Raw genomic sequence first — 115343 nt, 5'->3', positions numbered from 1 at the left:
TGAACATCGTTTTAATGTAGCGGTCGTTGCCTTTAAGGTTGGTGGTCATTTCGTCCATGTCCCAGGTGAGCTCCCTCAGCTCTTCAGCGCTTAATTCCTCTGCCTTTTCTTCTTCACTGCCCTCTGCCTGTTCAGAGGACCCCAGAAACTGATACACAGCAGCAGCCGCACCGGCAATAAGTACAAGGGTCAAAAGCATAATCATCATTATTTTTCCTGCTTTGCTTTTTAACATAGCTCAGACGTTCTCCCCTTTTCGGCCGGCCGGCATCCAGGTCCGCCGGTAAAACCGTTCGGCAAGATCCATCACTTCACTGAGGCTTTCCCGAACAACAATTTTGTTGCCGTTCAACAGCGTAATCGTCGTGTCCGGCGCTGCTTCGACCTGCTCAATCAATGTAGTGTTCAGCACGAACGGGCGTCCGTTTAATTTTGTTAATTCCATCATAGTTAATTGAGGGGCAGTACTTTGCCCCTGTCTCCCCCGATTTCATTCATTAGTTACCGCTTGATGTTGAGCAGCTCCTGCAGCACTTCGTCTGCTGTCGTAATACCCCGCGTGTTCGCCTGGAACCCGCGCTGGGCAGTGATCATTTCCGTAAACTCCTCGGACAGGTCAACGTTGGACATTTCAAGCGCTCCGGCCACTACTTCGCCCGCTCCACCCTGGCCTGGCTCAAGGTTGTTGGGAGCTCCTGAGTTCAACGAAGCCCGGTAAACGTTGCCGCCTGATTTTTCAAGTCCACCCGGATTTGCAAATGTGGCTATCCCCAGTTGGGCAACCGTCTCAGTAGCTTCGTTCTGGTTGACAATATTAACATTACCAGCAGCATCGATACTGAAGCTCCGGGCTTCTTCGTCGATGTTAATAACATCTCCATCCGTGTCCAGTACATACAACCCTTCGGAGTTCACCATATCTCCGTTATCATCAAGATAAAAGTTCCCGGCCCGTGTAAAGCTTTCTCCCTCTTCTGTCGGATTCTGCAGGCGGAAATAGCCGGAGCCGGAAATTGCGAGGTCCAGCTCGCGCCCGGTATTTTGCAGGCTGCCCTGCGTGTCCACCGTATCAATGCTTCCCATCTCGCTTCCAAGACCAACCTGCTTTGCGTTCACACCGCCCCGGCCGCCCTCAGCTGCTGCGGCCGAGCCGGTCTGCTGGCTCATCATATCCTGAAATGTCGGGCGTCCTTTTTTGAATCCCTGGGTATTAACGTTTGCGATGTTGTTGCTGATAACGTCCAATTTCTGCTGAAAGTTCTTCATTCCTGCAATTCCTGAATACATAGAGCGTAGCATCGTATTCCTCCTTTGGTTTAAGCGGGCCCCGTCTGTCTGTCGGGAGCCCAGGCCTCCTTGCGGTCAAGCCTTTTTACATGAATATAACGCCGTCAATATTTGTAAACGTGTGGTTTGCTGCTTCCTGCTTTGACATTGCTGTAATAACGGTCCGGCTCTCTGCGTTGACGACCAGTGCCGCTTCCGGGAATACCACTACAGATTCTTTGACACCCTTTTCTGCTGCCTCACCTAGCTTTACCTGCATCTGCTCCCAGTCTGCACCTTTGATATGGACATTTCTTTCTTCCATTCGTTTGGCAGCGTGCTTGCTGATTTTGACATCAGGAGCTGCGAGCTCGTTTTGCAGCAGCGAGGCAAATGAACCAGCCTGCTGCTTTTCCGGTCGTGGGGTGTTGGCTGTATTGGGCGGAACCGGCATGCTGGAATAGTTATGTATCTTTGAATAATCCATGCTGTTCCTTCCTTCGTATCAGCTTTCCTCTGCAACCGCCTCGTCCTCTCCGATGTTCACTACCTGCCTGCCGTCAATCCAGCGGCCGGAGTCAAGCTCGACCATTATGTTTCCCTGCGTATCTTTTTTCACCGACATAATTTCGTTGCGCCCCGTCTGCACATCCTCATTTGGTGTGTTGGCGTTTACGAGCGACTGCCACGTGACGTCCTGACCGATCAGGCCGCTCAGCTGCATCAGGGCATCCTGCGCCATAAACTGCGTCGACTGCTCCATGGATTTATTCATGTTGTTCATCTGCTCGAGCGTACTGAAGTTGGCAATCTGCGACACGTATTCAGTGTCGTTCATCGGCTCAAGCGGGTTCTGGTTTTGCAGCTGGGTGATAAGCAGTTTTAAAAAATCGTCCTTATCCATGTTGCCGTTGCTGTTTTCAGCGGCAAAGGGCGACTTGCTGTTTGAAGCGTTGTTCAGCTGCATATTATCTGTAATCATACTCACCGTTTATTCACCTCCTTTAAATTCGTTCGTTGACTGAAAGCTGCTGTAAAATATCTTCAAACGAGCGTTCTTCCTCTTCTGAAGACTCTTCCTGCGTATTTACCGCTTCCCGCTCTTCTTCAGGTTCTTCTTTCTGCTCTTCTTCTTTATAGAAATCCGGGTGCTCTGCTACTTCGATGCGTTCGACCTGCAGATTCTGCTGCAGGAAGGAATGTCTCAGCTGATGCACGCTGCCTTCCACGAGCTCCTGTGCTCCTTTGGAGGTTGTAATCAGCTGGGCGGTCCATCGTCCTTCAATTTTCGTGAGCTTCACATCGATTCGGCCCAGATGCTCAGGGTGAAGACGAATCGTATAGGAAGCCCCGTTTTTCAGCTGGACAGCGTTCATCGTCCCGAGCGTCTGCTGAAACTGCTTTAAAAATTCGGCCTGGCGCTGATTTCCTTCAGACGCCGGCGGGAGCTGAATCACAAGCGGCGCATTCGGCTGAAGCGCTCTCGGCTCTCCCGCACCGGCTGTTGGTGCTGGAGGAGATGAAGCATTTCCTGCTTCGCCTCGGATGACCTGCAGAATCTGCTCAAGCTGCTTAATAAACGCTTCGTTGTTATCCGCCTCTGCTGTTGAAGAGGCCGGCGGCTGCTTTTTTACCAGAGCCGAAAGACTTTGGACAAACGCAGTCAGCTGCTTTTCCGGTGCTTCTAGAGCAGACGGCTGAAGAGCTTTCGGCACCCAGGTGTCTGACTGCTGCCGTCCACTGAGGTATTTCTGCCACTGCTGAAGGTCCTGTTTTACCATCTGGGTGCCTGTATCTGCCGCCGCTTCCTTCCTGTTAGCAGGGCTTGCCCATCCAGCTGGCACATGCGACAGTAACTGTGGCCGCAGCTCGGCGATGCTTTTGGCGTCTGCCTGCTGGTCCAGAAAGGAAATCAGCTGCCGGACCTCCGGTGTTTTTTCCGGAAACAGAATGTTGACCTTTTCGAGCGGAGACATTTCCTTCTCTGTCAGCTGACCATTCTCCTGGTTTGCCTTGAGACCGTCTTCCTGTACCGGCGCTCCGGCGGCTACTGCTGATGCTGCTAGAACGGCTTCCGGACGGACACTTTCTGTTTTATCTGATAAAACCTTTGAAAGAAGCGCAGCCAGTTCATTCAGCCTGCTCGTAAATACTTCTTCTGCCTGTTTTTTTTCCTCTCCCTCCAGGGCTTTGGAAAGCAGCGGTCCGGCAGCCTCCTCCAGCTTTTCTGCTGCCACCTGTATCGCCTGCTGATCGCGGGGAGCAAGGTCGTTAAACCGGGCTGCGAGCTGCTCAAGCACCGGCAATTCTGCTTTTCCAGCCATATCTTTAATGGCGCTGATTGGGGACTCCCGCCTTTTCTCCCCTGGAGCAGCATCTTTTCCTGCAACTGTTTCTGCGTCCGGAGAATGAAGAACAACGGCAAGCTTTGTGAAAATATTTTCTGCTCCTGCCGGCATTTCTCCGGGCATTTCTTCCTTCGCTGGTCCTTCACCGCCCTGTTCGTTACGTACGAGCTCAGCGATATACATCACGGCATCCTCAAATTCGGGATGCTGTTGCATCAGCGCATTGATTGTTTCCGGATCTGCTTCGATGGCTTCCATTATCTGCTCAGCAGAAGGCCCGGCATGTTCCGTCCCATTTTCCATAACCGGCTGTTTCCCCGTTATTGAGGTGGCACCGGCAAACAGAGCGGCAAATGCTGACCGACCACCTCCTGTCTGAGCGGATACGGGCATAACGCCCTGGCCCGGTGACGCCGGCCGACCGGTAATTGCTGTCTCCATAGCGGCCTCCTTTCTTTTACTGTTCCAGGTCGAGGCCTTCAATCCCCGAGACAACGGAAGCAGCAAGCTCTTCATCCATCTCTTCGAGTATGGCAGCCTGCTCCTCCGGCTGCAGCGTGTACAAATGCTGGACAATAACTTCTGTTTCCTGCTGCCCGAGCACTGCTGCCGCAGTTGCCGGCTTCATTTCCTCATAAATTTTCTGGGCTGAACCGGTATTCCCGCCGTTTTCTTCCTCTTCATTATTCTCTTCTGTTTCTGATTCGAGCGTCAGTTCCTCAAGCTCTTCTTCCACGCTTTCAAGCTCCTGCTCCCGTTCATCCAGCCGCTGCTGCAGTTCGACGATTTCCTCTTCCTTGGCTTCGAGTTCTTCACCGGAAGCTCCGGCGTCATCGGCACTTTCTTCGCTGCCGGTGACCGACTTCATTACGTCCTGGCCGAGCTGAGTAACATTTATCCCCATAAAGGACATAACAGCTACCGACAGAACAATGGCGAAAACAAGCGGGATAAGAAACAGCATGAAAAACCATTGAAAGAAACTGCCTTTTTTCTTTTCTTTTTCAGCCATAATGCTGCACCGTCTGCTTCTGGAGATACATTTGTACTGCTGTGTCATCCATGGCCATACGCTCATGCCGCTTTAATTTTTCCATATGTTTTGCTTCTTCTTTTTCTTTTATCAGCTCAAGCTTCCGGTTTTCACGCCATGCTTCCTGCATCGCTTTTTCTTCACGCTGCATCATCCAGCGCGCCTTGCTTACCGCTTCTTCAAGAACGGCTGCTTCCCGTTCATACATATGCAGCATTTTTTCCTGCTGACGAAGCTCCCGCACCGTCACCCCACGGGTCATTTTCTCCCGGTTTATTTCTTCTGCGTGCTCCTTGGAACGAAGCATTTCATAGAGGGTCCCTGCTTTCTGCTCAAACTGGTCCACTGCCTCATTGTAGGATTTCACCTTCTGGTCTTTTTCGCGGTCTCTCAGCTGCAGCAGCTGTTCTAAAGAAAATTGATAGGACATTAGGATGCTCCTTTCTCCATAACGTTTTGCAGCTTTTGCAGCGTCTGTTCCATGGTCGATGCTTCCATCGACCGCTGCTGGATAAGCGCTTCAACGGCAGGTAATTTTTCCAGTGCCTCGTCGGTCTCGGGGGAGCTGCCTTTGCGGTAGGCCCCAATTCGTATAAGGTCTTCTGCTTCCCGGTAAGCTGCAAGCCAGCTTTTCACTTTCGTGGCTGCCTCCTGATGAGCTTTATCCGTAACCTCTGACATCACCCGGCTGACGCTTTGAAGCACGTCGATGGCCGGAAAATGATTTTTGTTGGCAAGCGACCGTTCGAGCACAAAGTGGCCGTCGAGAATACCGCGTACGGCATCGGCAATCGGCTCGTTCATGTCGTCCCCGTCCACAAGCACCGTATAAAATGCGGTAATCGAGCCTTCGTTGCTTGTGCCGGTCCGCTCAAGCAGCCCCGGCAGGAGGGCGAATACTGACGGCGGGTATCCTTTTGTCGTAGGAGGCTCGCCAATCGCAAGGCCGATTTCTCTTCGTGCCATCGCAAACCGGGTGATGGAGTCCATCATGAAATTGACCTTTTTTCCTTTGGAACGAAAATATTCAGCAATAGCTGTGGCCGTGTAGGCTCCCTGGATCCGCATCGAAGCGGGCTGGTCGGAGGTCGCTACGATCAGCACTGATCTGGCCATCCCCTCTTCTCCGAGGTCGCGTTCGATAAAATCCCGGACCTCGCGCCCGCGCTCTCCGATAAGTGCGATTACGTTAATGTCGGCTTCCGTGTAACGCGTGATCATCGAAAGCAGGGTGCTTTTTCCGACACCGCTTCCGGCAAAGATGCCTATCCGCTGGCCTTCGCCCATCGTGAGCAGGCTGTCAATCACTCTCACGCCGGTCGGCATGACGTTTTTAATCCTCGGGCGGTCAAGCGGCGCCGGCGGTGCTGCCTCCGAAGAAACGCTGACCAGCCCTTCCGGAAGCTCCTGATGATCCATCGGCTCTCCCATGCCATTTAGTACGCGCCCGATCAGTCCTGCTCCTGCTTTGATTTTCAGTGGCTTGCCGGTGGCTTCGACCGTACAGCCCGGGCTGATGTTTTTTAACGACTCCAGCGGCATCAGCAGCACGTATTCCTGCCGGAAACCAACTACTTCAGCGGCCGTGGAACTGTCGCTTCCGACACCATATATGTAGCAGATGTCACCGACGTTTGTTTTCGGCCCGCGCGACTCCACCATTAATCCAATCACTCGTTCCACACTTCCATAGGAACGGTACAGAGACATCTGTTTCACCTGTTTCGCTGCATGCTCTGCTCTCATACCGGTATGCCCTCTTTAACAACAGCCTGGAGCTGTTTTTTTAATTCCTGGAGCTGAGTGTCAAGGGAGACGTCGAGCTTTCCGAAGTCCGTTTCGAGCACGCACTGCCGATCTTTCATCTGCGCGTCGGGATAAATGGTCACCTTCTGGTCACTCCCCGCCGCGCTCTGCAGCTCCTCTTTATACATTCGTAAATCTTCATAATCTTCCGCGCTGACGAGCACGCGGATGTTTCCCTGCTCACGCAGAGACCCAATCGCAGTCGACAGCTGCATCCGCCAGTGTTCATCCGGAAGCCATTCCGGGCCGAGCATTTTTTCAAGCGCCTGCACTGCAATATCGATTACCGTCGGTTCGGCTTCATTCAGGCGTTCATGAAAGGCCTGTTCAGCAGATTCTATGATCCGTCCGGCGTGGCTGATTTGTTCCTGCCACGCTTCGAAGCCTTTCTCCTCCCCGCTCTTAAAACCTTCGGCATATCCTTGCTGCTTGGCCTCTTCGGCCCATGCAGCAATACGATCCCCGGCGTCTTTTTCTTCCTGTCTGATTTTTTCCTGGGTTTCCTTCCAGGCCTGTTCGGCCCGCTCATGCAGCCGCCCCGCCTCTTCTTTTAACTGTTCGGCCTGACGCTGCTGGAGAAAATGCTCGTCTGCCTGTGGAGACGCTTCTTCAAACACGATTTTTCTGGGCGCAATGGTTCGATGCTCTGCGCTGACGTGCGTGCGAAATACGTTAGACAATAACATCATCTCCTCCGCCGCGGGCAATGACGATTTCCCCCGTTTCTTCGAGTCTGCGTATAATACCGACAATTCTCGACTGTGCTTCTTCTACATCACGCAGCCGTACCGGCCCCATAAATTCCATTTCCTCCTGGAACGTTTCGGCCATCCGCTGGGACATGTTCTGGAAAACGACTTCTTTCACCTGCTCGCTTGCCACCTTAAGGGCAAGCTGCAAATCATCATTATTGACGTCACGTACAACCCGCTGAATGGAGCGGTTATCAAGCGCCACCACGTCTTCAAACACAAACATCCGCTTTTTGATTTCTTCAGCCAGCTCCGGATCCTCCTGTTCCAGGGATTCAAGAATAATCTTTTCTGTGCTGCGATCCACCCCGTTCAGCACCTCCACGACAGATTCAATGCCTCCTGCTTCGGTGAAATCCTGGGTGACGGATGTGGAAAGCTTTTGTTCAAGCACTGCTTCCACTTCGCTTACGATCTCCGGTGAAGTCCGGTCCATTTTCGCAATGCGCCGGGCTACATCAGTCTGCTGCGTTTCAGGCAGCTCCGACAAAATCTGTCCTGCCTGGCCCGGTTCCAGGTAGGAAAGCACAAGGGCGATGGTCTGCGGGTGCTCATTTTGAATGAAGTTCAGCACCTGGGAGGGCTCAGCCTTGCGGGCAAAATCAAACGGCTTTACCTGCAGCGATGATGTGAGGCGGTTGATCATATGCATCGCTTCCTCTTCGCCAAGCGCTTTTTCAAGCACGCTTTTGGCGTAGCCGATGCCTCCCTGGGAAATGTAATCCTGGGCAATCGCTATCTGATGAAATTCATTCATCACTTCTTCTTTTTTTGAGCTTTCTACCTTTCGGACGTTCGCAATTTCAAGCGTCAGCTTTTCAATCTCTTCTTCCCGTAAATGCTTATATACTTCGGCTGAAACGTCCGGGCCCAGTGAAATGAGCAGCACAGCTGCCTTTTGTTTCCCGGTCAGCGTTTCTTTTCTTTTCTGCAATTGCTGCTCCCCCTTTTAATCATCGGACAGCCAGGAACGAAGCAGCTTTGAAAATTCCTCCGGCTTTTCCTTTGCTAACTTCTCGAGCTGGTTTCGTTTCTTTTCTTCCTCGGTCATTTCCCTGCCGCTCTCGAGATCAGGTACCTCGCGCTGTTCAAATTCCGCAGCCTGGAAGGTTTCTTCTTTGGCTTCGGCTGGTTTTTTCCGACGGACGAGCCATACCACTAAAATGATGAGGCCCACAGCGCCGACAGCCATTAATGCATATGCCCACCACGGCAGGCCGCCTGCTTCCTGATCGATTTCTTCTGCGCCGAGGAATGTCTGGGAGGAGATAGAGACTTTTTCTTCTACATCCATCTCCTCGCCTTCCACTTCAAGGTATTCTTTATCGATGCTCGTACTGATAACTGTTTCAAGCATCGCCTGCATGTTATCCATCGTTTCCGGCTCTAAAGAATTCGGGTCTTCCGGATCCGGCGGCTCCACCATAACCTGAATACCAAGGTCTCGCAGCTTGTACGGGCTTTCCTGAATTTCTTTATGAATACGGTTCACTTCATAATTAATCCGTTCTTCGGTCCGCTCTGAGTCGCCTGCTGCTTCTGTACCGGCCGGATAATTGGCTACGTCTTCCTCCCCTGCACCGACTTCTCCTTCTTCGAGCGGATCAACACCTTCATAGGCTTCAGCAATTTCTTCCGCGCTGACGGCGATGCCTTCCATTGTTTCTTCATCCACGGGCTCCACCAGGTCTTCCTCCCGGTTTTCCTTCGTAAAGTCGATGTCTGTCGTTACCGATACCATGACTTTATTCTGCCCCGCCACAGTGCCGAGCATCTGCTGGACTTCACGGCGGATGTCCTTTTCGATGTCCTGCTGCACCGCACGCTGGTCCTCGTATTGATCCATGGCAGAGCCGGACGCACCATTTTCTTCATATGTATAATAGTTCATGCTTGTATCACTGATATCGATGTTTTCCACCGGCAGATCAGGCACACTTTTGGACACCAGGTTGTACAGGGTTTTCACCTGCTCCTGATCGAGCTCTCCGGTACCGCCTAAATCAACGTTCACCGATGCTGTCGCTGCTTCAGCTTCTTCGGCCACCCACGTAGACTCCTCCGGCATATTGATCATTACATCGGCACTTGACACTGCATCCATATTGGAAATTAACGCTTCAAGTTCAGTCTGCAGCGCTGCCCGTTCCATGACGGAAAATTCGTTGTCTGTCATTCCGAAGCCGGTCTGATCCTCAATAAAACTGTAGTCAATCGCCCCGTCCTGTGGAAGCCCTTCGGCTGCCAGGTCAACCTTTAACGCATCCACCTGATCCTTCGGTACGCTGATGGTAGTTCCCTCATTCGATATTTCATATTTCACTCCGCGGGTGTCCAGCGTTTCTTTGATGCTGCCTGCTGTTTCCGGTGCCAGATCGGTGTAAAGAGGCTCAAAGTTTGTCCGCGAAAACAGCAGCATGCTGATGAGGAGAAAAAGAAAGATCGCCGTCGTGCCAAAAATATATATTCTTTTTTGTTTTTTACTGCGGCTGCTCCAATACGTTTTCGCCTTTTGGCTGTACTCTTTCCATTTTTCTTTCATAATTCCGCTTCATACCTTCCTCTTTACGATTACACCTGCATCCGCATCATTTCTTTGTAGGCTTCCACCGCCTTGTTTCTCACCTCGGTGGCCGTCTGCATGTAGACACTTCCTTTTTCCGCGGCAATCATCACATCATGCAGGTTGTCCGCTTCTCCGGTCACAAGCTTTTCCGTCATCCGGTCCGATTCAAGCTGGGCTTCATTGACTTTACTCATCGCCTCACTCATCGCTTTTTGAAATGAATCGCCGGTTTCCTTTACTGTCGCCTGGCCTGCCTCATTTGCTGTTTTCATTACCGGAGCCTGGCTATTCGTAATTTCCATTTGTCATCCTCCTTCCGTTATTAGTTTTTACCGATTTCAAGTGCTTTCATCATCATATTTTTATTGGCATTGAGTGCCGTGACGTTTGCCTCATACGAGCGTGAGGCCGAGGTCAAATCCGTCATTTCTTTTAAAGGATCCACATTTGGCATCTGTACGTAGCCTTCTTCATTGGCATCGGGATGCTCAGGCTGGTAAACCTCATCAAAAGGGGCATCATCCACCCCGATTTCCGACACCCGCACGCCGCCCTGGTCATTTAATGCTTTCGTTAAATTCGACTGAAAGGAATTGTCCTGCTTCGGACTCATGGAAACGGTTTTGCGCTGGTACGGCTGCCATTCCCCGTCAACGAGCCGCCCTCTCGTGGAATCCGCATTCGCAAGGTTGGAGCTTACGACATCCATTCTTAGGCGCTGAGCCGTCAAGGCCGAGCCGGAGGCTTGAATTCCATTAAAAATAGACATGCTTATGACCCTCCCCGGATAGCTGATTTAATGCCGCCAAATTTTCCATTAATACGATCAATAATGGCGTTATAATGCAACTGGTTTTCCGAAAGCTCGGTCATTTCTTTGTCAATGTCTACGTTGTTTCCATTATTGTTATATGTATTGCCCTTCTGCTCGTATACGCTCGGAGTATTTTGATTATTCTGAAAAGAAAAGTGTTTTGCGTCTGTCCGTACAGCTTCCATCTGACTGCTGCTTTCTTCTTTCAGCATGTCCTGAAAGGAAACTTCCTTCGCTTTGTAGTTCGGGGTGTCAATATTGGCAATATTATCCGTGATTGCCTTCTGTCTAAGCGATGCCCCTTCGACACCCGCCTGTAATTTCTGCCACGTCCCTGATTGGAACAGTTCCATTTTCTCACCTCTGGCTTTTTAATTGATACTAAAGGTTTAGTTATTTACTTTTATATGAGCATTACTTCCTAAATTGTATAGAAAAAATGTACATTTGTCTAATCAATATCGCGGTTTTTGCATTTCAGTAACTTCCGTCTAAGAAGTTAAACTACTTTTTAATAGTTCTTTTATCCTCAATGTGCTTATTTATTGGATAGTATTCAATTTTCACCGGAATGCTGTCTTTCCTTCACGCCTCATGTTTTAGTTTAAGAGCAAAAAAAAGCGACCCCCGTGAAGGGATCGCCCGAAAGCCGTTAGTCATTATTTTTAATTTTCTCGAGTTCATACAGGAACTTGTTGTTTAATACTTTAATATAGGTTCCCTTCATGCCAAGGGATCTTGATTCGATCACGCCGGCGCTTTCAAGCTTACGCAGGGCGTTGACGATCACGGAGCGGGTGATACCGACACGGTCGGCAATTTTACTCGCTACAAGCAGCCCTTCCTTGCCGTCGAGCTCCTCGAAAATATGCTCTACCGCTTCGAGTTCGCTGTAGGAAAGGGAGCTGATAGCCATCTGAACAACGGCTTTACTTCTCGCTTCCTCTTCAATTTCCTGCGTTTTTTCATGGAGGATTTCCATGCCGACAACAGTCGCCCCGTACTCGGCGAGGATCAGATCATCATCATCAAACGTTTCGCTTAACCGGGCCAGAACGAGCGTGCCAAGACGCTGGCCGCCGCCGACAATCGGTACAATCGTTGTCAGGCCGGACGCAAATAATTCAGCGCTTTCCTGCGGAAATGCCGTGTATTCACTCTGCACATCCAGATTCGGGGAGGTTTCATTAATGCCGAACAGCCCCGAGGTATACTCCTGCGGGAACTGACGCTCCTCTAAAATCCGCTGCATTTTTTCGTGCTCGATTTCCTGCTCGATCGAGTAGCCGAGCAGCTTCCCGCGGCGGCTGACTACAAACACATTAGCCCCGATAATTTCCTGAAGGGTTTCGGCCATGTCTTTAAAATTGACGTGGTCCCCCTGTGTTTTCTGTAACATTTCATTAATTCTTCTGCTTCTTGTTAACAAATCCATGCTGATTCTCCTCCTGATTTATGCTACAAAATGTACCGGCTGACGTCCCGGTCCCTGGCGATCGTGGCCAGTTTATCATTGACGTACTCCGGCGTAATGGTAATAGCGTCCATAGTAATTTCCGGCGCCTCGAAGGACAGATCTTCGAGCAGTCTTTCAAGCAGCGTATGCAGCCGTCTCGCACCGATATTTTCTGTCTGCTGATTGACCGCTTCCGCTAATTCTGCAATAGTGTCGACCGCTTCATCTGTAAACGTTACTTCAATGCCTTCGGTACGGATGAGAGCCTGATACTGCTTCGTAAGAGCCTGGTCCGGCTCCCGCAGAATCCGGGCAAAATCTGCTGCCCCTAAGTTATCTAATTCGACACGCACCGGAAATCTTCCTTGCAGCTCAGGAATTAAATCGGAAGGCTTAGCCGTATGAAAAGCACCGGCGGCGATAAACAGCATGTGATCGGTACGCACCGGCCCGTACTTCGTATTAACCGTTGATCCTTCCACAATCGGCAGAATGTCCCGCTGTACGCCTTCACGTGAAACGTCCGCACTGCTGCTTTCCTTTTTACCGGTTACTTTATCAATTTCATCCAGGAACACAATTCCCAGCTGCTCCGCGCGATAAACAGCTTCTGTACTGACTTCGTCCATATCGATCATTTTCTGGGCTTCCTGCTCGGTCAGCACCTTGCGTGCTTCGCTCACAGGGAGGGTACGGCTGCTCGTTTTCTTTGGCATCATGTTCCCGAGCATCTCCTGCATGTTCATGCCCATCTGCTCCATGCCGCCGCCCTGAAACATGTCGCCCATGGAGCCGGACTGCTGTTCGACCTCTATGGTCACTTTGCGGTCTTCAAGCTCGCCCATCTCCAGCTGCTTCTGCAGCTGACGGCGCTGCTCACGCAGATCACTGTTGTCCGAAGTGTCTGTCTCTTCCTCTTCATCATTGTCCTCATTCTGCTGAAAAAGCATCCCGAACGGATTGCCGGAGTTGTTATCCGCCTGACGATTTTTGCGTTTTCTCGGAGCAAGCAGCCGGACAATTTTTTTATTCGCGGCTTTTTCTGCTTTTTCCTGTACGGAGGCTGTTTTTTCTTCCTTTACAATACGTACGGCGACCTCCACCAGATCCCGGATCATCGATTCCACGTCACGGCCGACATAGCCGACTTCCGTGAATTTCGTGGCTTCCACCTTCGAAAACGGGGCGCCGACAAGCTTCGCAATCCGGCGGGCAATCTCTGTTTTACCTACGCCCGTCGGTCCGATCATCAAAATATTTTTCGGCGTTACTTCCTCCTGAAGCTGTTCGGGCAGTTTGCTTCTGCGATACCGGTTGCGAAGAGCTACCGCAACAGACCGTTTCGCTTCATTCTGGCCGATAATATATTGATCGAGCCGTTCTACAATCTGTTTGGGTGTCATCGAAATTTCCATTAATAAGCCCCCTTAGCGGACTATGTTTTAAGATTCCAAATCTTCAATTATGATTTCATGGTTGGTGAAAACACATATATCTGCTGCTGTCTGCAGCGAAGCCTCGGCCATTTCCCGGGCGGTCAGGTGCGTGGCATGCTTTTTGAGTGCCCGTCCGGCGCTGAGCGCAAAATTGCCCCCGGAGCCGATCGCAAGCATATTATCATCAGGCTCGATTACCTCTCCTGTGCCCGCGACCAAAAGCATGGTGGATTTATCCATAACTATGAGCATCGCTTCCAGACGCCGCAGCGTTTTATCGCTGCGCCAGTCCTTGGCAAGCTCGACGGCAGCACGCTGCAGATTGCCGCTCCACTGCTCGAGTTTTTCTTCAAATAAGTCAAACAGTGTAAACGCGTCAGCTACCGATCCGGCAAAGCCGGCGAGAACTTTCCCGTTGTACAGCCGTCTCACCTTTCGTGCCGTATGCTTCATGACCACCTGCTGGCCGAGCGTCACCTGGCCGTCGCCGGCCATCGCTCCTTCACCGTCGTGATGGACAGCGTATATTGTTGTGGCGTGAAAGGATGGTTCCATAGTTATTCACGCTTCCTTTCTGCTCTTGGATGCGCATGTCGATACACATCCTGTAGCCGTTCTTTCGTGACATGGGTATAAATCTGGGTTGTTGATAAATTGGCATGGCCGAGAAGATCCTGCACGACCCGCAGGTCCGCCCCGTGATTGAGCAGATGTGTCGCAAACGTATGCCTCAGATCATGAGGAGAAATACGAAGCGTGCTTGAGACCTTTTTCACCCGTTCGTTGATGACATGGCGGAATCCACGGTCGGTCAGCGGACCGCCCCGGGCATTTAAAAACAGCTGGCCGGTCGGCACGCTGCTTTTGGCTGCCAGCTCCGGCCGCACCTCCGTTTTGTACAGCTCCACGGCTTCCTGGGCAAAGCTTCCTACCGGCACGTACCTCTCCTTCCGGCCCTTTCCCTTCACCAGAATGGTGCCAAGGTAGTCATCGAGGTCATCGGCCTGCAGCTGCTGGCATTCGCTGATGCGCATGCCTGTCGCATAAAGCAGCTCCATAATGGCTTTATCCCTGATATCAAGCGGCTTGCTCATATCAAATGAAGCAAACAGCGATTCGATCTCTTCTTCATATAAAAAGTGGGGAAGCGGCCGCTCTTTTTTCGGATGGCTCGCCCCGATGAACGGATTCTGTTCAATATATTCTTCACGCTGCAGATAGCGGAAATACGCACGCAGCGCGGAGATTTTCCGCGCTACTGTCGCCCTTGCATACGAGCGGTCGTACATGCTGCTGTAGTAGAGGCGGACGAGCGTTGGATCAACATCCTCCACGTGCTTCCAGCCCTCCTGCTGCATAAAAGCTTCAAATTCAATCAAGTCCTGTTCGTAAGCTGTTTTTGTATAAGAGGAAATGTTTTTTTCAAGCTCCAGATAGCGGAAAAATTCTTCCCTCCAGGTTAATAGCGGGTTCATCAGCTTTTTGCTCCTTTGCACTTTCGGCTTCCCTCTGCGGGTCTGTTGCCGCCCTATGAAGACAAAAGCTAGTAAATCGTATCATAAACCCTGCAGCCTAGCAATCATATTTGGACTTTTTTCTTAAAATTCTGAATGGCATCCAGAGCCCGTTCTGCGTAGTATTCATTGCGTTCCCGCTTGTTTTTGATTTTCTGCTCCGGGGCGGGCAGCAGGCCGAAGTTGGCGTTCATCGGCTGAAAGTTTTTGGCGCCGGCCGTCGTAATATAGTGACTCATGGCACCGATCACCGTTTCCTTCGGGAAGGTGTCCGTTTCTTCCTGCAAATATTGTTTTGCCGCATTCCATCCGGCGACCAGCCCGGAAGCAGCTGATTCCACGTAGCCTTCCACACCGGTAATCTGTCCGGCGAAGAACAAATCACTGCGGGCCTTCGTCTGATAGGTCGGATTCAGGAAGTTCGGGGAATTCAAAAATGTATTGCGGTGCATCACGCCGTAGCGGACGATGTCGGCATTTTCAAGCCCCGGGATTAAACGGATTACTTCCTTCTGAGGTCCCCATTTGAGATGCGTCTGGAAGCCGACAATGTTAAAGAGCGTGCCTTCCTGGTTGTCCTGGCGCAGCTGCACGACGGCGTGCGGGCGCTCCCCTGTTTCCGGGTGCTCCAGACCGACCGGCTTCATCGGGCCGAACAGCAGGGTCTTTTTGCCTCTGCGGGCAATTTCCTCGACCGGCATACAGCCTTCAAAAAAGATGTTTTTTTCAAATTCGCGCAGCGGAACAACTTCTGCTTCCACCAGTGCATCGTAGAAGCGGTCAAATTCCTCTTCTGTCATCGGACAGTTGATGTACGCAGCTTCTCCTTTATCGTACCTGGATTTTACATACGCTTTGTCCATATCGATGCTGTCTGTTTCCACAATCGGCGCCGCTGCATCGTAAAAGTACAAATGCTCTTCGCCGGTCAGGTTAAAAATATCCTCAGAGAGCGACTCAGTGGTCAGCGGACCCGTGGCAATAATTGCCGGTTCATCCGGTATATGGGTCACTTCCTCCGATACCACTTCCACGAGCGGATGATTTTTTACTTTTTCCGTGACCTTCGCGGCAAATTCATGCCGGTCTACAGCAAGGGCGCCGCCTGCCGGTACCGAAGCTGCGTCTGCTGCCTCGATAATCACGCTGTCGAGGTGCCTCATTTCTTCCTTTAATACGCCGACAGCATTTGTAAGGTTGTTGGCCCGAAGGGAATTACTGCAGACCAGCTCCGCAAATTTATCGGTATGGTGGGCGGCCGTCTGTTTGTTTGGACGCATTTCGTGAAGCCTGACCGGCACGCCCTGTTTTGCAAGCTGCCATGCCGCTTCGCTTCCGGCTAGCCCTGCACCGACGATATGAACAGGTGTACTTTTCATGATAAAAACTCCTTTCCCTTTTGAAAGCGCAGGCAACTATTCCTTTCGGAAGCAGTCAGACCTGCGCTGTAACCAGTCATTTTTAATTTGGTTCTTCCTTATAATCACATTCAGAGCACTGGACGTGTACGCCTTTTTTCGTCTTTTTCTCCACAAGCATATTTTCACATTTCGGACACGGTCGGGCAATCGGTTTATCCCAGGAAACAAATTCGCAGTCCGGGTACCGGTCGCAGCCGTAAAAGATCCGCTTTTTCTTACTTCGGCGTTCAACGACATTTCCCTCTTTACATTTCGGGCATTTCACGCCAATATCTTTGACAATCGCTTTCGTATTACGGCATTCCGGAAAATTGGAGCAGGCCATAAACTTTCCGTAACGGCCCATTTTATATACCATCGGATGGCCGCACTGCTCGCAGTCTTCGCCTGCCGGCTCATCTTTGATTTCGACTTCTTCCATTTCTTCCTCGGCTTTTTTCAGCCTTGGCTCAAATCCCTGGTAAAATTCATCGATAATCTCGATCCAATTTTGTTTTCCTTCTTCAATATAGTCAAGATCGTTCTCCATCTTTGCGGTAAATTCCACATCAAGAATTTCCGGGAAGAATTCCACGACCAGATCCATGACGATTTCACCGAGCTCCGTTGGCACGAAACGTTTTTCTTCAAGTGCTACGTAGTTACGGCGCTGCACTGTATCGAGCGTCGGCGCATATGTGGATGGCCGGCCGATGCCCATTTCCTCCATCGTCCGAACGAGCCGGGCTTCTGTGTAACGCGGCGGCGGCTGGGTGAAATGCTGATTTTCTTCCATATCCGTCCGGGTGACCATCTGGCCCTCCTGAAGATCCGGAAGCATTTTATCCTCTTCTTTTTTTCCGTCATCTTGGCCTTCCACGTACACCTTCATAAAGCCGGGGAATTTCACTTTAGAGCCGGTCGCCCGGAACAGCACGCCTTCATTATCAAGGTCCACCGACATAGTGTCCATAACAGCCGGGGCCATTTCACTCGCCACCAGACGTTCCCAGATGAGCTTGTACAGCCGGTACTGGTCTCTTGAGAGCGAGCTTTTCACCTGTTTTGGTTCATACATGATCGATGTCGGCCGGATCGCCTCGTGGGCATCCTGGCTGTTGCTGCTTTTAGCATTCTTGCGCTCGCCATGGCGGATGTATTCTTCGCCGTACTTTTCCGTAATAAACGTCCGGGCTTCTTCCTTGGCGGTTTGGGAGACCCTGGTGGAGTCTGTCCGCATATAGGTGATTAAACCGACAGTGCCAGCCGGTTTACCCAGATCAATACCTTCATACAGCTGCTGGGCCACCATCATCGTCTTTTTCGCACGGAAATTCAGCTTTCGCGCTGCCTCCTGCTGCAGGGACGAGGTCGTGAACGGCTGTACCGGATTTCGTTTACGTTCTTTTCTCGTGACCTTTGTTACTTCAAACTGATCGCCTTTCATCTTTTGAAGCACGCCGTCAACGTCTTCCCGGGAGGCAAGCGCCTGCTTTTCTTTCGCTGTGCCGTGAAATTTCGCTTCAAATTCCGCGTCCCCGTCCGAGAACGTTCCATTAATACTCCAGTATTCTTCCGGAATAAACGCCTTGATTTCTTTTTCCCGGTCAATAATCATTTTTACAGCAATCGACTGTACCCGTCCGGCACTCAATCCTTTTTTCACTTTCTTCCATAGTAATGGACTAATGTTGTAGCCGACGAGGCGGTCAAGTATCCGGCGGGCCTGCTGGGCGTCCACAAGATCCATATTGATGGATCGGGGATGCTTAAATGCATCCTTCACCGCCGTTTTTGTAATTTCGTTAAAAACAACCCGGCATTCCGAATCCTCATCAATGTTTAAGCTGTGCGCCAGATGCCAGGCAATAGCTTCACCCTCTCTGTCAGGGTCGGCTGCGAGATATACTTTTTTCGCTTTTTTTGCAGCCGTTTTTAATTCTTTTAAAACTGGACCTTTCCCGCGTATCGTTATATATTTCGGGTCATAATTGTTTTCAGTGTCGACTCCCATTTGGCTTTTCGGCAGATCTCTTACGTGCCCCATTGAAGCTTTCACCGCATATTTTTTCCCTAAATACTTTTCGATTGTTTTTGCTTTTGCGGGAGATTCCACGATGACTAAATAGTCGGCCATTCCTCTTCTCCCCTTTGTCTCAATGAAATATTACCATTATTAACTCGAATAAATTACTCTGTCAAATAGTGATGCTTTTATGATCTTACTCGTTTCAGTGCGTTTTGTGCTTGAAATCACAATTATTCTTTCACAGTTTACCGAACGTGTCTAGCATAACATACGGAAAATTTAAAATTCCGTTTCAATTCCGTCAGCTGTTATGAGACGCTGTCCACCTGCCGGATATGCTTAAATCCTCCGGCTGGATAACCGGGAGAGCACCGTCATAAATCAGCTGATTTGTACCCGCACTCTGCCTGGAAAACACGGATCCCGGCAATGCGCAGACCTCCCTGCCCTGTTCAAGCGCAAGCGATGCCGTAATGAGGGAACCGCTGTTTACATCCGCTTCCACCACAAATATTTTATCAGACAGACCGCTGATAATGCGGTTTCTGGCCGGGAAGTGCCATTTTTTCGGTGATCTGTCCGGAGGATATTCGCTCAAAAGCAGCCCCGCGGCAGCAATATTTTTTGCCAGAGCGAGATGCTCCTTCGGATAAATACGGCCAAATCCGGAGCCTAGCACCGCAATAGCCGGCGCTCCCATTGTTAATGCCTGCCGGTGGGCGTGCCCGTCCACGCCTCTTGCCAGTCCGCTGACAATCTGCACCTGCCCAGGAGGAAGAAATGCTTCCACAGCTGTTTTGCCGTAGGAAGTCATGCTCCGGGAGCCGACTACCGCCAGCCGGGGGCTGTCTTGAAGCAGCTCTTTGTTCCCTTTCGTGTAAAGCACCCACGGCGCATCGTATATTGACTTTAAAGACGACGGATAGCGTTCGTCAAAATATGTAATCCATCCGATACCCTGCTCCCGGTACCAAGCGAGCCTCCGCTGCACGGCAAGCTGGGACATATATTCCCGCCAGGCAGTCAAATGGGCGCTGTTTACAGGCAGAAGATGAGGGTGCGTAAAAGGTAAAAGTAATTCACGGTCACGGCGCAGCAGCTCTGCTACGTGCTTCCATTGAAAATAGGGAAATTCGTGGACAGCCAGAAGCCGTTCATTAAAGGAGAGATTTTGCATGAGGAGTAGTCCTTTCATGGGGGAATAATGGTTTTAGGGGGAACACGGGGAAGAAAAAGAAAACCTCCGCCTGCCCGAAAGAGGCAGCGGAGGGCGGTTATTTTATACTTGCGGTTCGTGGGTGAGGCATTTTTCGTGCAGACCGCGTTCTTTCAGAACGTTGATCATCGTATCACCGATTTCTGCCGGTGTCGCTGCTACCTGCACGCCGCTTTCGTTTAACGTTTTAATTTTTTCCTCTGCGGTGCCTTTACCGCCGGAAATAATCGCGCCGGCGTGGCCCATCCGTTTTCCTGGAGGGGCTGTCGCACCGCCGATGAAGCCGACTACTGGCTTGGTCATATTCTGCTTGACCCATTCAGCTGCTTCTTCCTCAGCTGTGCCGCCGATTTCACCGATCATGATCACGGCTTCTGTATCCGGATCGTCATTAAAGGCCTGCAGCACGTCGGTAAAGCTTGTGCCGTTTACCGGGTCGCCGCCGATACCGACAGCTGTCGACTGGCCGATGCCTGCTTTGGTAAGCTGGTCTACGGCTTCATACGTCAGTGTACCCGAACGGGAAACAACACCTACGTGTCCTTTTTTATGAATGTAGCCCGGCATAATGCCGATTTTGCACTCGTCCGGTGTAATAACGCCCGGGCAGTTTGGACCGACAAGGCGGGTGCGCTTGCCTTCCATAAAACGCTTCACTTTAATCATATCAAGAACCGGGATGCCTTCAGTGATGCAGATGGCAAGATCAAGGTCTGCGTCCACTGCTTCAATGATCGCGTCCGCTGCGAAAGCAGGCGGAACGTAAATAACCGACACGGTAGCACCGGTTGCTTCCACTGCATCATCAAGCGTGTTGAAAACCGGCACGCCTTCAACTTCCGTGCCGCCTTTACCCGGCGTAACGCCGCCGACGATTTTCGTACCGTACTCTAACGCCTGCTGAGTGTGAAAGAGGCCGGTAGATCCTGTAATTCCCTGAACAACTACTTTTGTATCCTGATTAATATAAATGCTCATAGGTCGATGGTCCCTGCCTTTCTATTGAACTAACGAAACAATTTTTTGCGCACCGTCTGCCATAGAGTCCGCTGCTGTAATATTCAATCCGGATTTTTCCAGAATTTCTTTGCCTTTTTCTACGTTCGTGCCTTCCAAACGTACAACAAGCGGAATCTCCAGTCCAGTCTGCTTCGTAGCTTCCACTACCCCGTCAGCGATGACGTCGCACTTCATGATTCCACCGAAGATGTTAACGTAAATGCCTTTAACAGCATCATCTTCAAGGATAATTTTAAATGCTTCCGTTACTTTTTCAGCCGTCGCACCGCCGCCAACATCCAGGAAGTTCGCCGGATCGCCGCTGTAGTGCTTAATGATATCCATTGTAGCCATCGCAAGACCGGCACCATTGACCATGCAGCCGATATTGCCGTCGAGGGCAATGTAGCTTAAGTCGTATTTGGAAGCTTCGATTTCCTTAGGATCCTCTTCATCGAGGTCACGGTAATCAAGTATTTCTTTTTGACGATAAAGGGCGTTTGAATCAAAATTGAATTTCGCATCAAGCGCCATTACTTTCCCGTCCCCGGTCGTTACGAGCGGGTTAATTTCTGCGATAGAGCAGTCGTTGTCGATAAATACTTTGGACAGGCCAAGCATGAACTTCACTGCTTCTTTCAGAAGGTCTGTCGGTATATTCATGTTAAATGCCATACGACGGGCCTGATAAGGCTGCATACCGATAGCTGGATCAATGTATTCGCGGAATATTTTTTCCGGATTTTCTTCAGCTACTTCTTCGATCTCTGTTCCGCCTTCTTCAGAGCCCATCATCACAATGCGGGACGATACACGGTCGAGCACAACACCTAAGTAGTATTCCTTCTTGATGTCGCTTCCCTCTTCGATGTAAAGACGTTTCACTTCTTTACCTTCCGGTCCGGTCTGATGGGTAACCAGTGTTTTGCCGAGGATTTCGTCAGCATATTTGCGGACGTCATCGAGGTTTTTAGCGAGCTTGACCCCGCCGGCTTTCCCTCTTCCACCTGCGTGGATCTGGGCTTTTACCACCGTTACGTCAGAACCCAGTTCTTTTGCGGCTGCTTCTGCTTCATCTACCGTAAATGCAACTTTTCCGTTAGGGACTGCCACTCCGTATTTACGAAGGAGCTCTTTTCCCTGGTACTCATGAATATTCATGCTTTTTCCCCCTCACCGTTACAATACGAATCCTTCTATCGACTGTGTAAGTGATTACAAAATCGAATCTGGGCAGAACGAAAGCCTCTAAATAGCCTCGCTCTCTCCCACACATCCTTTATCGTATAGAAATTTAGAAAAAAATTCAACATTTCCGTGAAAGTTTCTGCTGCGCGGTTTAGTTTTCATTTTTACCGGCTGTTTTTTTATCCATCCGGTAGATAAAGGCGAAGATTTCCGCCACCACTTCATACAGCTCTTCCGGAATTTCTTCATTCCATTCAAGCTCATGAAGCATATGTACAAGCCCGGCATCTTTATGCACCGGGACGTCCTGTTCAGCGGCCGCTTCGATAATTCGTTCCGCGGTCCATCCCCGCCCCTTCGCTTTGACTGCCGGCGCCTGTGAAGTGCCCTGCTTATAATTAAGTGCCACTGCTTTTTTCGTGGTCCAGTTCTGGTTGGAGGTCATATCCGAATATCAAATGCTCCTTTCCGTCCGGGCTCCCGGCCGTGCGGCCCGGCCGGAAGGGCTTCTTCTTCGTGCCACTGAAGCGACACCAGCTGGTAGTTCAGCGAAGCCATTGCCGTTTTCAGCATGGGCTGAAAAAGATGCAGCGGCTGTTCCGGGCGCGGGTTTTCACTGCTGATATTTACCGTCACGTTTCGTTTATAAATCTGCACATCAGCGATTAAAACGCCGAGCCGGTCCATCTCGAGCTGAAATAAAATATGGCACGTATCCGGATCGAGTTTTCCGTCTTCAGTACGTTTTCCCTCCCAGTGAACAACAGCATCCGAAAGCATCTCCCCCCATTTCGCCGGAAGATGGGAGAGCTGCTGCAGCCACGCCTCCTGATCGGTCTGCTGCATGAGCTGCTGCCCGGCCACATGGGCGACGGTCCGTTCGTGCTGGGGTGAGAGTTCAGCTCTCGACATAATATGCACCTGAGCCTGCTCTAAATGCCTGTAAGACGTCTGCATCGCTTCTTTGCTCCCGCTTTCCGCCCAGGAAGACCAGCTCGAGTTGCCGGTATAACTTTTCAGCCATTCCACCATCTGCGGCGTATTGGCAAGCACCGTCACTGCTTCCGGGACCAGCGCGTGCCAGGCTCTCATCAGAGCCTTTGCGCTCAGCTGCGGTGAACTGCCCGGCTGCTGGATCGTCTGATGCAGCTTTGCCGCGTCTTCCACCTGGGACTGAAGCCATTTTTCCACGGACCCGCTGCTTACGGCGCCCTGACCGACATACTGCAGAAAGGCTTCAGCGTTCAATGGAGGCTGAAGGCCCGCAAATAGCCGGTGGATCAGCTGGGCAGCCTGACCGTTTTTGTCAATGACAGCCGCCGCGGCTGCTGCGGCGAACAGCTGCATCGGCTTTGTCGGTGCTTCGATGTCTCCTTTAAAGCTTCCCGGGGTGAGCACGGCGCTGCTGATGGACTGATGAACAGCGTCAGACGTTTTGTGCTGCGCAAGCAGCACAGTTAAATCCTGTGCCGGCGAGGGGCCGTGCAGCACCTGGTGGGCACTTTGAAAGATGGATGCTTTTAAAGGGGCACCTGCGCCGAGCATCCATTGAATCGTCTGCATCCCCTGCTTATTTACGGCGCCTTCCCCTTTTAGCAGTTGCACGCTTTTCTGGAGCGTTTCCCTCGTTACAGGCAGCTGCATCTGTTCAAACATGCGGAATATGTACTGCTCCTGCTTTCCGGAAGGCAGGCCGAGCTGCTTCAGGAGCGCATGGCCCTTATCACCAGAAGAAGTGGCAGCCTCGTTTGCTGCCACCTGCCACACCTGCCGGCCGTGTTCATTTTTCACCTGAAAATAATATGACTTTCCGGCTTCAACCGGTGCCTCCAGGGAAGCGTGATACACCCTCCCGTGCACAGTAACTGCCGCCCGTTGGCCTGGATAAAGCTGTTTGACAGTACCTTTAATAATCTGCCCGGCTTTAATTTCTTCATTTCCGGCTTGTCCTGTACGGTTTCCGGCAAACGTGGACGGCAGCGACAGCTTCATCGATTTTCTCTCCTTTTACGAACGGCGGTACCCGGATACCGGCTGAAACGAATACCGGTGGATGGCACACCCTCCGAGACGATTTAAGCCGTCCAGGTGATTCTGGGTACCGTAGCCCTTGTTGCTGGCAAAATCATAGTCCGGATAAAGCGTATGATAGTACTGCATATAACGGTCCCGTTCCACCTTCGCCAGAATAGAGGCAGCCGCAATCGACACGCTCCGGCTGTCCCCCTGCACGAGCGACTGCTGTTCAATATGTAATGGAAGGGTCATCGCATCTACCAGCAGGGCATCCGGAGCAGGTTTAAGATCCGCCACAGCCGTCCGCATAGCCTTTTTGGTTGCCTGGTAAATATTCAGACGATCGATTTCGTCCGCCTCGATATGAACAACGCTCCAGGCGACCGCCACCTCTTTAATTTTTATTTCAAGCTCTTCACGTTTTTTGGCGGAGAGCATTTTGGAGTCATTTACTTCTATCAGGCTGACGTCCTTTGGCAGCACAACAGCAGCCGTAGTCACCGGCCCGGCCAGCGGCCCGCGCCCGACTTCATCCACTCCAGCCACCGCCTCGAAACCCCGGTCCCAATAATCCTGTTCAAACGAAAGCCGGCTGCGGAAGTCCTCGTACTTTTCCTGCTTCTGTTTCTTTCGTTTAGCATACCGCTGCAGCTCCTTCTGGACGCCGGCCCGAGAGTCCTCCTTCCAGGCCTCCAGAAGCTCTGCATCCGGTTCCTCATGTGTCTGCAAATATTCTTTTACAGCTGTTATCGTCCATTTCTCCAATATTTTCACCTCTGCTGCACAATTATTCGCTCACGTCATCGTCCGGGCGTTCGAGACTGATGCGGCCGAGCAGCCCGCCGCGGAACTCGCGTACGACCATTTCACCTGCTTTTTCGTAATCGATTTCCGCTCCTGCAAGCAGCGCTCCCCGCTTACGTCCAATGTCTTCAAACCACTCCAGCGACGTCTCCCTCGGCTTATCCTCAAGGCTAAAACGCTGAAGCAGCTTTTCGGGGTAATACTCCTGGCAGATCCCGATAATAAAATAAGCAATATCCTGCAGATCCAACAGCTCGTCTTTAATAGCACCTGTCGCTGCGAGACGTTCCCCGACGTAAGGGTCTTCGAACTTCGGCCAGAGAATGCCCGGGGTGTCGAGCAGATCCATTTCCTTGCCCATTTTCAGCCACTGCTGGTTTTTCGTAATTCCCGGACGGTCACCGATTTTAGCTGTTTTTTTTCCGATCCACTGATTGATGAGCGTCGATTTGCCGACGTTCGGGATGCCGATAATCATTGCCCGTATAGCCCTTGGCTTAATGCCTTTTCTTTTCCACCTGGCCTGGAGCCGTTCCGTCTGCTGAAGTGCCGCTTCTTTAATCACATGCAGGCCCTTCTTGTGCTTGGAATCCACGTCCACCGCCTCAATTCCCTGGTCGCGGTAATACTGCTTCCATTCCTCGGTTACTTTCGGATCAGCCAGATCGGCTTTGGTTAATACGATCACCGATGGCTTATCCTGAATAATCGTTTCAAGCAGCGGATTCCGTGAGGACCGGGGGATTCTTGCATCTGCGAGCTCGATAACCACATCCACCTGCTTTAATTTGCTCTGCACTTCCTTTTGCGCCTTGTCCATATGTCCGGGATACCATTGAATGTCCATATCTCTGCCTCCTTTCAAATTAAAATGGCGATGGCCACATATGAGTAAGCGGCCAGAATGTTATTACCGCTTCCCCGACAATCTCCTCTTCTTCTACGAGTCCGATCGCCCGGGAGTCATAGCTGTTCGGACGGTTGTCGCCCATCACAAACACCTGCCCTTCAGGAATACGGCTCCGGCCCGTTTTCTCCTTCAGGGTGAAATCGGTTGTCGCCGGGATAGGGCCTGCTGCCAGGGTCTTTTTATCAAGAAACGGCTCATCCACCTGCTCCCCATTAATAAAAAGCTTATCGTTCCTGTATTCGAGCGTATCGCCCGGCAGTCCGATGATCCTTTTAATGTAATCATCTTTATTATTGGCGTGGAAAACGACCACATCAAACCGGTCCCACTCGTGCAGCCATTTGCTTGATTTATTCAACAGCATCCGGTCTTCGTCATGAATGGTCGGCTCCATTGATTCGCCTTTCACAACGACTGGAGCTACAAACAGCCAGCGTGCTGCCAATGCAATAAGTAATGCAATCATAATCACTGTCAGAAGATGCAGCCAATTGATGGGAAAGCGGCGTTCATTCATGCGGTCGATTCCTTTCTTTATATAGTTTATCCGTATGAAAAAAGCTGCAGACGGAATACTCCGCTGCAGCTTTTTCTCCTGTGTCTTATCGAAGTTCTTTGATACGCGCAGCTTTTCCACGCAGGTTACGGAGATAGTACAATCTAGCTTGACGTACTTTACCGCGGCGTTTCACTTCAATCTTGTCGATTCTTGGGGAATGAAGCGGAAGAGTTCTCTCCACACCAATTCCGTAGGAAACCTTACGCACGGTGAAAGACTCGCTGATGCCTCCGCCGCGACGTTTAATAACGACGCCCTGAAACACCTGTACACGTTCACGGGAGCCCTCGACAACTTTCAAGTGCACTGCTACAGTGTCACCTGGGCGAAAGTCCGGGAGATCCGATTTTAACTGTTCCTTCGTTATGTCGCGAATAAGTTGTTGCATTTGTATTCGCCTCCTTCTCTCGCATGCTCTTGTCCACGATGAAAACAGCGGAGCACCGTAATTGATGACTATTCAGTCACAAAATGAATCATAGCACATTCCACGGGTGGAATCAACCGCCGGATTTACGTCTAATCGGTATATTTTTCCCAAAGATCCGGCCGACGTTCTTTTGTTCTCTTTATTGCCTGGCTTTGCCGCCATTCAGCGATTTTTCCGTGGTCGCCGGACAGCAGAATATCCGGCACCGTCATGCCGCGGAAGTCCGCCGGACGGGTATACTGCGGATACTCCAGCAGCCCGTCCTCAAATGAATCTGTATGGGCGGACTGTTCATTGCCGAGCACTCCGGGCAAAAGGCGCGTAATGCTGTCTGCCATAACCATCGCGCCTAGTTCACCGCCGGTCAGCACAAAATCGCCGATCGAGTATTCATCCGTAATTAAATGCTCGCGGATCCGTTCGTCATAGCCTTCATAATGACCGCATATAAACATCAGCCGGTCTTCGCCGGCAAGCTCCCGGGCGTCCTCCTGCTTAAACGGCTTTCCCTGCGGGCAGAGAAGAATAACCCGGTCCGGCGGAGCATCACCTGCGCTTTTGACCTCGGCAGCAGCGTCAAATACCGGCTGCGGCTTCAATACGAGACCGGCGCCCCCGCCGTACGGGTAATCATCCACCTTGTTATGCTTGTCGTCTGTATAGTCCCTTATGTCATGGGTGTGAAAGGAGACGTGCCCTCTCTCAGCGGCACGGGCAAGAATGGAGTGGCCGAACACACTTTCAAACATACCCGGAAACAAGGTTAAAAAATCCATTCTCATTCCGGCAGCATTCCCTTCATTACCCTTACGGTAATACGTTTTTCGGCAACGTCCACATGCCGGACGACTTCTTCAATATAAGGAAGCAGAATGTCCTGCCGCCCTTCTGCCGGCTCCACCACCCACACGTCATTGGCTCCCGGGGTCAGGATTTCTTTCACATAACCGAGGCGGGTGCCTTCTTCCGTATAGACGTCTGCATCGATGATTTCATGAAAATAATATTCCGTTTCTTCAAGCGGGGCAAGCGCCGTTTCCGGTACAAAAAGCGCCGCATTTTTCATCCAGTCCACATCATCAATCGAATGAAACCCTTCGAATGTGAGCAGAATAAACTGCTTATGCGGACGGGAGCTTTTAATGACCAGCGGTTCATGGCCTGCTTCTGCCTCCGGCTTCTCCACGTATACCTCCTGCCCGGGCTGAAAACGCTCCTCCTCAAAGTCGCTGACGGATTTTACCCTGACTTCCCCACGTACGCCGTGCGTATTTACAATCGTGCCTATATTAAACCATTCCATCTTCGTCACTCGCTTTATGTTTTGATCTGATTTCTTTTACAATGCCCTCTTCCACTACAATGGTCCCCCAGTGCTCGCCTTCATGCCACGCGCTCCCCACCTCGATATCAAACATCACTTCCGTCGTGCCAAATGAAAGCTCCGAGCCGATCGGAAGATGCTCGAGCTGGTTCTGCAAAAAATAGAGCTGCTGCAGCTCTTCCTTTCGTTTTTCAATTTCCTTGTTGAATTTATCCATGGCCGACCAGCGGCCGTTCTCGGTCTCCCGTTCCTTGTTCTGCTTCTGCTTTTGAAAACGAAGCTGCTCCGTTTCCTCCAGCAGCCGGGATTTCTGCTGCTCGTATTTTTCCTGCAGCTCCTCTTTCAATGTTTCCGTCAGAATATGGTGAACGTTCATTTTTTTCATTACACGCACTTTATCACCTCTTCAAGGGCCCCGAAGCGGCAGCTAAACAGGGAGCTATTTTTGATCGTTCAACAGGGTAAGACGGACGTTTTTTCCTTCAGTCGAGGCTTTCGCCTGCAGGAGCGTTCTCACCGCCTGAATCGTTTTGCCCTGCCTGCCGATTACTTTTCCCGCGTCCTCCGGATGAACCCTCACTTCAATAAGCACCCGTCCGTTCTCTTCCGATTCCGTCATCTTTATATCATCCGGATAATCCACGATCCGCTCCAATATTATGTAGGCAAAAGATTTCATCCACTCATCCTTTCCTGATATGTATTATTTTATCACAAACAAGCGGCCCCCGGGTCTTTCTCCGCAGACAGAGGGTATAAAGGCATGCTGTTGCATAAAAAAAGACCGCCTCGCCCTCTTCATTCCCTAAGGAAATGACGGGCACAGACGATCTTTTTAGCTTATTACTTTGCGTGCTTTTCGTTGTGCAGACGGGTCATAAGACCTTCCTGCGAAAACAGGTTACGAACAGTATCCGATGGTTTAGCACCGTCGAGCATCCACTTAAGAGCCTTCTCTTCGTTCACGTGGAACTCGGCAGGGTTAGTCAGCGGGTTGTACGTACCGATTTCTTCGATAAAACGTCCATCACGTGGTGCCCGGGAATCCGCTACTACCAAACGGTAGAAAGGACGCTTGTTCGAGCCCATGCGCTTTAATCTGATGCGCGTTGCCATATGCAAACACCTCCATTTTTTTCTCACATTTGCTTATTATAATAGCTTCTTTACGTGCTGTAAAGTGTTTTTCCTTGCCATACAAAAATTTTACATGAATGGCATCGAGAAATTGCCTTTTTTCTTGCCCTTCTGCTGCGAAGTCATCTGCTTCATCATTTTTTTCATGTCCTCAAACTGCTTGAGCAGACGGTTTACGTCCTGGATCGTCGTGCCGCTACCTTTGGCAATCCGGCGCTTACGGCTTGCGTTCATCAAAGATGGATGCTGGCGTTCCTCTCTGGTCATGGAACGGACGATTGCCTCCACCCGTGTAATCTGATTGTCATCCATCTGGACATTTTTAAGGCCTTTCATTTTGCCGGCGCCAGGGATCATGCTCATAATATCTTCCATCGATCCCATGTTACGCACCTGGCCGAGCTGTTCGAGAAAGTCGTCGAACGTAAGATCCTGCGACCGCATTTTCTTTTCAAGCTCTTTGGCTTTGTCTTCATCCACATTGGTTTGTGCTTTTTCAATCAGGGAGAGCATATCGCCCATGCCGAGAATTCTTGAAGCCATCCGTTCCGGGTGAAACGGTTCAATGGCGTCAATTTTCTCTCCGGTACCGGCGAATTTGATCGGTTTATCCGTCACCGATTTAACCGACAGCGCTGCCCCGCCGCGGGTGTCCCCGTCAAGCTTCGTCAGCGTCACGCCGGTAATGCCGAGCTGTTCATTAAAGCTTTCTGCCACGTTGACAGCGTCCTGCCCGGTCATTGAGTCCACCACGAGCATGATTTCATCCGGATTGACTGCTTCTTTCATACGCTGCAGCTCGTCCATCAAAGAATCATCCACGTGCAGACGGCCGGCTGTATCAATAAACAGATAATCGTAATGCTCTTCTTTAGCTTTTGCGAGCGACTGTTTGGCAATATCAACCGGGTCTGCTTCGGTTCCGAGAGAGAAGACGGGCATGTTCAGCTGCCGGCCCAGCGTCTCGAGCTGATCAATCGCTGCCGGACGGTAGACGTCCGCTGCCGCCATCAGAGGCTGGCGGTTTTTGTTTTTCCGCAAATAATTCGCAATTTTTGCGGATGTCGTCGTTTTCCCGGCGCCCTGCAGCCCTACCATCATTACTACCGTCGGACCTTTAGCCGCTTTTGCAATTTCCGCCTGTTCACCGCCCATCAGCTGGGTCAGCTCTTCGCTGACCACTTTGACCACCTGCTGGCCGGGCGTTAAGCTTTTCATCACTTCCTGGCCGGTCGCACGATCTTTTACGCTGTTGACGAACTGCTTTACGACTTTGTAGTTGACGTCTGCTTCAAGCAGCGCGAGCCGTACTTCGCGCATCATTGCTTTAACGTCTTCATCCGTAACTTTCCCACGGCTCTTCATATGGTCAAACGTGGACTGCAGACGTTCGCCTAATCCTTCAAATGCCATTACGAAACCCCTTCCTCTTCTAAATTTTCCAGCGTCTCTACCGCTTCAAGCAGCTGCGTTTTTTCCGGGAAATCGTCCGGAGCCAGCGCCTTTAACTGCTCGTACAGCGCCAGGCGCTTCTGGTATTTTTTATATAATCCAAGTTTTTCCTCATATTCCTCAAGCATCGTCTCGGTGCGCCGGATATTGTCGTACACCGCCTGACGGCTGACGTTAAATTCCTCCGAAATTTCACCCAGCGAAAAGTCGTCTAAATAATACCTTTCCAAATAGAGCCGCTGCTTGTTTGTCAGCAGCGGCTGGTAAAAATCAAACAGTGAATTCATCCGAACTGTTTTTTCGAGCATGCATACCACCTCTGGCGTTAAGTGCAATTACTTTACAGTTCATCTTACGAACCACAGCGGTTCTTGTCAAGAAATTGCGTAACCCGGATGCTACCGCTCCTCTGCATCGGCCGGCGTCTGTTCAATCATATCCTTAAACAGCCCGTAAACGAAATCCTCCGCTTCGAATGGCTGCAGATCATCCAGCTTTTCCCCGAGCCCGACCATTTTTACCGGAATGTTCAATTCGTTGCGGATCGCCATTACAATACCGCCCTTCGCGGTCCCGTCAAGCTTCGTTAAGATGATGCCGGAAACCTCCGTTGCCTCCCGGAAGGTTTTTGCCTGACTCATGGCATTCTGGCCGGTGGTAGCGTCCAGAACGAGAAGCACTTCGTGAGGTGCCTCGGGAATTTCCCGCGTGATGACACGCTTTACTTTCGCAAGCTCATTCATTAGATTGACCTTGTTCTGCAGACGGCCTGCCGTATCACAGAGAAGCACATCTGCCTGTCTCGATTTTGCTGACTTGATCGCATCGTAAATGACCGCCGCCGGGTCACTGCCGGCCTGCTGCTTGATAACGTCCACTCCGGCACGCTCTCCCCAGCCCTCGAGCTGCTCAATTGCCCCGGCACGAAACGTGTCCCCGGCTGCGAGAACAACTTTTTTTCCTTCTGCTTTCATTTGATGGGCCATTTTCCCGATCGTTGTCGTTTTCCCGACACCGTTCACGCCGACAAAAAGCATGACAGTCATACCGTCCGGATTCATGTTCAGCTTGGAATCTTCTCCGGTGCGGTCCAGCTTTTCCGCCATTTTTTCCGTAATCAGCGGAGTGAGCTTTTCCGTCGTCCGGATATTTTTCAGGAGCGATTCGTTTCGCAGCTCGTCGATGATTTCCATCACAGTTTCCACACCGACGTCTGAGCTGATCAAAATTTCTTCGAGTTCTTCAAAGAAATCTTCATTTACTTCGCGGTACTGGGCAAACAGTTCATTCATCGCTTCGGAGAAAGAAGATCTTGTTTTTGCCAGCCCTTCACGGAAACGGCTCGAAAGTGAGACACGCCGTTCTTCTTCGGGTTCTTCTTTACCTGATTCCTGTGCTTCCTGCTTCGCTTCTTCCCTGGCTTCTTCTTCCGCCGCTTCGCCGGCCATTCGTTTTTTTAATCGTTGAAAAAGACTCATGCTTTTCACTCCTTACACTTCCAGTAGTTCATCCGCTTCTTCCAGGCGGACAGATACCATTTTTGATACGCCTGATTCTTCCATTGTAATTCCGTAAAGTACGTCGGCTTCCTCCATGGTAGCCTTGCGGTGGCTGATCACAATAAACTGAGTCGTTTCACTGAACGAGCGCAGGTATTTCGCAAAGCGTACGAGGTTCGCTTCATCAAGAGCGGCTTCCACTTCGTCCAGTACGCAGAATGGAGCCGGTTTTACTTTAATAATGGCAAACAACAGCGCGATGGCTGTCAGCGCCTTCTCCCCGCCGGATAGAAGAGACAGGTGCTGCCTTTTTTTACCGGGCGGCCGGGCGGAAATATCCACTCCCGTATGAAGCAGATTCTCCGGAGCTGTAAGCACCAGATCCGCTTCCCCGCCACCAAACAGCTTCGCAAAGACGTGCTGAAATTCTTCGCGGATCGCATGATACGTAGCGGCAAAACGCTCCGTCACTTCTGTGTCCATTTCATCGATCACATCCTGCAGCGACTGTCTTGCCTCCATCAGATCCTCCTGCTGGCTGCTTAAAAAGCGGTGACGCTCCGTGACCCGTTCGCATTCTTCAATCGCCCCGAGATTCACAGTTCCGAGCTCTTCGATGCCAAGCTGAAGCAGGTGCACTTCGTCTTTTGCCTGCTCCGGGCTTACGGACAGCGTATGCTTCTGTTTCGCCCGTTCAAACGATAATTCATATTCTGACTGCAGGTAGGTGATTTTATTTTCGAGCGTCACATCGAGACGGTTCATGCGCACCGTTGTTTCATGAAGACGGTCCCGGCTTTCCTGAAAGCGGTCATTCTGAACTGAGGCTGTTGCTTCGATTTGTTCTGCAGCACGGGCTGCACGATTCTTTTGTTCATTCAGCCGCTCCTGCAGCCGCTCAATCTTTTCCTTAGCAGCTTTCGCTTCTTCGACCAATTCATCCCAGTCCTGGCTGCTATGGTCGTTATTTAAATGTTCCTCCCAGGCAGCCGCCCGCTCTTTACGCGCGGAGACGACCTGTTCAAGTTCTTCTTTTTCCCTGTGCAGCCGTTCTTTTTCTTTATGCTGGGCAGAAACATTTTCCCGGAGAGCTGCCGTCTGCACTTTTCTTTCTGTCTCCTGCTCCCGGAGCAACGCTTCTTCCTCATCCCGCCTGGAATATTCCTGTTCGAGCGCGTCGATCGATGCTTTCAGCTCTGTAATGGCTTTTTCGACTCTTGCCCGGTTTTCTTCAAGCACCTGCAGACGCTCATCAAGACGTTCTTTCTCTTCCTCTAGCGAGGAATATTCCCGGTCAAACATGCCGAGACGGGAATCAAGGCGGTCGTGCTCCTGCTCGCTTTTACGGCGTGCTTCCTTTTTCTCCTCAAGCTGCCCGTTATACTCCCGGGCTCTCTGCTGCTTATCGCTCGCAGCCGCTTTCTGCTTTTTCACAGCCTGCTTCGTCTGATCAACTGTTTTCTCCCAGGCTGCAGTCTTTTCTTCTATTTCCGTTAAATTATTTCTTAACTCGCGAAGCTCACGCTGTTTTTCGAGAAGCGTGCCCTTCTGGTTCTGCATTTTTCCTCCGCTCATCGAGCCCCCGGGGTTTACGACATCTCCTTCAAGAGTGACGATGCGGATTTTATAGCTGCACGCTGCCGCCAGGCGGTTAGCCGTTTCCAGCTGGTCCACTACAAAAATATGGCCGAGCAGCTGGTCACGGACATGCTCATATCCCTGGCGGACATGCACAAGCTCTCCGGCCGTGCCGACAAAACCGATAAACGTCTGTGCTTTTTCATAGCTGGACCGGTCGGCCCGTCTCGGACGCACCGTTTCGGAGGGGAGCAGCGTCGCCCGCCCCTTCTGATGCTTGCGCAAATACGCAATTGCCTCGCGTGCGTCTTTTTCGGTCTGCGTCACAATATGCTGGAGGGAAGCGCCAAGCGCCGTTTCCATCGCCTCCACATATTCTCCCGGCACATCCATCAGCTCAGCCACCGAGCCGATAATGCCTGAAAGCTTTTGTTCCCGGGCCTTTAAAATTTCTTTGGCCCCCTGGTAATAGCCGGCATACTCCTCCTGCATTTCTTCAAGCATACGGATTTTTGATTTTTTTTCGTCAACGTACCGGTACGCTTTATACAGTTTGTCTTCCTGCTCTTTTAGTTTTTCTTCCAGGCGCTCTTCTTCTCTGGTGGCTGCTTCAGCTTCCGAGCGCGCGTTTTCCGTTTGGCGGGAGAGCGCTTCCTCTTCTTTTTTCTGCTCCTTAACGAGCTGCGCGGAATTTCCGCGCTCTTCAAGAAACGATTGATTATCCTCTTTCAATGCTCTCATACGCCGCTCGAGAGAAGCTTTCTGGTCTGTCACGTATCGGGTTTCGTTTCCTACAGACGCCTGTTCATTGAGTTTTTCAATGTATTCGCTTTTTTCTTCTTCAAGGTCTTTTCCGTTCATTTCCTGGTAGGAGCGCAGCTGCTTTTGAACCGAACGCAGTTCATTCATCCCGCTCGTGAGAGCTTCATTTTCTTTTTCATACCGTTCTTTTTGCTCCCGGTAAGCGTTTGTTACGCTGCTCAGCTTTGCCTCGTCTTCCTCGAGTGCTTTTTTTTCTGCTTCTAGCTTTTCGGCTGCATGTTTTCCCTGTTCATTTGAAAGGTTACGGTCCCCTTCACGTTTTTCGAGATTTCTGGCCGCTTCCACATAGCCGCTCTGCACCTGCTGGTGGAACCGGGCAAGCAGCGCTTCGAAAGCCCGGGCTTGGCGGGCGGCCGCTTCCGTCTGTTCTTTTTTCTGCTTCCAGCGTCTGTTGTGCTGCTCTTCTTTTTTCTCCTGCTCCTGGGCTGCTTTCCAATCGGAATGCAGTTCTTCAATTTCATGCACGAGCAGAGCCGATTCCAGCGCTTCAAGCTCTTCACGCTTGGCGAGGTAGTCCTTCGCTTCGGATGCCTGTATCTGCAGCGGCTCCATCTGCTCATTCAATTCATGCAGAATGTCTTTTACCCGGTGCAGGTTCGCCTCTGTTGATTCAAATTTTCTTTCAGCTTCCTGCTTGCGCTGCTTGTATTTCAATACCCCGGAAGCTTCTTCAAACATCGCCCGCCGCTCTTCCGGCCGGCTGTTTAACACCTCTTCGACCCGGCCCTGGCCAATAATCGAAAAAGATTCTTTTCCCATGCCGGAATCCATAAACAGATCAATAATATCTTTGCGGCGGCATTTTGTCCGGTTCAGCAGATACTCGCTTTCTCCGGAGCGGTACAAACGGCGTGTCACGCTTATTTCACTGTATTCATATGGAAGGCTTCCGTCTTCATTATCAAGCACGAGCGTAACTTCCGCAATATTCAGCCCACGCCGGGTATCGCTTCCGGAAAATATCACGTCTTCCATACGGGCGCCGCGCAGCGACCGGGCCGACTGTTCCCCGAGTACCCACCGGATGCTGTCGGAAATATTACTTTTGCCGCTGCCGTTCGGGCCGACGACGGTCGTAATGCCGGGGTTAAAATCAATATGTAAACGGTCGGCAAACGATTTAAACCCTTTAATTTCTATTCGTTTCAGGAACAAAGGTATGCCCCCTCTTATTTTATAGTATGTACTGACAGCGCCGGGCGCTGTCCTCTGCTGTTTATATTTTATCACAACACGCACGCCGGCAGAACTCGACCTAAATCCCCCTTTGTCAAACGCGGGAAAAACCACTACAATAATATTAACGTTGTCATTAAAACACCGCGGAAGCTTTTTAAAGAGATGAACCGCGGGTTTTTAAACTGGACGGAGTGGAGGAGAAGAAATTCGCATGAGTTTAGAACAAGCAAGCCGTGATAACCTGGATTACATGATTACCGAACTGCAGAAAAAATTACAGATCGTCAATGTTTCTGTAATGCAGCCGGAGCATTATGACGTCGATCAATACCATGAGATTAAAGAAATCTACGACATGGTGGATTCCAAAAATAATATCAGCGTCAGCGAGATGCAGGCCATCGTTTCCGAGCTCGGCCATCTGCGCAAAGGCTGATCCGCACATTTAAACAACCGCCAGCGTTTGGCGGTTGTTTTTTTAATTTCGTTTATTCACGGCGCTGCAGCTGTTCAAGGGTAGCCTGGGCTGCCCGCTGCTCCGCTTCTTTTTTTGACCGTCCGCGGCCGGCACCGGCGCGCGCGTCGTTTAAGGAGACCGCCGAATGAAATTCCCTGTTATGGGCCGGCCCCTGCTCATCGGTGATTTCATAGGAAATCACGCCCAGGTTTTCCTTCTGGACGAATTCCTGCAGCTGGCTTTTGTAATCAGCTGTCACAGAAAACGCCCCTTCATCGAGCTTAGGAAAGACAAATCGTTCCAAAAACTGCTCGACGTTTGAAAGTCCCTGATCAAGATACATTGCTCCGACAAACGATTCGAATACGTCTGCGAGCAGCGCGGGCCGGGTGCGGCCGCCGGTCATTTCTTCGCCCTTGCCCATCAGGACCACATTTCCAAATTGCAATTCCTCGGCCAAGCTAGCTAGCGATGCTTCACATACCATTGCGGCGCGGAGTTTTGTCATATCGCCTTCCGTCATGGAAGGGAATTCGCGGAACAAATGATTGGAAACCGCCAGCTCCAATACAGCATCGCCGAGAAATTCCAAACGTTCGTTATCCCTTACGTGCTTCATACGATGTTCATTCACATAGGAAGAGTGCGTGAAAGCCTGTCGCAGCAGCTGCTCGTCTGCAAATGAAACCTGCAGCTCCTGGAGGATGGACTGCATAAGTTCATGCTGTCTGGCTGTAAATACTGCTTTCTCCCTGGACTGGCTTTTGGACGATGTAGGTTTTGGCAAAAATGAACCTCCCTTAAAATAATTTCGGGGTATTACATAGAAAAGCCCAGCCCGCTTGCACAGGACGTGGGCTTGCTTTCTACTACTGCTTCTCTATGTAATTGATTACATCACCGACTGTTTGAATTTTTTCTGCTTCTTCATCAGAAATTTCCAGATCAAATTCGTCTTCCAGTTCCATGACTAATTCTACTACATCCAGAGAATCCGCGCCGAGATCTTCCTTAAAGGTCGCGTCTTTATTGACGTTCGCCTCATCCACCCCGAGGTGGTCTGCAACGATTTTTTTCACACGTTCGAGTGTTTCTGCCATTCCTTTCACCTCCTTTAAAGAATCGTTTCGGCTTCATTCCATTCTTTCCACTTCTGAGCGCGAATGAAACCGCTGTGTCACCGATATTTTATGGCATTACCATGCCGCCGTCAACATGCAGCGTCTGCCCGGTCATATATTTGGCGCTGTCTGAAGCGAGAAACAACACCGTATTGGCCACGTCTTCCGTCTCCCCGAGCTTTTGAAGCGGAATCTGCTGCATCATCTGCTCCTTCGTGTCTTCTTCGAGCTCGTCGGTCATTTCCGTGGAGATAAACCCTGGTGCGACAGCGTTCACCCGGATATTTCTCGAAGCAAGCTCACGGGCGAGCGTTTTCGTGAGCCCGACTACTCCTGCTTTTGATGCCGTATAGTTCGCCTGTCCGGGGTTGCCGGTCGTTCCCACGACAGAAGCCATATTGATGATCGTTCCGCCCCGTTTTTTCATCATCGGACGGGCCGCTGCCCGGGATGTTAAAAACACGCTTTTTAAATTTGTATCAATGACGTCATCCCATTCGTCTTCTTTCATGCGCATTAACAGGTTATCCTTCGTGATACCGGCGTTATTTACAAGCACGTCAATACCGCCGAATTCCTCTGTCACCTGCTTAAGCATTTCTTTGACATCCGATTCATTCGATACATCCGCCTGGATCACAAGCGTTTTCACGCCGTGCTCTTTGCACTCCGAAGCGGTTTCCTCGGCTTTTTCCCTGCTGCCGGCGTAGTTGATCGCAACGTTCGCTCCCTGAGCGGCAAAGCCGAGGGCGATGGCTTTGCCGATACCTCTTGACGCCCCGGTTACAAGCACGCTTTGTCCTTCGAAATTCATGACGATGCACTCCTTTTTTCAAGCCATTTATCCAGCGATGCTTCGTCCTGTACTGCATGTACATCCAGGCCGCGGCGCTGAATCCTCCGGATCATTCCACTCAGGACGCTGCCAGGACCAATTTCTACAAATTCCGTTACACCAAGGTCAATCAGGCGGCGCACCGAATCTTCCCAGTGAACTGGGGAGGTTACCTGCGCAATCAGCTGCTGACGGATGGCGGATGGGTCCGAGGTTTCCTTGGCATCCACATTCGCTATGAGCGGGCGGCGCGGCCCGCGGATCTCAACGTTTTGCAGAGCATCCGCCAGCTTTTCCTCCGCCGGCTTCATAAACGAGGAATGAAAGGGACCGCTCACCTGCAGCGGCACCACTTTCTTCGCCCCGCGGTCCGGAGCGTGCTCCTCCACATAGCGCACGCCTTCCCGGCTTCCGGAGATAACAATCTGTCCGGGGGCGTTCAGGTTGGCCAGCTGTACTTTATCAGCGGCTTCTGTCGCTTCATCCACAAGCTCCTGCAGATCTTCACGTTCCATGCCCATAACTGCGGCCATCGTTCCTTTACCCTCGGGGTCCGCTTCAGCCATCCATTTTCCCCGTTTGGCCACAACAGCAGCGGCTTCTGCGAATTTGAGCGCGCCATTGGCCACCAGCGCCGAATACTCTCCGAGGCTGTGGCCGGCGGTGTAATCGGCCTGCACGCCCTTTTCCTCCACAAGCGCATGAAGGGCGGAGCTCATCGTAATCAGTGCCGGCTGCGTGTATTCTGTCTGGGTTAATGTTTCTTCCGGGCCGTTAAACATAATATCGGTCAGGCTGTATCCAAGCGCTTCATCTGCTTCCTGAAAGACGGTACGGGCCGTCGGAGCGTTGTCATATAATTCTTTTCCCATTCCAACAAACTGGGATCCCTGACCAGGAAAAATAAAAGCCGTTTTTCCCATTGTAATGCCTCCTACTCTTCTAAGTGCTTCTGCATAAGGTGTGTCACGTTTTCCTGGGCCATCTGCCGGGCCTGGCGGATCGAATGATAGACGGAAATATGGTCGGATGACCCGTGACATTTAATCAGCGGCGCCTGCAGGCCCACAAGCGTAGCGCCGCCGTGATTGGAGTAATTCATTTTCTCACGTAGATGCGTCAGGCCTGTTTTCATCATGGCAGCAGCCAGCTTTGTCCGCAGACTTGCCATAAATTCTTTTTTCAGAAGCGAAAACAGAGTGGATGCAGTGCCTTCGATGGATTTTAACACGAGGTTTCCGGAGAAGCCGTCGCAGACCGCTACGTCACAGACACCATCGAGCAGATCCCTTGATTCCACGTTTCCGACGAAATTCACCGGAGCATGCTCGAGCAATTCATACGTCTCTTTCATTAAATTATTGCCCTTGCCCTTTTCTGTGCCAATATTAACAAGTCCGACCCGAGGGTTTTCAATGCCCCGTACCAGCTGCATATATGTACTGCCTAAAATCGCATGCTGGTACAGATGATTCGCCTTTGCATCCATATTCGCTCCGGCATCAAGCAGCAAAAAGCCTGTGCCGTCCACCGTCGGGAGTGTCGGAGCAAGTGCCGGCCGCTCCACGCCGTGTATTCTCCCAATATGCAGGAGCCCAGCCGTCATAAAAGCCCCGGTATTGCCGCAAGAAATACCTGCTGCTGCCCGGCCCTCTTTCACTTCCTGTACGGAAAGAACCATCGAGGACTGCTTTTTGCGACGGATGGCTTTGGTCGGGGACTCGTCCCCATCAATCACTTCATCGGTATGCAAAATATCAATACGTTCCGTCTTGGATAAATGTTTTTTGATTTGAGGCTCAGAACCCACCAGTGTAATCTCGATATCTTTAAAAGCTTGAACAGCAGCCATTGCTCCAGCCACCTGGGCTTTAGGAGAATGATCGCCGCCCATCGCATCGACTACAATTCTCATTTTTTTAGTCTCCTTATTCGCTCACCGAAGCAGCGTGGGAACGGTACATGACGAATTCGCCCTGAAACACTTCTTCCCCCTGCACGCGGCTTGTTACCGTAACATATGTTTTTCTTTCGGTCTTTTTCGTAACGACCGCTTTGGCAATAATTCGTTCTCCGAGAAGCACCTGCCGGTTAAATTCAAGCGAGGAGCGCATCGTAAGCGCCAGTTCATCGTTAATCACGGCTACAGCAAGGGAGTTCGCCTGCGCAAACAGATAATGCCCGCGCGCAATGCCGTTCCTTGAGAATACGTGATCCTCCGTAATTTCAAGCATGCTGATCGCCTCGTGGTCCAGATGGAGGTCAATAACCTCCCCGATCACTTCTTCGAGCGGGAGCGCCTTGACTTCGTCAAGCCTTTCTTTAGCAACGTGCTTGATTCTCTCCCGGTGCTCCGGGATCGAGAGCTCCAGGCGGTCCAGACGGACAGTCTGGACGCTCACCTGAAATGACCGGGCCAGTGCTTCGTCGGTAATAAAAGGATTAGAGGCAATAACAGTCTGAAGTTCTTCCTGCCTTGCCTTTTTATTTTTTCGGGCCATAATAATCATCCACTTCTATGAGTAGGTACTAATAGTAGTATATAGACCGATTTCTTTCATTTCAACCACTAATCCAGTTTATCTTTTTGAAAGGCCCCGGCTTCTTCAAGATATTCACGGAGGGGCCGGTATTTTTCATCCTTCCAGAACACTTCGCTTCGTATTAATTTCGCCGCATCGTCCCGGGCGGTCTCGAGCGCTTTGAAGTCATGGACCACGTCCGCAATTTTAAAATCAGGCAGTCCGCTCTGCTTTTTCCCAAAAAAATCTCCCGGCCCGCGCAGCTCCAGGTCTTTTTCCGAAAGGACAAATCCATCCTCGGTTTCCTGCATGATATTCATCCGCTCCTGGCCGGTTTCGGATTTCGGGTCGGCCAAAAGCACACAATAGGACTGATGCTCTCCGCGTCCAACACGGCCCCGCAGCTGATGCAGCTGGGAAAGGCCGAAGCGTTCTGCGTCATAAATCACCATCATCGTGGCGTTTGGCACGTTCACACCGACCTCTACGACCGTCGTCGAAACGAGAATATCAAGCTCATGGCTGGCAAACCGCTGCATGACGTCCTCCTTTTCCTCTGCCGGAAGACGTCCATGCATCAGGCCGACCTGATATCCCGGGAAGAACTGCATCAGCTGGGCATGCACGTCAATCGCGTTTTGAACATCGAGCGCTTCTGACTCTTCAATGAGCGGACAGATGACATAGGCCTGCCGGCCCTGATCGATTTCTTTCTGCACAAAACGAAGCACCCGCTCAAGCATCTGCGGCTTCGCCCAGTAGGTTTCAATCGGTTTCCGGCCCGGCGGCATTTCGTCAATCACTGACACGTCCATATCCCCATAGACGCTGATAGCAAGCGTACGGGGGATCGGGGTCGCAGTCATAAACAATACGTCCGGGTCCTCCCCTTTTTCTTTAAGAATCCGGCGCTGGCCGACCCCAAACCGGTGCTGCTCATCAGTGATGACAAGCTTCAGGTTATTAAACTGCACCGGCTCCTGGATGAGGGCATGAGTGCCGATGATAATATCGATGGTGCCGTCGGTAATGCGTTCATAGACGTTCCGCTTTTCCTTCTGACGCATCGAACCGGTCAGCAGACCCACAGTCACCTCTGTTCCTGCAAACAGCTCCTGAAGAGACTCATAGTGCTGCTCGGCAAGAATTTCTGTCGGCACCATCAGAGCCGACTGGGCGTTTCCGGTAAATACGGCCTGCATGGCAATCGAGGCCACCACTGTTTTTCCGGAGCCCACATCCCCCTGCAAAAGCCGGTTCATCCGGATGGGAGCCTCAATATCCTCAAGGATTTCCTGCACTACTCTTTTCTGCGCATTCGTGAGCGGAAACGGCAGCTGCTTTTCAAAATCCGCCGTCGCCTCTGCATCATACACAAATGGCACCGCTGAGGCTGACTGGCGCTCCATTCGTTTAAACATCTGCATCTTCAACTGAAAAAACAGCAGTTCTTCATAGACGTAGCGCCTTCTTGCGTGCTTCAGCTGTTCCCGGCTCTCTGGCTGGTGAAGCCCCTGAAATGTTTCGGGTTTTCCCGGCAGGCGGTACCGTTCGCGGATTTCTTCCGGCAGGTTTTCAGGGACTACCTGCGAGACGTGTTTTACGGCTTCTGCCTGAATACGCTGCATCTGCTTGACCGTCAGACTCCCGGTCACGCTGTAGATTGGCTCAAGCTGCTTCGCCGGGTCGGGGGCGCCGGCCCGAAAATCCTGCACTGAGATGGTGAGTCGGTGCTTGTCCCACTTTCCGGTGATAGTTACCTGCCTGCCGACTTCTATCTGCTTTTTTAAAAACGCCCGGTTAAAAAACACCGCCGTTACCAGTAAATGATCAATTAATATCCGCACGGTCATCCGGGATTTTTTTTTGCCAAAAAAACGCACAGACGGCTCCGACTGCACTTCGCCGGTAATCGTTACTTTTTCCTGGTGCTTCAATTCTTCTATAGGAACCACTTCGTGGTTTTCATATCGATAAGGGAAATGATGAAGCAGGTCGTCAATCGTTGTAATACCAAGCTGCTCGAGCTCCCGCTGCTTTTCTTCTCCTACACCTTTTAAGTCAGAGACCGGTGATTGAAGCGTCGAATTCATAAACCGTCCCTTCCTTCCTGCTTTTGCTGTATTATACGAACGGTTGTTCACCTTTCATTATATACGTTTCCTTTTTCGCGCGAAAGAGTTACTCCTGCGCGTGAAACAAAAAAATAAGCCGCCCGGGGCAGCTTATTCCACAGAAACGATATATTGATACAGCGGCTGTCCGCCCGTGTGCATTTCTATTTCCACATCCGGGTATGCCTGCTCAAGCTCTGCGGCAAGTTCATCCGCCAGCTCTTCGCTCACATCCTCACCGCTGATCAGCGTAATAATTTCGCTCTCGCTGTCGACCATCCGTGCAAGCAGTTCCTGAAAAGCCTGTTTCATTTCCCCATGAACGGTAACAATATCTTTTTCCCAGATGCCCATAAAATCGCCTTCCTGAATCTTTTTTCCTTCGATGCTGGTTTCTCTTACGGCATGGGTGATCTGGCCGGATTTAACGTACCGGGTGGCTTCTTTCATTGCTTCTTCATTTTCCTCAGCCTCTTTTGTTTCGTCAAACGCAAGCATGCCGGCGAGACCCTGCGGAACCGTTTTCGTCGGAATAACCGTTACCTGCTTGTCACTGATGTCTGCTGCCTGCTCCGCAGCCATTACAATGTTGCCGTTATTCGGCAGTATAAACACATGCTCCGCCTGCACCCGGCTGATAGCCTCGAGAAGGTCCTCGGTGCTCGGATTCATTGACTGTCCGCCGTGGACAACCTCCTGAACTCCAAGGCTTTCAAAGAGCGAGGCTACTCCGTCACCAGTCGTCACGGTCACAAAGCCGTAGGGTACAAGAGATGCGGAAGTCTCAGGCCTTTCTGACGTTCCTTCCTGCTGCAGGGCACGATTCTGCTCACGCATATTTTCAATTTTTATATGAATCAGCTCTCCGTACCGCTGGGATTTTTCCAGAATTTTCCCTGGTTCTTCGGCGTGAATATGAACCTTCAGCAGTTCTTCATCACAGACTACCAAAAGAGAATCCCCGTGGGCCGACAGCTCTTCCCGGAATGCTTCTTCCTGAAAGGAAGGATCACTGTCTGCAAAGCGGACCATTACTTCGGTACAGTATCCGTACGTAATAGCTTCGGCTCCGCCCTGGGCGGCCGGATCCTTATGGTGCTCGAGCTTCACAAGCTGGTCAAGCGAAGGCACAGATTCTCCTTCTTCTTCCTCCTGCCCGGTTAGCGCGTGCAGCATCCCCTCATATATGTGCACAAGCCCCTGGCCGCCCGAGTCGACTACACCAACCTCCTTCAGGACTGGCAGCTGCTCGGGCGTATAAGCAAGCGCTTCTTTAGCCGCCTTCAAAAACCGCCGCATCCATTCCTCCAGCGCAAGCTCACTGGCGTTATGTTCATTTTTCATAGCAAGAGACGCTTCCCTGGCCACTGTGAGAATCGTTCCTTCCACCGGCTTCATCACTGCCCGGTAGGCAGCATCCACTCCCTGTTCAAAAGCTTCTGCTACGTCAGGAGTACGGAGCTCAGACTTTTTCTCCATAGATTTGGCAAAGCCGCGAAACAGCTGCGACAAAATAACGCCGGAGTTTCCACGCGCTCCCATTAACAATCCTTTGGAAAAGTGTTTGGCCGTCTCTCCGGCATGCTGGTTCTCCTTGAGCTGTTCGACGCCGGAACGGATCGTCAAACTCATATTGGTGCCTGTGTCCCCGTCCGGAACTGGAAACACATTCAATGCGTCTACCTCTTTGCTGTGTTTTTGCAGTGCGGAAGCTCCCTGCTTCAGCATCCTTCCCAGTTCAGGACCGCGTACTAATTGATCCATTTTTCTCTCTCCTTCATCCGTCTCTTCCTATGGTGAGGCCGATTCAATTTGAACGCCCTGAACATATACATTCACAGCGGACACGTCCAGCCCAAGCATTTTCTGCAGCTGATACTTCACTTTTCGCTGCACATTGTGCGCCACTTCAGAAATTTTCGTACCATAGCTTACAATAATATACATATCAATATGGATAAGACCGTCCTCTTCCCGGACGACTACCCCACGGGAATAATTTTCTCTTCGCAGCAGTTCCGACAGGTTGTCCTTAAAATGTTTCCTCGACGCCATGCCTACGATTCCGTAGCAGTCCATGGCTGCCGCTCCCACGGCAGTGGCAAGCACTTCGAGTGTAATATCGACCGTGCCGTTTGACGAATATATTTCGAAACTCATGTCTCGATTCCTTCCTTTCCGGACGCCGGCTGTCTCCGGACGCTCCAGCTTCTTTTCAAAGTAACTATGCCATTATCACTATAACCACGTTTTCCTTAAATGAAAAGCATAATTGTATTTTTGGCGAATCAACATTGCGTGTGTACAGGCTCTGTGCTAATATATTTGAGTATGGGTAATTTTGTTTGATATTAATAAGGAGGTGCCGCATATGTCCCGCAAGTGCTATGTAACTGGGAAAGGCCCTAAAGCCGGAAATAACCGTTCTCACGCCAACAATGCAACGAAACGCCGTTGGGGAGCTAACGTGCAAAAAGTCCGCATTCTTGTAAACGGTAAGCCAAAACGCGTATACGTTTCCGCTAGAGCATTAAAATCTGGTAAAGTCACACGCGTATAAAGCAAAAAGCGGCCATAGAGCCGCTTTTTTTATGAGTGTTTTTAGTTTACATAATAATATTATTCACTGCTTTAATTCTTCGATCGCCTTCGCTTTATCCTCCTGCTTGAACAGGGCAGAGCCCGACACAAGAACATTCGCCCCGGCTTCGAGACAGTCTTTGGCTGTTTCCCGGCTGACCCCGCCGTCCACTTCAATCTCGAGCTCCGGATTAACGACATCCGCCGCTTTTTTCACTGCTCTGATTTTGTCGAGGACGTTCGGAATAAACGCCTGGCCGCCAAAGCCCGGGTTTACAGTCATTAAAAGCACAAGGTCAACATCCGGCAGAATATGAGTGATCATTTCCACCGGGGTCGCCGGATTTAACACTACGCCCGCCCGGCAGCCGGCTTCTTTAATCTGCTGGATCGTACGGTGCACATGAGGACACGCTTCTACATGCACCGAAATAATGTCGGCACCCGCCCGGGCAAAATCTTCAATGTAGCGTTCCGGCTTTTCAATCATCAAGTGCACGTCAAACGGTTTATCGCTGTACGGACGAATGGACTCGATGACCGGAAGCCCGAACGTGATATTCGGAACGAAGTGGCCGTCCATGACATCGATATGTATATAATCCGCCCCGGCTTCGTCAATTTCCTTCACCGCCCGGCCCAATTCCGCAAAATCAGCTGCCAGGATGGAAGGTGCTATTTTTATCATCGTTAATACCTCCTCGGAGTGGATGCAATTTCTTCGTGGAACTGCTTGTAATGCTCGTAGCGGTGGGACGGGATCCGTCCTTCCTCCACGTCGAGCCTTATGGCACAGCCCGGCTCCTGCCGGTGGGAGCATCCGCGGAATTTGCAGTCAGGCATTCTTGCCCGCATTTCCGGAAAACAGATATCAAGATCTTCGGCTGTAATTGAACCAAAATCAAGCGAGCTGAACCCGGGCGTGTCTGCCACCCATCCGCCGTTAACCCGCAGGAACTCTACGTGCCTTGTCGTATGCTTCCCCCGACCGAGAGCCCCCGAAATGTTCGCTGTCTCGAGATCAAGATCAGGAGCCACCGCATTCAGGAGCGAGGATTTCCCCACTCCCGACTGTCCTGATAAAAGAGAATACTTCTCCGGAAAATAAGCAGCGGCCTCTTCGATGCCTTCGCCTGTTTTCGTCGAGTAAAAGTGGAACGGATAGCCGATATCCTCATAGTCCTTCTGAATGACGCGCAGCATCTCTCTTTTTTCCTCGTCTGCCTTGTCCCATTTACTTACTAAAATCACCGGCTTGATTTCCTCGTTTTCCACATGCACAAGAAAACGGTCGAGCAGCCAGGTGGAAAAATCAGGCTCGACAGCGGAAAATATGAGCAGCGCCTGGTCAATATTTGCGACCGGCGGGCGCACCAGTTCATTGCTTCGTTCTTTAATTTCTAGTACGTATCCGTCTGTATGATTTTCTGCTTCAAACCGCACAAAGTCACCTACAAGCGGTTTGATTTTCTGTTTGCGGAACAGTCCCCGGCCCCGGCACTGAAAATATCCTTCTTCACTGTCCACATAGTAGAACCCGCTGACTGCTTTTACAATTCGACCTGTTGCCATACCTTCGCCCCTTCTTGTAATATTGGGCTCTCTCCTGCCCAGTTCGCATCCCACACAGCTGTCTGCGCTGCGGGAAAGACGTGCGGAATTAATTCCGTTGAGCCACTCACAACAAACATTTCTGGAAGCAGCCAGTAAAAAAATGCCGCTCCTGAAAATACGAGTATACAGGCCACAACATACGGCCATTTTTTAGTTTTCTCCGGCTGCCGGTCGGCCTTTGTTTCCAGGGCGGAATCCTGCTGCTCATCTTCCTGAACAGCCGGCGCTGCTACCATCGTGTCTTCTTCGGCCACCTGGGGGTCCGACCATTCCCGCTCCCGGGCATTGGTGTGGCCCTCCTGGATGAAATAAGGGCGTTCGTTTCTTCTCTCCTCCGACAGCGCGGAACGGATGTCCTCATACATTTCTTCGGCGCTCGCGTAACGGTCATCCGGACTTTTGGCCGCAGCTTTTAGGATAACGTTCGACAGACTCTGCGGGAGGCCCTGCCGCAGCTGCATCGGGTCCGGAAGCGGCTCCTGAATATGCTTTAAAGCAATACTTACAGCGGATTCTGCATCGTAGGGAATCGCCCCGGTCACCATTTCAAACAAAACGATACCGGCAGCATAAATATCTGAGCGTGCACTTACCACTCCGCCTCTCGCCTGCTCCGGCGAAATATAATGGACGGAGCCCATCATCGTATTGGTCTGTGTGATCGTGGAAGCAGACGCAGCACGGGCAATGCCGAAATCAGCTACTTTTACTTCCCCGCGGTCGTTGGAAAGAAGATTGTGGGGCTTGATGTCCCGGTGGATGATGCCGTGACTGTGCGCCTGCATCAGCGCCTCAAGCAGCTGCCTGGTCATATGTACCGCCTGTGCAAGCGGCAGCGGTCCATGCAGGCGGATCATTTCCTTCACCGTCTGGCCCTCCACGTATTCCATAACGATATAATGCAGCTCCCGCTCTTCGCCAACGTCATAAATATTGACCGTGTTTCTATGGCCCAAAATAGTGGCTGCCCGGGACTCGCGGCGGAACCGCTGCAAAAATTCCTCGTCGCCGTTAAACTGCGGCTGAAGAATTTTAATTGCCACCAGCCGTTCCAGAATCATATCCTCTCCGAGATACACGTACGCCATACCGCCGCTTCCAAGGAGGCGTTTAATATGATAACGGTCACTGATACGGCGTCCGATCAGTTGGTCCATACCTCTTCCTCCCGCATTACCACCGCAATCGTAATATTATCTTCGCCTCCGCGGTCGTTGGCTGCCTGCACCATCGCTTCCACACCTTCGCGAAGGTGCTTGTGAGAAGCAAGCATCCCGGCCATATCTTCAGCGCCAAGCTTATTCGTCAGCCCGTCGGTACAAAGAAGCACGCCGTCCCCTTCGCCCCATTCATACGTATAGATGTCAGGGGAAAGGCCGCGGTCCGTGCCGAGTGCTTTCGTTAATATATTTTTCTGCGGATGCGACTCCGCTTCGAGTGCTGAAATCTGTCCTTTATTATACAGCTCCTGCACAAGGGAATGGTCTTCACTCTGCTGCTGAACCGTACGGTCCGTCCAGATATAGCTGCGGCTGTCACCGATATTTCCGGTAACGGTAAACGACGGGTGGCAGATGGCTGCGACAAGGGTCGTTCCCATTCCCGCATGCTCCGGATAATGATGGGCGTGGCGGATGATGGCTTCATTTGCTTTCATCATGTTGTCAGTCAGCCACTCCGACGCCTCTTCAATTGAATTGACAGACGGATTTTCCTCCCACGCGTCCTTTAACGTCTGATAAGCCATGGCGCTTGCCACGTCTCCGGCCGAATGTCCGCCCATTCCATCGGCAACGACGGCTAAAATAATGCCGGAAGCATGCGTGACGATGCCTCCGGTATCTTCATTATGAGGACGGATTTTGCCCCGGTCTGTTAAAAACATATGGTTCACTGGGAATTAGCCTCCGTTTCTTCTTTCCGCTGGTTGGCACGCAGCTGTCCGCAGGCTGCATCGATATCGTGTCCCTGCTCACGCCGGATCGTTACGTTCACCCCGCGGTCTTTTAATGCTTTTTCAAACGCAAAAATGTCGTTTCTTGTGGTACGCACGTAGTTTCTTTCCGGCACATCGTTCACAGGAATCAGATTGACGTGGCATTTCAAATCACCGATCAGGTCGGCGAGCTCTTCCGCGTCCTCTTTCTGGTCATTTACCTGGCCGAACAGGCCGTATTCAAATGTGACTCTTCGGTTCGTTTTCTTCTGGTAGTAGCGGATGGAATCCATCAGCTCCGAAACATCCCAAGCGCGGTTAATCGGCATCAGCCGGCTGCGGGTCTCTGTGTTTGCTGCGTGGAGAGATACTGCGAAATTAATCTGCATGTTTTCATTGGCAAAGTCATAAATGCGCGGCACGACCCCGCTTGTAGAAACGGTAATATGGCGTGCACCGATGTTTAAGCCGTCATCGTGATTGACTACGCGCAGAAAATTCATCAGTCCGTCGTAGTTATCGAACGGCTCGCCGATGCCCATAACCACGATAGAGCTTACACGTTCGTCTCTTTCATCAAGCAGACGCTGGGATTCGAGCACCTGGGCGGTAATTTCGCCACCTTCAAGGTTTCTTTTCAGGCCGCCAAGTGTGGAAGCACAGAAGGTACAGCCGAGCCGGCAGCCTACCTGGGTGGTTACACAAACACTGTAGCCGTAGTCATGCTTCATCAGTACGGTTTCGATCGTATAGCCGTCCTGCAGTTCAAACAAAATCTTAATGGTGCCGTCCTGGGACTGCTGATGGATGACCTCTTTTAACGTTGTCAGTGTAAACGTGCTTTCGAGCTTTTCGCGAAGCGTTTTCGGGATGTTGGTCATTTCCTCAAATGAGGTCACGCGCTTTTGATACATCCATTCAAACAGCTGCTTTGCACGGAAGGCCGGCTCCCCGTTTTCTTTTAACCATTGTTGAAGTTCCTCGTATTCCAAGCTGTACATGGAGGGGCTGTCCGTTTGCGGGGCAGGCGCCTCCTTTTTTAAAATCTGCATGCTTATGCTCCTTCCGTTTCTTCCTGATTATTTTTTACCGCCGCGGCAATGAAAAATCCGTCTGTGCCGTATTCGTGGGGAAGAATCGTGCACCATCCGTATTCGCTGGAAAAATGCTCTATTTCTGAAAGTTTTAGTTTGTCGGTCAGTTCATGGTCTGGTGATAGTTCTGGATGCCGGTGCAAAAATGCTTCCCACACCTGTTCGTTCTCCTCTGGACGAATTGTACATGTGCTGTACACAATCCTTCCATTAAATCGTAACATACTTACAGCTTCATTCAATATTTCGTGCTGTATCTCCGGCAGGCGTTCAAAATCCTCTGCTTTTTTGGCCCATTTCTGCTCGGGCTTTTTCCGGATAACGCCAAGTCCGCTGCACGGTGCATCGACGAGCACCCGGTCAAATGTACGCGCCGGAAAAGTAGTTGTCAATTGACGTGCATCCCCGGCGGCGGTTTCAATATTTTCAAGCCCAAGTCTTGCCGCCTGTTCTTCAATCTGGACAAGCTTTTTTGCACTCAGGTCATGGGCTGCCACGCTTCCGCCCGGGCCGGTCCGTTCGGCAGCGTCCGTTGATTTTCCGCCCGGGGCAGCGCAGGCGTCGAGAACGTCCATATTTTCTTCAACCATAAGTGCTTCACCGGCTTTCATGGAGCTTTCGTCCTGCACCGTTATATAGCCGTTCTGATACGTTTCGGTAACGAGAACATTGCCTTTTTCTACAATTAATGCTTTCTCTGCAATAATGCCCCGGATTGTCTGAATCCCTTCCTGTTCGAGCATTTCCTGCACATCTTCGACTTCAGCCCCAGAGGCGACCCGCACGTTCGTTTTTGGCGTAACGTTATTTGCTTCGGCGATACGGAGCGCTGTTTCTTCCCCGTAGGCCGCCTGCCATTCCCGAAACATCCATGCCGGATGGCTGTAGTCGACGGCCAGACGTTCCTCTGTGTTTTTGATAGCGGTTGTGTCGGGAAATCCTTTGCGCTGCAGGGAGCGGAGCACTCCGTTCACAAAACCGCTCACTCCTTTATTGCCCCGCTGCTTTGCGATTTTTACCGCCTCATCCACAACGGCGTGGTCCGGCACCCGGTCAAGGTAACGCATCTGATACACGCTCATGCGCAGCAGCACGCGTACCCAGGCGTCAAGCTTCGTTATCGGTTTGTTCACAAAAACCCCAAGCACGTAGTCGAGGGTGTTCTGGCGGCGGAGGGTGCCGTAAACAATTTCGGTCAGTAGGGCGGCATCCTCTCTCGACCATGCTTTTCCGGCGAGCTCGTGATGAAGCAGCAGGTGGCTGAAGGCCTGGCCGGTCTCCACCCGCTCGAGCAGGGAAGCAGCTGTATACCGTAGGGAATAGGAAGGCTCCGTTTTATTCATTAAAACTCTCTCCTTTGGACCAGCCGTGGCTTCCCCGCAAAAATTCGGCTGTATTCATTCTTTTTTTGCCAGCCGGCTGAATCTCCCACAACCGGACCATCGTGCCGTCACCGGCTGCCACATCAATGTATTCATCTGTTATATCGGTAATAGTACCCGTTTCAGCACTGGCGGAAGCGTCCACCCATTCGGCCCGCCACAGCTTAATCGACTTTCCGTCTTTTTCTGCATAGGCCACCGGCCATGGATTCATCCCACGGATCTGGTTATAGATCGAACGGCCGCTCTGCTTCCAGTCGATTCTTTCCTGACCGCGCTGGATGTTGGATGCAAATGTTACTTTCTCTTCATTTTGCGGAGTCCGTTCCGCCGTGCCGTCGATTACTGCTGGCAGCGTTTCGATCAAAAGATCTGCTCCGACGGCGCTCAGTTTGTCATGCACATCTCCGACCGTATCCTCCCATTCAATAGGTACTTCCTGCTGCCGGATGATGTCACCGGCGTCCAGTTTTGCCACCATGTCCATGATCGTGACGCCTGTTTTTTCCCGGCCATCGATGACCGCCTGGTGAATCGGGGCGCCGCCGCGGTATTCAGGAAGCAGGGAAGCGTGCACATTCACCGCTGCAATGGAAGGGGCTTCGAGAAGCTTTTTCGGCAGAATCTGGCCGAACGCCGCTGTAATAATTAAATCCGGCTTCTCTGCCAGCACTTCGTTTAAGGAGGCTTCGTTTTTCAGCTTTTCCGGCTGCAGCACAGGAAGCTTCCAAGCTTCGGCTTCAACTTTGACCGGCGGCGGGGTCAGCTCTTTTTTTCTTCCCTTCGGGCGGTCAGGCTGAGTGACCACCGCCGTTACCGGATAGCCCTCTTCAAGCAGACGCCGCAGCATCGGGACCGAAAAGTCCGGCGTCCCCATAAATAAAATGTTCATATTTATCCCTCTTTTCACAATACACAGCCCCGTGCGTCGGTCACTATCGAGGCAGCGGGGCTGGTGTTTACCTTATAGAAACAACTGCGGGTACATATCAATCGTAATAAACAGCTTATCCTGAGCTGTCTCTTTTTGATAATGTACAGCAATATCATTCAGGATTTTCGTTAATTCAGGCTCATCCCTGTATTTTATCATGCATTGGTACCGATATCTATCCTTGATCCTTGCAATCGGAGAAACAGTTGGTCCGAGAATTTTCGCCTGCGGTGATAATTCCTCCCGCAGCCGGTTCGTCACTTTTTCAGCGGTTTTCAGCGCTACACCGATCTCTTCGTGAGAAACATTGACCATCGTTAAATAATAATACGGCGGATACCCGCCCCGCTTGCGCTGGCCCATTTCATGCCGGCTGAACGATGGATAGTCATGATTTTTAGCAAACTGGATGCTGTAATGATCTGGGCTGTAGGATTGAATCACTACTTCGCCCTGCAGCTTGTCCCGGCCGGCCCGCCCGCTCACCTGGGTAAGCAGCTGAAAGGTCCGCTCCGGCGCCCGAAAATCAGGCAGATGCAGCATCGTGTCCGCTGCCAGTACACCAACCAGCGTAATCATAGGGAAGTCCAGGCCTTTGGCAATCATCTGGGTGCCGAGCAGAATGTCCGCCTCTCCGTTTCCAAACCGGCGAAGCATCTGTTCGTGGGAGCCTTTTTTCGTCGTAGTGTCCATATCCATCCGGATAATCCTGGCCTCCGGCAGCACCTTCGTCAGCTCTTCTTCTACCTTCTGGGTGCCTGTGCCAAAGTAGCGGATCTGTTCGCTTTCGCAGGACGGGCACGTTGCAGGCATCGCTTCTTCATAGCCACAATAGTGGCACTTCAGCTGATGCTTTGTCTGGTGGTATGTGAGCGTGATTTCACAGTGCGGGCATTCAGCAGTATAGCCGCATGAACGGCACATGACAAACGAAGAGTAGCCTCGCCGGTTTAGAAACAAAATACTCTGCTCCCCTTTTTCCAGTCGGTCCTTCAGCTTTTCAAGCAGCGTTTCGGAAAATACGGAGCGGTTGCCTTTATGAAGCTCGTCCCTCATATCCACCACATCGATGGCGGGCAGCTGTTTCTGGTTGATTCTCTCCGGCATTTCAAGCAGCTGATAAACCTCCCGACCGGCACGGGCATATGATTCCAGCGACGGCGTGGCGCTCCCTAATACGACCGGAGCCCCGTGATACCTGCCTCTCCAGATCGCTACCTCCCGGGCGTGATACCGGGGGTGGTCCTCCTGCTTGTAGCTGCCTTCGTGCTCTTCATCAATGATAATCAGGCCGACATTTTTGAAGGGGGCAAAAACCGCCGACCGTGCTCCGACCGCTACTTTTGCGTCTCCGGCATGCACCCTGCGCCATTCGTCGTACCTCTCGCCTCTTGAGAGAGCGCTGTGCATTACCGCCACCTGGTCCCCGAACCGCCCTTTAAAGCGTTCCACCATTTGCGGGGTAAGTGAAATTTCCGGTACGAGCACAATCGCTTCCCGTCCCTGCTTCAGCACACGGTCAATGGCCTGCAGATACACTTCTGTCTTTCCGCTTCCGGTGACCCCGTGCAGCAAAAACGTATGATGCTCATGCCGCGACGTTTTTTCTGTAATCGGATCAAGTGCCCGCTGCTGGTCCGGGGTGAGCTCCTGCGGAGGAGTGGCTTCAAATGATCGGTCTTCAAATGGATCCCGGTACGACTCCTGGTCCCGCTCCATAAGAATGTTTTTCTCCACGAGGCCCTGAATAACCGCCCGGCTCGCCGTCTGCTCATGCAGCAGCTGAGCCGCAGGGACAGCCACTTCTTCGTCTCCGATCGAAAGAAACCAGTCGTACAGCTCCAGCTGTTTTTTCGCTTTCGCCGTAAGAGAAGCTGCATGCGTCCGGTGCTCCGGATGAAGCCGCAGCATCCGCTTCGTCTGTTTTTTCGTCTGGTCCTTCACCTGATAATCGATCCGGATCTGTTCACGACGGACAGCTTCCTGCACGTGCTGCATCACTGCTTTATCGTCCGGGAGGTCCTTCCAGTCGATCGTCGTCTGCTTCTGAAACACTGCCTGCAGTACCGGCGGCAGTGTCTCCGAGGGCACGAGCAGCTCAACCTTCTTTTTTGGTTTTGCCCGAATGGCTGCCGGAATCATCGACTGATAGGCCGTAATTAAAAAACAGACCGTTTCCACAGCCAAATACTCTCCGAGCTCAAGCAGCTCCTGCGTAAGCACCGGATGAGGATCGAGCACATCTGTAATCGGCTTAACCCGGGCAAGCTCTGTATTGTCTTCGATCCGCCAGATAAATCCCTGAATCTTCCGGGCACCAAACGGCACCGTCACTCTCGATCCAGGGCGCGCGAGCATTTCGAGTGAAGCCGGAATCTGATAATCAAAAGCCCGGTTCGTCTGGCCGGTCGCTATATCCACAATTACCTTGGCGTACATATTTACGCGTCTCCTATTCGTTTCTGCAGCCAGGACATAATTTCTGCCGCTGCCTCGTGCTTCGACTGGGTGGGAAAAGAAACAGCTCCGTTTTTATCCACGAAGGTAATAGTATTTTCATCGGCCCGAAAGCCCGAACCCGCTTTACCGATTTCATTGGCTACAATTAAATCGGCATTCTTACGCTGCCGCTTGCTTTCTGCATATTCCTCGAGGCGTTCCGATTCTGCAGCGAAGCCGATCAAAAGCTGATGCTTCTTTTTCTCTCCGAGCTCCTGGAGAATATCCGGTGTTTTCACCATCGGCACTTCAAGACCGTCGTCCTTTTTCTTCTGCTTTTTTTCATGCACGGTCTCCGGCCGGTAATCGGACACAGCAGCTGCTTTAATTACCACATCCGACGTATCGTAGTGGGTGAGCACGGCTTCGCGCATATCATCCACGCTTTCGACGTCGATTCTTGTCTGGACGCCGCCAGGCGTGGAGAGCGTCACCGGTCCTGCAACCAGCGTCACTTCTGCTCCCCGCCGGGCTGCTTCCTCAGCGATTGCAAACCCCATTTTTCCGCTGGACGGATTGGTAACGACCCGGAAGGGATCAATATGCTCATGCGTCGGACCGGCAGTCACAAGCACTCGTTTCCCGGCAAGCGGAGTGCCGACATCTTCGGCATCCTGGACAAACTGCATAATGTCCTCGGGCTCAGCCATCCGGCCTTTGCCAATCCAGCCGCAGGCAAGATAACCCTCTCCAGGTTCAATGAACCGGTAGCCGTCCTGCTTTAACGTTTCCTTATTGCGCTGAAAGCTCGGGTGATTATACATGTTTACGTTCATCGCCGGTGCAACGTATACGTTGGCCAGTGTCGCCATCATTGTGGTGGTGAGCATATCATCTGCGAGTCCGTTCGCAAGCTTTCCTAGTGTGTTGGCCGACGCAGGCGCTACGATAAATACGTCTGCCCAGTCCGCCACATCAATATGGGAAACGACTGAAGGGTCGGCTTCTGCAAACGTGTCGTCGTACACTCTTGATCGTGTCAGTGCCTGAAATGTGAGCGGGGTAATAAACTCTTTGGCTTCCGGCGTCATAATAATGCGCAGCTCTGCCCCCGCCTGGTACAGCTTACTTGCAAGCGCCGCGGCTTTAAAGGCAGCTATTCCTCCTGTGACACCGAGTACAATTTTTTTGCCTTTCACAGCTTTGTCCTCCTTTAACAGGCGCTTCCAGGCTAAAAAAAGCAACCTACGTAATCCCATAGGTTGCTTCTTCTTATCTGGTGCCCGTTCCTTTTCGGTTATTCTTCGTAGTCGTGTTCTTCGTAGTCACCCTGGCGGTAGCCGAGCACGCCTGCCTGGATTTCTTCGAGAGCGATGCCTACTGCCTTCACAGATTTTGCATTATCGATCATTGGGAGCGCCCCGTCGATTTCTTCGAGGTCTCTCGCGCGCCGTGCTGAGACGGATACTAGCGTATATTTGGAATTGATATGACCGAGCAGCTGGTCAATGGACGGATACAGCATTCCTTCGTCGTTTCTGTTTGAAGCCATTATTCCACCTCCGCTAATTCTTTATATTTTTCAATCAGGCGTTCCTGCTTGCAGTGTTCTGCAGTGACAATAGAGCGGATGCGGGAGACCGCTTTTTCAATTTCATCGTTTTCCACTACATAGTCATACATCTGCATCATGTCAATTTCATTTTTGGCCACAGTCATCCGTTTGTCAATCAACTCGGATGTTTCCGTCCCACGTCCGACGATCCTGCTGCGGAGCTCGGCAAGACTTGGGGGCATTAAGAAAATAAACGTGCCTTCCGGGTAACGCTCCTTCACCTTTTCTGCGCCCTGCACTTCAATCTCGAGAATAATGTCTTTGCCGCGTTCAATGGTTTCCTGAACGTAATCAAGCGGAGTCCCGTAGTAGTTGTCTACATACTGCGCCCACTCAAGCAGCCGGCCTTCCTCGATCATTTTTTCAAACTCTTCCTTCGAATGAAAGAAATAATTTACTCCGTGCTCCTCCCCGGGACGCGGAGCCCGGGTAGTAGCGGATACGGAATACTCAATATTCGTATCCTCTTCGCGCAGCGCTCCGCATACCGTACCTTTTCCTACACCGGCCGGGCCGGAAAGAACAATCAATAATCCTTTATCATCTTTCATAGGTTGACACGCCTCATTTCACAATCTTATTCGTCCGATGAATCATCATCTTTTGTATGCAGCCGCTGGGCGACTGTCTCCGGCTGAACCGCAGAAAGCACAACATGGTCGCTGTCTGCAATAATAACCGCTCTCGTCCTTCGGCCGTAGGTGGCATCAATCAGCATGTTACGGTCCCTGGCTTCCTGAATAATCCGTTTGATTGGTGCTGACTCCGGGCTGACGATAGAAATAATCCGATTTGCCGACACAATATTTCCAAATCCGATGTTGATTAGCTTAATGCTCAAAACTACCCCTCCTGGTCGGACCATCCCTCTAGCTGCTGCCTGAAAAAATGGTTCATATATGTTTTCTTCTGCGGTTCCTGACGAGTTGTTCTCCTGCTTCAGTATAGCACGATTATTTCAAGCGTCACAAACGATGCTTCGCGGCGAGGCCCGAACATTATGTACTTCTATATTGTAAACAATATCTCTTCAGCCCACAACCAATGTTTATTCAGCAGACAAGACGGCGCGCTTTTCATTATGCTATAATCCACCGTACAGAACGCAAGCAGCAGAAGAATTTCTCCTGCTTGTACGAGTAAAGGATGATCGAACGTGAGCTTTGACGGAATCATGACCCAGGCCGTTGTCCAGGAGGTCCAGCAGACACTCCAAAACGGCCGGATCACAAAAATACACCAGCCCTACAAAACCGACCTGGTCATTTCAGTGCGGGCGAACCGCAAAAACCACCTGCTGCTGCTGTCGGTGAACCCTTCCCTGTCAAGAATGCATCTGACAGACGAAAAGTACCAGAATCCCAAGGAGCCTTCCATGTTCTGCATGCTGCTGCGCAAGCACCTTGAAGGCGGTTTCGTGCGGGAAGTTTCGCAGCAGGGACTTGAGCGGATCGTTTCACTGCGCATTGAAAACAAAGATGAAATCGGTGATCTTACGGAACGGACCCTGGTTATGGAAATTATGGGTAAGCACAGTAATGTCGTGCTTCTTAATGAGGACCGTACGCATATTCTGGACAGCATGAAGCATATTTCCCCGGCCCAAAACACCGTCCGCACGATTCTTCCCGGTCAGGAATATGTTGGACCACCGTCCCAGCATAAGGCGAACCCCCTCGAAGCTGAAGCCGGTGACGTGCTGAGAGCACTCGACGCCAACCAGGGCAAGCTCGACCGCCAGCTGATGCAGGCATTTGAAGGAATTTCTCCCCAAAGCGCCAAAGAAGCCGCGCACCGCGCTGGTCTCGGTTCGCTCCAGAAGCTGGCCGATACGTTTACTTCGCTCATGAACGACGTTAATAATGGGAATTTTCAGCCGCAGATTGTGACCACCGAAGCCAATAAAGAATATTACAGCGCCATTGACCTTACTCATGTGAATGGTTCGAAGGAAAGTTTTGACTCGGTGAGCGCCATGCTCGACCGCTACCATAACGGCAAAGCCGAACGTGACCGGGTGCATCAGCAGGCCCATGATCTCGAACGTTTTCTGCAGAATGAGCGCGAAAAAAACGAGCGCAAGCTGAAAAAACTGCGCCAGACGATTACGCAGGCCGAAAACCGGCTCGTCTATCAAAACTACGGGGAGCTGTTAACCGCCCATATGCACCAGCTCCGCGGCGGTGAAAACGAAATCGAAGTAACGGATTACTACGATCCGGAAGGCGGCACGCTTACCATTGAGCTTGAGCCTGAACTCTCGCCGTCAGATAATGCCCAGCGGTATTTTAAACGCTACAACAAAGCTAAAACCTCACTATCCGAGGCGAAAAAACAGATTAAGCTGACCCGTCGCGAGATTGATTACCTCGACCGGCTGATTCAGCAGGTGGAAACGGCTGCGCCATCCGACATTGACGACATACGTGAAGAATTGTCGGACGGCGGCTATCTGAAAAAGCGTGTTCAAAAGAAAAAGCAGAAAAAAAGCACGAAACCGCAGGTTGAGCAGTACGTTTCCTCGTCCGGCACACTTCTGCTTGTCGGAAAAAACAACCGCCAGAACGAATACGTCACTAACCGGGTGGCAAACGCCGGAGACACCTGGCTGCACACGAAAGATATCCCCGGATCCCATGTGGTGATCCGCTCCACAGACGTAGACGAGGAAACGTTAAAGGAAGCGGCTGTCCTTGCCGCCTATTTCTCCAAAGCGCGCTCTTCGTCCTCGGTGCCGGTCGACCACACCCTGATCCGCCACGTACGAAAACCAAACGGCGCCAAGCCCGGGTTTGTGACCTACGATCAGCAGTCCACCCTGTTTGTCACTCCGGAGGAAAGCCTTGTCCTTGAAATGAAAAACCGGGCCAAAGCCCAGACCGCTGCAAAATAAAAAAGCTCCCTCCGACACAGCCCAGCTGTCCGGAGGGAGCTTTTTAATTCGTATTTACGCCCAGGAAGCCGGGGCCTGTTTCCATTCCTGCAGACGTTCGATATCGTTTTCCTGCACGTAGCCTTCCTCAGCAGCAATCTGAATCAGGGCGGAGTAATTAGTTAGTGTTTTCACCGGCAGCCGCGCTTCTTTAAGCTGCCTTCCGGCTTCCTCCAGCTCATACGTGAAAATCGCAGCCGCTCCGAGTACGTCGGATCCTGCGTCCAGAAGAGCCTGCTGGACCGCGATCATGCTTTGACCTGTGGAGATTAAATCCTCAACAATTACGACTTTATCCTCCGGAGTGACCCGGCCTTCAATCTGATTGCCTTTACCATGGGATTTGGAGGAACCGCGCACGTAGCACATCGGCAGGCCGAGCCTGTCTGCTGCAAGCGCCGCATGAGCTATCCCGGCCGTGGCGGTGCCGGCAACGATCGTAGCATCCGGGTAATTGCTCCGGATAAGCTCCGCCAATCCTTCTGCCACCCGGGTCCGTACGTCCGGATAAGAAAGCGTCAGCCGATTGTCGCAGTAAATCGGGGAGCGTATACCGGAAGACCAGGTAAACGGTTCATCCGGGCGCAGTGTCACTGCTTCAATGGTCAGCAGATCCCTGCTGAGAAGTTCTTCATTCTGCATTGGGCATTCTCCATTCCTGTTCCATTTGTTCGTAAGCCGAAGCCGGATCAGCAGCTTTTGTAATGCTGCGTCCGACGACGATCGCGTCACTGCCAAAATCTGCGGCGGCCTGCGGTGTCACTACCCGGGCCTGGTCCCCCGCCTCCTCACCTGCCCCGCGAATTCCCGGGGTCACGGTAATAAAAGAGCGGCTGCGGGTGCTTTTAATGAGCGGCACCTCCCCGGCAGCGCAGACAACGCCGTCCTGCCCCGACCGTTCGGCAAGATCCGCGTAAGCCGCCACTGCTTGATTCATCGAAAGTGGTATGCCAAGCTCCTCCTTCAGCATCGTTTCAGAGGTGCTCGTCAGCTGAGTGACCGCTATGCAGGCAGGTCTCTTCTGCCCGGACCGGGTGCCCTGCTCCAGGCCTTCTACAGCACCCGCCATCATCCGGCCTCCGCCAGCAGCATGAACCGTGACAAGATCTACCTGCAGCCGGGCAAGCTGAGCGGCTGCCCGCTGGACCGTATTGGGTATATCATGCAGCTTCAAGTCAAGAAATACCCGGTGTCCTTTTGCTTTCCATTCTTCCACAAGCGCTGGGCCTTCTTTATAAAATAATTCCATGCCGACTTTTAAAAACAGTGATTTCTGTCCGAATGAAGCGAGCAGAGCATCCGCCTCCGGTTTATCCGGCACGTCCATGGCAATGATCAGGGGACGGTCCTTCATGCTTTCACCCCGCCCCGCTTCCAGCCGGCCCAGTCCGCAGCCGTCTCAGAGCCGGCCCAGTCTGTCAGCTCCTGAATGATTTCCGGGCAGGCAAACGGGTTGCTGATGTTTGCTGTTCCGACAGCGACCGCATCAGCTCCAGCCATCATAAACTCCAGCACGTCCTCCATGCCCATAATGCCTCCCATGCCGATAATAGGCAGTTCTGTTACCTGCCGCACCTGATATACCATCCGGATGGCTACCGGCTTAATGGCCGGACCCGAAAGGCCTCCGATTTCATTAGCGAGCAGCGGCTTGCGCGTCACCGGATCAATTTTCATCCCCGATAATGTGTTAATCAGCGACAAACCGTCCGCGCCGGCATGCTCCACCGCTTTGGCAATTTCGGTAATATCCGTCACGTTGGGCGACAGCTTGACATAAACCGGCACATCAGACACGTGCTTCACCCTTTTCGTCAGCTCTGCTGCAAGCTTCGGATCGGTGCCAAACGTAATGCCGCCTTCTTTCACATTCGGACAGGAGATATTGAGCTCCAGCGCTGCCACCATACCGGATTCCGACAATCCGGCCGCCACCGCTTCGTAGTCCTCCATTTTTGTTCCCGCAACATTTGCAAGCACCGGTGTATCCAACTGCTGGAGCCACGGCAGCTCGTGTTCCGTTACTCCTTTAAGCCCCGGGTTCTGCAGACCAATAGCGTTCAGCATGCCTGCTTCTGTTTCTGCCACCCGCGGTGTTTCATTACCGAACCGCGCTTCTTCGGTGGTCGCTTTAATCGCAATGGCTCCGAGGTCATTGAGATCATACAGCTGGGAAAATTCTTTTCCAAAGCCAAAGCATCCGCTTGCCGGCATAACCGGGTTTTTCATTTCAAGCCCGGGCAGGCTTACATGCAGTTTCATGACAGCACCACCTCTCCCCACGGGAAGACCGGCCCGTCGCTGCAAACCTTCCGGTAGCTTGTCCCATCAGGGTCGTCTGTAGTGTGACACACACAGGCAAAACAGGCGCCGATGCCGCAGCCCATACGTTCCTCAAGGGAAAGCTTCCCTTTTGCGGTCGCATAGGAGCTGTCGAGCGCACGAAGCATTGGCAGCGGGCCACAGGCGTAAATAGCATCGTAGGAAAGCCCCTGGCGGTCAATCACATCTGTGACAAAGCCGGCCTCCCCTATACTTCCGTCAATGGTACTCACAAAGCAGTCCCCGAGCGCGCCGAACCTATCCCGGAAAAACGCACTGGATTCATCGGCAAAGCCGAGCACGGTCTGCACCCGGACGCCCTGACCAGTCAGCTGTTTAGCTAGACCGAGCAGCGGCGGAACGCCGACGCCGCCCCCGACAATCAGCGCCTTTTCTCCTTCGCCCACGTCACTCGTATCAAACCCGTTGCCGAGCGGCCCGAGCACATCCACTTCGTCGCCTTCACGCCAGGCCGCCATCCGGCTTGTACCTTCCCCTTCGGCCCGGAAAACAAGCGCCATCCGCCGCTGGTTAGGCCAGTATTCACTAATACTGACCGGACGGCGCAGAAGCGGAGCGACATGCGGGGACGTTTTCACATGCACAAATTGTCCCGGTGCCTGGATACGCCCCGGCATATCACCTTCGAGCACAACTTCAAAAATCGACGCTGCGATTTCGTCGATGGAAACGACGCTCATCCATTCTTTTTGAATCACGCCATCACCTCGTTTGTACGATCTTCTTTCATCGCAGGCATGGCTTCTGTGGAAAAGGTAATCATCTCAAGCACCTTCAACAAGGCTCCGGCCGTGTCGAGGGATGTGAGACATACTACTTCATTTTCCACCGCTTCCCGCCGGATCCGGAAGCCGTCCGCCGCCGCTTTTTTCTGTTTTTCCATCGTGTTAATGACAAACTGGGCTTTGCCTTCCCGGATAAAGTCCAGAATGTTTGGCGATTCTTCTTCCACCTTTGCGACCGAGGAAGCCGGAATGCCTTCCTTGTTCAGCCACGCAGCGGTTCCCTGGGTCGCTGTAATCGTATAGCCGATCGCATGAAACCTTCTGGCAAGCGCAAGCGCCTCCTTTTTCCATTCATCGGCAATAGTAAACAGCACGGTGCCGTGATTTGGAATTTTCATCCCGGAAGCGATCAGACCCTTATACAATGCTTTCTCGAGCGTCTGATCCCGGCCCATCACTTCACCGGTCGATTTCATTTCCGGGCCGAGAGATATTTCCACCTGGCGGAGCTTGGCGAAGGAAAAGACCGGCACCTTGACCGAAACGCCTTCCGCTTCCGGAAGCAGACCGCTTTCGTACCCAAGGGCAGCAAGGCTTTCACCGACCATGACCCGGGTGGCAAGCTTTGCAATCGGACATCCGGTAATTTTACTTAAAAACGGCAGGGTGCGGCTTGCCCGCGGGTTCACTTCAAGCACATACACTTCATCTTCGTGTATAACGAACTGAATGTTCAGCAGTCCTTTGATGTTCAGCCCTTTTCCGATAGCGATCGTCCGCTCGGCAAGTGTTTGCTTCGTCTGCTCTGAGAGCGTCTGCGATGGATAGACTGCAATCGAATCGCCCGAATGCACGCCGGCGCGTTCAATGTGCTCCATGATCCCCGGAATAAGCACCGTCTCTCCGTCTGAAATCGCGTCGACCTCCACTTCTTTTCCGACCATATAACGATCGATCAGCACCGGGTGCTTGCGGTTGACGCGTACGGCCCGCTCCATGTAATTAAGCAGTTCTTTTTCACTGCCGACGATCTCCATCGCCCGTCCGCCAAGGACATACGACGGGCGGACAAGAACCGGATAGCCGATATCAGCAGCCACCACCCGTGCCTCTTCGGTGCTGACCGCTGTACGGCCGAGCGGCTGAGGAATTTTCAACGACTGCAGCGCCGCTTCAAATTTATCCCGGTCCTCTGCCCGGTCCATGTCCTCAAGTGTAGTGCCAAGAATCTTCACGCCGTGCTCAGCGAGACCATCCGCCAGGTTAATGGCGGTCTGACCGCCGAATTGAACGATGACGCCCTCCGGCTGTTCTACATCGACTACGTGCATTACATCTTCCACTGTAAGCGGCTCAAAGTACAGCTTGTCTGACACGCTGAAGTCTGTCGACACCGTTTCCGGATTGTTGTTGATAATAATCGCCTCGTATCCCGCTTCCTGCAGCGCCCAGACGGTATGCACCGTCGCGTAGTCAAATTCAACTCCCTGCCCGATCCGTATCGGGCCGGAACCGAGGACGACGACAGACGGACGCCAGGTTTTGCTGCTTTCGTTTTCTTCTTCATAGGAGGAATAGTAATACGGCGTTTCGGACTCAAATTCCGCCGCACACGTGTCGACCATTTTATACACCGGCGTAATACCCAGCTCGAGGCGCTGGCTGCGCACCTGTTTCTCTGTCGTATTCCAGTAGGCCGCAAGTGTTTCGTCAGCCATGCCGGTTGTCTTTGCCATCCGCAGTATTTCTTCATCATTTGGATAGGAGCGTGCCATTTCCGCAACCTTGACAATACCGGCGAATTTTTCAAGGAAAAACAAATCAATTTTTGTCCATGTGTGCAGCTGTTCGAGCGAGTACCCGCGCTTCAGCGCTTCCCCGATGTAAAACAGCCGCTCATCGTCCGCGCGAATAAGTTTATCTATCAGTTTTTCCTCGGATGCCTCTGCGTAATCCGGATGCGTCAGAAAAGCACGTCCAAGTTCCAGTGACCGGATGCCTTTCAAAATGGACTCCTCAAATGAGCGTCCGATGGCCATCACTTCTCCGGTCGCTTTCATCTGCGTACCGAGCCGGCGGTTCGCTGCTTCAAATTTGTCAAACGGCCAGCGCGGGATTTTTGTTACCACATAGTCAAGGGCTGGCTCAAAGCTCGCATACGTCGTACCAGTGATCGGGTTCTTCAGTTCATCGAGCTTATATCCCGAGGCAATTTTGGCTGCAAGCTTGGCGATCGGGTAGCCGGTGGCTTTGGACGCAAGTGCCGACGAACGGCTCACCCTCGGGTTAACCTCAATGATATAGTATTCAAAGCTGTCCGGGGACAGCGCAAACTGCACGTTGCAGCCGCCTTCAATTTCAAGCGCCCGGATGATTTTCAAAGACGAGTCGCGGAGCATATGGTACTCCCGGTCGGCAAGTGTCTGACTCGGGGCGGTTACGATCGAATCCCCGGTATGAACACCGACTGCGTCAATATTTTCCATGTTACAGACAACAATTGCCTGCCCGGAGCTGTCGCGCATTACTTCGTATTCAAGCTCTTTAAATCCGGCAATGCTTTTTTCAAGCAGGCACTGGGTTACCGGGCTGTATTTGAGCCCGGAGCCGACGATTTCCACCAGCTCATCATGATTGTCCACCAGGCCGCCGCCGGTACCGCCGAGCGTATAGGCCGGCCGGACGATGACCGGATAGCCGATTTCCTCCACAAAGGCTTCTGCCTCCTGCAGGTTGTGCACGATGGTGCTTTCCGGCACCGGCTCGTTCAGCTCATACATCAGGTTCCGGAAGGACTCCCGGTCCTCTGCCTGCTCAATGGCAGACAGCTCGGTGCCAAGAAGGGAAATATCATACCGCTCGAGCAGCCCGTGGCGGTGCAGCTCCATCGCCATATTCAGGCCGGTCTGACCACCAAGGGTCGGCAGAATGGCGTCGGGCCGTTCTTTACGGATTACCCGGTCGACAAACTCGAGGGTGAGCGGCTCCATGTACACCTGATCGGCAATGTTGGTATCCGTCATGATGGTTGCCGGGTTGGAATTAATTAGAATGACCTCGTATCCTTCTTCCTTTAACGCCTGGCACGCCTGGGTGCCGGCATAGTCAAACTCCGCCGCCTGGCCGATTACTATAGGGCCGGAGCCAATCACTAATATTTTTTGAATATCTGTACGTTTTGGCATGGTGACTCCCCTTTTACATTCGAGTAGGTACTTTTTCGTAACGGTTCATTAGACGGACAAACTGGTCGAACAGGTCGTTGGCATCGCTCGGTCCCGGGCATGCTTCCGGATGGTACTGAACGCTGAATGCCGGATATTCCCGGTGTTCGACGCCTTCAACTGTGCCATCGTTGACGTTGACATGCGTCAGGATCAGGTCCGTTCCCATCAGCGAATCCCGGTCCACCGTATAGCCATGGTTCTGGGAAGTTATATCCACCCGCCCGGTTTTTACCTGCTTTACCGGATGGTTGCCTCCGCGGTGGCCGAATTTAAGCTTGGACGAGGTGGCCCCGCAGGCGAGACTCAGCAGCTGATGTCCGAGACATATCCCAAACACCGGTACTTCCCCGATCAGGTTACGGAGCGTCTCCACGGCCTCCGGCACGTCTTCAGGATCTCCGGGGCCGTTACTGAGCATTACTCCGTCCGGGTTCAGGGCAAGCACTTCTTTCGCCGTGGCGTTGTATGGGAGCACAAACACATCGCAGCCGCGGCTGAGCAGATTCCGGGTGATGCCGTGTTTAGCCCCGTAATCCATCAGAACCACCCGTTTGCCGTTGCCGGGTGCATGATAGGCATTTTTCGTACTGACCCGGGACACCTGATCCCGAGGGTCAATCCACTGCTGCAGCTCCCGGACGATTTCCTCTTCTTCCGCTTCTTCTGCGCACAGTCTGCCGCGCAGTGTACCGGCGGTCCGGATCATTTTCGTCAGGCGGCGTGTATCAATGCCGCACAGGCCGGGAATATCCTTTTCGTAAAGCCATTCGCTGAGCGTGCCGATGCTTCGGAAATTACTCGGGTGCGAAGCTGCTTCCTTGACGATCAGTCCGCCGGCAGAGGGATGCATCGTTTCGAAGTCATCCCGGTTAATACCGTAGTTGCCGATCAGCGGGTACGTCAGTGTCACCAGCTGATCGCAGTAGGACGGGTCGGATAAAATTTCCTGATAACCGGTCATCCCGGTGTTAAATACGACTTCCCCTACAGTTTCCCGTTCGCTTCCAATGCCCTCTCCGTGAAAAACTGCTCCATTTTCCAGTATTAATTTCCGCTTCATTGCTGCACCTCTTCCTTTTCATACACTGTCTTTCCGTCTACGATCGTGAGAACTGGCCAGCCCTTCAGCTTCCAGCCGGTAAATGGTGTGTTTTTTCCTTTTGACACAAATTGAGCAGGATCGACCGTTTCCTCGTGCTCCAGGTCTATGAGCGTCAGGTCTGCAGCAGCACCTGCGGCAAGCGTGCCGGCAGCGAGTCCGAACACTTTGGCCGGACGCCCTGTCATTGATGCGAGCAGATATTCCAGAGTACATACTCCGTTTAATACCAGTTCGTTATATAAAAGCGGAAAGGCCGTTTCAAACCCTGTAATGCCAAACGGAGCTTCGCTTATCGGCCGTGCCTTTTCTTCTGCAGCGTGAGGGGCGTGGTCGGTCGCTATAAAATCAATGGTCCCGTCGAGCCAGGCTTCAAGCAGCGCCTGCCGGTCGCCGCGGGAGCGAAGAGGCGGGTTCATTTTATAGTTCGTATCCACCTCCGGAATGTCGTCTTCGCTTAGCAGCAGATGATGCGGTGTGACTTCGGCTGTTACATGGATGCCGGCACGTTTTGCATCGCGGATCAGCCGCACAGATTCCTTCGTGCTCACGTGACATACGTGATAGTGGCAGCCGGCCGCTTCAGCAAGCAGAATGTCACGGGCGATATGAACGGATTCAGCTACCGCCGGTATGCCCTTGAGTCCGTTTTTTTCCGCAAACCTCCCGGCGTGCACGCTGCCGCCGTACACGAGCGTATTTTCTTCACAGTGCGCCACCACCGGCATATCGAGCGCTGCGGCGTCCTGCATGGCTTCGTACATGACAGAGGCATCCTGCACACCCACTCCGTCATCTGTAAAAGCAAAGGCCCCATGCTCTTTCAGAGCTTTCATGTTCGTACGTTCGGCCCCCTGCTGTTTTTCTGTGATGGAGGCGTAGGGAAGGACACGTACCACAGCCGTGGCTTCGATACGCTCATACAGCAGATCAAGCTTTCCTGCGGAGTCTGGCACCGGGTACGTGTTCGGCATTGGACAAACGGTAGTGAATCCGCCCTTCGCTGCCGCCTTTGTACCTGAATAAATCGTTTCTTTGTGCTCGCCTCCCGGCTCACGAAGATGCACATGCACGTCAACCAGGCCCGGACTGAGCAGCCTTCCTTTCGCATCGAGTACTACTTCAGCCTCCTCCGGCGCCCTGCCGATTTCCTGGATACGTCCATTTTCAATCAGTACATCCTGTGGTTCGATGGTTTCCCCGGAGGTGAACACCTGCGCATTGATAATCCATCCGTTCATTTCCAATCTCCTCCTTTAGCCTGTCTTAATACATGGTCAAGCACAGCCATCCGGATAAAAACACCGTTTGTCATCTGCTTGAATATTCTTGAGCGGCCGCCCTCCACGAGCTCGTCCGCGATCTCCACTCCCCGGTTGATCGGGGCCGGGTGCATAATAATGCTTTTATTGTTCATGCGCTGCGCACGCTCTATGGTGAGCCCGTATGCTTCGTGATAATCGTTCGGTCCGGCTATCAGCTGGACCGTATGCCGTTCATGCTGAATGCGGAGCATCATCATAACGTCCGCCACCTCCACCGCTTCATCCATTGGTATAAAGCGGCTGCTCATGGCTTCATCCATCCATTCTTTTGGTCCCGATACATATACCTTCGCTCCAAGACGCTCCAATACCTCCACGTTTGAACGGGCAACCCGGCTGTGCCGGATATCGCCGGCAATGACAACCTTCACGCCGGCAAACCGTCCAAATTCCTGCTGAATCGTCATTAAATCCAGAAACGACTGGGTCGGGTGGTGCCCACAGCCGTCCCCTCCATTAATAATGGGGATGCTGATAGAGTCCCGCAGTTCATCAAAGTACCGTTCCTGCTCGTGACGGATAACGACCACGTCAGCCCCAATGCTTTCGATTGTGCGCACCGTATCGTACAGACTCTCTCCCTTTTTTACGCTTGAGGTGGCAGCATCAAAGTGAAGAATTCCGAGACCGAGGTTCTGTTCGGCCGCTTCAAAGCTGAGCTTGGTCCGGGTGCTGGGCTCAAAAAATAAGTTCGCTGCGTACAACGGAAGGCTTTTCCGTTCCCGCTCCGTGTCTGCAAATGCATTCGCTCTCGCCAGCAGCTCATGGATCTGCCGCACATCCCATTCCTCCATCGTCAGCACGTGCTGGACTGCTGCTGTTTTTGAAGATTTCATATTCATCATCGTTTCCGCTCCTTTTTAAGCGCCTCGATCCTATATAAAAAACCCGGAGTCGGAAAGACTCCAGGTGTACGGGTATGAAGAAACGCCCCGCGCAGGATAGTCTGCTGACGGAAGTGTTTTCATGCCGTTCAACCTTGGATGTCTCTCTGTACTTCCTTAAAGGATGATCAAGCTGCCTTATTTTTTGAGGTAGATGTACTTACGGATTCAAAAATCGACCGGTTGCCGTAGGAATCTTCCTTTCCCGGCAGCACTGCGTGCAGCACCATCCCGATCACGGTAGCAAGCGCCATGCTTGATATTTCAAAGTATTCCCCGATTTCGATGAACGCTCCTCCGATCCCGGTCACCAGAATGACGGAGCTGATAATCAGGTTCCGCTTAATGCCGAGATCAATGTTGTTATCAATCAGCATTCGCAGGCCGTTCGAGGCGATGATACCAAACAGCAGGATCGAAACGCCTCCCATTACGGCTCCGGGGATGCTTGCGATAAAGGCCTCCACCTTTCCGATAAATCCAAAGCTGATGGCAAGCACGGCGGCCCCGCCGATCACGTACACACTGAATACGCGGGTGATGGCAAGCACTCCGATATTTTCCCCGTAGGTCGTGTTCGGCGGTCCCCCAAGCACGGCGGCAAACATGGTTGCCACCCCGTCGCCCATGATGGAACGGTGAAGCCCCGGGGACTTGAGGAAGTTTTTTTCCGCTACCTTGCTTAATACGAGCTGGTCGCCGATATGTTCAGCAATGGTCACCAGCGCAATCGGTGCCATGATCGCGATAACGCTCCAGCTCCAATCCGGGCTGTACGTGGCAAACGGCACGGAGAAATCCGGCACCTGAATCCAGGCAGCCTCTCCGATGGCGCCTGTATTTACCATTCCAGCAGCAAGCGCCGTCAAGTAGCCGCCTATAATGCCAAACAGCACGGGAATGATCCGGAAAAATCCCCGGAAGAATACCGAAGCGACAATGACAATTGCAAGTGTTACGGCGGCTACGCTCATATGGCGCATCGGTTCATTGTAGTTTCCGGTGTCTGCGTTGTAGTTCATCGACATTTCGATTGCTGTCGTCGCAAGGCCAAGGCCGATGACCATAATGACCGGGCCGACTACTACCGGCGGCAGAATGTTCATCAGCCAGCCTACACCGGCTTTTCGGATAACCAGCGCTGTAATGCCGTAAACAAGCCCTGCAGCTAGCGAGCCGAGCATAACGCCGCCTGGGCCGCCAATGGATAAAGCGGCAATGATTGGGAAAATAAATGCGAATGACGAGCCGAGATAAGCCGGTATCTGTCCTTTGGTGATTGCCAGATAGGCAAGTGTTCCAAGACCGCTGGATACAAGAGCTACGGCTGGGCTGAGTCCTGTAAGCGCCGGCACGAGTATTGTTGACCCGAACATGGCGAACAGGTGCTGCAGGCTCAGAATCAGCCACGTAGCCGGGGCCGGGCGGGTCTGGATATGGATATCTTCGTTATTTTTCATGATAAACCTCCATTAATATTGGCATGGAGGGAAGAAACGCTTTCGTCTCGTCCCTTTTTGAACTCACTGGTTCAAATTAAAGAGAAATCTTTTTACGCAGAATGGATACTCACCTGGTCTTCGCCGTCTTCTTCTGCCATGTTGACAGCGATAATTTCTTCCCGGGAGGTCGGTACGTTTTTGCCGATGTAGTCCGGTCGAACGGGAAGCTCCCGGTGCCCACGGTCCACGAGCACTGCCAGCTGAATTTGTGCCGGACGGCCGCTGTCCATCATGGCGTCCATGGCTGCACGCACGGTCCGGCCGGTATATAACACATCGTCCACCAGAATCACTGTCTTTCCGGTAATCTCTCCGGGAAGCACAGCCCCGTGCAGCTCCGGCTCCTGGCTGTTATTGTTGTGGGATAAATCATCGCGGTACATCGTAATGTCCACTTCGCCAATCGGAATCGCGTTTCCTTCAATCCGTTCGATACTTTCCGCTAGCCGGTTGGCAATGTAAATGCCCCGCGTTTTGATTCCAACCAGGATACAGTCTTCCACGCCTTTGTTTCGTTCAATAATTTCGTGCGATACCCTCGTCAGAGCTCTCCGGATTGCCTGTTCATCCAAAAGCACCCGTTCCATCTGCACCATCCTCCTTTACTTCATAAAAAAAGCCCCCATCCCGTAAGGATGAGAGCTTGCGGATCCGGGCACATTCCTCCGCAGGCCGGGTATTACACATACGCCGCCCTGGGTACTTCTGCGCTCAGTCACCACCTCTTCTCAGCCTCACGGGACTGTGTTAAAAAGGCATTCGTTTTTTTCGTTATTACGTAGTATGACAGTCTTTTATTGTGCGGTCAACTAGTTTTGTTAAGTTCATCAATAGCAGCCTGCATCTCCTCCGGCAGCTCCGCCTCCAATTCAATCCACTTTCCGCTTACAGGATGCTCAAAGCGGAGCCGGTACGCATGCAGCGCCTGCCCCGGAAGAGAAAGAGTCTTTCGGCGTCCGTACTTCGGATCAGCGGCCACCGGATGGCCGATCTCGGCAAAATGCACACGGATCTGGTGCATCCGTCCGGTTTCAAGCTCACACTCCACAAATGTGTATTTGTGCCACCATTGGAGCACCTGAAAGTGAGTCACTGCCGGCTTCGAGTTTTCGCGCACCGCCGCCATTTTCTGACGGTCATGGGGATCACGGCCGATCGGCATATCAATTTTCCCTGTTTCGTGCGGCACCTCTCCGTGCACAATTGCTTTATATTTCCGCTCTATTTTCCGCTCCTTCATCTGAGCGGATAACTGCTCGTAAGCCTCAGGATGCTTGGCTGCTATAAGGAGGCCGGACGTATCCTTATCCAGGCGATGAATCAGCCCTGCCCGGGCTTCGGGGTGGTTTTGCCATGCCGGATAACGGTGCAGCAGCCCGTTCATCAATGTTCCGCGGGTGTGCCCCGGTGCCGGATGCACAACCATCCCCCTCGGTTTGTAAATCACCACCACATCGTCATCCTCATAGCGTATGTCAAGATCGATCTCTTCCGGCGTCATTTCTTCATGATTTTCTTCAGGTACAGTGACGTCGATCCGGTCACCGGCCTGCAGCTTGTAATTATTTTTCACACGGCCGCCGTTGACTGTGACCCATCCCTCTTTCACCCATTGCTGAATGACTGAACGCGACTCTTCCAATTCGTCTGTCATCAAACGGTCGATTCTTGTTCCCTGTTCTTCTTCGTCAATAATTCGTGGATTCATGTGCTTCTTCCTTCTTTCGTGATCTTTCATCTAAAAACATACCGATAATCAACCAGATTACACCTACTGTCAGGGCAGCATCTGCAACGTTGAAAATAGGGTAATTATAAGCGAACAAGTAGACATCAACAAAATCTACAACTTCACCAAAAAGCATACGGTCAATGAAATTTCCAACAGCTCCTCCAAGAACGAGGGCCAGCGGGATGCCAAAAGTAAATGAGAGCGTACCATACTGCTGCATGTAATACACCACTACTGCTATCACGACGATCGTAATAATTAAGAAAAACCAGCGCTGCCCCTGCAGTATACCAAAGGCCGCTCCTGCGTTCCGGTGAGAGGTCAGATATAAAAAAGACGGGATCACTTCAATGCTTTCTCCAATACGCATGGAGGCAGCTACTATGTATTTGGTTACCTGATCGAAAATAATAATCAGCGCAGCCAGCAGGTAATGCCACTTAATGATTTTCATACGGACTCTTTCATCCTCTCTTGCGGTATGCGTTCCATCCTTAGCATTTTAGCATATATTCGCCGGTGCGAACAGCGCCCGGGTCGATCCTTCCGGGCTTTACGTTCCATAAAAAAAGAGCCCCTGCTGGAAAGGGGCTCCTCACATGCTATGACTGACTGACGTTCTCTTTTTGATGCATGACCGAGGCACAGCGGCTACAGAGATCCGGATACGCCGGGTCTTCTCCCACCGTTTCGGTCACTTCCCAGCAGCGTTCGCAGCGTTCACCTTCCGCTGCTCCTACAACAACGCTTACTTCGTCGAGCTTCGCTGCCTCCGCCGGGGCCTCTGACGCTGAACCGGCAATTTCTGCCTTCGAAACAATAAATAGCGTTTTTAAACGGGTTACGCTCTGCAGCATATCCTTTACTTCCCCGTCTGCGTAGATATCTACCGAGGCTTCAAGCGACTTGCCAATCACTTTTTCTCCTCTCGCTGTCTCAAGGGCCTTTAATACATCGTCCCGGACATCCATGAGACGATCCCACTTCCTGCGGAGCTCTTCATCCTCTGTCGAACGGTCCGCCTGCGGCATATCCGTCAGCTGTACGCTGTCAGCTTCTGTTTGAGGGATGAATTCCCATACCTCTTCGGCCGTATGCGGAATGATCGGTGCGATCATCTGTACAAGAGCTGTTAACGTGTCATACAGCACCGTCTGCACAGCCCGGCGGCGGACATCGTCTTCATGCTCGACGTAGAGGGTGTCCTTGGCGATATCAAGATAAAATGAACTCAGATCCACGGTGCAGAAGTTGTGGAACGTTTGATAAACGTTCACAAACTGGTATTCTTCATAGCCGGCACGGATTTTTGCAACCAAATCCTGCAGGCGCAGATGCATATATTGATCAAGCTCGCTCCAGTCCGACGGCTCAACCCGGTGCTTATCCGGATCAAAATCGCTCAGGTTTCCGAGCATGAACCGGAACGTGTTACGGATCTTGCGGTACGCTTCAGCAATCTGCTTTAAAATGTTGTCCGACAGCCGGTGATCCGCCTGATAGTCGACGCTCGACACCCAGAGCCTTAGAATATCTGCGCCGAGCTGCTTTGTGATGTCGTTTGGCGAAATTGTATTACCAAGCGATTTGCTCATTTTTTTGCCTTCTCCGTCCATCGTAAAGCCGTGGCTCAGTACGGAACGGTACGGCGCTTTTCCGGTAACCGCAACACTTGTTGTAAGAGAAGAGTTAAACCAGCCGCGGTACTGATCGGAGCCTTCAAGATACATATCAGCCGGACGCTGCAGAAGCGGAGATGCCTCAAGCACTGACTGATGGGACGAGCCGCTGTCGAACCAAACGTCCATAATATCCATTTCTCTTGTAAAAATGCCGTTTGGACTGTGTTCCGACGTAAAGCCTTCCGGCAGCAGATCGGCTGTCTCCCACTCAAACCATACGTTGGAGCCATGGCTGCGGAACAGCTCGGCTACGTGCTGGATGGTCTCATCGTTAATAAGCGCTTCGCCGTCCTCAGCATAAAAGACCGGAATTGGCACGCCCCAGGCACGCTGTCTTGAAATACACCAGTCGCCCCGGTCACGCACCATGTTGTACAGTCGCGTTTCTCCCCATGCCGGAGTCCATGTCACCTGGCTGATTTCGTCTAAAAGCTCGCCCCGGATGTTTTCGATCGATGCAAACCACTGGTCAGTCGCCCGGTAAATCACCGGCTTTTTCGTTCTCCAGTCATGCGGATAAGAGTGGCTGAAGAAGTTCAGCTGCAAAAGCGCCCCAAGCTGATCGAGGTTATCCGTAATCGCTTTATTCGCCTTATCGTAAAACAGTCCTTCAAAGCCCGGGGCTTCGTCGGTAAATACTCCTTTATCGTCGACGGGACAAAGTGTTTCCAGACCGTACTGCTGTCCTACCACAAAGTCTTCCTCCCCGTGGCCCGGAGCTGTGTGCACGCAGCCGGTACCTGCATCGAGCGTTACGTGATCGCCGAGAATGACGAGGGAATCCCGGCCGTAAATAGGGTGCTCGGCCATGACGTATTCCAGATCGCTGCCCTTCATGCGCTTTGTAATCTCATAGCCGTCCCACTCAAGCTTTTGTTCAAGCTCCTCGAGCAGTCCTTCGGCTACGACATACTTTTCTCCATTCGCCTTCACGACGACGTAGTCAAGCTCTGGATGAACAGTGATCGCCAGGTTTGCCGGGATCGTCCACGGAGTCGTCGTCCAGATGATAAATTTTTCATCGCCCTCGAGAACGTCCTTGCCGTCTTTAACCGCAAACGACACGTAAATCGACGGAGAGCGCATATCGTGGTATTCGATCTCTGCTTCTGCCAGGGCCGATTCCGAGGATGGCGACCAGTAGACCGGTTTTTTGCCTTTATAAATATGGCCGCGCTTGGCCATTTCGCCGAATACCTGAATCTGCTGGGCTTCGTATTCATGATGCATCGTCACATATGGGTTCTCCCAATCGCCTCTTACTCCGAGACGTTTAAACTGCTCCCGCTGCCGGTCAATTTGTTTTTCCGCATATTCTTCACACGCGGCACGGAACTCAGCTGTCGTCATTTTTTTCCGGTCGACTTTTTTGTTTTTCGAAAGCGCCGTTTCTATCGGAAGCCCGTGAACATCCCAGCCCGGCACGTACGGCGCATGGTAGCCTGTCATTGATTTATAGCGGACGATAAAGTCCTTGAGTACTTTATTCAGAGCGTGCCCCATATGGATATCCCCGTTGGCATAGGGAGGTCCGTCGTGCAGCACAAACAGCGGGCGGCCTTCCGTGCGGGCCTGCACCTGCTCATAGATGTCCTGCTCGTTCCACATTTTCTGGCGTTCCGGTTCTTTATTTGGTAGATTGCCGCGCATTGGAAATTTGGTTTTTGGCATTAACAGCGATTCTTTGTAACTCATTTCCGCATCCTCCTTTTTTTCTTACAACAAAAAGAGCCATTCGGAGCCCCTGTGCATAGGGGCGAGAATGACTCGCGGTACCACCCTGATGAGCGCAGGAGGCTATACGGCTCCCTGCCTGTCTCTTCATTGGCAATAACGGCTTTTTCAAAGCCGCCTTAACTTACTGCTTTGTTCAGTTAAGGAACTCCGGGGTGATAACAAAAATGCCCTGGTTCTGCGCTTACACCAACCGCAGATCGCTGAGACCGGTACATTACTGCCTGCTCCCCTTCAACGTTTATCGAATATGATAATGCAAAAGTATAATCTAGTTGCTGGTGTTAGTCAAGACGTTCGCCGTCGCCTGCATAAACGTCCGCCTCAGCCGGTTCTTCCTCGGAAAGATTCAGCCATTCATCCGAATGAAGCATTTCCATCTGAGCTTCGAGCAGCATTTTAAATTTGGTCTGGTAAACAGAAGCCTGCTTTTTCAATTCTTCAATTTCAAGCTCGATCCGGCGGGATTTGTTCAGGGCATCGTTGATAATCCGGTCCGCATTTTTCTCCGCTTCCTTCACCGTCAGCTGCCCTTCCTTCTCGGCATTTTTCCGTACTTCTTCTGCCGATTCCTGGGCTACATAAATCGACTTGTTCAGCGTTTCTTCAATGCTTGAAAAATGATTAATCCGGTCTTCGAGCTCTTTTGTACGGTCATACAGCTCGTCACGTTCACGAATCACATCTTCAAAATCCTTAATGAGCTGCTTTAAAAAATCGTTTACTTCATCTTCGTCGTATCCCCGGAAACCTCTTGTGAATTCCTTATTATGAATATCCAGTGGTGTTAAAGGCAAAGTCTTTCACCCTTTCTACAATTCAAGTATGTATACCGGCCCGAAAGCCTGCTGCCTTTTACTGCATTCGCGGCGAAAAAGGCAGTTCCTTCCTTCAAAAGAAAAAAAATTATTTCTTTCTTTTCTGCTCTTTAATTCCGTACACAATCCGCTGCTTATCTTTTTTCGTGCGTCCGAGCACCTCCATCAATTTGGAGCGGCCAAGCCCGCGTACCGAAACATAATCCCCGGGGCGCAGCATATAGGAGGACTGGTCGACCTTTTTCCAGTTCACGCGCACCTTCGCTTTTTCTATGAATGGGAGCGTTTTGCTTCTTGAAAGCCGGTATGCTTCTGCCATAAATGTATCAAGCCGAAGCGAAGAAACCGTCGTTTCGCGTTCCACCCACTGCTCTTCTATCGGCAGCATAGCGGAAAACGGTTTTTCCACCGGCGTTACGGAAACGTTGGCGATTTTGGGAAGGTTCAGCTCAATATAGCTGCGGACTTCGGCAGCTGCTACGAATTGAAAGCATCCTTCCCCTTCCAGAATATCACCGAACTTCTCCCGTTTTAACCCGATGCCCATCAGGGCCCCGAGAACATCCTTGTGTTCAAGAGAAGCGAATTTCTGCGGATAGGATATTTCAAACAATATCAGCTGAAAATCCTCCTGCTCCGGCTGTTCGTAAAACGGATAAATCAGCGCCCGCTTTCGCTCAGCATCATCGTTTCCCCCGGCAAAAGCATAATGGACAGTTTCATCTTTTCCGATGACTGACGCTAAAATATCCCGCTCCCGCGGATCAAGAAAATCGGTCAGCCGTCTTTCGAAGTTTGTTTCCACTGCTTCTTTCCAGTCTGATGCCTGTTCCACCCAGGCTCTTTCTTCCGGCCGGAAGTGTTCGAGCATATTCATGTTGTATTCACCTCAATTAGAACAACGCCCCGGCATTGAAAAACAGCGCCCGGATGCCGGATTCTGCAAAAAAGAGTACGATGATTGCCACAATCGGCGAAATATCAAGCGGGCCGAGCGGCGGAATAAATCGGCGGAATGGCTCCAAATACGGTTCACAGATCGAACCGATAAACTGGCCGATCGTAGATTCTCTCGCGTTCGGGAACCAGGACATGAAAATATATACAATTAACACAATCCGGTAAATACTGATTAAACTAATCAGCAAAGAACCTATAAGCTGCATAATCTCTCTCCTTTCTGTCTAATAATGTTCATCCCGTTCGGACATAATATCTGTAATAGCTCCAGAAATATCCACATTGTCAGGTGCGCAGAAAAAGATGTGGCTGCCAACCTTCTGAATGTCCCCGCCGATGGCATAGACAGTACCGCTTAAAAAATCAACGATACGCCGCCCCTGCTCCTTTGGCACCCGCTGCAGATTAATGATCACTGCTTTCCGGCTGCACAGGTGATCGGCGATATCCTGCACTTCTTCGTAGCTGCGCGGCTCTAAAAGCATCACCTTCGAGGACTTCTGTACACTCTGCAGGCTCACCACGTTGCTCGGCGCTGCCCCCTGCCTGTTTTCATACTGGGCATATTGTTCTTCTTCAGAAAGAGGAACCTCCTGTTCGACCACATCGTCGTCCATTTCAAAAAAACGCCGGAACTTCGAACGCAAACTCATCTTCTCCTCTCCTTTTTACACAGAGATACCAGCTGTTTTGTTACTTAACGCCGGATTCTTTTATTCACCTACAAGCGAAGTACCGAGACGAATATGAGTAGCGCCTTCCTCAACAGCTACCATATAATCGTTGGACATTCCCATGGACAAATAACCGCAGGGAGCATGCGCCCAGTTTTTTTCCTGGATACGCCTGCGCATCTCATTCATCTGCCGAAAAACCGGGCGGGTTTTTTCAGCGTCCTCTTCAAATGGAGCGAGTGTCATTAATCCTACGATCCGAAGGCCGGGAAGTTTCACCAGTGATTCGATAAACGGCTCCACTTCCTGAAGCCCAAGCCCTGCTTTGCTCTCTTCCCCGGAGACATTCACCTGCACAAAGCATTCGGTGACTGTTTCCCCAGAGCGTTTATTGATTTCCTCTGCCAGGCTCCAGCGGTCCAGCGAATGAATGTATGCACACTTGCCGATAATCTTTTTCGCTTTTTTTGACTGCAGGGTGCCGATAAAATGAATATCCGCCCGTCCGGAAACAGCTTCGTATTTTTCAAGAGCTCCTTCCACACGGTTTTCCCCCAAATTGGTTATTCCGGCTTCTACTGCCTCTACCGCCCGCTCCGGAGACACGTACTTTGTAACAGCAATGCATGTCACATCCTCCGGGTCCCGGCCGGATGTTTCACAGGCGAGGCTGATGTTACGCTTTATCACTTTCCAGTTGGATTCCACCGTGTTCAAAGTGCAGCATCCTCCCTGTCTATATAATATAGATATAACTCATCATTCGTCCAGTTTTCCCGTTCTCACGACGGTGGGAGAAAAACAGTTTTTCTTCAGCATAAGTACAGTAACCGCTGACAGCAATACGTTCAGGCGGCAGGCCTGCCTGTTCAAGCAGGAGTTTATTGGCTGTTTTTAAATCAAGCGCGTACCGCCCGTTTGCCTTTTGGACCCACGGCTTTCCGCTGGAAAAATCCTGTTGATTCTTAAGCGCTGAGAGAACTGTTTCATCCACTTCATAATTAGATCCGGATATAGCCGGCCCAATGGCCGCATATATTTGTTCAGGCGGGATGCCTTTATTTGCAAAAGCCCGTATCATTCCAGCTCCGATGCCAGCTGCAGTGCCTTTCCATCCTGCGTGGGCGAGCCCTGCAACCCCGGAGTTTTCTGCATAAAAGAACAGAGGAACGCAGTCAGCATAAAAACTGACAAGCGTTACTTCCTTTGATTGGGTAATCATGCCGTCAGCTTCTGCCACAGAGGTTTCCCTCTGCTCACTTCCTTTGCCGGCGTCATTGCGGCCGACTTCTACGATACGGCTGCCGTGCACCTGTTCTTCAGCAGTCCAGGTAGAAAGGGGCCGCCCGATATGTTCGGCAGTGATCATACGGTTGTTTATCGTTATATTCCTGTCTTCCCCTACATGAAAAGCTGTGTTACGACTCTCGTAGGGAGGCTTTCCCGAACCGTTTACTCTTGTGGTAAAGCCGGCGGCCACTGCTTTGCTGTTCATTTCCAGCTCGAGAATGCCGTTTGTTAAAAGGTGAAACGGCTCAGGCTGCATGCCATCACGACCCTTCTGCTTATTGATCAATTATACGGCTTCATATAGATTACCTCAGCCTTAGCGAAGAAAAGCGGGCCGTATCCGGCCCGCTTTTTTTCTTCTATCGCCTGCCCGCGCTTAACGACGGCGCCGGTTGCGCAGGAACGTTGGAATATCGAGTCCTTCATCTTCTTCCTGTCCATCTCTGGACGGTTCGTTTTCAGATACAGGCTCTTCCTTCCAATCCTGCTGAGGCGCAGGCTGTTGTGGCTGCTGCGGCGCCTGCTGTCTTGTCGGCTGCTGACGGGAAACAGTCTGGCGGCCTCCGCCGCGCGTCCCCTGCGCACTCCGCTGGTCCTCACTATCCTGAAACCCTGTAGCAATTACTGTAACTACGATTTCGTCTTTCAGGTTCTCGTTAATAACCGAGCCAAAGATCATATTAACATCCGTGTCCGACGCTTCAGATACGATCTCAGCTGCTTCGTGCACTTCAAACAGGCTCAGGTTGGATCCGCCGGTAATGTTCATCAGCACGCCCTGAGCGCCCTCCACGGACGTTTCAAGAAGCGGACTTGATATGGCTTTTTTCGCCGCTTCCACAGCACGGTTTTCTCCGGTGGATATACCAATACCCATCAACGCAGATCCTTTTTCGCTCATGATCGTTTTTACGTCGGCAAAGTCAAGGTTAATAAGCCCTGGTACCGCGATCAGGTCACTAATGCCCTGGACGCCCTGGCGAAGAACATTATCCGCTTCACGGAACGCTTCAAGCATCGGTGTGCTTTTATCCACAATTTCAAGCAGACGGTCGTTTGGAATAACAATCAGCGTATCCACTTTTTCCTTTAAAGAAGAAATTCCGTTGGAGGACTGCACCGCACGCTTTTTACCTTCAAATGTAAACGGGCGTGTAACGACGCCTACGGTAAGTGCCCCAATTTCTTTGGCTACTTCAGCAATAACGGGAGCAGCACCTGTGCCTGTGCCGCCGCCCATACCGGCTGTAATAAATACCATATCAGCACCGGTCAGCGCTTCTTCGAGCTGCTCTTTGCTTTCTTCTGCAGCTTTTTTACCAATTTCGGGGTTTGCTCCAGCCCCCAGGCCTCTTGTCAGCTTTCCGCCTAATTGAAGCTTTGTTTCTGCTTCTGATAATTTCAGCGCCTGGGCGTCTGTGTTTACCGCAATAAATTCTACTCCCTGTAAACCGTTCTCAATCATACGGTTCACAGCGTTCGAACCGCCACCGCCGACACCGATGACTTTAATCTGGGCTAGCTGGTCCATATCCATTTCAAATTCCAACATATGTGGTCCTCCTATATAGTCGTTTTATCCTTCGTTACTTATTCAAAGAAAGATTTAAATACGCTTCGCATACGCTCTTTAAATCCAGGCTCCTCCGGATCTTTTTCTTTCGTCCGGTTTTGCTGGCGCGTGTTTGAACCATTACGGTAATTAGCTTCTCCTGCTGAAGCCGGGCGGTCTGATTCTGCATACTTCTCAGAGCGGCCCGCTGCTACAACGGACTCCTCTCCACTATGAACCTTCATGCTTTTATATGCAAATTCAATCAAGCCAATACTGGCTGTATACGTAGGTTCACGTACGCCGATGTAGTCCGGCATTGCAAGACGGACGTGCTGCTTCCAAATGTCCTGGGCAAGCTCGAGCGTCCCCGGCATCATGACCGCACCTCCGGTTAATACATACCCGCCCGGAAGATCATGATAACCCATACGGTTGATTTCCTGCTGCACTAATGTAAGAATCTCTTCCATTCTCGGTTCAATAATTTCTGCCAGTTCGAGCTGCGTGAATTTTTTCTGATCATTATTTCCAAGCGTCTGAATGGAAAATGACAAATCATCAGAAGCATCATCAATAAAGGCATGGCCATGCTCGAGCTTCAGGCGCTCGGCCTCTTCAGCGGTCGTTCTGATACCGACAGAAATATCGTTTGATATATGACTGCCGCCAATCGGAAGAAAGGACATTGTCTGCAGCTGGCCTTCCTGGAATACAGAAACCGTCGTCGAGCCGCCGCCAATATCAATTAAGGCTACTCCAAGAGAACGCTCGTCCTTTGAAACAGCTACACTCCCTGAAGCCAACGGCTGAAGAACAATGTCTGCAATTTCCAGTCCTGCTCGCTCCACACAGCGTAGTAGGTTATGTAAAGCGGTTTTAGCTCCTGTAATAATAGTGCCTTCCATCTCCAGACGAGTACCGAGCATGCCGCGCGGATCTTTAATTCCATCCATTCCGTCTACAATAAACTGGGCTGGAATAATATCAATAATTTCTCTGTCGGGAGGAATACTCATCACATGTGCCGCATCGATTACTCTTTCTACATCCTCATCCTGAATTTCACGATCGGTGCTTGATACGGCCACTATTCCATTACACGCCCGCATTTCCACCTGATTACCATTAATTCCTACAATGACCTGCTTTACTTCTAAATCAACCATTCGTTCCGCCTGGTCCACGGCCTCTTTAATCGCTTTAACCGTTTCATCGATATCGACGATCGCACCTTTTCTCATGCCGATAGACGGCGCCCGGCCGACTCCGATAATTTTCAAGGCACCACCACTCATATCTCCGATAATCGCTCGGACAGACGATGTGCCGACATCAAGACTGACATACAAATTTTCACTGTTCAAGGTTGGGCACCCCCTTATAGATCTATTTTCGTTTCGGTTTTACAGTTGTTTTGCGCTTTATATTTCCATACGCACCAGAATTTTTCCGGTTGCGCTTCCATTAATAATATGCGGCAGTATTTTTGTTTAGGTTAAGAAAAATACGCCTTCTTTTCAGTCTACAACAACTATCTTCAATGGAAAAGGCAATTTTCAAACAATATTCATTCTTTTATTGGTCAGTTCCATTGGCGCTATCGTTTTCTTCTGTATCAGAAGTTCCGTTTTCTGCCCCTTCAGGAGTATCATTTCCTTCAATGAAGCTTTCCTCAGGCATTTCCTGCGTGCCTTCCATTTCTTCCCCAGAGCCTTCCTCCGGCTCTGCTGCTTCAAAATAAGGCGCCCTCATCATATAAAGCACCCCGTTTTGGCTGGGATCAATATTTCTTGCAATGGATGGATACGAGCCCATATACTCCGAGAATCCAGATACAGAACTGCGGACCTCAAGACCGTCGTTCATGTAAAGAGTGATATTATCCTCCTCATTTTCAGAAGGATCGAAATATACTTCTGAAATCCGGTTGGTCACCCCTTCACCTAAATTCCCAAGTTCCTCTGCGAACGCTTCAAGTCTTTCTTCTTTCTCAAAATTCTGCAGAAGCGGCGCATCTGCCGGAAGTTCGCTGCTTACGTTATCTGTAAGCTCATAGCCGTTCTCAAGCACCGGGGCATAAGCGCCTTCAACCTGCGTATAAGCAACTTTTTCATACTCAGTAACCTCAATGTTTACCGTCGCCGGCCACGACCTCGTCACCTCTGCTTCTTGAATTTCCGGCAGCTTCTCTACATTATTTTTAATCACGCTTCTGTCCATTTCCCAGATATTTGTTCCGATCTGGGCCCCGCTTTCTTCTTTAATAACCTGTTTTTCTGTGAATTGGGCTCCGCTCGCTTCAATACTGCGGATATGACTTAACGGAGATTGAAAATAGATTACCAGTCCGATCAATACAAAAAATACAGCCAGATAGATAAACAGCCGGCGCCGCGATTTTTGCCGGCGCTGCTCCTTTAAACTGGGGTGATGCTCTTCGAGCGAGACCAGTTTGCCATCATTCGGCTTTCTCACACCGCAGTCCTCCTCTGTTTCCCCGCTTATCAGCTGTCGGCTGATCTTTTGTTTACAATTTCCACTTCGGTTTCAAGCTCAATGCCGTAAGCTTCTTTCACGGAGGAACGGGCTTTTTCAATTAATGCCAGCACATCAGATGCTTTGGCTTCCCCTGTGTTAACAATAAAGTTTGCATGAAGCTCTGATATCTGCGCCCCGCCGATCACGTGACCTTTTAAGCCGAGGTTTTCTATAAGCTCACCGGCGTGGTCAGGCAGAGGATTCCGGAACACGCTGCCGGCACAGGGGTGCGCCCAGGGCTGCGTCTCTCTTCTGTACTGTTTGTATTCCTGCATTTCTTTAAAGATGACGTCTTTTTCCCCCTGCTCAAGCTTGAGCCTGGCAGCAACACATATCCCTTTATCCGACTGGAGCCTGGAGGTGCGGTAAGCAAATCCCATTTCTTCATTAAGAATCCATTCCATTGTTCCATCCGGAAATAAAATTAACGCTTCTATTAACACCTTTGACATGTCAGAGCCGTGGGCGCCTGCATTCATAAATACTGCGCCACCGACACTCCCCGGAATGCCCCCGGCAAACTCCATGCCTCCGTATCCGTCCCGGCTTAAAATCGTAGCGAGCCGGACTAATGGATAGCCCGCTTCCACCGTGACTATACCGTTATCGTTTTCCATATTGGCAAGCTTCGTGCCAAATTTTATTACTACGCCTTCAATCCCCTCATCATCCACCAGCAGATTTGATCCACGGCCGATGGCACGCCATGGAAGGTTTTCCTCCTGAATCCATTTCATGGCGTTTTCCAGTTCTTTCACGCTTGTCGGCTCCACCAGCCAGTCCGCCGGCCCACCGATTTTCCAAGTCGTATGCTTCGCCAGTGGTTCATCTTTCAGTACTTTGCCAAAGTCTTCGAAGTTCCATGCTGATTCCGCCTCTTGTCCCATACGATCCCCTCCTGTTTATTCAATTGTTTATTTCAGGCTCCCTGGATTCCATTACATTTTTTGTTTGTTTTTGTATACTTTCTTTTTAAAGAATGCATCATTCGATCCATTCCTGAAACCACCTTTTAAAGGTAGCTTCAGGAGTGTAGCAAAACTGCACCCCATATCATTTATACTTTTCTACATATTCCATAAACTTCCGGCCCCGTTCTTCAAACGTCCGGAACTGATCCCAGCTTGCACAGGCAGGAGAGAGCAGCAGCACATCCCCGCTTTCAGAAAGCTGAAAGCTTGTATCTACAGCATCTTCCAAAAATTCTGTGCGGTGGATTTCATTTACCCCTGCTTCCTGAGCAGATGCCGCCAGTTTGTCCCGCGTCTCGCCGTAAGCAACGAGGGCTTTGATTTTCCGAAAAGACTCAATCAAATCATCGAAGGTGTTTCCACGGTCAAGTCCTCCGGCCAAAAGCACCACCGGCTCTTCAAAAGCTTCGATCGCCTTTTGGGTGGAGAGCATGTTTGTCGCTTTTGAATCGTTGTAAATTTTGCGCCCGTTCACAATTCCGCTGAATTGAAGCCGGTGCTCGATGCCGTGGAAGTCGGATAATGCCAAATCGATGGCTTTGTTGGATGCGCCAAGTACTTTAGCTGCAGCAATCGCTGCCAGCATATTTTCCTTGTTATGCGCTCCGGGAAGAGAAGCACGCTCCACAGCCATCACCGGCTCTGTTTTATAATAAAACATGCCTTCCTTAATATAGGCGCCGTCTTCGCAGACAGACTCTGTGGAAAATGGCACAAGTGCGGCGTCTGAGCTTTCAGCAATTCGTTTTACCTCTTTTTGATCATAATTGTAGACGGCAGTATCTTCTGCGGTCATGTTTTGAAAAAGCTTTGCTTTTGAGTGCTCGTAGTCGTTCCGCGAGCCATGGTAATCCAGATGGGCATCGAAGAGGTTTAACAGCACCCCAACCTTCGGGCGGAACTGGCGTGTCCCTTTCAACTGAAAGCTCGAAACCTCTGTAACCATGATCTGGTCTTTTTTAATCTGAGGAGCTACTTCACATGCCACATTTCCAATATTACCAGCTACAGCGGCTTCTCTGTGGTCATTTTTGAAAATAGACTGTATCAATGAGGTAGTGGTGGTCTTACCGTTCGAGCCGGTGATAGCCATCATCGTCCCTTCACACAGTTCTGCGGCAAGCTCAATTTCCGTAATAATATTAAATTGTTTTTCCAGGGCTTTTTTGATAAAAGGATGGTGGTAGGGAATACCCGGATTTTTAACAATGACCGAAAACGATTCTTCGAGCAGGGAGACCGGATGGCTTCCTGTAATCAGCCGAATGCCGAGATTCTCAAGCTCCTGAATCTTTTCGTCTCCTTCTTCCGCTTCCGTTCCGTCATTCACGGTCACCTCCGCTCCAGAACGGTGCATCAGCTTCGCTGCCGCTAATCCACTTTTAGCCAAACCTACGATAAGTACTTTTTTTCCTTTATATTCTTCTAAGCGATCCATTATAAAAACACCTCTAATGCGACCCCGGACAGTCCGGCGGCGGCTCCTACCACCCAAAAAGCAGCAACGACCTGCCACTCCGACCAGCCTGACAGTTCAAAATGGTGATGAACCGGGCTCATTTTAAATACTTTTTTCCCTCTTAATTTGTAAGAAATCACCTGAATAATGACGCTCAGCGTCTCCAAAACAAATACGAGGCCAATCACAATCAACGTCAGTTCGGTTTTCGTTAAAATAGCTACAGCAGCAATTGCGCCCCCGAGCGCCAGGGAGCCCGTATCTCCCATGAAAATCTTGGCCGGGTATTTATTGAAGATTAAAAAGCCGAGCAGGCTGCCCACCACCGCAAAAGCAAACAGCCCGATGTCCATATACCCGAGCGAAAAAGCAACCAGGGCATAAGCGGCAAACGCCATTGTTCCCGTACCGGCCAGCAGTCCATCCAGGCCGTCCGTCAAATTCACCGCATTGGAAGCGCCGACGAGCATAACAATGATAAGAAAGAAATACGCCCATCCGAATTCGAGTGACCATTCCGTTCCCGGCACAGCTACACTCGTGTCAAATGTGCCATTATACAAAACAATAAAAAAGATAAATGCAATAACAATCTGACCAATCAGCTTCTGGATACTCGTAAGACCGAGATTTCGTTTCATGGCAATTTTAATGAAATCGTCCAAAAACCCAAGTATTCCGAAGCCTACTGTTACAAGCAGGAGCAGCCATATTTCCGTTGTGTAGCCGACAAAAAGCGGCAGTACGATGAGAGCAGTAATCAAAAGGCCGGCAATAATCATTACGCCCCCCATTGTTGGCGTACCGCCTTTTTTCTGATGCGATTCCGGCCCCGTTTCCCGGATACTCTGGCCAAATTTCAGCCGTTTCAAGGCTGGAATAAGAACCGGTGCTGAAATCGCACATAGAATAAATGAAACTATCGTTACTATTAAAGCTGCAAAACCCATCAAGGGAGCTCCTTTCAGTATGAAACACTAAGCCTGTTTATTATTTTTTTTCCTGACCGCCTCTTTTGCCACTTCGCGGTCATCGAATTCCAACGTTTGATCCCCTATTATCTGGTACGTCTCGTGGCCTTTGCCTGCAACAAGTACTGTGTCCCCGGCATCTGCAAGAAATACGGCACGCTCAATCGCCGTCCGGCGGTCCTCAATAATTTCGTATTTTGTCCCAGTAAAACCTGCTTCCATCTGCTCCAATATTTTGACCGGGTCTTCCGAGCGCGGGTTGTCGGAGGTGAGAATCACCAGATCACTGAACTTTTCTGCTGCAGCTGCCATTTTCGGCCTTTTTTCTTTGTCTCTGTCTCCGCCGCATCCTACCACGGTGTAGAGACGTCCTTCGGTCATATCAAAGGCTGTTTGAGCTACATTTTCCAGCCCGCCTGGAGTATGGGCGTAATCAACGACAATGGTGCTTTTCTGCCCTGCTTCTACAGCTTCAAATCTGCCGCTTACGACCGGAGCATTTTTTAGACCGTCAACGATGCTTGTGACAGAAACGTTTTCTGCAATGCAGGCCGTAATGGCTGCGAGCGCATTGTATACATTGAACCTTCCAAGCAGCGGATACTCCACCTCCGTGCTTCCCCACGGAGTATTCAGCGTAAACGATGTTTTGCCGCCGGTGGTTTTTATGTTTTCAGCATAGATGTCGTTATGGTCACTGATCCCATAAGTAAGTACCGGGGCTGTCGTTACAGCCTGAAAGTAATCGGAGGCTTCGTCGTCTCCATTTAAAACCGCAGTGCCCAGCTCTCCTGCAAAGCTGTTGCCCAGCTGGGAAAACAGGAGGCTTTTAGCGTTCCTGTAGCTTTCCATCGATCCATGATAGTCCAGATGATCCTGTGAAAGGTTCGTAAAGACTGCTGTACGGAACTGGACGCCCCGTACGCGCCCCATCTGCAGTGCGTGAGACGAAACCTCCATCACACAGCTTTTCACTTCTTTATCGCGCATATCCGCAAACAGCTGCTGCAGCTCCAGGGATTCAGGCGTTGTGTTATTAGTCTTTACGGATTCATTTCCGATTTTTGCATACATAGTGCCGATTAAGCCTGTCTTTGCCTGCTCTTCGTGCAGGATAGATTCAACTAAATGGCTGGTGGTGGTTTTACCATTTGTACCGGTAATACCGATTATACGAACATCCTTTGTGGGATGTTCGTAGAAATGATCCGCTGCGTAGGCCATTACCTTCTGCGTATCCTTCACGATCCACACAGGAGCTTCAACGTCCACGTGCCGTTCGGCTATCACAGCCGCCGCTCCGTTGCTTACTGCGTCGGCGGCAAAATCATGGCCGTCTACCTGGGTTCCTTCAATACAAAAAAACAGACCATTTGGGGTCACTCCCCTGGAATCCATATGTAAGCTTTCTATTTCTTTGTCTTCGCGCTCAAGCCGCACCATTATACTTGGAATGATGTCTGTTATATATTTCATTTCCGTGCCTCTTTTCTATCCGGAGCAAGTGTTTACCACTAATTATAGAAAAAAATATGCTTCGTCCTTCCCGGCTGTCTTTTAATGAACATGCACGCAGAGAACTATATTCACTCTCTGCGTACACCTCACTCATTCTAATGTGAACGATAAAACATGTCATGGGACAATCGTCATTAATTTTCTACCGGCGCTTCACTTTCTTCTGGCTGCTCTTCGCCAGAGCTTTCCTGGGTATCATTTTCCTGGGGTTCAGATTCCTCTGTTTCGGCCTCTTCCGGACGCTCTTCCCCATTTTCATTTTCCACGCTATTTTCTTCCGGTTCCTCCTGCTCTGCCTGAGTGTCCTGCAATTCGTCCGGTGCCACCAGCTCGACTTCCATATTGCCGGCAGCACTGACGGCTGTGCCGGGATCTACCGACTGGGAGCTGACATAGCCGGAGCCACTGGTGTCTATATCGATTTCAAGCAGCGCCTCGAGCCGCTGGATTTCCCGCAGGGACCATCCGCTGACGTCAGGAATACTTTTTTGTCCGTTCGTGAGGAAAATTACTTTTTCACCTACGATCAGCCGTTCCGTATTTGTAGGAATCTGACTTTCCACCTGATTGCCGCTGCCAATTTTCACTGGCTCCAGCCCCGCATTCTTAGCGGCGTTTTCAGCTTTATTCACTGATTTTCCGGTATAGTCTTCAAACTTAATACCCGACTCTTCATAGGCTTCTGTATCCTCAACATCTGAAGGCGTAAGATTCATGTATGAAAGGCTCTGCTGCATCACCGGATTAAAAATAGCGCTCACGGCATCGGAGCCTGTTTCTGTCGGCTCAAGCTCCGGCCGGTCCACGACAACGTAGACAATAATTTCCGGGTCATCCACCGGCGCCATGCCGATGAAAGAAAAGATATTCTGGTTTTCTCCGCTCAGATAGCCTCCCCCCTCCGGGTCAGAGATCTGAGCCGTTCCTGTTTTCCCTGCAACTTCCACACCGTCAATCTGATAAGGAGCGCCTGTACCGTTTTCTCCTTCAATAACGGTTTGAAGCTTTTCTCTTGTCTGGCGGGCGGCTTTCTTACTAATCGGCGTACCGGCCGACTTCGGCTCGGATTGGTACGTCGTTTCATTGTTATTCGGATTTTCAATACGGTCGATGACGTAAGGCTGCATCATTTCTCCGTCATTGGCAATCGCCGTAGCGCCCTGAATCATTTGAATAGGGGTGACCGTGGAAGCCTGGCCAAACGCGGTTATACCTACGTTTAACGGCGTTTCTTCTGCTAACGCCCCGTCCGCTTCATTCGGGAGATCAATACCGGTTTCCTGTCCGAATCCGAATTTCTCCAGGTAATCAAATAAAGCTCCTTCCGGCAGGATTTCCAGAGCTATTCTCATAAATGCTACGTTTGAGGAACGACGGAGGCCTTCATTGTACGTGATTTCTCCCCAGCCTTCTCCGTTGTTGTGGTCCCGGATCGTTTCCCCGGAGACCTCATAGGTGCCGGACTCATAAGTATCTTTGCCTTCATATACTCCTTCGTCGATCGCAGCAGCCAGAGTAAACATTTTAATCGTCGACCCGGGTTCAAACTGGTCGGAAACCGCATAGTTGGTATAGTTTTCAATTTCTTCATATTCATTCGGATTGAAGCTCGGCCGGTTGCTCATCCCGAGAATTTCCCCGCTGTCTGCGTCAGCCACAATACCCATCATTTTGTTCGGGCTGTAGCTTTCTTCCACCTCAGACATCGACTGCTCAAGCACGCTCTGAATATTACCGTCCAGGGTCAGATAAACGTCTTCACCGTCTTTGGCTGTGTTCGTTGTTGTTTCTTCTTCATCAAGAAGAGCGTTTTCTTCAGATTCTGTTTTTGTCCCGTCTTCGCCAGTTAATTCTTCATTCAAACCGGCTTCGAGTCCCATCTGTGCTTCTGACATGTCCCGGTTCGTGTAGCCAAGCACATGGCTTGCAAACGTCTGGTTCGGGTAATAGCGGCTCGGCTCCTCTCGAAAATGGATGCCTGCCAGATCAAGCTGTTCGATTTCTTCCCTTTCAGACAGCGTTAAGTATTTGCTGCCGGAACCGAGCTCCACCTGGTACTGGTCACGTTCGAGCATGTCCTCGAGGTCTGCCGCTTCCATTCCGATCAGCGGTCCAAGCTCTCTTGCTACCCTGCCCGGGTTTTTCACATGGTCATCGTAGGATTCATCAAGTACTGCATACACAGAATAGGAAGGCACCTGTTCTGCCAGCGGCTCTCCCTGCTTATCGTAAATAGTGCCCCGTTTTGCCTCAACGGTTTCGGTCGACGTATACCTTGAGTCTGCCATACTTGCAAGGTCATTGCCCTCTACTGATTTCCCTACCTGGATATACACCATGCGGCCGGTGAAAACGAGAAAAAAAACAGCTACAGCAATAACCAATAAAAGCGCCCGTACTTTCGTACTTTTCAATTTCTTCATGCTGAGAACGTTCACCACCTGGATTTTTACATGTAACGGGGCGTAGGTTAACTTGCAAGAAGGGAGCAGTACTACCGCGTTTCCACGGATTCCCCTCCCTTCTGCATCAGTTCTGTTCTGTTCCGTTTACGACTTGAATATTTTCATCCTTCATCTCCATACCCAGTTCATTTTTCGCGTAGTCCATGATACGCTCCGGTGAACTAAGTTCAGCCACCTGCAGCTCAAGGTTTTGATTCACCTGCTGCTGTTCCTGAATCTGTGTGGCAGTCTGGTCTATTTGCTGGTCCTGGGCGTGTATCGTAGCAAAGTTCGAAACGATGAAAAAGGATGCGATTAAAATCCCTATTATGACGGCCGTCATAATCAGTTTTTCACCCTTAGTAATACCACCACGAACATGGTACTGGACTTTTTTATGTACTATTTGCTTGTCTTCCTGCTGGCGTTTAATCTGCTGTGCCAAATTCTCCATTATTGTTTCCCCTCCTCGCGTTTTTCGATGATTCGAAGCTTCGCGGAAGCCGCCCTTGGATTTTGCGTCAGTTCATCTTCTGATGGCAGGATCGGTTTCTTTGTCACCAGGTTAAAATCTGGTTCTGCTTCATCGGGCACGACCGGGAGTCCCTTCGGAAGCGGAGGTGGAGAACTTTTCTGTTTAAACAACTTTTTACAAATTCTGTCTTCTAACGAATGAAATGTTATTACGCACAATCTTCCGCCCGGCGCTAACATTGTCAGCGCATCGTCGAGCGCTTCTTTGAACACATCAAGTTCATTATTTACAGCAATTCGCAAAGCCTGAAAAGTCCGCTTCGCCGGATGCCCGCCTTTTCTCCTGGCCGGTGCAGGTATTGCACTTTTGATGATTTCCACTAGTTCTTCCGTCGTTTCAATACGATGGTCTTCACGCGCTTTTTCGATTTTTCTGGCAATCTGCTTTGAAAAACGTTCTTCCCCGTATTCCGAAAGAATCTGCCAGATTTCCTGAAAAGGTGCTTCATTGACGATGTGTGCTGCTGTACGATCCTGCCGGTGCCTGTCCATTCTCATATCAAGAGGAGCATTGTAGCGGTAGCTGAACCCTCTTTCCGGACGATCAAACTGCGGCGATGAAACTCCAAGATCGAATAATAACCCGTTTACCTGCCCGGCTTGAAGCTCAAGCAGTTCTTCCTTTAAAAACTGGAAATTGCTATGTACGATCCTGAAATTTTCTCCATGAGCGCGAAGCCGCTGCTGGGCATGCTCAATCGCTTCCTCATCCTGGTCAAAGGCAATTAAAAAACCTTCAGCAGACAGCTGTTTCATAATTTCTTCACTGTGTCCGCCGCCGCCGAGGGTACAATCAACATACACACCGTGCGGCTGAATGTTTAGTCCCTGGACTGCTGCTTCCTTCAATACGGTTTCATGCTCAAATTGTGGCGGCACTTCTATTCCTCCGGCAAAAATGTGTTTGATGCTGCTTTAAAAATCCAAATCGGCCATGTTCTCTGCAATATCCGGAAATACTTCTTCTGATTCTGCGTAATATTCGTCCCATTTGTGTTTATCCCATATTTCTACTCGGCTGCTTACCCCGATGATCATACATTCTTTTTTTAATTCTGCATATTGGCGGAGGGTGGTAGGAATCATCGAACGTCCCTGCTTATCAAGTTCACATTCAGATGCTCCTGAAAAGAAAAAACGGGTGAATGCCCTTGCGTCTTTTTTTGTGAAAGGCAAAGCTTTTAATTTGGTTTCAATTCGTTCCCATTCGTCATACGGATAAACAAACAAGCATCCATCCAGACCACGGGTAACGACGAAAGAATCTCCCAACTTCTCCCGAAAACGGGATGGTATAATAATTCTTCCTTTGTCGTCCATATTATGTTGATATTCTCCCATAAACATATGGACCCAACCTTTCACCACTCCATACATTTAAGTTACCACATTCCCCCACTTTGTACCACTTTTTCCGGAAAATTTTTTTGACAAAAAAAACTTCCCGCTATTTCGGGAAGCTTTCAGCCGGATATCGTATAAATCAGCACGAAGATGCTACAGTAATATAATGTTCTGCCGGCCGCTTTTCCACTCTGTTCCAGCTAAAACCTGTGATGGAAGACAGCCGCCGAATTCATTCAGCATAAACAAAATGTTCACCTGCCGTTCCGCCGGCTCCCGGCGCGGGTAGAGCTGACCGATAATCAATTCGAGCCGCCGTACGTGAACCTGAACGGTACGCTCCTGTTCCGCATCCAGCCGGTCGCCTAGATAACGGACTTCTTTTTCAATCCTCCGCCAGTTCTCTTCTGCAAAACTTTCCTGTGAAGGAAACTGCCGAATCCATGCGTCAGCAAGAGCGGCATACGCTTCTTTCATTTCTTCCATTACCTGTTCCGCTTTGGCTTTGCCATCCACTTCAAGGGCAGCATGTTTCACCTTCTGAAGCCTTTGTTCGAGTGCCGGCAAATTCAGCAGCTCCCTGAAGGGAATATGTTCTTTTTCAGCTGCCTGCTGTACCTGCCGGGTGGCATAATGTATTTCCATGCGCTTTTGTACAATTGGCACCCGCAAACCCAATGCTTCAAACAATGGCTTTAAAAGAGACCAGTACTGTATTTCCCCCGGGCCTGCCACGAAATGAAGAACCGGAAGCATCTGCTCCTGCATCAGCGGCCGGGTGACTACATCAGTACTGAAACGAAAGGGGGCGTGTACTGCTTCTTCCAGTAATTCCCCCGTTTCGATTGTTTCTCCTGATCTCCGGCTCCGCCAGGCCCCGCCTTTATATTCAAGCAGGTGCCGCACATGATTTATATGAAAAAACAGGTGGCCGCTGTCAAAATTAATGCCTTCGACAGCTCCGTATCCCGCTGCCGCCCTTTCAGCTGAGCCCTGGTAAACAGCTTCATTTATTTTTTCCGGTACAGAGAGCAGGCTTTGAAACAATGGCGCTCCCAGTTCTCTCCATTCCGGCTGCTGCGGGTCCATCATAATGAGATCCGTATCTTTAAACAGCCAGCGCATCATTTCTGCGAAAAACTGGGACCAGGATGCTGAACCACGCACCAGTTCATTCACTTCGTTTCTTAATTCATTTGTAAGCGAAGTCTCCCGGAGCTTTGAAAAGGCATCTTCCACAAATGCTTGCGCTTCCTCTGGATCAAAAGGCTGTTCCGAGACAGGTACATTCGGCAGAAAATTACCCTCAAATCTTGTTTTGCCGAGATGTCCTTCGACCGGAAAATTGACATGGTTTACTTCCTCCCAGTCATGGTCCTCGCCCGCGATCCAAAACAAAGGAAGCACTGGGCGCTCCAGCCTCTTTTGCTCTTGCTCGGCCAGCTTAATTATCGATACAGCCTTGGATATAACCATAGACGGACCGGTAAGCATCCCGGCCTGCTGGCCGCCGGCTACAATGACGGTTTCTTCGTTTTCAAGTTTTTCGAGGGCTGTAACCGCCCTTCCCCCGTAGTGCAGGCTGTCATTATACTTCTGCAGAAGCTGCTTTAAACGCTGGCGTTCAAAAGACCGGCCGTCTAAATAACGAAGCCGGTCCTGCACCCCCTGTGTATTTCCAGCGTAATGAAAGAGCTGCCTGGCACTGGGTTGTCCTTTTTGATAGTCATGCAAAAAATGATTGTTATCTATTGGTTGATCGTACAGCACTTTCATATCAAACTACCATCCTTTATGCCTTGCTCCGTTCTATGCCGTGAACTGCAGATACACCCAGTATCCGGCTAACAGGACATACCCTGCCGTAAATATAAAAAAGCTGCATCTCCATATGCCCTTCAGCACCCGAAAAAATTCCAGCTCCTCCCGGGAATGATAATGAATGATGGATATCACTACGGCACTGGCCAGAATCACTAAATAAATAACCCACAGGTAGGATTCGTTCCACAGATCACTTGACCATCTGTGCACCGAAGCGATGAACAACAATGTAGTGGAATCACAGGCAGCCCGGAAGGCGTATGTTTTTCTTTTCGTTAATTTTGCCGTGACCAGATAGGCTATGTACCAAAAAGCCGGCGGAAAGGCCAGAGCTGCTTCCATTAACCATCCATATATCTGCTGTAGCATATTTGTCACTTTCCCTCATCCAGTTTGCTCGCATTTTCTTAACTCTATCACATTAAACATCAATATTATTGATGAATTTTAGATGTCTCAAGCATTTTAGCATATCTCTACTCTCCGGACTAGTAGCATTGGACGATCAGGGACACCGACTTTTCACTTTTCGATTTAAAACGTTTTCGTGTATAATGAAGTTGGAAGTTATTAGTGAAGGAGGCCAATCGCATGAGCGGAATAGAAGTTGTACCATTACTCATAAACTACAAGACATTAGAAGAATTTCAAAACTTTAAAGAAGTTGGCGCTCAGGAGCTTTCCATGCAGGAAGAGCTCGAAGAAAACATTATGGAAAACGACAGCCGTTCTCCATTTTACGGCATTTATTTTGGAGACCGGCTGGTTGCACGTATGTGTTTATATACAATTACCGGCAAATACGACCGCTTCTTTGACCCTCCCCAGGACTATCTTGAGCTTTGGAAACTCGAAGTACTCGAGCCTTACCGGGGACGCGGTTTTGGGGAAGAGCTTGTCAACTATGCAAAAAGCTTTGAACTGCCGGTGAAAACAAACGCACGTCAGCGTTCGGATGATTTCTGGCTGAAAATGGGCTTTGAACCCGCAGAATACAACCCGGTCAGAGATCGTGGTGAAAATCCATACGTATGGTATCCAAAAGGGGTACAGCCGCAAAAAGCAGAAGAATTAACTGCCGAACCACCTCTTTCCGATACTGAGTCGTAATATCCGATTCCTCAGTGCTTATATAAAAAAAGCAGGACGCCGTCTCCGGCTCCCTGCTTTTTTTATTACTTTTCTACAACTGTTTCGCCTTTGTAAGAACCGCAATTTCTGCACACGCGGTGAGATAGTTTCTGCTCTCCACATTGTTCACATTCTACCATACCTGGTACTGCTACTTTATGATGAGCTCTGCGCATACGTTTACGGGTCTTAGAAGTACGTCTAAAAGGTACTGCCATGATTCCCACCTCCTTATAAGATAAAGATTATTTCAACCAGTGAATGATTTTGGATCAGCTGGAGCCTTTATCGAAATACTTCGATAAATCAGCCATTCTCGGATCAACTTTAGGAGCTTCCTGCTCCCGTTCCTTTATTAATTCATCCTCCGAGATTACCCGCCAGTTATCTCCGCTCTGAGGAGCAAGCGGCTCACCGTCCCCCTCTTTCGCGAAGACTCTGAACGGCATTTCAAGGAAAATGTTTTCTTTAATATATGGGAGAAGATCGACAAAACCATCTTCTGGCTCGTGTTCATTAATGTTTTCTTCGTCCGCCGGCATTCCATCCAGCCGAAATGCTTCAAACATTTCAACATCAAACGGATGATGGACGTCCGCGAGCGTGCGCGCACATGGAAGTATCATCGTTCCTGTTAACCGCAGGTGTACTTGAAAGGTTTCTTCAACGATTGTCCCTTCGCCCTGCACATGCACAGCACTGATATCCCTTAACTCTTTATCGCGTTCAATCATCTCTGAAACATCTGCTTCATCTTCAATGTTAAACGCCTGTTCGTGCTTCTTTGAAAGTAACTGCTGGATACCCCATTTCATCGGATCCACCTCCAGACAACAAGAGTAATTATATCCATCGTAACGTTCTTTGTCAACATTTTTTCTTTACAGTAAACCCTTTTGAACTCTCGAAAAACATCGTATCATGAATAAAGAAACGTGAAAAGCGATATCTCCCGAAATACCCTACGTGAAAGGCGGACTTATAATGAATGTTCTAGGAGTGGTTGTCGAATACAATCCTTTTCATAACGGTCACCTGTATCATCTCAAACAGGCTGCGGTCCAGAGTAAGGCCGATGTGATCGTATGTATTATGAGCGGCCCTTTTCTTCAAAGGGGCGAACCTGCTCTCGTCCCTAAAAGAGAACGGGCTGAAATGGCGATCTCGAGCGGGGCTGATCTTGTTATCGAGCTTCCTTATATGTTTGCCTGCCAGCATGCTGACATATTTGCTGCCGGGGCTGTTTCCATCTGCAGAGAGCTCGGTGTTACCGATTTAAACTTCGGCAGCGAGCACGGAGAATCCGCTCCATTTATAAAGCTTGTCGATTTTCTTTACGCGCACCGGGACCATTTTGATGAACGCGTCCGCTTTCATATTCAGGGAGGATGCAGCTATGCTAAAGCTAACGAACTGGCCTACAGAGACTTGGAGGCTCCGGGCTCCCTGCCGGACTTAAGCCAGCCAAACAATATTCTCGGCTTCCATTATACAAAAGCTGCAGCAAAGGCTTACCCGGAGCTCCGGATCGACACCATCAAACGAAAGGGCGCTTCCTATCACGACGTTTCTCCACAGGACTCGTCTATCGCAAGCGCCACCACCCTCCGGCAGATGCTTCAGCGCAGGGAGAACATCAGTTCGTTTATCCCCGAAGCCTCCAGGCGCATTCTTACCCGACTCCCACGCCTGCGGTTTTGGGAGGATTATTTTGCTGTTCTGCAGGCCAAGGTGGTAGCTGCCTCCGATACAGAGCTCGCTTCCCACTATGATATGTCAGAAGGTCTTCATAACCGCATGAAAAGGCTGATGAAAGAAGCAGCCACTTTCGAACAGTGGCTGCACCTCGTAAAAACAAAGCGTTATACTTTGACACGCCTTCAGCGTACCGCTGTGCATATATTAACCGGCCTGACAAAAGATGAAGCCTCTGCCGCCTCTGATGGCCGAAATGTTGATCACATCCGGGTTCTGGGCATGAACGAGCAGGGAAGATTCTATTTAAACCAGGCAAAAAAACATATATCCGTTCCTCTTTATACGAAAATGAGCAGTAAAAAAACGCCGCAGCTGGCCATCGGCGAACGGGCCGATAATGCTTATGCGCTTTTACTTCCGCCTGCTGAAAGACAGAAAGAATGGCGGAAGGATTACGACCTCCCGCCCCTGCTGCTTTTTTAAGGTTTGCTTTCAGCTACTTTCAAATCGTTTTTCAGGTAGTTTAAAGCTTCGTCGAGCGTCTCCACTGGTACGATTTCCATATCTGACCCAATATTCTCCGCCGTCTGTCTGGCAATTTCATAATTGGACGGCGAAGCCATGTCTGATGCGGGCGCAAAAAAGACATCTATATCTTCTTTATCCGCCGCAACAATTTTTTTATCTATTCCGCCAATCGGGCCGACACCACCCTGTTCATCAATAGTGCCGGTGCCAGCAATTTTCTCGCCGCCTGTAAGATCTTCTTCTGTGAGCTGATTGTATACTTCAAGTGCAAACATCAGACCCGCGGAAGGTCCTCCGATAGATCCTGCGTCGATTGTAACCTCCGGATCAAGCGAAACAGTTCTTTCCGTATAGGGGTACAGTATTCCAAGACCGGAGTTTTCCTCCTCCCCGGTTGAAGCCGGAAACGATTCCACTGCAACCTCCGCCTCCATCTGCTTATTATTACGCTGGAAAGTGATGGTTGCTTTTTCTCCTGTTTCCACATTTGCAATCTCACTGTTTAATTCCTCAAGCGTCTGGATATCTGTGCCATTGACCGCCTGGATCAGGTCGCCCTTCTCCAGCTTTTCTGCCGCATCCATTCCGTCGATAAAGTCCGAAGCCCTTACTCCCTGGTACTCTACACTGACAGTCTTCCCGGCCGCTTCATACGCTGCTATTTCTGCAGATTCCTGGGAGCTTTCCATTACCTGACGCTGGCGTTCAAAAAACTCCTCCTCACTTTCATCTTCAAATTGGTAGGAGGTTTTTGGAGAAAGCTCTCGGTAAGGAGAAAATACTGACCATAAAGCAAGTGCAGGTGTAGCACCCTGTTGAAAAACAGTCGTTAAATACATTTCGCCGGATTCCTCCGCCTCCTGCTCCACTTCGACCACCGGGGACAAACTGGCTGCCGAGCCTGGCTGTATATAATAGTACGGGAGAGGCACCTGGGTTAATATAAGCACCACAGCTGCTATGACAGCTGCAGTAATAATCCGCCGCATTTTCCTGCTTCCGGTGCGATACATGTTCTTCATCCTTTATAAACAATTATTATTCATCATACGAAGGATGGAAGGGGAATTGCAATGAATCGCACTTCTACCCACGGTTTTTCTTCTCAAACTGTTTTCTGAGCGCATCTTCCACGTGCGCAGGCACAAGCCCGGATACATCCGCTCCGTATTCCGCTACTTCTTTTACAATACTCGAGCTTAGATAAGAGTACTGGTGATTTGTCATCATAAAAAATGTCTCCACGCCGGGCTCGAGTTTTCTATTTATTGACGCTGCCTGCATTTCATATTCAAAATCAGACACCGCCCGGAGGCCTCTTACGATCGTATCAGCTTTTATTTCTTTCACATAATCCACTAAAAGTCCGTGAAAAGCATCTACTTCCACCCCTGGCATATGCTTGACTGATTCTTCTATCAGCTTCACCCGCTGGTCAATGGAAAAGAACGGTTCTTTTTTCCGGTTATGCAGTACTGCCACTACCACATGGTCAAATACATTGTACGCCCGTTCGATAATATCCAGATGGCCGTTGGTGACCGGGTCAAAGCTTCCTGGATAAATTGCTTTATTCGCCATTCTTAGCGCCTCCTGTCAGCTGCAATATTGTAAGCGTGGTATCACCATAATTTTTTTCTGCAAATACAGACAGACGTCCGTCAAACGCTGCCGATTTCGCCGTGGCATGCTCCCATATAAGCATGCCGTCTTCTTTTAGCATAGAGCAGTCCAGTACTTTTTTCACCAGCTGCTCTGCTTTTTCTTCTGCGTAAGGAGGATCAAAAAAAATCAAATCGAACTGCCGCCCCCGGGCCTCAAGACGATCCAGGGCTTTAGACGCTTCTGAACGGTAAACCTCTGTCCGGGCACCAAGCGCAAAAGCGTCAATATTGGCCCGGATGGTCCTGACCGCGTTCTGGGCTTTGTCAACAAAAACAGCTGAACTGCAGCCTCTGCTGAGCGCCTCAATTCCGAGGTTCCCGGTTCCGGCGAACAGATCAAGGACCGTTTCCTCCTCAGAAAAAAAGGGGCCCAGCTTATGAAACAATGCCTCTTTTACTTTATCTGACGTCGGCCTTGTGCCGGTTCCCGGCACAGCTTTCAGCCTTCGTCCTTTAAGTTCCCCTGCTATCACTCTCATACGTTTCGCCTCACTCTATGATTCTGTGCGCTGCGCCAGCTTTGGAATCACTTTTGTATACATGACAAAGACAGCAGCCCCCAGTATTGCAGCGCTGATTAAAAACAAACCGCGCATACCAAGAGCGGCGCTGATCAGTCCTCCTGCGGCTGGTCCAAGCATGTTTCCAAGAAACAAAAAGCTGTTGGAAAAGCCGTACGCCCTGCTTTCCATTCCCTTCGGGGACAGCTGGCGTATTAACGTATTAGCCGCCGGCAGAAGACCGCCGAGACACAAACCAACAAAAAAACGCGCAGCAATCAGCTGCCAAAGGTTTGTTACGAAGGCCTGCGGTATAGAAAGGAGCACTGCACCTATTAACGAACCGAACAGCACATATTGCGCCCCCTTCGTATCGCTGAGTTTACCAAGCTTTGGCGAAGCAAGCATGTTCGCCACCCCCAGGGAGGCCACAGCCAGACCAGCGTAAAAAGCATTTTCCTCTCTGCCGCTCAGCTCGCCAACAAACACGGAAATGAGCGGATTCACTCCGATCAGCGCGAACTGCACAAGAAAAATAACGGTATACAGAGGGATCATAGGCTGTACGCCTGCAATCCTTTTGAAATCATCACTCGTTTTCGTTTTCTCCGCCTGCTCCGGCTTCTCGAAATCTTCCTTCACTAAAAACAAAACGGCAACCGCGGCCACGGCGATGCCTAGTCCGGTAATGTTAAATATAGCCCGGAAGCCAAACGCGTCTGCAAGCAGGCCGCCGATCAGCGGACCGCAGATCGTTCCTGCCACCGTGCCCGACTGCAGCATACCGAGCGCACGCCCCACATATTCCTTCGGTGTGTTCGTGGACACGAGCGCGATCGAAGCCGGAATAAAACCGCTGATGGTCCCGTTCAGCATTCTCAGAAAAAACAAACTCCACGGACCGGTGGCAAATCCCATCAGTACCATTACGATTGCCATACCGAAGCCGGAACGAAGCACCATCAGCTTACGGCCCTGTCTGTCTGCAATTTTACCCCAGAGCGGGGCAAATAAAAAAGCCGTTAAAAAATTGACGCCAAAAATAACACCTGACCAGATACTTATCTGCCCAGGGTCTGTCACTCCAAGTTCCTGCAGATACAGCGGCAGGAATGGAACGATCATCGTCATGGCTGCCATTACGAAAAATTGGGCAGCCATTAATATATATAAATTTTTTCTCCATCTTACCATGAGAGAGGTCCCTTCTTTCTGCCTCCCTTATTATAAAACAGCGTTTCCCTTCGAACAATAAAAGGTGGCTTATTTATATTCCTATGCTGTCATCCTGCGGTTGGCTTTCTTTTTCGACCTTGTGGTATTCTAGCGGAATAAATGGTTTTTCCGAACGCTCCACCCTTTCCACAAAACCGAGATTTCCAATTTGGCTTATAGCCGTATCCACATTTTCCTGATCCACATATATTACCGCGTATTTCATTTGTTTGGAAACGTAGTGCACTAATCCGTACTTTCTCAGCTGTCTCGCCTGTTTGACAGATTTAATCCAAACGGCTATGCCAATTCTCGGCTGATGCATGAAAGCACATCCTTTCGCGTGATTTTCGTTAAGTCTAGCATGTCAGGAGAAAAAAGGGCAATGCTGTCTAGGAGGAGTAACATGAACCGACCATCTGTAATTGTTATCGGAGGAGGCTTCGGCGGGCTTACAACAGCCGCCCTGCTCGCCCGCCACCACTGTGACGTCACTTTGTTTGAAGCTTCCAATGAATGGGGCGGCTGCGCCGGCAAGTTCACACACAAGCCGCACCTTTTTCCTGTCGGTGCCACTCTCGGCCTCGGTCTGCAGCAGCCGGACGGGCTTCATCACCGGGTTTTCAGCCACCTCGGAGAGCCAATTCCAAAACATGAGAGCCTAGAGACCATTATGCAGGTTCACGCTCCTTATTTTACTCTGCCTCTTTACTCTTCCCGGGAAAAGCATATCGATACTCTCTGCAGGTTGTTCCCATCCTCGGCAGCCAGTATTCGCTCGTTATACCGCTATATTTTCCGGGTTGGGGAGGAGCTCCGGAAGCTGATCCACCATCTTCCGGTTCTTCCAATGCAAAAGCCCGCTGATTTCATTCGTTCTGTGCGGGCACTGCGGCCCGGAATCCTCGGTGCTGTCCGATGGCTCGCTGCCTCCACCGAGGATGTGCTGCGGCACTACCGTCTGCACGACACCGAAGTGCATCGGTATATCGACGGGCAGCTCCTGGACAGCCTGCAGACAAGCAGCCGCCACGCCCCTGCCCTGCTTGGACTGTACGCCCTCGATTTATACCATCAGGGCGCTTCCTATGTATACGGCGGATTGTACCGTATGGCCGAACAGTTAAAAGAAGCCGGCGAACGTCACGGGGCTTCTATGCAAAAACGCCGCCGCATTCAGGCTGTAGAAAGGAATGACGACGGCACATGGACGGTTATTGACCACCGGGAGCGAAAGACACGAGCCGATCATCTGGTGCTGAACATCCCTGTTCAGGCCGCTCTCCCGCTGTTTCAGCCCGAAGAGCGAAAACAGTTCACCAGGCGCTGGCAGACCAAATCCGAAACGCCGATCTGGAGTACTTTTTCCATGTACGGTGTCTGTAAGCCGTCAGAGCCCCCCGCAGCACTGTTTCACCAGCTGCTCTGGGATCAGAAGCTTCCCGGCATTTCAAGCCATTTATTTTATTCATTATCATCGCCGGATGATCGTCTCCGGGCCCCCGAAGGTGAGCGTACGTTTACCGTCTCTACTCACACACCGCCCGAATACTGGGAGGATTTGTCCTTGTATGACGAAAAAAAGTCAGCAGCTGCCCTGGCGCTAGTGGAAAAAATTCAGGAAGCAGGCCTGCCTGTCGAGCCGGAGCGGGTCCTGCCCGGAGCTCCGCACGCCTGGGAACGCTATATTAAACGGCCCCGCGGCATGGTTGGCGGCTTCCCGCAGACGAGGAAAAACACGTTTTTTCAGCCGTTGTCCCACCGGAGCCCGCTTGAAAACGTATGGTTCTGCGGAGATTCCGTGTTCCCGGGGGCCAGTACGATGGCCGTTACAATGAGTGGCATTCATGTATTTGAATCGATCAGCGGCCTATCCTTTGCCGCTCTGGAACGACAGCAGTAATCATTTGCGGTGAAACTGCCTGCGTCCAATTTTTTCTACTGCTGACGGCCATAGCTGGTACAGTGTACTGAGGACTTTCATCCACCGGGGCATAAACACCGTGCGCTTCGGCTTCTCCAGCAGCTTCACCAGCTGCCCGGCTACTTTTTCGGAGGATAGGGCTATCTGTTCAACCGAACGCTTATACTTCCCGCTCGGATCTGCGCGGTCATGAAAATCAGTTCTCACCGGCCCGGTATTTAATACCGAAACCCGCACCCCCGTTCCGGCCGTCTCCAGGCGCAGCGCTTCGGCGAATCCAAGCACAGCACGTTTGCTTGCGGCGTAAACGGTCGCTTTGGGTGTGCCTATAATCCCTGCGGTTGAGCCTGTGAAAACGATATGTCCGCCCGTCTGTTTTAATTCAGGAAGCAGCGCCTGAGTAATGGCGATGTTTCCTTTTACATTTGTATCTATCATCTGCTCCCAGTCCTTTATGCTCAGCTGCTCCAGTTCCCCAAACTTCCCTGTACCGGCGTTATTAATGAGGACGTCCGGGCTTCCATATATACCAGTGATTTTTTTCATTTCTTTTGCCGCGTTTTCTGTTACCCCAACATCCATCGTCCAGGCTGCAAACTTCCCGGGATACCCCTTCCACTCTTCTTCTGCTGCCTGCAGCTGCTCCGTGTTCCTTCCGATACCTATTACCGTCTCTCCGTTTTGCACGAGCTTTTCTGCCGTTTTTCTGCCAATACCGCTGCTTGCTCCTGTTAATATAATTGTTTTCAACTAATCTTCCTCCCAGACGTATTAAAACTTGACAAACTACCTGGCACTTTACATAATAGTAATCACAAATAAGCTGAATAGTACAAAAGCTGTGAAACGGAAATAGTAGGACAAAGCACCGACAGAGAGCATAGCCACGAGCTGAAAGCTATGCCGGAATTTGTTTTGCCTGAACCTGTCCGTGAGCTTCCTTTAGGACGCGGTCCTGCGTTAATGGACATGAGCGGAAAAGACGCAGTCTTTTCAACTAAAGGTGGTACCGCGGATAACTCTTTCGTCCTTTTACAGGCGAAGGGGTTTTTTATATGCAATCAGAACGAATAAGACAGGTGGTTCCAATGAAAAAAGAACGGGTCGTAGTTAAAATCGGGAGCAGCTCTTTAACGAATCAGCAGGGAAGCTTAAGCAGGGAAAAGCTGAAGCAGTATGCAGATGAAATCATCCGGCTGCGGCAGGCAGGAAACGAAGTTATTTTGATCAGCTCCGGGGCCGTAGCTGCCGGCTTTTACGACCTTGGCTATCCGTCCCGTCCGGTTACGACTGCCGGTAAACAGGCGGCCGCTGCTGTCGGGCAGAGCCAGCTGATGCAGGCGTATAACGAAGAATTCAGCAGAGTAAATATCGCTTGCGGCCAGCTGCTTTTGACCCGTGAAAATTTTGCCAATCACAGCCAGTACCAGAATGCTCACTCTACTATTACCGAGCTCCTTCACCGCCAGGTGCTTCCCATTATTAACGAAAATGACTCTATCGCTGTCGATGAACTTACGTTTGGGGATAATGACATGCTGTCAGCACTTGTAGCTGGACTTGTGCATGCAGATACACTGCTGATATTAACAGATATCAACGGCATTTACGATAAGAACCCAAACGAAGATCCAGAAGCCAAAAAATATCATTTCATCCCGTCCATCACGAGCGACCTAATGGATCAGGCCGGTGAATCCAGCTCCTCTGTCGGTACCGGTGGTATGAGGTCCAAGCTAAAAGCAGCCGGCACAGCCATCCGCCTCGGCACCCGGGTATTTGTCGGCAGACTCGGCAGCGGCCACCGACTCGAAGACGTCCTCAGCGGCAAAGGGGACGGCACCTATATAGGGGTGCCCGGCGGCGATGTAATAAACAATAAAAAACAGTGGATCGGCCTCCACTCTGTTACTGCCGGCGCCTTAACAGTTGACGATGGAGCGGCAAAAGCGCTGCTTCGCTCGGGAAAAAGCCTGCTCCCTGCCGGCATCGTCGATGTCCAGGGCCACTTTTCCCCCGGAAATGTGGTCGATGTGTATGACCAGAAGGACCAGCTGCTCGGACGGGGACAGGTGAACATGAGTGCCAAGGAGCTGCAGGCTGTTAAAGGAAAATCCTCGGCCGAAGCAGCCTCGTTTACATTAACGTCAAAATCAGAAGTCATCCACCGGGATAACTGGATTACTACTGTAAGGGAGAGATAAACATGGAACAAACACAAATCAGCACCCAGATGCGGATGCAGGGAGAAGCAGCTAAAAAAGCAGCGAAACGTGTGGCTGTCGCTTCTACCGAAGAAAAAAACAAGGCACTTGCACTTATCGCCGACGAACTTGAAACGAGAGAACCTTTTATTCTTGAAGCGAACGCCCAGGACCTTGAAGCAGGCAGAAAGAATGGGTTATCCCCCGCCCTCCTTGACCGTCTAACGCTTGATTCGGGACGCATCGCAGGTATGGCTGATGGCTGCCGGCAGATCGCCTCTCTTGAAGATCCTATCGGTGAAACCATTGAATCCTGGACCCGGCCGAACGGCCTGAAAATGGAAAGCATCCGGGTGCCGCTCGGCGTGATCGGCATGATTTACGAAGCCCGTCCAAATGTGACGGCTGACGCAGCCGCTCTTGCTTTAAAAACCGGCAACGGCGTTCTTTTACGCGGAAGCTCTTCCGCTTTTCAGTCAAACCAGGCGGTCATGGACGCTATATGGGAGGCTCTGGCAAAAACCTCCCTTCCGAAGGAAGCGGTGCAGCTTGCCTCCGACACGTCAAGAGAAGCTGCCACGACAATGTTTCAGATGAATGATTATCTGGATGTGCTGATTCCACGCGGAGGTGCTAATTTAATAAAAACTGTAGTGAATCAGTCCACCGTGCCAGTGCTTGAAACCGGCGTCGGCAACTGTCACATTTTTATTGATGAAACCGCCGAAGCCGACAAAGCGGTGCAGATTGCCGTTAACGCCAAAACGCAGCGCCCTTCTGTCTGCAATGCAGCTGAAACCATTCTTGTTCACCAGTCCTGGCTTAACGCCCACGGTGAATCACTGATGCATGCACTGCTTGCACATGGAGTGACTATCCGCGGGGACGACGGCGTGCAAAAGCTGCACGGCGATGTGGAGCCCGCCACTGATGAGGATTGGAATACCGAATACCTGGATATGATCGTTTCGGTGAAAACCGTACAGAATACGGAAGAAGCCATCGAGCATATCAATACGTTCACGACGTATCACTCTGAGGCAATTGTTACAGAATCCGCGGAAAATAAACGGAAGTTTTTCCAGCAGATTGATGCGGCTGCTCTTTATCATAACGCGTCCACCCGCTTCACCGACGGATTTGAATTCGGGTTCGGGGCAGAGATTGGAGTGAGCACCCAGAAGCTGCATGCCCGCGGCCCAATGGGACTGAAGGCAATCACCTCCTACAAATATTTAATTCACGGAGATGGGCAGATCAAATGATGACAAAAACAAACCTACAGCAGAAAACCATTGCATTTATCGGCTCCGGCTCGATGGCAGAAGCTATATTTTCAGGTCTTCTGCGCCATGAGCTGGTCAAACCGGCGAACGTGCTTGGAACAGTGAAATCGTCTGTGGATAAGCAGAAGCGATTGCAGGAGCAGTACGGCATCCAGGTCAAAACTGATAATAAAGAAGCTGTGAAAGCGGCGGACATCGTCGTTCTTGCCGTCAAACCAAAAGACGCCGAAGCGGTCGTCCAGTCATTTGCCGGCGAACTGACAAAGGATAAGCTCCTGATCAGCGTCCTGGCCGGTATTTCTTTAAGTGATCTTGAATCCTTCGTCGAACAGGAGGTACCGGTAGTCCGTTCGATGCCAAACACTTCCGCTCACGTCGGCGCGTCAACAACGGCTATATGTGCAGGCACCTATGCCACTGACGAGGACCTTGACCTTGCAGAATCGCTGTTCCAGGTAGTTGGGAGCGTGCACACGATTTCCGAGCAGGACATCGACGGTTTCACCGCGATTGCCGGAAGCGGCCCTGCCTATTTTTACTATTTTTTGGAAGCGATGGAGGCGATGGCGGCTGAATCCGGCTTTGAGCCTGAGGAAGCAAAAAATATTATCGCTCACACAATGGAAGGGGCGGCTTTTCGCTACCTCGATGCTGACAAAAAACCGCATGAACTGTATCAGGAAGTACTAAGTCCTAATGGAGTGACGGAAGCGGCTTTCACCCATCTTGAAAAGCACAGAGTCCAGAAGCATTTTTTAGAAGCCATGAAAGAGGCTTCGAAGCGATCCGGCTCCATTGGAGATTAATGAAAGAAATGAAAGAAAAGCAGGAACCGGGCTCCGGCTCCTGTTTTTTTTATTGCAGCAGCGAAATAATTTTCCCTGCTGCATCCTTTCCGCTTAAAACAGCTCCTTCCACTTTCCCTTCTCCAAACGCGTCTCCTGCAAATGCAAGTGGATACGGCGAATCATAGCTCCTTGAACGGTCCGGATACATATGTACCGGCTTCGCGTAACGCCATCGCTTCGGATGAATCTTCATTATTTTTTTGCGGTCCAAAAGCGGCCCGGCAATACGGGTCAGTTCTTCGGCAAAAACTTCATCGGTGTCGTCCCAGTGCTCCCTTGACCATTCACCTTCAGCGTGCACGGTTAGAACGCAGGAATCAGAAATGCCTTTCTGAAGATTACAGCCGACAAACTGAATTCTCGGGTCCCTGGTCTGGATGCCTCCCGGCGCCATAAGAGGACTCTCCCCGTCATATTCGATCATTACAGATAAACACGGATCATAGCGGACAGAAGAAAGATCCTCTTCCCACCTGCGCTCTCGGGGAACGTTTTGCAGCATATCCAGGGACTGCGGCACCGGGGAAGTTAAAAGTACCGCCCGCGCTTCCATTTGATTAGTATCTGCACGAAGTACCCAGCCTTCTTCCCCGGGCACGATTGTCGTAATTTTTGTTTCCTTTTCTATCGTTTTTCCCTTCCATAAATTTTTCATCAGCGGTGCCATCCCGGCCCGCCCAACATATCTCGGGTGACCGTCTCCCTGAAAATGCTGCTCCTGCTCAAGGTTTTCGAGCTGAATAAACCCGTTGCTCCAATTACGTATGTATCCCGCCGCTTCCCATTCTTTTACTGTCTCTTTCATCGACTGACTTCTGGCAGTGAAAAACTGAGCCCCGTGGTCCGCACGGCTGTTGTTCAATCTTCGTGTCGCCATTCTCCCGCCAAGCCCTCTGCTTTTTTCTGCAACCACAGTGCGCAGGCCGTGCTTTTCAAGCTCGCGGTTCGCGCTCCATCCGGCGAGGCCGGCACCAATAATAATGACATCCGGGTTCATATAATTCCTCCTTACACAGCTATTTCTTTTCTTCGTCCATTTTTTTCTGTACAATCAAAGCGGTTCACATCTTTTTAAAGGAGTCCACCTATGAGCGAGATATCTACCTTTACCCGTTTTCGGCAGCGTTTAGCTGTCATTTTGGATCAGCCGTTTTTCACTGCTGTTGTAACGACACTTATTTTATTTAATGCACTCCTCGTCGGGCTTGAAACCTCTGAAACCTTATACAGGCGTTACGAAAATACGTTTTCTGTGTTAAATTACATACTCCTCTGGCTTTTTACTATCGAGGTTATCATCCGGTTTTTAGGTGTTTTCCCCTCCTATCGTTTTTTCCGTTCTCCCTGGAACTGGTTTGATTTCTTCATTGTAGCAGCTGGTCACATTTTCGCTGGTTCAGCTTTTATTACCGTCCTACGGGTGCTCCGGGTCCTACGGGTGCTCCGGGCCATCACAGTTGTTCCTTCCCTGCGGCGGCTTGTGGACGCTCTGCTCCGCACCATCCCTTCGTTAGGGAATATTATGATTCTGATGAGCATCATTTTTTACGTCTATGCCGTAATTGGCACAATGCTTTATCGTGACACGGCCCCTGAGTATTTCGGGGACATTTTCCAGTCCTTACTGACACTCTTTCAGGTCGTAACCCTCGAGTCGTGGGCAAGTGCAGTCATGCGCCCAATCGCTGAAACGAATCCATTAAGCTGGATTTATTTTGTCTCCTTTGTGCTCGTCGGAACGTTTGTTGTGTTTAACCTGTTTGTCGGCGTCATTGTAAGCAACGTTGAAAAAGCGGAAGCCGAAGAAAGCGAAGACAAGCTGCAGAAGCAGCTCGATCACATGGAGAACGAACTGAGCGATATTAAACAGCTTCTAAAAGAAAAACAAAAGGATTAGTTTTTTATGTACAAAAGAGGGCAGCCCCGTGGCCGCCCTCTTTATTTTTACTGCAGTATTTCTTTCGTGCTGAAAAATTCTTCATATAAACCGCGGATGGCTTCATCAACATGCCCTTCAGCAATCCCGAAACTGAGTGACACTTCAGATGAACCCTGGTTGATCATTTCAATGTTAATGCCTTTTTCGGAGAATGCCCGGGTCGCGCGGGCAGCTACACCCACCGTCTCATGCATGCCTTCGCCTACGAGCATAATCATCGCGTATCCTTTTTCAATGTAAGCGTCGTCTGCATCGAGTTCATTCATGATCCGCTCAATGATACGCTCTTCTTTTTCTTTGGACATCTGGCCTTCTTCGATAATGATGGACGTGTCGTCGATCCCTGACGGCATGTGCTCATACGAAACTCCTTCGTCTTCAATAATCGCAAGCAGCCGGCGGCCAAAACCTACTTCTCTGTTCATTAAGTATTTGCGCACGTAGATAGTTTCGAATCCTTTATCTGCCGCAATGCCGATAATTGGATTCAATGAATATTCCCGTTCCGAAATGATCATCGTCCCGCTTCCCTGCGGATTATTTGTGTTTTTCACGCAGACCGGAATCTTTTTGCGAAAAGCCGGAATGAGTGCCTCATCATGAAAAACAGCGAATCCTGCATAGGAAAGCTCCCGCATTTCACGGTAGGTCATCCGCTTGATCGCGCAAGGACTGTCCACCACTGTCGGGTTGGCCGCAAATACCGAGTCCACATCTGTGAAGTTTTCGTAAAGATCAGCCTGGACTCCCGCAGCCAGAATGGAGCCGGTAATATCCGACCCTCCACGGGAAAAGGTGACGAGATCCCCTTCTTTCGAATAGCCGAAGAACCCTGGAAATACTACTACTCCTTCGCGCTCGCGCAGCTTATAAATGTGGTCGTAGGACTCGTTCAGCACCTGGGCATTTCCGGGGGTGTCGCTTACAAACAGGCCGGCATCGTTTGGATTAACATACTCGGCCACAGTGCCGATGCTTTGAAGATACCTTGCCACTACCTTAGCGTTATTATCTTCGCCGCCGGCTTTCATCTGGTCAACGAAACGTCCTTCGTTACTTTTGCTGAACTGAATCCGGGCCTCAATATCACTTTCAATAGTTGCGATAATGTCGTCTGATAGGTTCAATTCGGCTGTAATACTACGGAAGCGTTCCAGTACTCTGTTTTTGGCCTCTTCCACCCCGGAATTCTCCAGGCAGGCTTCGGCGAGGGCGATTAATAAATCTGTTACTTTCGTATCTTCACCGCTTCTTTTGCCGGGCGCAGATACTACTACCACCCTGCGGTCTTCATCCGTCGCTACAATATCCGCCACCTTTTTTATTTGTTCTGCACTTGCTAGAGAACTTCCGCCAAATTTAGCTACTTTCATTTTCCTGTCACTCCTGTCATTATTTCCAGTCTTTGTATAAATATCATTCGTGTATATTTCCTGCTTTGTTATTATGATGTGAATTGTTCAAAAATTTCACAATTAATAGATTATCACATGTTTTATCCGTCAACAATCAGTAATATACATGGTTAAAGCCCGTTTGACCCGATTCTTATGTGAAAGAACCCGTGGTCCGTTGCATACGCGTAATCCATAGCAATTACTTTCAATTGGTAGCCTATAGTCATTTATCTATTAATTCCCCCCTTTTCGCAGGTTTAAGCATTGATTTCACATTTTCATTTCTCTGTTATGTGAGGTAATCTAACAAACAACCATACATAAAAAAGTTATTGTGGTATATTAGCTTACAAAAGAGATGAAAAGGGGAGCAAACTATGTCGTCATACAAAGATAAAAAAGTAATTACGATTGGAGTTATGAGCGAATTAACCGGACTTTCCGAAAGAAAAATTCGCTACTATGAAGAACGTAAATTGATTTACCCTGACCGCACTTCCGGCGGGACCAGGAAATATTCTTTTTTGGATGTAGAACGGCTCCTCGATATTGCAGAAAAAATGGAAGACGGTATGCAGACATTTGAAATCCGCCGCATGGAACAAAAGAAAATGAAAAACAAAGAATTGCGGGAAAGAATGCTGCGCGGCCAGCTGAACGCAGCCTTCAATATGCGAAAAGGCTGATTCCATTTCATTCCAAAAGACAGCTGTTGAGTCGATTTGAACCAACAGCTGTCTTTGGTCTGCCTAAAAGCGCCTAGATTACCATTAATTGCGTTTTTTGGAACTTGACGAAACCTTGAAATCCTTTTATTATTCAACATGTCTTTATATCTCTGTGTTGTAGTTATCGTTCTTTTGCTTTATGAGAAATCAATGAAAGTATGTGATGACAGTGCTTCATGAGTTAAAAAACACAAATATTATGGATCAGGAAATAGCTGAGCTGATCATCGGCCACGAAAAAGTAGCCCATGTACAGGCAGTCAATCCCCTCGACCATGCGCTTTTGATACTAATTAAATCCGGTTACACTGCGGTCCCGGTGTTAGATACACATTACCGTGTACAGGGCCAGATCAGCAAGGCCCAGGTACTTGATACGATCCTCGGCACAGAACGCATCGAAATGGATAAGCTCCATGAGCATACTGTGGAAACGGTCATGTCGGAAAAAGTCCCGAAAATGAACGTAGATGATAACTTTGGGAAGGCATTGACGCTTTCTATCAATCATCCATTTGTATGTATTGAAGATGATGAAGGTGCCTTTGTTGGTCTCATTACACGGCGGGCTATTCTCGTTATGGTCCACCGCGAATTTCAGTCTGATTAAAGAAAGCTCCGCTTTTTGATTAAAAAGCGGAGCTTCCTTTATTTTCCGTACTAAACTGTTTTACTACAAAGGCTTTGCGGCTTTTAAACATTCCTCCTAAAAAGCACTTCACCATCCATGCCGGCACCACTGACTCAAATTCGATGTAATCATGAACTCCCGTAAGCGGCCCAAGCTCCTGGAAAGTATGAGTATGCTTCCATGCCGTAAACGGAAAAGGCAGCTTTTTCCCTTCATCCTGAAACGAGCTCGGCTCATCCACGTAAGTAATAACCGAATCCCATACCGTTTTCCATAGACCAAAATAAAGGTACAGCCGGATCTCCGCCCCCGCTTCAGTTTTGCCGGAGGTCTCCACCTCGACTTCGGGAAACTGCGTCATCTCTTCAAGCTGCACCGGGTCCTGAAAGTAATTCCAGACTTCTTGTCTGGACGCAGGCACTACCGTCTGCGCTTCAAACACACCTTTAAACATAGTAAAAACCTCCTCTTTAAAGGAGGTATACCCTAAAAGAGGAGGTTTTATGTTTATCAGGAGCAGCCGCAGCCTCCGCCGGTCGAACAGCCGCCTGACTGGTTATCATAAAACGGATTGCCTGTCGGCACTTTGATGGAAGATGATACGGATTCCGCCACCAGAGTGGATATTTCTGTCAGTAAATTGTCAAGCGCTTTTTCTGCCTGACGGTACCGGATGACTGTTTCATGCATATCCATTTCCCGCTTTACGACTCTCACCTGCTTGGCGGTTGTCTTATAGTCCGGGTGGTACGCCCCAAAGCGCTGTACTTCCTCGTACTGATCCTTCCAGCTTAAAAAATTATTAATTTTTTCCTGGGCCTCCGGATCTTCCTTCATCGCTTTTTTGGCTTCCTTATATTCGATATATATATCAGACTCTACAACCATGTATCCTAACTGTTCCGATTGCTCGAGTATATCTACAGACGTCGATGCTTCTATTACAGACATACATTCACCTCCGCTTTTATTTTATCACGGATCCCCTCATTCTATGAAGAACGAATCATCATATTTGTTCGCTTTTTATCTTATTGCTACAATATAAAAAGAAGTGCACTACGGAGAGGATGACAAACATGACGGAAAAACATTCACCCCAGCTGACAGAACAGGAAATGCTTGAAAGCATTCTGGCAGATGGCTCCCCGGAAGCGAAAGAGCTGACCAGGCATTATCTTAAACTGCTGCACGACTGGGATACTTCAGACGCCAGAAGCGGCGTAGAACACTTAATGCATACGTCCACCTACTGGGAGGATGAAGAAACGCTCTGCGCCCAGGTTCCCGTTCATTCCGGCCTGCACAATACTCACGGTATCGTTCACGGCGGCGTACTGACGACAATCATGGATAATTCCATGGGCGTGCTTCTTTCAGAGCTCTCTCCTGTTCCAGGCGATATTTTAACGATCGATATTCACGTACAATTTATTTCAGCCGGTACCGGCAGAAAGCTCACCTGTAAAGCGTCTCCAGTCACCGTCGGCCGCCGGATCTCCTATGCCGAAGCCGCAGTTTATGATGAAGAAAACCGCCTTATTGCAAAAGCAGATGGAACCTTTTATCTAAAACAGGCTGCCCGCTCCTGACCCAGTGTCCATTAATTTATTACTACTATCCGTTTAAATACATTATAATGAATAAAGCACGTACATACTGCTTCATTTTGACGAAAGGAGTTTCCCTGTGACCGCCCTGCTGACAAAAAAAAATATTTTCCGGTTTATCGGCATCGTTCTTGCCCTTGTCGCTCTTTACTTTATTCTGCCAGTCTCAGGTCCTATTATTCTTGCGTGGCTGACAGCCCTGGCCCTCTCTCCGGCTGTGCGACTCGCTATGCGTTCTCTTAAGATTAAGCGGCCGTTTTCAGTTATGATCGTTTTCTCGGCTTTTCTTTTACTGTTGATTCTACTCGGCTATTTGTTGATTACGCAGGTGATTACCCAGCTGGTGGCTTTCTCCAAAAATCTCCCTACATATATCAGCAACCTTGTGGACACCGTGGAAAATATTCAAACCGGCCTGAATAACCGCTATGAGCAGTGGAATCTGCCGCAGGACACCATCGACCAGATCAACAGCCGGATTGCCGAAATGCTTACCGGGCTTCAGGAAAATATCGCAAGCGACGATCTGCTGAACCAGGCGACGGCGGTTATCGCTTCTATTCCCGGCTATTTAATTATGTTTTTAGTTTATTTGATTGCCCTGTATTTATTTATGATCGATCTCCCAAGACTGAAGGATAAATTCTATTCCTTTTTAAAGCCCGAAACTGGTGAAAAATTTCAATTCATGACCAGCCGGCTTGCTGAAGTGATTCTCGGCTTCTTCAAAGCCCAATTTTTAGTCAGCTTAATTATACTGGCCGTTACGTTTATCGGATTGATGATTTTTACCCCGGAAGTGGCGATTGTGATGAGTTTGATTATTTGGGCCGTTGACTTCATTCCAATTATTGGCTCGATCGCCATTCTCGCCCCGTGGTCTATCTATATGTATATCAGCGGCGACCTTGTCCTTGGAACACAGCTGCTGGCGCTTGGTATTATTCTACTCATCATCCGCCGTACTGTCGAACCAAAAGTAATGGGGCACCATATTGGACTCTCCCCGCTTGCCACGTTAATCAGCCTGTATCTCGGGCTTACTCTTCTTGGCGTCGTAGGCTTTATCGTTGGTCCGCTTACGGTTATTGCTTTTACTTCTGCACGGGAAGCAGGGCTCATTAAATTAAATTTCAGAGTATAAAAAAGGAAAGCCGCCGGGGCTTTCCTTCAGATTGTAGACAAAGGCCTCCGAAAATGAATTTCGGAGGCCTTTGTTTGTGCCATTGAGGGAGAAAGAAGCCTCCAACGGCCGGCGCACGTCTGTCGCCACCGCCAGGTGGCGAGTTTTTTGAGGTTCATCACCGCATAAACAAGCATCGCCTGCGCGGTGTTTCGTGCCCCTCCGGCGAGGAGCGTCCAGCGCAAGCCATGCTTTTGTTTGAGATCTGCAAAAATCCGTTCGATGGTTTCTTTTCGTTCCGCGTAGGTCCTCCGATTCCACGGGGTGTGCCGAAGGTGTTCGGCTTCGTCCAGATCCTCCTGCCAGACGTGGCGGAGGATCACCTTCCGGTGATCCCGGCTTTGGGTACAGATCTCGAGCAGCGGGCAGGACTGACAAAAGACGGGATCCGAGACATACTCCTGATAACCGTCCCGATTCGTGGTGCGGTAGCGCAGGGCCTGATGCTCGGGACAGAGATACGCGTCCAGATAGGCATCATACACAAAGTCCTGTTTGCGCAAGCGTCCCGGCGGGCCCTTGGGACGGGTATAAGGCATGACCGGGCGGATGCCCTGCTCGCGAAGCCAATGAGCAATCGCCGGGGTTTTATATCC

At 50.6% G+C, this 115343-nt stretch carries 117 protein-coding genes, 2 pseudogenes and 2 other annotated features (1 of these 121 running past the window's edge); of the genes and pseudogenes, 14 read left to right on the top strand and 105 right to left on the bottom strand.

What is annotated here, in order from left to right:
* The 39 genes from ACTRXI_RS00595 to smc form a co-directional block, all read right to left on the bottom strand.
* Positions 1-208, bottom strand: partial view of a flagellar basal body-associated FliL family protein gene (locus tag ACTRXI_RS00595; protein ID WP_474260509.1) — the 5' end (the start) only. The gene continues 221 nt to the left of window position 1, outside the view; 208 of the gene's 429 nt are visible here — the first part of the coding sequence; its start codon is at positions 206-208; its stop codon lies beyond the left edge, outside the window.
* A 30-nt stretch (positions 209-238) separates the two neighbouring features.
* The gene (locus ACTRXI_RS00590) at positions 239-448 is read right to left on the bottom strand and encodes a flagellar FlbD family protein (protein ID WP_474260507.1); all 210 of its coding nucleotides are present in this window, start codon (positions 446-448) and stop codon (positions 239-241) included.
* A gap of 53 nt (positions 449-501) precedes the next feature.
* A complete protein-coding gene (gene flgG / locus ACTRXI_RS00585; protein WP_474260505.1) occupies positions 502-1299 on the bottom strand; it encodes a flagellar basal body rod protein FlgG in 798 nt (265 codons plus the stop codon).
* 73 nt (positions 1300-1372) lie between these two features.
* Positions 1373-1753 (bottom strand): TIGR02530 family flagellar biosynthesis protein, encoded by a 381-nt coding sequence (locus ACTRXI_RS00580; protein ID WP_474260503.1) that lies wholly within the window; start codon positions 1751-1753, stop codon positions 1373-1375.
* Between the two features lie 18 nt (positions 1754-1771).
* Positions 1772-2248 carry a flagellar hook capping FlgD N-terminal domain-containing protein gene (locus ACTRXI_RS00575; protein ID WP_474260829.1) on the bottom strand — a complete coding sequence of 159 codons (477 nt, stop codon included), beginning with the start codon at positions 2246-2248 and terminating at the stop codon, positions 1772-1774.
* A 22-nt stretch (positions 2249-2270) separates the two neighbouring features.
* Positions 2271-4055, bottom strand: a complete 1785-nt coding sequence (locus tag ACTRXI_RS00570; RefSeq protein ID WP_474260501.1) for a flagellar hook-length control protein FliK — start codon at positions 4053-4055, stop codon at positions 2271-2273.
* A 16-nt stretch (positions 4056-4071) separates the two neighbouring features.
* On the bottom strand, positions 4072-4626 hold the full coding sequence (locus tag ACTRXI_RS00565; RefSeq protein WP_474260499.1) for a MotE family protein: 555 nt from the start codon (positions 4624-4626) through the stop codon (positions 4072-4074).
* Positions 4619-5077, bottom strand: coding sequence for a flagellar export protein FliJ (gene fliJ / locus ACTRXI_RS00560; protein ID WP_474260497.1), 459 nt, complete (start codon positions 5075-5077; stop codon positions 4619-4621). The genes ACTRXI_RS00565 and fliJ overlap by 8 nt, the downstream gene beginning before the upstream one ends.
* Positions 5077-6393: a flagellar protein export ATPase FliI gene (gene fliI, locus ACTRXI_RS00555; protein WP_474260495.1), complete on the bottom strand. Its 1317-nt coding sequence runs from the start codon at positions 6391-6393 to the stop codon at positions 5077-5079. The genes fliJ and fliI overlap by 1 nt, the downstream gene beginning before the upstream one ends.
* Positions 6390-7133 (bottom strand): flagellar assembly protein FliH, encoded by a 744-nt coding sequence (gene fliH / locus ACTRXI_RS00550; protein WP_474260493.1) that lies wholly within the window; start codon positions 7131-7133, stop codon positions 6390-6392. The genes fliI and fliH overlap by 4 nt, the downstream gene beginning before the upstream one ends.
* Complete coding sequence (fliG, locus tag ACTRXI_RS00545; RefSeq protein WP_474260491.1) at positions 7126-8139, bottom strand: flagellar motor switch protein FliG; 1014 nt, start codon at positions 8137-8139, stop codon at positions 7126-7128. Before fliG ends, fliH begins: the two co-directional genes overlap by 8 nt.
* A gap of 15 nt (positions 8140-8154) precedes the next feature.
* Positions 8155-9747: a flagellar basal-body MS-ring/collar protein FliF gene (gene fliF, locus ACTRXI_RS00540; protein WP_474260489.1), complete on the bottom strand. Its 1593-nt coding sequence runs from the start codon at positions 9745-9747 to the stop codon at positions 8155-8157.
* Between the two features lie 29 nt (positions 9748-9776).
* Positions 9777-10073 carry a flagellar hook-basal body complex protein FliE gene (fliE, locus tag ACTRXI_RS00535; RefSeq protein WP_474260487.1) on the bottom strand — a complete coding sequence of 99 codons (297 nt, stop codon included), beginning with the start codon at positions 10071-10073 and terminating at the stop codon, positions 9777-9779.
* A gap of 20 nt (positions 10074-10093) precedes the next feature.
* The gene (gene flgC, locus ACTRXI_RS00530; protein WP_298784326.1) at positions 10094-10540 is read right to left on the bottom strand and encodes a flagellar basal body rod protein FlgC; all 447 of its coding nucleotides are present in this window, start codon (positions 10538-10540) and stop codon (positions 10094-10096) included.
* A gap of 2 nt (positions 10541-10542) precedes the next feature.
* A complete protein-coding gene (flgB, locus tag ACTRXI_RS00525; protein ID WP_474260485.1) occupies positions 10543-10938 on the bottom strand; it encodes a flagellar basal body rod protein FlgB in 396 nt (131 codons plus the stop codon).
* Positions 10939-11237: 299 nt separating this feature from the next.
* Positions 11238-12020, bottom strand: coding sequence for a GTP-sensing pleiotropic transcriptional regulator CodY (codY, locus tag ACTRXI_RS00520; protein ID WP_091610307.1), 783 nt, complete (start codon positions 12018-12020; stop codon positions 11238-11240).
* 23 nt (positions 12021-12043) lie between these two features.
* The gene (hslU, locus tag ACTRXI_RS00515; RefSeq protein WP_474260483.1) at positions 12044-13456 is read right to left on the bottom strand and encodes an ATP-dependent protease ATPase subunit HslU; all 1413 of its coding nucleotides are present in this window, start codon (positions 13454-13456) and stop codon (positions 12044-12046) included.
* 27 nt (positions 13457-13483) lie between these two features.
* Positions 13484-14032, bottom strand: coding sequence for an ATP-dependent protease subunit HslV (gene hslV, locus ACTRXI_RS00510; protein WP_474260481.1), 549 nt, complete (start codon positions 14030-14032; stop codon positions 13484-13486).
* Between the two features lie 2 nt (positions 14033-14034).
* Positions 14035-14952 (bottom strand): tyrosine recombinase XerC, encoded by a 918-nt coding sequence (xerC, locus tag ACTRXI_RS00505; RefSeq protein WP_474260479.1) that lies wholly within the window; start codon positions 14950-14952, stop codon positions 14035-14037.
* A gap of 104 nt (positions 14953-15056) precedes the next feature.
* Complete coding sequence (trmFO, locus tag ACTRXI_RS00500) at positions 15057-16370, bottom strand: FADH(2)-oxidizing methylenetetrahydrofolate--tRNA-(uracil(54)-C(5))-methyltransferase TrmFO (protein ID WP_474260477.1); 1314 nt, start codon at positions 16368-16370, stop codon at positions 15057-15059.
* A gap of 82 nt (positions 16371-16452) precedes the next feature.
* Positions 16453-18528, bottom strand: a complete 2076-nt coding sequence (gene topA, locus ACTRXI_RS00495; RefSeq protein ID WP_474260475.1) for a type I DNA topoisomerase — start codon at positions 18526-18528, stop codon at positions 16453-16455.
* 193 nt (positions 18529-18721) lie between these two features.
* Positions 18722-19597: a DNA-processing protein DprA gene (dprA, locus tag ACTRXI_RS00490; RefSeq protein WP_474260473.1), complete on the bottom strand. Its 876-nt coding sequence runs from the start codon at positions 19595-19597 to the stop codon at positions 18722-18724.
* A gap of 102 nt (positions 19598-19699) precedes the next feature.
* Positions 19700-20614 (bottom strand): succinate--CoA ligase subunit alpha, encoded by a 915-nt coding sequence (sucD, locus tag ACTRXI_RS00485; RefSeq protein WP_322524654.1) that lies wholly within the window; start codon positions 20612-20614, stop codon positions 19700-19702.
* Between the two features lie 21 nt (positions 20615-20635).
* Complete coding sequence (sucC, locus tag ACTRXI_RS00480; RefSeq protein WP_022792755.1) at positions 20636-21796, bottom strand: ADP-forming succinate--CoA ligase subunit beta; 1161 nt, start codon at positions 21794-21796, stop codon at positions 20636-20638.
* Between the two features lie 178 nt (positions 21797-21974).
* Positions 21975-22268, bottom strand: coding sequence for an EscU/YscU/HrcU family type III secretion system export apparatus switch protein (locus ACTRXI_RS00475; RefSeq protein ID WP_322524653.1), 294 nt, complete (start codon positions 22266-22268; stop codon positions 21975-21977).
* A complete protein-coding gene (locus tag ACTRXI_RS00470) occupies positions 22265-23815 on the bottom strand; it encodes a hypothetical protein (protein WP_474260470.1) in 1551 nt (516 codons plus the stop codon). The genes ACTRXI_RS00475 and ACTRXI_RS00470 overlap by 4 nt, the downstream gene beginning before the upstream one ends.
* 15 nt (positions 23816-23830) lie before the next feature.
* On the bottom strand, positions 23831-24613 hold the full coding sequence (locus tag ACTRXI_RS00465) for a ribonuclease HII (protein ID WP_474260468.1): 783 nt from the start codon (positions 24611-24613) through the stop codon (positions 23831-23833).
* A gap of 13 nt (positions 24614-24626) precedes the next feature.
* Entirely contained in the window at positions 24627-25490 is an 864-nt protein-coding gene (gene ylqF, locus ACTRXI_RS00460; RefSeq protein ID WP_474260466.1) for a ribosome biogenesis GTPase YlqF, read from the bottom strand.
* Positions 25491-25509: 19 nt separating this feature from the next.
* Positions 25510-26070 carry a signal peptidase I gene (gene lepB / locus ACTRXI_RS00455; RefSeq protein ID WP_474260464.1) on the bottom strand — a complete coding sequence of 187 codons (561 nt, stop codon included), beginning with the start codon at positions 26068-26070 and terminating at the stop codon, positions 25510-25512.
* An 85-nt stretch (positions 26071-26155) separates the two neighbouring features.
* Positions 26156-26500, bottom strand: coding sequence for a 50S ribosomal protein L19 (rplS, locus tag ACTRXI_RS00450; protein ID WP_022792749.1), 345 nt, complete (start codon positions 26498-26500; stop codon positions 26156-26158).
* Between the two features lie 131 nt (positions 26501-26631).
* Positions 26632-27324 (bottom strand): tRNA (guanosine(37)-N1)-methyltransferase TrmD, encoded by a 693-nt coding sequence (gene trmD, locus ACTRXI_RS00445; RefSeq protein WP_474260462.1) that lies wholly within the window; start codon positions 27322-27324, stop codon positions 26632-26634.
* Positions 27321-27845: a ribosome maturation factor RimM gene (rimM, locus tag ACTRXI_RS00440; protein WP_474260459.1), complete on the bottom strand. Its 525-nt coding sequence runs from the start codon at positions 27843-27845 to the stop codon at positions 27321-27323. Before rimM ends, trmD begins: the two co-directional genes overlap by 4 nt.
* Positions 27832-28251, bottom strand: coding sequence for a YlqD family protein (locus ACTRXI_RS00435; protein WP_322525241.1), 420 nt, complete (start codon positions 28249-28251; stop codon positions 27832-27834). Before ACTRXI_RS00435 ends, rimM begins: the two co-directional genes overlap by 14 nt.
* Before the next feature lie 54 nt (positions 28252-28305).
* Positions 28306-28545: a KH domain-containing protein gene (locus ACTRXI_RS00430; protein WP_474260457.1), complete on the bottom strand. Its 240-nt coding sequence runs from the start codon at positions 28543-28545 to the stop codon at positions 28306-28308.
* A 164-nt stretch (positions 28546-28709) separates the two neighbouring features.
* Entirely contained in the window at positions 28710-28982 is a 273-nt protein-coding gene (gene rpsP / locus ACTRXI_RS00425) for a 30S ribosomal protein S16 (protein WP_079476141.1), read from the bottom strand.
* Positions 28983-29072: 90 nt separating this feature from the next.
* The gene (ffh, locus tag ACTRXI_RS00420) at positions 29073-30416 is read right to left on the bottom strand and encodes a signal recognition particle protein (RefSeq protein WP_474260455.1); all 1344 of its coding nucleotides are present in this window, start codon (positions 30414-30416) and stop codon (positions 29073-29075) included.
* Positions 30416-30763, bottom strand: coding sequence for a putative DNA-binding protein (locus ACTRXI_RS00415; RefSeq protein ID WP_474260453.1), 348 nt, complete (start codon positions 30761-30763; stop codon positions 30416-30418). Before ACTRXI_RS00415 ends, ffh begins: the two co-directional genes overlap by 1 nt.
* A 90-nt stretch (positions 30764-30853) precedes the next feature.
* Positions 30854-31933 carry a signal recognition particle-docking protein FtsY gene (gene ftsY, locus ACTRXI_RS00410; protein WP_474260451.1) on the bottom strand — a complete coding sequence of 360 codons (1080 nt, stop codon included), beginning with the start codon at positions 31931-31933 and terminating at the stop codon, positions 30854-30856.
* Positions 31934-31945: 12 nt separating this feature from the next.
* Positions 31946-35509 (bottom strand): chromosome segregation protein SMC, encoded by a 3564-nt coding sequence (smc, locus tag ACTRXI_RS00405; RefSeq protein WP_474260449.1) that lies wholly within the window; start codon positions 35507-35509, stop codon positions 31946-31948.
* A gap of 235 nt (positions 35510-35744) precedes the next feature.
* Here smc and ACTRXI_RS00400 point away from each other — a divergent pair, with 235 nt between their 5' ends.
* Positions 35745-35969, top strand: coding sequence for a DUF1128 domain-containing protein (locus tag ACTRXI_RS00400; protein WP_298784279.1), 225 nt, complete (start codon positions 35745-35747; stop codon positions 35967-35969).
* 52 nt (positions 35970-36021) lie between these two features.
* On the opposite strand, the gene rnc is transcribed toward ACTRXI_RS00400, so the two are convergent.
* The 9 genes from rnc to ACTRXI_RS00355 form a co-directional block, all read right to left on the bottom strand.
* Positions 36022-36705, bottom strand: a complete 684-nt coding sequence (gene rnc / locus ACTRXI_RS00395; protein WP_474260828.1) for a ribonuclease III — start codon at positions 36703-36705, stop codon at positions 36022-36024.
* Between the two features lie 154 nt (positions 36706-36859).
* Positions 36860-37090 carry an acyl carrier protein gene (gene acpP / locus ACTRXI_RS00390; protein WP_462865279.1) on the bottom strand — a complete coding sequence of 77 codons (231 nt, stop codon included), beginning with the start codon at positions 37088-37090 and terminating at the stop codon, positions 36860-36862.
* 88 nt (positions 37091-37178) lie between these two features.
* Positions 37179-37925, bottom strand: a complete 747-nt coding sequence (gene fabG / locus ACTRXI_RS00385) for a 3-oxoacyl-[acyl-carrier-protein] reductase (RefSeq protein ID WP_474260446.1) — start codon at positions 37923-37925, stop codon at positions 37179-37181.
* A complete protein-coding gene (gene fabD, locus ACTRXI_RS00380) occupies positions 37922-38869 on the bottom strand; it encodes an ACP S-malonyltransferase (protein ID WP_474260444.1) in 948 nt (315 codons plus the stop codon). The genes fabG and fabD overlap by 4 nt, the downstream gene beginning before the upstream one ends.
* Positions 38870-38880: 11 nt before the next feature.
* On the bottom strand, positions 38881-39861 hold the full coding sequence (gene plsX, locus ACTRXI_RS00375; RefSeq protein ID WP_474260442.1) for a phosphate acyltransferase PlsX: 981 nt from the start codon (positions 39859-39861) through the stop codon (positions 38881-38883).
* Between the two features lie 13 nt (positions 39862-39874).
* A complete protein-coding gene (fapR, locus tag ACTRXI_RS00370) occupies positions 39875-40447 on the bottom strand; it encodes a transcription factor FapR (protein WP_474260440.1) in 573 nt (190 codons plus the stop codon).
* A gap of 68 nt (positions 40448-40515) precedes the next feature.
* Positions 40516-42561, bottom strand: coding sequence for an ATP-dependent DNA helicase RecG (recG, locus tag ACTRXI_RS00365; protein WP_474260438.1), 2046 nt, complete (start codon positions 42559-42561; stop codon positions 40516-40518).
* 132 nt (positions 42562-42693) lie between these two features.
* Complete coding sequence (locus ACTRXI_RS00360; protein WP_474260436.1) at positions 42694-44346, bottom strand: DAK2 domain-containing protein; 1653 nt, start codon at positions 44344-44346, stop codon at positions 42694-42696.
* Between the two features lie 27 nt (positions 44347-44373).
* A complete protein-coding gene (locus ACTRXI_RS00355) occupies positions 44374-44742 on the bottom strand; it encodes an Asp23/Gls24 family envelope stress response protein (RefSeq protein ID WP_322524635.1) in 369 nt (122 codons plus the stop codon).
* A gap of 211 nt (positions 44743-44953) precedes the next feature.
* Between ACTRXI_RS00355 and rpmB the strand changes: the two genes are divergently transcribed.
* Entirely contained in the window at positions 44954-45142 is a 189-nt protein-coding gene (rpmB, locus tag ACTRXI_RS00350) for a 50S ribosomal protein L28 (protein ID WP_022792731.1), read from the top strand.
* A gap of 63 nt (positions 45143-45205) precedes the next feature.
* On the opposite strand, the gene rpe is transcribed toward rpmB, so the two are convergent.
* The 12 genes from rpe to remA all read right to left on the bottom strand — a co-directional run bounded on the left by rpe (position 45206) and on the right by remA (position 57017).
* The gene (gene rpe / locus ACTRXI_RS00345) at positions 45206-45850 is read right to left on the bottom strand and encodes a ribulose-phosphate 3-epimerase (RefSeq protein WP_474260434.1); all 645 of its coding nucleotides are present in this window, start codon (positions 45848-45850) and stop codon (positions 45206-45208) included.
* 2 nt (positions 45851-45852) lie between these two features.
* Positions 45853-46734, bottom strand: a complete 882-nt coding sequence (gene rsgA / locus ACTRXI_RS00340) for a ribosome small subunit-dependent GTPase A (protein ID WP_474260432.1) — start codon at positions 46732-46734, stop codon at positions 45853-45855.
* Positions 46713-47933, bottom strand: a complete 1221-nt coding sequence (pknB, locus tag ACTRXI_RS00335; RefSeq protein WP_474260430.1) for a Stk1 family PASTA domain-containing Ser/Thr kinase — start codon at positions 47931-47933, stop codon at positions 46713-46715. The genes rsgA and pknB overlap by 22 nt, the downstream gene beginning before the upstream one ends.
* Entirely contained in the window at positions 47921-48661 is a 741-nt protein-coding gene (locus tag ACTRXI_RS00330; RefSeq protein ID WP_474260827.1) for a Stp1/IreP family PP2C-type Ser/Thr phosphatase, read from the bottom strand. The genes pknB and ACTRXI_RS00330 overlap by 13 nt, the downstream gene beginning before the upstream one ends.
* Positions 48662-48666: 5 nt before the next feature.
* Complete coding sequence (rlmN, locus tag ACTRXI_RS00325) at positions 48667-49764, bottom strand: dual-specificity RNA methyltransferase RlmN (RefSeq protein ID WP_474260428.1); 1098 nt, start codon at positions 49762-49764, stop codon at positions 48667-48669.
* A gap of 2 nt (positions 49765-49766) precedes the next feature.
* Positions 49767-51149, bottom strand: a complete 1383-nt coding sequence (rsmB, locus tag ACTRXI_RS00320) for a 16S rRNA (cytosine(967)-C(5))-methyltransferase RsmB (protein ID WP_474260426.1) — start codon at positions 51147-51149, stop codon at positions 49767-49769.
* Positions 51142-52080 (bottom strand): methionyl-tRNA formyltransferase, encoded by a 939-nt coding sequence (fmt, locus tag ACTRXI_RS00315; protein WP_474260424.1) that lies wholly within the window; start codon positions 52078-52080, stop codon positions 51142-51144. Before fmt ends, rsmB begins: the two co-directional genes overlap by 8 nt.
* Positions 52081-52152: 72 nt before the next feature.
* Positions 52153-54561: a primosomal protein N' gene (priA, locus tag ACTRXI_RS00310; RefSeq protein ID WP_474260422.1), complete on the bottom strand. Its 2409-nt coding sequence runs from the start codon at positions 54559-54561 to the stop codon at positions 52153-52155.
* A gap of 2 nt (positions 54562-54563) precedes the next feature.
* Positions 54564-55820: a bifunctional phosphopantothenoylcysteine decarboxylase/phosphopantothenate--cysteine ligase CoaBC gene (coaBC, locus tag ACTRXI_RS00305; RefSeq protein WP_474260420.1), complete on the bottom strand. Its 1257-nt coding sequence runs from the start codon at positions 55818-55820 to the stop codon at positions 54564-54566.
* Between the two features lie 38 nt (positions 55821-55858).
* Positions 55859-56113, bottom strand: coding sequence for a DNA-directed RNA polymerase subunit omega (gene rpoZ / locus ACTRXI_RS00300; RefSeq protein ID WP_474260418.1), 255 nt, complete (start codon positions 56111-56113; stop codon positions 55859-55861).
* Entirely contained in the window at positions 56113-56727 is a 615-nt protein-coding gene (gene gmk / locus ACTRXI_RS00295) for a guanylate kinase (RefSeq protein ID WP_474260416.1), read from the bottom strand. The genes rpoZ and gmk overlap by 1 nt, the downstream gene beginning before the upstream one ends.
* A 26-nt stretch (positions 56728-56753) precedes the next feature.
* A complete protein-coding gene (gene remA, locus ACTRXI_RS00290) occupies positions 56754-57017 on the bottom strand; it encodes an extracellular matrix/biofilm regulator RemA (protein ID WP_022792719.1) in 264 nt (87 codons plus the stop codon).
* Between the two features lie 315 nt (positions 57018-57332).
* Between remA and ACTRXI_RS00285 the strand changes: the two genes are divergently transcribed.
* On the top strand, positions 57333-59069 hold the full coding sequence (locus tag ACTRXI_RS00285) for an Rqc2 family fibronectin-binding protein (protein ID WP_474260414.1): 1737 nt from the start codon (positions 57333-57335) through the stop codon (positions 59067-59069).
* A gap of 54 nt (positions 59070-59123) precedes the next feature.
* Here the strand turns inward: ACTRXI_RS00285 and pyrE are convergent, their stop codons facing one another.
* The 32 genes and pseudogenes from pyrE to ACTRXI_RS00125 all read right to left on the bottom strand — a co-directional run bounded on the left by pyrE (position 59124) and on the right by ACTRXI_RS00125 (position 94630).
* A complete protein-coding gene (pyrE, locus tag ACTRXI_RS00280; protein ID WP_474260412.1) occupies positions 59124-59750 on the bottom strand; it encodes an orotate phosphoribosyltransferase in 627 nt (208 codons plus the stop codon).
* Positions 59740-60462 carry an orotidine-5'-phosphate decarboxylase gene (gene pyrF, locus ACTRXI_RS00275; protein ID WP_474260410.1) on the bottom strand — a complete coding sequence of 241 codons (723 nt, stop codon included), beginning with the start codon at positions 60460-60462 and terminating at the stop codon, positions 59740-59742. Before pyrF ends, pyrE begins: the two co-directional genes overlap by 11 nt.
* Before the next feature lie 56 nt (positions 60463-60518).
* Positions 60519-61370, bottom strand: a pseudogene (locus ACTRXI_RS00270) (dihydroorotate dehydrogenase); the annotation flags it as partial.
* The gene (locus tag ACTRXI_RS00265; protein ID WP_474260408.1) at positions 61367-62149 is read right to left on the bottom strand and encodes a dihydroorotate dehydrogenase electron transfer subunit; all 783 of its coding nucleotides are present in this window, start codon (positions 62147-62149) and stop codon (positions 61367-61369) included. The gene ACTRXI_RS00265 and the pseudogene ACTRXI_RS00270, both read right to left, overlap by 4 nt.
* Complete coding sequence (carB, locus tag ACTRXI_RS00260) at positions 62146-65361, bottom strand: carbamoyl-phosphate synthase large subunit (RefSeq protein ID WP_474260406.1); 3216 nt, start codon at positions 65359-65361, stop codon at positions 62146-62148. The genes ACTRXI_RS00265 and carB overlap by 4 nt, the downstream gene beginning before the upstream one ends.
* Before the next feature lie 13 nt (positions 65362-65374).
* Complete coding sequence (locus ACTRXI_RS00255; protein WP_474260404.1) at positions 65375-66463, bottom strand: carbamoyl phosphate synthase small subunit; 1089 nt, start codon at positions 66461-66463, stop codon at positions 65375-65377.
* The gene (locus ACTRXI_RS00250) at positions 66460-67743 is read right to left on the bottom strand and encodes a dihydroorotase (protein ID WP_474260402.1); all 1284 of its coding nucleotides are present in this window, start codon (positions 67741-67743) and stop codon (positions 66460-66462) included. Before ACTRXI_RS00250 ends, ACTRXI_RS00255 begins: the two co-directional genes overlap by 4 nt.
* Complete coding sequence (locus ACTRXI_RS00245) at positions 67740-68663, bottom strand: aspartate carbamoyltransferase catalytic subunit (protein ID WP_474260826.1); 924 nt, start codon at positions 68661-68663, stop codon at positions 67740-67742. The genes ACTRXI_RS00250 and ACTRXI_RS00245 overlap by 4 nt, the downstream gene beginning before the upstream one ends.
* Before the next feature lie 176 nt (positions 68664-68839).
* A complete protein-coding gene (locus ACTRXI_RS00240) occupies positions 68840-70171 on the bottom strand; it encodes a solute carrier family 23 protein (RefSeq protein ID WP_474260400.1) in 1332 nt (443 codons plus the stop codon).
* 92 nt (positions 70172-70263) lie between these two features.
* The gene (gene pyrR, locus ACTRXI_RS00235; protein ID WP_022792708.1) at positions 70264-70800 is read right to left on the bottom strand and encodes a bifunctional pyr operon transcriptional regulator/uracil phosphoribosyltransferase PyrR; all 537 of its coding nucleotides are present in this window, start codon (positions 70798-70800) and stop codon (positions 70264-70266) included.
* Between the two features lie 218 nt (positions 70801-71018).
* Complete coding sequence (locus tag ACTRXI_RS00230; protein WP_474260398.1) at positions 71019-71921, bottom strand: RluA family pseudouridine synthase; 903 nt, start codon at positions 71919-71921, stop codon at positions 71019-71021.
* A complete protein-coding gene (gene lspA, locus ACTRXI_RS00225) occupies positions 71902-72399 on the bottom strand; it encodes a signal peptidase II (protein ID WP_474260396.1) in 498 nt (165 codons plus the stop codon). Before lspA ends, ACTRXI_RS00230 begins: the two co-directional genes overlap by 20 nt.
* A 148-nt stretch (positions 72400-72547) precedes the next feature.
* A complete protein-coding gene (gene ileS / locus ACTRXI_RS00220) occupies positions 72548-75322 on the bottom strand; it encodes an isoleucine--tRNA ligase (RefSeq protein ID WP_474260394.1) in 2775 nt (924 codons plus the stop codon).
* A gap of 54 nt (positions 75323-75376) precedes the next feature.
* Positions 75377-75608, bottom strand: a binding site (T-box leader).
* Positions 75609-75645: 37 nt separating this feature from the next.
* Positions 75646-76158 (bottom strand): DivIVA domain-containing protein, encoded by a 513-nt coding sequence (locus ACTRXI_RS00215; protein ID WP_474260392.1) that lies wholly within the window; start codon positions 76156-76158, stop codon positions 75646-75648.
* Between the two features lie 109 nt (positions 76159-76267).
* Positions 76268-77056: a YlmH family RNA-binding protein gene (locus ACTRXI_RS00210; RefSeq protein ID WP_322524610.1), complete on the bottom strand. Its 789-nt coding sequence runs from the start codon at positions 77054-77056 to the stop codon at positions 76268-76270.
* Between the two features lie 16 nt (positions 77057-77072).
* Positions 77073-77345, bottom strand: coding sequence for a YggT family protein (locus ACTRXI_RS00205; protein ID WP_022792702.1), 273 nt, complete (start codon positions 77343-77345; stop codon positions 77073-77075).
* 18 nt (positions 77346-77363) lie between these two features.
* Complete coding sequence (locus tag ACTRXI_RS00200) at positions 77364-77792, bottom strand: cell division protein SepF (RefSeq protein WP_474260390.1); 429 nt, start codon at positions 77790-77792, stop codon at positions 77364-77366.
* Between the two features lie 60 nt (positions 77793-77852).
* Positions 77853-78530: a YggS family pyridoxal phosphate-dependent enzyme gene (locus tag ACTRXI_RS00195; protein WP_474260388.1), complete on the bottom strand. Its 678-nt coding sequence runs from the start codon at positions 78528-78530 to the stop codon at positions 77853-77855.
* Positions 78531-78549: 19 nt separating this feature from the next.
* Positions 78550-79389: a peptidoglycan editing factor PgeF gene (gene pgeF / locus ACTRXI_RS00190; protein WP_474260386.1), complete on the bottom strand. Its 840-nt coding sequence runs from the start codon at positions 79387-79389 to the stop codon at positions 78550-78552.
* A gap of 90 nt (positions 79390-79479) precedes the next feature.
* Positions 79480-80655 carry a cell division protein FtsZ gene (gene ftsZ, locus ACTRXI_RS00185; RefSeq protein WP_091610216.1) on the bottom strand — a complete coding sequence of 392 codons (1176 nt, stop codon included), beginning with the start codon at positions 80653-80655 and terminating at the stop codon, positions 79480-79482.
* 38 nt (positions 80656-80693) lie between these two features.
* Positions 80694-82022: a cell division protein FtsA gene (gene ftsA / locus ACTRXI_RS00180; RefSeq protein ID WP_322524604.1), complete on the bottom strand. Its 1329-nt coding sequence runs from the start codon at positions 82020-82022 to the stop codon at positions 80694-80696.
* Between the two features lie 211 nt (positions 82023-82233).
* Entirely contained in the window at positions 82234-83133 is a 900-nt protein-coding gene (locus ACTRXI_RS00175; RefSeq protein WP_474260384.1) for a cell division protein FtsQ/DivIB, read from the bottom strand.
* Positions 83134-83162: 29 nt separating this feature from the next.
* Positions 83163-84083 (bottom strand): UDP-N-acetylmuramate dehydrogenase, encoded by a 921-nt coding sequence (gene murB / locus ACTRXI_RS00170; protein ID WP_474260382.1) that lies wholly within the window; start codon positions 84081-84083, stop codon positions 83163-83165.
* A gap of 166 nt (positions 84084-84249) precedes the next feature.
* Entirely contained in the window at positions 84250-85605 is a 1356-nt protein-coding gene (gene murD, locus ACTRXI_RS00165; RefSeq protein WP_474260380.1) for a UDP-N-acetylmuramoyl-L-alanine--D-glutamate ligase, read from the bottom strand.
* Entirely contained in the window at positions 85605-86576 is a 972-nt protein-coding gene (mraY, locus tag ACTRXI_RS00160; RefSeq protein WP_474260378.1) for a phospho-N-acetylmuramoyl-pentapeptide-transferase, read from the bottom strand. The genes murD and mraY overlap by 1 nt, the downstream gene beginning before the upstream one ends.
* A gap of 27 nt (positions 86577-86603) precedes the next feature.
* The gene (locus tag ACTRXI_RS00155) at positions 86604-88073 is read right to left on the bottom strand and encodes a UDP-N-acetylmuramoyl-L-alanyl-D-glutamate--2,6-diaminopimelate ligase (protein ID WP_474260376.1); all 1470 of its coding nucleotides are present in this window, start codon (positions 88071-88073) and stop codon (positions 86604-86606) included.
* 176 nt (positions 88074-88249) lie between these two features.
* Positions 88250-90538 (bottom strand): penicillin-binding protein, encoded by a 2289-nt coding sequence (locus ACTRXI_RS00150; RefSeq protein WP_474260374.1) that lies wholly within the window; start codon positions 90536-90538, stop codon positions 88250-88252.
* 106 nt (positions 90539-90644) lie between these two features.
* Entirely contained in the window at positions 90645-91013 is a 369-nt protein-coding gene (gene ftsL / locus ACTRXI_RS00145; RefSeq protein ID WP_022792690.1) for a cell division protein FtsL, read from the bottom strand.
* Positions 91013-91972, bottom strand: coding sequence for a 16S rRNA (cytosine(1402)-N(4))-methyltransferase RsmH (gene rsmH / locus ACTRXI_RS00140; protein ID WP_474260372.1), 960 nt, complete (start codon positions 91970-91972; stop codon positions 91013-91015). Before rsmH ends, ftsL begins: the two co-directional genes overlap by 1 nt.
* A gap of 36 nt (positions 91973-92008) precedes the next feature.
* Positions 92009-92440, bottom strand: coding sequence for a division/cell wall cluster transcriptional repressor MraZ (mraZ, locus tag ACTRXI_RS00135; protein WP_022792688.1), 432 nt, complete (start codon positions 92438-92440; stop codon positions 92009-92011).
* A 150-nt stretch (positions 92441-92590) separates the two neighbouring features.
* Positions 92591-94213: a bacillithiol biosynthesis cysteine-adding enzyme BshC gene (bshC, locus tag ACTRXI_RS00130; protein WP_474260370.1), complete on the bottom strand. Its 1623-nt coding sequence runs from the start codon at positions 94211-94213 to the stop codon at positions 92591-92593.
* A 33-nt stretch (positions 94214-94246) separates the two neighbouring features.
* Positions 94247-94630 (bottom strand): DUF3397 domain-containing protein, encoded by a 384-nt coding sequence (locus ACTRXI_RS00125; protein ID WP_474260825.1) that lies wholly within the window; start codon positions 94628-94630, stop codon positions 94247-94249.
* Between the two features lie 222 nt (positions 94631-94852).
* Here ACTRXI_RS00125 and ACTRXI_RS00120 point away from each other — a divergent pair, with 222 nt between their 5' ends.
* The gene (locus ACTRXI_RS00120) at positions 94853-95371 is read left to right on the top strand and encodes an N-acetyltransferase (RefSeq protein WP_022792685.1); all 519 of its coding nucleotides are present in this window, start codon (positions 94853-94855) and stop codon (positions 95369-95371) included.
* Positions 95372-95436: 65 nt separating this feature from the next.
* On the opposite strand, the gene rpmF is transcribed toward ACTRXI_RS00120, so the two are convergent.
* Positions 95437-95610, bottom strand: a complete 174-nt coding sequence (gene rpmF, locus ACTRXI_RS00115) for a 50S ribosomal protein L32 (RefSeq protein ID WP_322524592.1) — start codon at positions 95608-95610, stop codon at positions 95437-95439.
* A 54-nt stretch (positions 95611-95664) separates the two neighbouring features.
* Positions 95665-96207 carry a YceD family protein gene (locus ACTRXI_RS00110; protein ID WP_474260368.1) on the bottom strand — a complete coding sequence of 181 codons (543 nt, stop codon included), beginning with the start codon at positions 96205-96207 and terminating at the stop codon, positions 95665-95667.
* A gap of 169 nt (positions 96208-96376) precedes the next feature.
* On the opposite strand from ACTRXI_RS00110, the gene ACTRXI_RS00105 reads away from it, so the two are divergent.
* Positions 96377-97573: a nucleotidyltransferase gene (locus ACTRXI_RS00105; protein ID WP_474260366.1), complete on the top strand. Its 1197-nt coding sequence runs from the start codon at positions 96377-96379 to the stop codon at positions 97571-97573.
* Here the strand turns inward: ACTRXI_RS00105 and ACTRXI_RS00100 are convergent.
* From ACTRXI_RS00100 to ACTRXI_RS00080, 5 genes are all read right to left on the bottom strand, one after another.
* Complete coding sequence (locus ACTRXI_RS00100) at positions 97570-98631, bottom strand: SepM family pheromone-processing serine protease (RefSeq protein ID WP_474260365.1); 1062 nt, start codon at positions 98629-98631, stop codon at positions 97570-97572. The genes ACTRXI_RS00105 and ACTRXI_RS00100 overlap by 4 nt on opposite strands.
* A gap of 73 nt (positions 98632-98704) precedes the next feature.
* Positions 98705-99199 carry a pantetheine-phosphate adenylyltransferase gene (coaD, locus tag ACTRXI_RS00095; protein ID WP_474260363.1) on the bottom strand — a complete coding sequence of 165 codons (495 nt, stop codon included), beginning with the start codon at positions 99197-99199 and terminating at the stop codon, positions 98705-98707.
* On the bottom strand, positions 99189-99761 hold the full coding sequence (rsmD, locus tag ACTRXI_RS00090; protein ID WP_474260360.1) for a 16S rRNA (guanine(966)-N(2))-methyltransferase RsmD: 573 nt from the start codon (positions 99759-99761) through the stop codon (positions 99189-99191). Before rsmD ends, coaD begins: the two co-directional genes overlap by 11 nt.
* Before the next feature lie 15 nt (positions 99762-99776).
* Positions 99777-100976: an MFS transporter gene (locus ACTRXI_RS00085; RefSeq protein WP_474260358.1), complete on the bottom strand. Its 1200-nt coding sequence runs from the start codon at positions 100974-100976 to the stop codon at positions 99777-99779.
* 73 nt (positions 100977-101049) lie between these two features.
* A complete protein-coding gene (locus tag ACTRXI_RS00080) occupies positions 101050-101322 on the bottom strand; it encodes a YlbG family protein (RefSeq protein ID WP_474260356.1) in 273 nt (90 codons plus the stop codon).
* 81 nt (positions 101323-101403) lie between these two features.
* On the opposite strand from ACTRXI_RS00080, the gene ACTRXI_RS00075 reads away from it, so the two are divergent.
* A complete protein-coding gene (locus tag ACTRXI_RS00075) occupies positions 101404-102900 on the top strand; it encodes a phytoene desaturase family protein (protein ID WP_474260354.1) in 1497 nt (498 codons plus the stop codon).
* Here ACTRXI_RS00075 and ACTRXI_RS00070 read toward each other — a convergent pair whose 3' ends face one another.
* A complete protein-coding gene (locus tag ACTRXI_RS00070; protein ID WP_474260352.1) occupies positions 102901-103671 on the bottom strand; it encodes an SDR family NAD(P)-dependent oxidoreductase in 771 nt (256 codons plus the stop codon). It lies immediately after the preceding gene.
* A gap of 82 nt (positions 103672-103753) precedes the next feature.
* Positions 103754-103956, top strand: a binding site (T-box leader).
* Between the two features lie 53 nt (positions 103957-104009).
* Between ACTRXI_RS00070 and proB the strand changes: the two genes are divergently transcribed.
* Genes proB through proC form a run of 3 tightly spaced genes read left to right on the top strand, consistent with a single transcriptional unit; the run spans position 104010 to position 107217 of the window.
* Positions 104010-105125 (top strand): glutamate 5-kinase, encoded by a 1116-nt coding sequence (gene proB / locus ACTRXI_RS00065; RefSeq protein WP_474260824.1) that lies wholly within the window; start codon positions 104010-104012, stop codon positions 105123-105125.
* A 2-nt stretch (positions 105126-105127) separates the two neighbouring features.
* On the top strand, positions 105128-106390 hold the full coding sequence (locus ACTRXI_RS00060; protein ID WP_474260351.1) for a glutamate-5-semialdehyde dehydrogenase: 1263 nt from the start codon (positions 105128-105130) through the stop codon (positions 106388-106390).
* Positions 106387-107217: a pyrroline-5-carboxylate reductase gene (proC, locus tag ACTRXI_RS00055; protein ID WP_474260349.1), complete on the top strand. Its 831-nt coding sequence runs from the start codon at positions 106387-106389 to the stop codon at positions 107215-107217. The genes ACTRXI_RS00060 and proC overlap by 4 nt, the downstream gene beginning before the upstream one ends.
* Before the next feature lie 49 nt (positions 107218-107266).
* On the opposite strand, the gene ACTRXI_RS00050 is transcribed toward proC, so the two are convergent.
* Positions 107267-108256 (bottom strand): NAD(P)/FAD-dependent oxidoreductase, encoded by a 990-nt coding sequence (locus tag ACTRXI_RS00050; protein WP_474260347.1) that lies wholly within the window; start codon positions 108254-108256, stop codon positions 107267-107269.
* A gap of 90 nt (positions 108257-108346) precedes the next feature.
* Between ACTRXI_RS00050 and ACTRXI_RS00045 the strand changes: the two genes are divergently transcribed.
* Entirely contained in the window at positions 108347-109156 is an 810-nt protein-coding gene (locus ACTRXI_RS00045; protein WP_474260345.1) for an ion transporter, read from the top strand.
* A 47-nt stretch (positions 109157-109203) separates the two neighbouring features.
* On the opposite strand, the gene ACTRXI_RS00040 is transcribed toward ACTRXI_RS00045, so the two are convergent.
* Positions 109204-110571: an aspartate kinase gene (locus ACTRXI_RS00040; RefSeq protein WP_474260343.1), complete on the bottom strand. Its 1368-nt coding sequence runs from the start codon at positions 110569-110571 to the stop codon at positions 109204-109206.
* 401 nt (positions 110572-110972) lie between these two features.
* On the opposite strand from ACTRXI_RS00040, the gene ACTRXI_RS00035 reads away from it, so the two are divergent.
* Together ACTRXI_RS00035 and cbpB are read left to right on the top strand one after the other, a co-directional pair.
* Positions 110973-111281, top strand: a complete 309-nt coding sequence (locus ACTRXI_RS00035) for a MerR family transcriptional regulator (RefSeq protein ID WP_022792668.1) — start codon at positions 110973-110975, stop codon at positions 111279-111281.
* A gap of 205 nt (positions 111282-111486) precedes the next feature.
* The gene (cbpB, locus tag ACTRXI_RS00030) at positions 111487-111933 is read left to right on the top strand and encodes a cyclic-di-AMP-binding protein CbpB (protein ID WP_474260341.1); all 447 of its coding nucleotides are present in this window, start codon (positions 111487-111489) and stop codon (positions 111931-111933) included.
* Positions 111934-111952: 19 nt separating this feature from the next.
* Here cbpB and ACTRXI_RS00025 read toward each other — a convergent pair whose 3' ends face one another.
* Both ACTRXI_RS00025 and ACTRXI_RS00020 read right to left on the bottom strand, forming a co-directional pair.
* Positions 111953-112408 carry an SRPBCC family protein gene (locus tag ACTRXI_RS00025; protein WP_474260339.1) on the bottom strand — a complete coding sequence of 152 codons (456 nt, stop codon included), beginning with the start codon at positions 112406-112408 and terminating at the stop codon, positions 111953-111955.
* 56 nt (positions 112409-112464) lie between these two features.
* Positions 112465-112905 (bottom strand): YlbF/YmcA family competence regulator, encoded by a 441-nt coding sequence (locus ACTRXI_RS00020; RefSeq protein WP_474260337.1) that lies wholly within the window; start codon positions 112903-112905, stop codon positions 112465-112467.
* Between the two features lie 128 nt (positions 112906-113033).
* Between ACTRXI_RS00020 and ACTRXI_RS00015 the strand changes: the two genes are divergently transcribed.
* Both ACTRXI_RS00015 and ytvI read left to right on the top strand, forming a co-directional pair.
* Positions 113034-113546, top strand: a complete 513-nt coding sequence (locus ACTRXI_RS00015) for a PaaI family thioesterase (RefSeq protein WP_474260335.1) — start codon at positions 113034-113036, stop codon at positions 113544-113546.
* Positions 113547-113643: 97 nt separating this feature from the next.
* The gene (ytvI, locus tag ACTRXI_RS00010; protein WP_474260333.1) at positions 113644-114708 is read left to right on the top strand and encodes a sporulation integral membrane protein YtvI; all 1065 of its coding nucleotides are present in this window, start codon (positions 113644-113646) and stop codon (positions 114706-114708) included.
* A 119-nt stretch (positions 114709-114827) separates the two neighbouring features.
* Here ytvI and ACTRXI_RS00005 read toward each other — a convergent pair.
* Positions 114828-115343, bottom strand: a pseudogene (locus ACTRXI_RS00005) (transposase); the annotation flags it as partial.

Source organism: Marinococcus sp. LNHM4E3-1 (genome assembly GCF_056034405.1).
This window is presented reverse-complemented; position numbering and strand designations above follow the sequence as displayed.

Bases quoted from the DNA above. Each gene is read 5' to 3' on its own strand.
- ACTRXI_RS00200 (WP_474260390.1), bottom strand. From the start codon at position 77,792: ATGAGTTTGCGTTCGAAGTTCCGGCGTTTTTTTGAAATGGACGACGAT.
- rpsP (WP_079476141.1), bottom strand. From the start codon at position 28,982: ATGGCAACGCGCATCAGATTAAAGCGCATGGGCTCGAACAAGCGTCCT.
- xerC (WP_474260479.1), bottom strand. From the start codon at position 14,952: ATGAACCCGCTATTAACCTGGAGGGAAGAATTTTTCCGCTATCTGGAG.
- acpP (WP_462865279.1), bottom strand. From the start codon at position 37,090: ATGGCAGAAACACTCGAACGTGTGAAAAAAATCGTTGCAGACCACCTC.
- hslU (WP_474260483.1), bottom strand. From the start codon at position 13,456: ATGGAAATTTCGATGACACCCAAACAGATTGTAGAACGGCTCGATCAA.
- ACTRXI_RS00205 (WP_022792702.1), bottom strand. From the start codon at position 77,345: ATGCAGCTTATAGGTTCTTTGCTGATTAGTTTAATCAGTATTTACCGG.
- flgC (WP_298784326.1), bottom strand. From the start codon at position 10,540: ATGTCTATTTTTAATGGAATTCAAGCCTCCGGCTCGGCCTTGACGGCT.
- rpoZ (WP_474260418.1), bottom strand. From the start codon at position 56,113: ATGGCTTCAAACAGAAACGACGAAGGAATGCTGTATCCGTCCATTGAC.
- fliI (WP_474260495.1), bottom strand. From the start codon at position 6,393: ATGAGAGCAGAGCATGCAGCGAAACAGGTGAAACAGATGTCTCTGTAC.
- sucC (WP_022792755.1), bottom strand. From the start codon at position 21,796: ATGAATATTCATGAGTACCAGGGAAAAGAGCTCCTTCGTAAATACGGA.
- mraY (WP_474260378.1), bottom strand. From the start codon at position 86,576: ATGGGTTTTGCAGCTTTAATAGTAACGATAGTTTCATTTATTCTATGT.
- ACTRXI_RS00575 (WP_474260829.1), bottom strand. From the start codon at position 2,248: ATGATTACAGATAATATGCAGCTGAACAACGCTTCAAACAGCAAGTCG.
- ileS (WP_474260394.1), bottom strand. From the start codon at position 75,322: ATGAGTTACAAAGAATCGCTGTTAATGCCAAAAACCAAATTTCCAATG.
- ACTRXI_RS00400 (WP_298784279.1), top strand. From the start codon at position 35,745: ATGAGTTTAGAACAAGCAAGCCGTGATAACCTGGATTACATGATTACC.
- sucD (WP_322524654.1), bottom strand. From the start codon at position 20,614: ATGAGCATTTATATTAATCAGGATACAAAAGTAGTTGTTCAGGGAATT.
- ACTRXI_RS00565 (WP_474260499.1), bottom strand. From the start codon at position 4,626: ATGGCTGAAAAAGAAAAGAAAAAAGGCAGTTTCTTTCAATGGTTTTTC.
- ACTRXI_RS00050 (WP_474260347.1), bottom strand. From the start codon at position 108,256: ATGAACCCGGATGTCATTATTATTGGTGCCGGCCTCGCCGGATGGAGC.
- ACTRXI_RS00470 (WP_474260470.1), bottom strand. From the start codon at position 23,815: ATGAAGCTGTCGCTGCCGTCCACGTTTGCCGGAAACCGTACAGGACAA.
- rsmB (WP_474260426.1), bottom strand. From the start codon at position 51,149: ATGAATAAAACGGAGCCTTCCTATTCCCTACGGTATACAGCTGCTTCC.
- ACTRXI_RS00355 (WP_322524635.1), bottom strand. From the start codon at position 44,742: ATGAGTTTCGAAATATATTCGTCAAACGGCACGGTCGATATTACACTC.
- fliE (WP_474260487.1), bottom strand. From the start codon at position 10,073: ATGGAAATTACGAATAGCCAGGCTCCGGTAATGAAAACAGCAAATGAG.
- ACTRXI_RS00230 (WP_474260398.1), bottom strand. From the start codon at position 71,921: ATGAATCCACGAATTATTGACGAAGAAGAACAGGGAACAAGAATCGAC.
- ACTRXI_RS00255 (WP_474260404.1), bottom strand. From the start codon at position 66,463: ATGAAGCGGAAATTAATACTGGAAAATGGAGCAGTTTTTCACGGAGAG.
- ACTRXI_RS00580 (WP_474260503.1), bottom strand. From the start codon at position 1,753: ATGGATTATTCAAAGATACATAACTATTCCAGCATGCCGGTTCCGCCC.
- trmD (WP_474260462.1), bottom strand. From the start codon at position 27,324: ATGAGAATGGATTTTTTAACCTTGTTTCCGGGTATGTTTGAAAGTGTG.
- pyrR (WP_022792708.1), bottom strand. From the start codon at position 70,800: ATGGAACGGGTGCTTTTGGATGAACAGGCAATCCGGAGAGCTCTGACG.
- fmt (WP_474260424.1), bottom strand. From the start codon at position 52,080: ATGAACATTTTATTTATGGGGACGCCGGACTTTTCGGTCCCGATGCTG.
- pyrE (WP_474260412.1), bottom strand. From the start codon at position 59,750: ATGCAGAATGAAGAACTTCTCAGCAGGGATCTGCTGACCATTGAAGCA.
- ACTRXI_RS00125 (WP_474260825.1), bottom strand. From the start codon at position 94,630: ATGCTACAGCAGATATATGGATGGTTAATGGAAGCAGCTCTGGCCTTT.
- ACTRXI_RS00210 (WP_322524610.1), bottom strand. From the start codon at position 77,056: ATGAATATGCTCGAACACTTCCGGCCGGAAGAAAGAGCCTGGGTGGAA.
- ACTRXI_RS00110 (WP_474260368.1), bottom strand. From the start codon at position 96,207: ATGAAATGGGGTATCCAGCAGTTACTTTCAAAGAAGCACGAACAGGCG.
- ACTRXI_RS00015 (WP_474260335.1), top strand. From the start codon at position 113,034: ATGACGGAAAAACATTCACCCCAGCTGACAGAACAGGAAATGCTTGAA.
- coaBC (WP_474260420.1), bottom strand. From the start codon at position 55,820: ATGGGATTACGTAGGTTGCTTTTTTTAGCCTGGAAGCGCCTGTTAAAG.
- ACTRXI_RS00025 (WP_474260339.1), bottom strand. From the start codon at position 112,408: ATGTTTAAAGGTGTGTTTGAAGCGCAGACGGTAGTGCCTGCGTCCAGA.
- ACTRXI_RS00245 (WP_474260826.1), bottom strand. From the start codon at position 68,663: ATGAAATCTTCAAAAACAGCAGCAGTCCAGCACGTGCTGACGATGGAG.
- ACTRXI_RS00040 (WP_474260343.1), bottom strand. From the start codon at position 110,571: ATGAAAGTAGCTAAATTTGGCGGAAGTTCTCTAGCAAGTGCAGAACAA.
- ftsZ (WP_091610216.1), bottom strand. From the start codon at position 80,655: ATGTTGGAATTTGAAATGGATATGGACCAGCTAGCCCAGATTAAAGTC.
- topA (WP_474260475.1), bottom strand. From the start codon at position 18,528: ATGGCCGACTATTTAGTCATCGTGGAATCTCCCGCAAAAGCAAAAACA.
- ACTRXI_RS00100 (WP_474260365.1), bottom strand. From the start codon at position 98,631: ATGTATCGCACCGGAAGCAGGAAAATGCGGCGGATTATTACTGCAGCT.
- proB (WP_474260824.1), top strand. From the start codon at position 104,010: ATGAAAAAAGAACGGGTCGTAGTTAAAATCGGGAGCAGCTCTTTAACG.
- fapR (WP_474260440.1), bottom strand. From the start codon at position 40,447: ATGGCCCGAAAAAATAAAAAGGCAAGGCAGGAAGAACTTCAGACTGTT.
- ACTRXI_RS00085 (WP_474260358.1), bottom strand. From the start codon at position 100,976: ATGGTAAGATGGAGAAAAAATTTATATATATTAATGGCTGCCCAATTT.
- ACTRXI_RS00250 (WP_474260402.1), bottom strand. From the start codon at position 67,743: ATGAACGGATGGATTATCAATGCGCAGGTGTTCACCTCCGGGGAAACC.
- ACTRXI_RS00360 (WP_474260436.1), bottom strand. From the start codon at position 44,346: ATGGATCAATTAGTACGCGGTCCTGAACTGGGAAGGATGCTGAAGCAG.
- ACTRXI_RS00045 (WP_474260345.1), top strand. From the start codon at position 108,347: ATGAGCGAGATATCTACCTTTACCCGTTTTCGGCAGCGTTTAGCTGTC.
- rpe (WP_474260434.1), bottom strand. From the start codon at position 45,850: ATGATAAAAATAGCACCTTCCATCCTGGCAGCTGATTTTGCGGAATTG.
- ACTRXI_RS00435 (WP_322525241.1), bottom strand. From the start codon at position 28,251: ATGAAAAAAATGAACGTTCACCATATTCTGACGGAAACATTGAAAGAG.
- carB (WP_474260406.1), bottom strand. From the start codon at position 65,361: ATGCCAAAACGTACAGATATTCAAAAAATATTAGTGATTGGCTCCGGC.
- coaD (WP_474260363.1), bottom strand. From the start codon at position 99,199: ATGGCGAATAAAGCAATTTATCCAGGAAGCTTTGACCCGGTCACCAAC.
- lspA (WP_474260396.1), bottom strand. From the start codon at position 72,399: ATGAAAATCATTAAGTGGCATTACCTGCTGGCTGCGCTGATTATTATT.
- bshC (WP_474260370.1), bottom strand. From the start codon at position 94,213: ATGAAAGTGCTGTACGATCAACCAATAGATAACAATCATTTTTTGCAT.
- rpmF (WP_322524592.1), bottom strand. From the start codon at position 95,610: ATGGCAGTACCTTTTAGACGTACTTCTAAGACCCGTAAACGTATGCGC.
- fabD (WP_474260444.1), bottom strand. From the start codon at position 38,869: ATGGGAAAAACGGCTTTTATTTTTCCTGGTCAGGGATCCCAGTTTGTT.
- rplS (WP_022792749.1), bottom strand. From the start codon at position 26,500: ATGCAACAACTTATTCGCGACATAACGAAGGAACAGTTAAAATCGGAT.
- ACTRXI_RS00155 (WP_474260376.1), bottom strand. From the start codon at position 88,073: ATGAAATATATAACAGACATCATTCCAAGTATAATGGTGCGGCTTGAG.
- ACTRXI_RS00075 (WP_474260354.1), top strand. From the start codon at position 101,404: ATGAACCGACCATCTGTAATTGTTATCGGAGGAGGCTTCGGCGGGCTT.
- ACTRXI_RS00330 (WP_474260827.1), bottom strand. From the start codon at position 48,661: ATGTTTTTAACAGACCGGGGCAAAATCCGTCCTCATAATGAAGATACC.
- ylqF (WP_474260466.1), bottom strand. From the start codon at position 25,490: ATGGACATTCAATGGTATCCCGGACATATGGACAAGGCGCAAAAGGAA.
- pyrF (WP_474260410.1), bottom strand. From the start codon at position 60,462: ATGAAGGACCGTCCCCTGATCATTGCCATGGACGTGCCGGATAAACCG.
- mraZ (WP_022792688.1), bottom strand. From the start codon at position 92,440: ATGTTTATGGGAGAATATCAACATAATATGGACGACAAAGGAAGAATT.
- trmFO (WP_474260477.1), bottom strand. From the start codon at position 16,370: ATGAAAAGTACACCTGTTCATATCGTCGGTGCAGGGCTAGCCGGAAGC.
- ACTRXI_RS00020 (WP_474260337.1), bottom strand. From the start codon at position 112,905: ATGTCTGTAATAGAAGCATCGACGTCTGTAGATATACTCGAGCAATCG.
- ACTRXI_RS00240 (WP_474260400.1), bottom strand. From the start codon at position 70,171: ATGAAAAATAACGAAGATATCCATATCCAGACCCGCCCGGCCCCGGCT.
- fabG (WP_474260446.1), bottom strand. From the start codon at position 37,925: ATGAATTTCGAAGGACAAAGCGTGCTTGTAACCGGGGCGTCAAGAGGT.
- rpmB (WP_022792731.1), top strand. From the start codon at position 44,954: ATGTCCCGCAAGTGCTATGTAACTGGGAAAGGCCCTAAAGCCGGAAAT.
- lepB (WP_474260464.1), bottom strand. From the start codon at position 26,070: ATGAATGAACGCCGCTTTCCCATCAATTGGCTGCATCTTCTGACAGTG.
- priA (WP_474260422.1), bottom strand. From the start codon at position 54,561: ATGTACGCCAAGGTAATTGTGGATATAGCGACCGGCCAGACGAACCGG.
- codY (WP_091610307.1), bottom strand. From the start codon at position 12,020: ATGGATTTGTTAACAAGAAGCAGAAGAATTAATGAAATGTTACAGAAA.
- murD (WP_474260380.1), bottom strand. From the start codon at position 85,605: ATGGATCGCTTAGAAGAATATAAAGGAAAAAAAGTACTTATCGTAGGT.
- flgG (WP_474260505.1), bottom strand. From the start codon at position 1,299: ATGCTACGCTCTATGTATTCAGGAATTGCAGGAATGAAGAACTTTCAG.
- pknB (WP_474260430.1), bottom strand. From the start codon at position 47,933: ATGGACCAACTGATCGGACGCCGTATCAGTGACCGTTATCATATTAAA.
- flgB (WP_474260485.1), bottom strand. From the start codon at position 10,938: ATGGAACTGTTCCAATCAGGGACGTGGCAGAAATTACAGGCGGGTGTC.
- ACTRXI_RS00080 (WP_474260356.1), bottom strand. From the start codon at position 101,322: ATGCATCAGCCGAGAATTGGCATAGCCGTTTGGATTAAATCTGTCAAA.
- fliJ (WP_474260497.1), bottom strand. From the start codon at position 5,077: ATGTCCTATCAATTTTCTTTAGAACAGCTGCTGCAGCTGAGAGACCGC.
- ACTRXI_RS00060 (WP_474260351.1), top strand. From the start codon at position 105,128: ATGGAACAAACACAAATCAGCACCCAGATGCGGATGCAGGGAGAAGCA.
- ACTRXI_RS00120 (WP_022792685.1), top strand. From the start codon at position 94,853: ATGAGCGGAATAGAAGTTGTACCATTACTCATAAACTACAAGACATTA.
- ffh (WP_474260455.1), bottom strand. From the start codon at position 30,416: ATGGCATTTGAAGGATTAGGCGAACGTCTGCAGTCCACGTTTGACCAT.
- ACTRXI_RS00430 (WP_474260457.1), bottom strand. From the start codon at position 28,545: ATGAAATCTTTTGCCTACATAATATTGGAGCGGATCGTGGATTATCCG.
- rlmN (WP_474260428.1), bottom strand. From the start codon at position 49,764: ATGCAGATTTTAAAAAAGGAGGCGCCTGCCCCGCAAACGGACAGCCCC.
- proC (WP_474260349.1), top strand. From the start codon at position 106,387: ATGATGACAAAAACAAACCTACAGCAGAAAACCATTGCATTTATCGGC.
- ACTRXI_RS00475 (WP_322524653.1), bottom strand. From the start codon at position 22,268: ATGACCTCCAACCAGAACTGGACCACGAAAAAAGCAGTGGCACTTAAT.
- plsX (WP_474260442.1), bottom strand. From the start codon at position 39,861: ATGAGAATTGTAGTCGATGCGATGGGCGGCGATCATTCTCCTAAAGCC.
- hslV (WP_474260481.1), bottom strand. From the start codon at position 14,032: ATGGAACCATCCTTTCACGCCACAACAATATACGCTGTCCATCACGAC.
- cbpB (WP_474260341.1), top strand. From the start codon at position 111,487: ATGACAGTGCTTCATGAGTTAAAAAACACAAATATTATGGATCAGGAA.
- dprA (WP_474260473.1), bottom strand. From the start codon at position 19,597: ATGCAAAATCTCTCCTTTAATGAACGGCTTCTGGCTGTCCACGAATTT.
- ACTRXI_RS00150 (WP_474260374.1), bottom strand. From the start codon at position 90,538: ATGAAGAAATTGAAAAGTACGAAAGTACGGGCGCTTTTATTGGTTATT.
- fliF (WP_474260489.1), bottom strand. From the start codon at position 9,747: ATGAAAGAAAAATGGAAAGAGTACAGCCAAAAGGCGAAAACGTATTGG.
- ACTRXI_RS00105 (WP_474260366.1), top strand. From the start codon at position 96,377: ATGAATGTTCTAGGAGTGGTTGTCGAATACAATCCTTTTCATAACGGT.
- rsmD (WP_474260360.1), bottom strand. From the start codon at position 99,761: ATGAGAGTGATAGCAGGGGAACTTAAAGGACGAAGGCTGAAAGCTGTG.
- gmk (WP_474260416.1), bottom strand. From the start codon at position 56,727: ATGAAAGATGATAAAGGATTATTGATTGTTCTTTCCGGCCCGGCCGGT.
- rsgA (WP_474260432.1), bottom strand. From the start codon at position 46,734: ATGGCAACAGGTCGAATTGTAAAAGCAGTCAGCGGGTTCTACTATGTG.
- ACTRXI_RS00590 (WP_474260507.1), bottom strand. From the start codon at position 448: ATGATGGAATTAACAAAATTAAACGGACGCCCGTTCGTGCTGAACACT.
- ftsY (WP_474260451.1), bottom strand. From the start codon at position 31,933: ATGAGTCTTTTTCAACGATTAAAAAAACGAATGGCCGGCGAAGCGGCG.
- ACTRXI_RS00415 (WP_474260453.1), bottom strand. From the start codon at position 30,763: ATGCTCGAAAAAACAGTTCGGATGAATTCACTGTTTGATTTTTACCAG.
- recG (WP_474260438.1), bottom strand. From the start codon at position 42,561: ATGAATTCGACGCTTCAATCACCGGTCTCTGACTTAAAAGGTGTAGGA.
- rnc (WP_474260828.1), bottom strand. From the start codon at position 36,705: ATGCAGTCCATCCTCCAGGAGCTGCAGGTTTCATTTGCAGACGAGCAG.
- ftsL (WP_022792690.1), bottom strand. From the start codon at position 91,013: ATGGAGAATTTGGCACAGCAGATTAAACGCCAGCAGGAAGACAAGCAA.
- rimM (WP_474260459.1), bottom strand. From the start codon at position 27,845: ATGGAATGGTTTAATATAGGCACGATTGTAAATACGCACGGCGTACGT.
- murB (WP_474260382.1), bottom strand. From the start codon at position 84,083: ATGGGACAAGAGGCGGAATCAGCATGGAACTTCGAAGACTTTGGCAAA.
- ACTRXI_RS00035 (WP_022792668.1), top strand. From the start codon at position 110,973: ATGTCGTCATACAAAGATAAAAAAGTAATTACGATTGGAGTTATGAGC.
- ACTRXI_RS00570 (WP_474260501.1), bottom strand. From the start codon at position 4,055: ATGGAGACAGCAATTACCGGTCGGCCGGCGTCACCGGGCCAGGGCGTT.